At 71.1% G+C, this 111,907-nt stretch carries 115 protein-coding genes and 2 pseudogenes (2 of these 117 only partly in view); 32 read left to right on the forward strand and 85 right to left on the reverse strand.

Going from position 1 to position 111,907, the window contains the following annotated elements; all coding sequences use genetic code 11:
• Positions 1-735: the 3' portion of an energy-coupling factor transporter transmembrane component T family protein gene (locus ACZ6TB_RS36965; RefSeq protein WP_465562599.1), read on the forward strand. The gene continues 51 nt to the left of window position 1, outside the view; only the last 735 of its 786 coding nucleotides appear in the window; its start codon lies beyond the left edge, outside the window; the stop codon is at positions 733-735.
• Positions 736-908: 173 nt separating this feature from the next.
• A complete protein-coding gene (locus ACZ6TB_RS36970; RefSeq protein WP_465562601.1) occupies positions 909-1,889 on the forward strand; it encodes a methylenetetrahydrofolate reductase in 981 nt (326 codons plus the stop codon).
• Here the strand turns inward: ACZ6TB_RS36970 and ACZ6TB_RS36975 are convergent.
• From ACZ6TB_RS36975 to ACZ6TB_RS36995, 5 genes are all read right to left on the reverse strand, one after another.
• Positions 1,824-2,711: a hypothetical protein gene (locus tag ACZ6TB_RS36975; protein ID WP_465562602.1), complete on the reverse strand. Its 888-nt coding sequence runs from the start codon at positions 2,709-2,711 to the stop codon at positions 1,824-1,826. The genes ACZ6TB_RS36970 and ACZ6TB_RS36975 overlap by 66 nt on opposite strands.
• The gene (locus ACZ6TB_RS36980) at positions 2,704-3,186 is read right to left on the reverse strand and encodes a SigE family RNA polymerase sigma factor (protein WP_465562603.1); all 483 of its coding nucleotides are present in this window, start codon (positions 3,184-3,186) and stop codon (positions 2,704-2,706) included. Before ACZ6TB_RS36980 ends, ACZ6TB_RS36975 begins: the two co-directional genes overlap by 8 nt.
• Before the next feature lie 32 nt (positions 3,187-3,218).
• Positions 3,219-4,097: an aldo/keto reductase gene (locus ACZ6TB_RS36985; RefSeq protein WP_465562920.1), complete on the reverse strand. Its 879-nt coding sequence runs from the start codon at positions 4,095-4,097 to the stop codon at positions 3,219-3,221.
• A 95-nt stretch (positions 4,098-4,192) separates the two neighbouring features.
• Positions 4,193-4,609 (reverse strand): PIN domain-containing protein, encoded by a 417-nt coding sequence (locus ACZ6TB_RS36990; RefSeq protein ID WP_465562606.1) that lies wholly within the window; start codon positions 4,607-4,609, stop codon positions 4,193-4,195.
• A gap of 17 nt (positions 4,610-4,626) precedes the next feature.
• Positions 4,627-4,872, reverse strand: coding sequence for a type II toxin-antitoxin system VapB family antitoxin (locus ACZ6TB_RS36995; RefSeq protein ID WP_465562608.1), 246 nt, complete (start codon positions 4,870-4,872; stop codon positions 4,627-4,629).
• A gap of 477 nt (positions 4,873-5,349) precedes the next feature.
• On the opposite strand from ACZ6TB_RS36995, the gene ACZ6TB_RS37000 reads away from it, so the two are divergent.
• Entirely contained in the window at positions 5,350-5,655 is a 306-nt protein-coding gene (locus ACZ6TB_RS37000) for an MTH1187 family thiamine-binding protein (RefSeq protein WP_465562610.1), read from the forward strand.
• Positions 5,652-6,326 (forward strand): HAD family hydrolase, encoded by a 675-nt coding sequence (locus tag ACZ6TB_RS37005; RefSeq protein WP_465562612.1) that lies wholly within the window; start codon positions 5,652-5,654, stop codon positions 6,324-6,326. The genes ACZ6TB_RS37000 and ACZ6TB_RS37005 overlap by 4 nt, the downstream gene beginning before the upstream one ends.
• Here the strand turns inward: ACZ6TB_RS37005 and ACZ6TB_RS37010 are convergent.
• Positions 6,301-7,101, reverse strand: coding sequence for an isoprenyl transferase (locus tag ACZ6TB_RS37010; RefSeq protein ID WP_465562615.1), 801 nt, complete (start codon positions 7,099-7,101; stop codon positions 6,301-6,303). The genes ACZ6TB_RS37005 and ACZ6TB_RS37010 overlap by 26 nt on opposite strands.
• Positions 7,101-7,889 carry a DNA repair protein RecO gene (gene recO, locus ACZ6TB_RS37015; RefSeq protein ID WP_465562618.1) on the reverse strand — a complete coding sequence of 263 codons (789 nt, stop codon included), beginning with the start codon at positions 7,887-7,889 and terminating at the stop codon, positions 7,101-7,103. Before recO ends, ACZ6TB_RS37010 begins: the two co-directional genes overlap by 1 nt.
• A gap of 151 nt (positions 7,890-8,040) precedes the next feature.
• On the opposite strand from recO, the gene ACZ6TB_RS37020 reads away from it, so the two are divergent.
• Both ACZ6TB_RS37020 and ACZ6TB_RS37025 read left to right on the forward strand, forming a co-directional pair.
• The gene (locus ACZ6TB_RS37020) at positions 8,041-8,826 is read left to right on the forward strand and encodes a DUF4097 family beta strand repeat-containing protein (RefSeq protein WP_465562620.1); all 786 of its coding nucleotides are present in this window, start codon (positions 8,041-8,043) and stop codon (positions 8,824-8,826) included.
• The gene (locus tag ACZ6TB_RS37025; RefSeq protein WP_465562622.1) at positions 8,823-9,578 is read left to right on the forward strand and encodes a thioesterase family protein; all 756 of its coding nucleotides are present in this window, start codon (positions 8,823-8,825) and stop codon (positions 9,576-9,578) included. The genes ACZ6TB_RS37020 and ACZ6TB_RS37025 overlap by 4 nt, the downstream gene beginning before the upstream one ends.
• A gap of 3 nt (positions 9,579-9,581) precedes the next feature.
• Here the strand turns inward: ACZ6TB_RS37025 and ACZ6TB_RS37030 are convergent, their stop codons facing one another.
• The 8 genes from ACZ6TB_RS37030 to ACZ6TB_RS37065 all read right to left on the reverse strand — a co-directional run bounded on the left by ACZ6TB_RS37030 (position 9,582) and on the right by ACZ6TB_RS37065 (position 17,273).
• Complete coding sequence (locus ACZ6TB_RS37030; protein WP_465562626.1) at positions 9,582-10,598, reverse strand: acyltransferase family protein; 1,017 nt, start codon at positions 10,596-10,598, stop codon at positions 9,582-9,584.
• A 71-nt stretch (positions 10,599-10,669) separates the two neighbouring features.
• Positions 10,670-11,566, reverse strand: a complete 897-nt coding sequence (gene era / locus ACZ6TB_RS37035) for a GTPase Era (protein WP_465562923.1) — start codon at positions 11,564-11,566, stop codon at positions 10,670-10,672.
• A gap of 560 nt (positions 11,567-12,126) precedes the next feature.
• Positions 12,127-12,510: a cytidine deaminase gene (locus ACZ6TB_RS37040; protein ID WP_465562628.1), complete on the reverse strand. Its 384-nt coding sequence runs from the start codon at positions 12,508-12,510 to the stop codon at positions 12,127-12,129.
• The gene (locus ACZ6TB_RS37045; RefSeq protein WP_465562630.1) at positions 12,503-13,819 is read right to left on the reverse strand and encodes a hemolysin family protein; all 1,317 of its coding nucleotides are present in this window, start codon (positions 13,817-13,819) and stop codon (positions 12,503-12,505) included. Before ACZ6TB_RS37045 ends, ACZ6TB_RS37040 begins: the two co-directional genes overlap by 8 nt.
• A 59-nt stretch (positions 13,820-13,878) precedes the next feature.
• Positions 13,879-14,349 carry an rRNA maturation RNase YbeY gene (ybeY, locus tag ACZ6TB_RS37050; protein WP_465562632.1) on the reverse strand — a complete coding sequence of 157 codons (471 nt, stop codon included), beginning with the start codon at positions 14,347-14,349 and terminating at the stop codon, positions 13,879-13,881.
• A gap of 24 nt (positions 14,350-14,373) precedes the next feature.
• Complete coding sequence (locus tag ACZ6TB_RS37055; protein WP_465562634.1) at positions 14,374-15,435, reverse strand: PhoH family protein; 1,062 nt, start codon at positions 15,433-15,435, stop codon at positions 14,374-14,376.
• 93 nt (positions 15,436-15,528) lie between these two features.
• The gene (locus ACZ6TB_RS37060) at positions 15,529-16,923 is read right to left on the reverse strand and encodes a serine hydrolase domain-containing protein (protein WP_465562637.1); all 1,395 of its coding nucleotides are present in this window, start codon (positions 16,921-16,923) and stop codon (positions 15,529-15,531) included.
• Positions 16,920-17,273, reverse strand: a complete 354-nt coding sequence (locus tag ACZ6TB_RS37065; protein WP_465562641.1) for a histidine triad nucleotide-binding protein — start codon at positions 17,271-17,273, stop codon at positions 16,920-16,922. Before ACZ6TB_RS37065 ends, ACZ6TB_RS37060 begins: the two co-directional genes overlap by 4 nt.
• A gap of 24 nt (positions 17,274-17,297) precedes the next feature.
• On the opposite strand from ACZ6TB_RS37065, the gene ACZ6TB_RS37070 reads away from it, so the two are divergent.
• Entirely contained in the window at positions 17,298-19,649 is a 2,352-nt protein-coding gene (locus ACZ6TB_RS37070) for a glycoside hydrolase family 3 protein (protein WP_465562644.1), read from the forward strand.
• On the opposite strand, the gene ACZ6TB_RS37075 is transcribed toward ACZ6TB_RS37070, so the two are convergent.
• Together ACZ6TB_RS37075 and ACZ6TB_RS37080 are read right to left on the reverse strand one after the other, a co-directional pair.
• Complete coding sequence (locus ACZ6TB_RS37075) at positions 19,646-21,370, reverse strand: ABC transporter ATP-binding protein (RefSeq protein WP_465562646.1); 1,725 nt, start codon at positions 21,368-21,370, stop codon at positions 19,646-19,648. The two genes, ACZ6TB_RS37070 and ACZ6TB_RS37075, sit on opposite strands and share 4 nt — an antisense overlap.
• 108 nt (positions 21,371-21,478) lie before the next feature.
• A complete protein-coding gene (locus ACZ6TB_RS37080) occupies positions 21,479-23,011 on the reverse strand; it encodes an ABC transporter ATP-binding protein (protein ID WP_465562648.1) in 1,533 nt (510 codons plus the stop codon).
• 358 nt (positions 23,012-23,369) lie between these two features.
• Here ACZ6TB_RS37080 and ACZ6TB_RS37085 point away from each other — a divergent pair, with 358 nt between their 5' ends.
• On the forward strand, positions 23,370-24,245 hold the full coding sequence (locus ACZ6TB_RS37085; protein WP_465562650.1) for a hypothetical protein: 876 nt from the start codon (positions 23,370-23,372) through the stop codon (positions 24,243-24,245).
• A gap of 35 nt (positions 24,246-24,280) precedes the next feature.
• Here the strand turns inward: ACZ6TB_RS37085 and ACZ6TB_RS37090 are convergent, their stop codons facing one another.
• The 3 genes from ACZ6TB_RS37090 to ACZ6TB_RS37100 all read right to left on the reverse strand — a co-directional run bounded on the left by ACZ6TB_RS37090 (position 24,281) and on the right by ACZ6TB_RS37100 (position 27,517).
• Positions 24,281-25,012: a 16S rRNA (uracil(1498)-N(3))-methyltransferase gene (locus tag ACZ6TB_RS37090; protein ID WP_465562653.1), complete on the reverse strand. Its 732-nt coding sequence runs from the start codon at positions 25,010-25,012 to the stop codon at positions 24,281-24,283.
• A 14-nt stretch (positions 25,013-25,026) separates the two neighbouring features.
• Positions 25,027-25,971: a serine/threonine-protein kinase gene (locus ACZ6TB_RS37095; RefSeq protein ID WP_465562656.1), complete on the reverse strand. Its 945-nt coding sequence runs from the start codon at positions 25,969-25,971 to the stop codon at positions 25,027-25,029.
• 94 nt (positions 25,972-26,065) lie between these two features.
• Positions 26,066-27,517, reverse strand: coding sequence for a serine/threonine-protein kinase (locus tag ACZ6TB_RS37100; protein WP_465562659.1), 1,452 nt, complete (start codon positions 27,515-27,517; stop codon positions 26,066-26,068).
• 162 nt (positions 27,518-27,679) lie between these two features.
• Here ACZ6TB_RS37100 and ACZ6TB_RS37105 point away from each other — a divergent pair, with 162 nt between their 5' ends.
• Genes ACZ6TB_RS37105 through ACZ6TB_RS37115 form a run of 3 tightly spaced genes read left to right on the forward strand, consistent with a single transcriptional unit; the run spans position 27,680 to position 30,688 of the window.
• Positions 27,680-28,966, forward strand: a complete 1,287-nt coding sequence (locus ACZ6TB_RS37105) for a hypothetical protein (protein ID WP_465562661.1) — start codon at positions 27,680-27,682, stop codon at positions 28,964-28,966.
• Complete coding sequence (locus ACZ6TB_RS37110) at positions 28,966-29,595, forward strand: class F sortase (protein ID WP_465562663.1); 630 nt, start codon at positions 28,966-28,968, stop codon at positions 29,593-29,595. Before ACZ6TB_RS37105 ends, ACZ6TB_RS37110 begins: the two co-directional genes overlap by 1 nt.
• Positions 29,567-30,688 carry a vWA domain-containing protein gene (locus tag ACZ6TB_RS37115; RefSeq protein ID WP_465562665.1) on the forward strand — a complete coding sequence of 374 codons (1,122 nt, stop codon included), beginning with the start codon at positions 29,567-29,569 and terminating at the stop codon, positions 30,686-30,688. Before ACZ6TB_RS37110 ends, ACZ6TB_RS37115 begins: the two co-directional genes overlap by 29 nt.
• A gap of 8 nt (positions 30,689-30,696) precedes the next feature.
• Here the strand turns inward: ACZ6TB_RS37115 and ACZ6TB_RS37120 are convergent, their stop codons facing one another.
• Together ACZ6TB_RS37120 and ACZ6TB_RS37125 are read right to left on the reverse strand one after the other, a co-directional pair.
• A complete protein-coding gene (locus tag ACZ6TB_RS37120; protein WP_465562667.1) occupies positions 30,697-31,359 on the reverse strand; it encodes a hypothetical protein in 663 nt (220 codons plus the stop codon).
• A 33-nt stretch (positions 31,360-31,392) separates the two neighbouring features.
• Positions 31,393-31,851 (reverse strand): carboxymuconolactone decarboxylase family protein, encoded by a 459-nt coding sequence (locus ACZ6TB_RS37125; RefSeq protein ID WP_465562669.1) that lies wholly within the window; start codon positions 31,849-31,851, stop codon positions 31,393-31,395.
• A gap of 124 nt (positions 31,852-31,975) precedes the next feature.
• Between ACZ6TB_RS37125 and ACZ6TB_RS37130 the strand changes: the two genes are divergently transcribed.
• Entirely contained in the window at positions 31,976-32,794 is an 819-nt protein-coding gene (locus ACZ6TB_RS37130) for a sigma-70 family RNA polymerase sigma factor (protein ID WP_465562671.1), read from the forward strand.
• Here ACZ6TB_RS37130 and ACZ6TB_RS37135 read toward each other — a convergent pair.
• From ACZ6TB_RS37135 to ACZ6TB_RS37155, 5 genes are read right to left on the reverse strand one after another with little or no spacing between them, the layout of a single operon-like run.
• A complete protein-coding gene (locus ACZ6TB_RS37135) occupies positions 32,783-33,742 on the reverse strand; it encodes a quinone oxidoreductase family protein (protein ID WP_465562673.1) in 960 nt (319 codons plus the stop codon). The two genes, ACZ6TB_RS37130 and ACZ6TB_RS37135, sit on opposite strands and share 12 nt — an antisense overlap.
• Positions 33,739-34,101: a hypothetical protein gene (locus ACZ6TB_RS37140; protein WP_465562675.1), complete on the reverse strand. Its 363-nt coding sequence runs from the start codon at positions 34,099-34,101 to the stop codon at positions 33,739-33,741. The genes ACZ6TB_RS37135 and ACZ6TB_RS37140 overlap by 4 nt, the downstream gene beginning before the upstream one ends.
• The gene (locus ACZ6TB_RS37145) at positions 34,098-34,961 is read right to left on the reverse strand and encodes a DODA-type extradiol aromatic ring-opening family dioxygenase (protein WP_465562678.1); all 864 of its coding nucleotides are present in this window, start codon (positions 34,959-34,961) and stop codon (positions 34,098-34,100) included. Before ACZ6TB_RS37145 ends, ACZ6TB_RS37140 begins: the two co-directional genes overlap by 4 nt.
• A gap of 2 nt (positions 34,962-34,963) precedes the next feature.
• On the reverse strand, positions 34,964-35,743 hold the full coding sequence (locus tag ACZ6TB_RS37150) for a citryl-CoA lyase (protein WP_465562680.1): 780 nt from the start codon (positions 35,741-35,743) through the stop codon (positions 34,964-34,966).
• A 53-nt stretch (positions 35,744-35,796) separates the two neighbouring features.
• Positions 35,797-36,912, reverse strand: a complete 1,116-nt coding sequence (locus tag ACZ6TB_RS37155; protein WP_465562682.1) for a CaiB/BaiF CoA transferase family protein — start codon at positions 36,910-36,912, stop codon at positions 35,797-35,799.
• 201 nt (positions 36,913-37,113) lie between these two features.
• Between ACZ6TB_RS37155 and ACZ6TB_RS37160 the strand changes: the two genes are divergently transcribed.
• A complete protein-coding gene (locus ACZ6TB_RS37160) occupies positions 37,114-38,520 on the forward strand; it encodes an amidohydrolase family protein (protein WP_465562684.1) in 1,407 nt (468 codons plus the stop codon).
• Between the two features lie 9 nt (positions 38,521-38,529).
• Positions 38,530-39,333: an IclR family transcriptional regulator domain-containing protein gene (locus tag ACZ6TB_RS37165; RefSeq protein WP_465562687.1), complete on the forward strand. Its 804-nt coding sequence runs from the start codon at positions 38,530-38,532 to the stop codon at positions 39,331-39,333.
• Here the strand turns inward: ACZ6TB_RS37165 and ACZ6TB_RS37170 are convergent.
• Both ACZ6TB_RS37170 and ACZ6TB_RS37175 read right to left on the reverse strand, forming a co-directional pair.
• On the reverse strand, positions 39,323-40,123 hold the full coding sequence (locus ACZ6TB_RS37170; RefSeq protein WP_465562690.1) for an alpha/beta hydrolase fold domain-containing protein: 801 nt from the start codon (positions 40,121-40,123) through the stop codon (positions 39,323-39,325). The two genes, ACZ6TB_RS37165 and ACZ6TB_RS37170, sit on opposite strands and share 11 nt — an antisense overlap.
• A gap of 71 nt (positions 40,124-40,194) precedes the next feature.
• Positions 40,195-40,887 (reverse strand): GH12 family glycosyl hydrolase domain-containing protein, encoded by a 693-nt coding sequence (locus ACZ6TB_RS37175; RefSeq protein ID WP_465562692.1) that lies wholly within the window; start codon positions 40,885-40,887, stop codon positions 40,195-40,197.
• 114 nt (positions 40,888-41,001) lie between these two features.
• Here ACZ6TB_RS37175 and ACZ6TB_RS37180 point away from each other — a divergent pair, with 114 nt between their 5' ends.
• Positions 41,002-41,313: a hypothetical protein gene (locus tag ACZ6TB_RS37180; protein WP_465562695.1), complete on the forward strand. Its 312-nt coding sequence runs from the start codon at positions 41,002-41,004 to the stop codon at positions 41,311-41,313.
• 104 nt (positions 41,314-41,417) lie between these two features.
• Here ACZ6TB_RS37180 and ACZ6TB_RS37185 read toward each other — a convergent pair whose 3' ends face one another.
• Together ACZ6TB_RS37185 and ACZ6TB_RS37190 are read right to left on the reverse strand one after the other, a co-directional pair.
• A complete protein-coding gene (locus ACZ6TB_RS37185) occupies positions 41,418-41,807 on the reverse strand; it encodes a nitroreductase family deazaflavin-dependent oxidoreductase (RefSeq protein ID WP_465562697.1) in 390 nt (129 codons plus the stop codon).
• Positions 41,804-42,403, reverse strand: coding sequence for a MarR family winged helix-turn-helix transcriptional regulator (locus tag ACZ6TB_RS37190; RefSeq protein WP_465562699.1), 600 nt, complete (start codon positions 42,401-42,403; stop codon positions 41,804-41,806). Before ACZ6TB_RS37190 ends, ACZ6TB_RS37185 begins: the two co-directional genes overlap by 4 nt.
• Before the next feature lie 102 nt (positions 42,404-42,505).
• Between ACZ6TB_RS37190 and ACZ6TB_RS37195 the strand changes: the two genes are divergently transcribed.
• The 3 genes and pseudogenes from ACZ6TB_RS37195 to ACZ6TB_RS37205 all read left to right on the forward strand — a co-directional run.
• Entirely contained in the window at positions 42,506-43,138 is a 633-nt protein-coding gene (locus ACZ6TB_RS37195; RefSeq protein ID WP_465562702.1) for an FMN-dependent NADH-azoreductase, read from the forward strand.
• Positions 43,139-43,471: 333 nt separating this feature from the next.
• Positions 43,472-43,627 carry a hypothetical protein gene (locus ACZ6TB_RS37200; RefSeq protein ID WP_465562703.1) on the forward strand — a complete coding sequence of 52 codons (156 nt, stop codon included), beginning with the start codon at positions 43,472-43,474 and terminating at the stop codon, positions 43,625-43,627.
• Positions 43,605-43,757, forward strand: a pseudogene (locus ACZ6TB_RS37205) (DUF4241 domain-containing protein); the annotation flags it as partial. The gene ACZ6TB_RS37200 and the pseudogene ACZ6TB_RS37205, both read left to right, overlap by 23 nt.
• 99 nt (positions 43,758-43,856) lie before the next feature.
• On the opposite strand, the gene dnaJ reads toward ACZ6TB_RS37205, so the two are convergent.
• Together dnaJ and hrcA are read right to left on the reverse strand one after the other, a co-directional pair.
• The gene (gene dnaJ / locus ACZ6TB_RS37210; RefSeq protein WP_465562706.1) at positions 43,857-44,999 is read right to left on the reverse strand and encodes a molecular chaperone DnaJ; all 1,143 of its coding nucleotides are present in this window, start codon (positions 44,997-44,999) and stop codon (positions 43,857-43,859) included.
• A 14-nt stretch (positions 45,000-45,013) separates the two neighbouring features.
• Entirely contained in the window at positions 45,014-46,036 is a 1,023-nt protein-coding gene (gene hrcA, locus ACZ6TB_RS37215; RefSeq protein ID WP_465562709.1) for a heat-inducible transcriptional repressor HrcA, read from the reverse strand.
• A 159-nt stretch (positions 46,037-46,195) separates the two neighbouring features.
• On the opposite strand from hrcA, the gene ACZ6TB_RS37220 reads away from it, so the two are divergent.
• Positions 46,196-46,831: a DUF4870 domain-containing protein gene (locus ACZ6TB_RS37220; RefSeq protein ID WP_465562712.1), complete on the forward strand. Its 636-nt coding sequence runs from the start codon at positions 46,196-46,198 to the stop codon at positions 46,829-46,831.
• Between the two features lie 38 nt (positions 46,832-46,869).
• Here the strand turns inward: ACZ6TB_RS37220 and hemW are convergent, their stop codons facing one another.
• Entirely contained in the window at positions 46,870-48,072 is a 1,203-nt protein-coding gene (hemW, locus tag ACZ6TB_RS37225) for a radical SAM family heme chaperone HemW (RefSeq protein WP_465562714.1), read from the reverse strand.
• A 36-nt stretch (positions 48,073-48,108) separates the two neighbouring features.
• Between hemW and ACZ6TB_RS37230 the strand changes: the two genes are divergently transcribed.
• The 3 genes from ACZ6TB_RS37230 (at position 48,109) to ACZ6TB_RS37240 (ending at position 51,543) form a co-directional block, all read left to right on the forward strand.
• Positions 48,109-48,888 (forward strand): enoyl-CoA hydratase-related protein, encoded by a 780-nt coding sequence (locus ACZ6TB_RS37230; protein WP_465562715.1) that lies wholly within the window; start codon positions 48,109-48,111, stop codon positions 48,886-48,888.
• Positions 48,889-48,940: 52 nt separating this feature from the next.
• Positions 48,941-49,804, forward strand: coding sequence for a hypothetical protein (locus ACZ6TB_RS37235; RefSeq protein WP_465562717.1), 864 nt, complete (start codon positions 48,941-48,943; stop codon positions 49,802-49,804).
• A gap of 119 nt (positions 49,805-49,923) precedes the next feature.
• Positions 49,924-51,543 carry a PAS domain-containing protein gene (locus ACZ6TB_RS37240; protein WP_465562718.1) on the forward strand — a complete coding sequence of 540 codons (1,620 nt, stop codon included), beginning with the start codon at positions 49,924-49,926 and terminating at the stop codon, positions 51,541-51,543.
• A 453-nt stretch (positions 51,544-51,996) separates the two neighbouring features.
• On the opposite strand, the gene ACZ6TB_RS37245 is transcribed toward ACZ6TB_RS37240, so the two are convergent.
• From ACZ6TB_RS37245 to ACZ6TB_RS37260, 4 genes are all read right to left on the reverse strand, one after another.
• Positions 51,997-52,272, reverse strand: a complete 276-nt coding sequence (locus tag ACZ6TB_RS37245) for a GlsB/YeaQ/YmgE family stress response membrane protein (RefSeq protein WP_465562720.1) — start codon at positions 52,270-52,272, stop codon at positions 51,997-51,999.
• Positions 52,273-52,352: 80 nt separating this feature from the next.
• Positions 52,353-54,233, reverse strand: a complete 1,881-nt coding sequence (lepA, locus tag ACZ6TB_RS37250; RefSeq protein WP_465562722.1) for a translation elongation factor 4 — start codon at positions 54,231-54,233, stop codon at positions 52,353-52,355.
• A 212-nt stretch (positions 54,234-54,445) separates the two neighbouring features.
• Positions 54,446-55,456, reverse strand: coding sequence for an MOSC domain-containing protein (locus ACZ6TB_RS37255; protein ID WP_465562725.1), 1,011 nt, complete (start codon positions 55,454-55,456; stop codon positions 54,446-54,448).
• 84 nt (positions 55,457-55,540) lie between these two features.
• Entirely contained in the window at positions 55,541-56,074 is a 534-nt protein-coding gene (locus tag ACZ6TB_RS37260) for a DUF4240 domain-containing protein (protein ID WP_465562727.1), read from the reverse strand.
• 54 nt (positions 56,075-56,128) lie between these two features.
• Here ACZ6TB_RS37260 and ACZ6TB_RS37265 point away from each other — a divergent pair, with 54 nt between their 5' ends.
• Positions 56,129-57,097, forward strand: a complete 969-nt coding sequence (locus tag ACZ6TB_RS37265) for a phosphotransferase family protein (protein ID WP_465562729.1) — start codon at positions 56,129-56,131, stop codon at positions 57,095-57,097.
• A 173-nt stretch (positions 57,098-57,270) separates the two neighbouring features.
• Entirely contained in the window at positions 57,271-57,537 is a 267-nt protein-coding gene (gene rpsT, locus ACZ6TB_RS37270; protein WP_465562730.1) for a 30S ribosomal protein S20, read from the forward strand.
• Between the two features lie 490 nt (positions 57,538-58,027).
• Here the strand turns inward: rpsT and ACZ6TB_RS37275 are convergent, their stop codons facing one another.
• From ACZ6TB_RS37275 to ACZ6TB_RS37290, 4 genes and pseudogenes are all read right to left on the reverse strand, one after another.
• A complete protein-coding gene (locus tag ACZ6TB_RS37275; RefSeq protein WP_465562732.1) occupies positions 58,028-58,480 on the reverse strand; it encodes a hypothetical protein in 453 nt (150 codons plus the stop codon).
• Positions 58,477-59,454: a DNA polymerase III subunit delta gene (gene holA, locus ACZ6TB_RS37280; RefSeq protein WP_465562734.1), complete on the reverse strand. Its 978-nt coding sequence runs from the start codon at positions 59,452-59,454 to the stop codon at positions 58,477-58,479. The genes ACZ6TB_RS37275 and holA overlap by 4 nt, the downstream gene beginning before the upstream one ends.
• 216 nt (positions 59,455-59,670) lie before the next feature.
• A complete protein-coding gene (locus ACZ6TB_RS37285) occupies positions 59,671-60,228 on the reverse strand; it encodes a GNAT family N-acetyltransferase (RefSeq protein WP_465562736.1) in 558 nt (185 codons plus the stop codon).
• Between the two features lie 17 nt (positions 60,229-60,245).
• Positions 60,246-61,835 (reverse strand): annotated as a pseudogene (locus tag ACZ6TB_RS37290) (ComEC/Rec2 family competence protein); the annotation flags it as partial.
• Between the two features lie 70 nt (positions 61,836-61,905).
• Between ACZ6TB_RS37290 and ACZ6TB_RS37295 the strand changes: the two are divergent.
• From ACZ6TB_RS37295 to ACZ6TB_RS37305, 3 genes are read left to right on the forward strand one after another with little or no spacing between them, the layout of a single operon-like run.
• A complete protein-coding gene (locus tag ACZ6TB_RS37295) occupies positions 61,906-62,130 on the forward strand; it encodes a hypothetical protein (RefSeq protein WP_465562738.1) in 225 nt (74 codons plus the stop codon).
• Positions 62,127-62,300 (forward strand): hypothetical protein, encoded by a 174-nt coding sequence (locus tag ACZ6TB_RS37300; RefSeq protein ID WP_465562739.1) that lies wholly within the window; start codon positions 62,127-62,129, stop codon positions 62,298-62,300. The genes ACZ6TB_RS37295 and ACZ6TB_RS37300 overlap by 4 nt, the downstream gene beginning before the upstream one ends.
• A gap of 2 nt (positions 62,301-62,302) precedes the next feature.
• Positions 62,303-62,743, forward strand: a complete 441-nt coding sequence (locus ACZ6TB_RS37305) for a hypothetical protein (protein ID WP_465562742.1) — start codon at positions 62,303-62,305, stop codon at positions 62,741-62,743.
• Positions 62,744-62,806: 63 nt separating this feature from the next.
• Here the strand turns inward: ACZ6TB_RS37305 and ACZ6TB_RS37310 are convergent, their stop codons facing one another.
• Positions 62,807-63,004: a DNA-binding protein gene (locus ACZ6TB_RS37310; RefSeq protein WP_465562744.1), complete on the reverse strand. Its 198-nt coding sequence runs from the start codon at positions 63,002-63,004 to the stop codon at positions 62,807-62,809.
• Positions 63,005-63,162: 158 nt separating this feature from the next.
• Between ACZ6TB_RS37310 and ACZ6TB_RS37315 the strand changes: the two genes are divergently transcribed.
• Positions 63,163-63,519, forward strand: coding sequence for a hypothetical protein (locus tag ACZ6TB_RS37315; RefSeq protein WP_465562746.1), 357 nt, complete (start codon positions 63,163-63,165; stop codon positions 63,517-63,519).
• On the opposite strand, the gene ACZ6TB_RS37320 is transcribed toward ACZ6TB_RS37315, so the two are convergent.
• The 22 genes from ACZ6TB_RS37320 to ACZ6TB_RS37425 all read right to left on the reverse strand — a co-directional run bounded on the left by ACZ6TB_RS37320 (position 63,512) and on the right by ACZ6TB_RS37425 (position 82,871).
• Complete coding sequence (locus tag ACZ6TB_RS37320; protein WP_465562748.1) at positions 63,512-64,726, reverse strand: hypothetical protein; 1,215 nt, start codon at positions 64,724-64,726, stop codon at positions 63,512-63,514. The two genes, ACZ6TB_RS37315 and ACZ6TB_RS37320, sit on opposite strands and share 8 nt — an antisense overlap.
• Position 64,727: 1 nt before the next feature.
• Complete coding sequence (locus ACZ6TB_RS37325) at positions 64,728-65,234, reverse strand: hypothetical protein (protein ID WP_465562751.1); 507 nt, start codon at positions 65,232-65,234, stop codon at positions 64,728-64,730.
• A 42-nt stretch (positions 65,235-65,276) separates the two neighbouring features.
• Entirely contained in the window at positions 65,277-65,873 is a 597-nt protein-coding gene (locus tag ACZ6TB_RS37330; protein WP_465562753.1) for a hypothetical protein, read from the reverse strand.
• A 10-nt stretch (positions 65,874-65,883) separates the two neighbouring features.
• A complete protein-coding gene (locus tag ACZ6TB_RS37335; RefSeq protein ID WP_465562755.1) occupies positions 65,884-66,135 on the reverse strand; it encodes a hypothetical protein in 252 nt (83 codons plus the stop codon).
• A complete protein-coding gene (locus tag ACZ6TB_RS37340; protein WP_465562756.1) occupies positions 66,135-67,232 on the reverse strand; it encodes a DUF5047 domain-containing protein in 1,098 nt (365 codons plus the stop codon). The genes ACZ6TB_RS37335 and ACZ6TB_RS37340 overlap by 1 nt, the downstream gene beginning before the upstream one ends.
• Positions 67,229-68,002 carry a hypothetical protein gene (locus tag ACZ6TB_RS37345; protein WP_465562758.1) on the reverse strand — a complete coding sequence of 258 codons (774 nt, stop codon included), beginning with the start codon at positions 68,000-68,002 and terminating at the stop codon, positions 67,229-67,231. The genes ACZ6TB_RS37340 and ACZ6TB_RS37345 overlap by 4 nt, the downstream gene beginning before the upstream one ends.
• Positions 67,999-69,894: a hypothetical protein gene (locus ACZ6TB_RS37350; RefSeq protein ID WP_465562761.1), complete on the reverse strand. Its 1,896-nt coding sequence runs from the start codon at positions 69,892-69,894 to the stop codon at positions 67,999-68,001. The genes ACZ6TB_RS37345 and ACZ6TB_RS37350 overlap by 4 nt, the downstream gene beginning before the upstream one ends.
• Positions 69,894-70,340: a hypothetical protein gene (locus ACZ6TB_RS37355; protein ID WP_465562765.1), complete on the reverse strand. Its 447-nt coding sequence runs from the start codon at positions 70,338-70,340 to the stop codon at positions 69,894-69,896. The genes ACZ6TB_RS37350 and ACZ6TB_RS37355 overlap by 1 nt, the downstream gene beginning before the upstream one ends.
• Positions 70,341-70,475: 135 nt before the next feature.
• The gene (locus ACZ6TB_RS37360) at positions 70,476-70,763 is read right to left on the reverse strand and encodes a hypothetical protein (RefSeq protein ID WP_465562768.1); all 288 of its coding nucleotides are present in this window, start codon (positions 70,761-70,763) and stop codon (positions 70,476-70,478) included.
• Between the two features lie 24 nt (positions 70,764-70,787).
• Positions 70,788-71,192: a hypothetical protein gene (locus ACZ6TB_RS37365; RefSeq protein ID WP_465562771.1), complete on the reverse strand. Its 405-nt coding sequence runs from the start codon at positions 71,190-71,192 to the stop codon at positions 70,788-70,790.
• A complete protein-coding gene (locus ACZ6TB_RS37370; protein WP_465562774.1) occupies positions 71,192-71,545 on the reverse strand; it encodes a hypothetical protein in 354 nt (117 codons plus the stop codon). Before ACZ6TB_RS37370 ends, ACZ6TB_RS37365 begins: the two co-directional genes overlap by 1 nt.
• Positions 71,542-72,132, reverse strand: a complete 591-nt coding sequence (locus ACZ6TB_RS37375) for a filamin/ABP280 repeat domain-containing protein (RefSeq protein WP_465562778.1) — start codon at positions 72,130-72,132, stop codon at positions 71,542-71,544. Before ACZ6TB_RS37375 ends, ACZ6TB_RS37370 begins: the two co-directional genes overlap by 4 nt.
• A gap of 172 nt (positions 72,133-72,304) precedes the next feature.
• Positions 72,305-74,077 (reverse strand): HK97 family phage prohead protease, encoded by a 1,773-nt coding sequence (locus ACZ6TB_RS37380; protein WP_465562781.1) that lies wholly within the window; start codon positions 74,075-74,077, stop codon positions 72,305-72,307.
• Complete coding sequence (locus tag ACZ6TB_RS37385) at positions 74,074-75,294, reverse strand: phage portal protein (protein WP_465562785.1); 1,221 nt, start codon at positions 75,292-75,294, stop codon at positions 74,074-74,076. The genes ACZ6TB_RS37380 and ACZ6TB_RS37385 overlap by 4 nt, the downstream gene beginning before the upstream one ends.
• A gap of 46 nt (positions 75,295-75,340) precedes the next feature.
• Entirely contained in the window at positions 75,341-76,894 is a 1,554-nt protein-coding gene (locus tag ACZ6TB_RS37390) for a terminase (RefSeq protein WP_465562788.1), read from the reverse strand.
• 419 nt (positions 76,895-77,313) lie between these two features.
• The gene (locus tag ACZ6TB_RS37395) at positions 77,314-77,652 is read right to left on the reverse strand and encodes a hypothetical protein (RefSeq protein WP_465562791.1); all 339 of its coding nucleotides are present in this window, start codon (positions 77,650-77,652) and stop codon (positions 77,314-77,316) included.
• Between the two features lie 123 nt (positions 77,653-77,775).
• Positions 77,776-78,819, reverse strand: a complete 1,044-nt coding sequence (locus ACZ6TB_RS37400) for an AAA family ATPase (protein WP_465562794.1) — start codon at positions 78,817-78,819, stop codon at positions 77,776-77,778.
• A gap of 259 nt (positions 78,820-79,078) precedes the next feature.
• Positions 79,079-79,231, reverse strand: coding sequence for a hypothetical protein (locus ACZ6TB_RS37405; protein ID WP_465562797.1), 153 nt, complete (start codon positions 79,229-79,231; stop codon positions 79,079-79,081).
• Positions 79,232-79,425: 194 nt separating this feature from the next.
• Entirely contained in the window at positions 79,426-79,752 is a 327-nt protein-coding gene (locus ACZ6TB_RS37410; RefSeq protein ID WP_465562800.1) for a hypothetical protein, read from the reverse strand.
• Positions 79,749-81,185, reverse strand: coding sequence for a recombinase family protein (locus tag ACZ6TB_RS37415; RefSeq protein ID WP_465562803.1), 1,437 nt, complete (start codon positions 81,183-81,185; stop codon positions 79,749-79,751). Before ACZ6TB_RS37415 ends, ACZ6TB_RS37410 begins: the two co-directional genes overlap by 4 nt.
• A 16-nt stretch (positions 81,186-81,201) precedes the next feature.
• Positions 81,202-81,996, reverse strand: coding sequence for a ComEC/Rec2 family competence protein (locus ACZ6TB_RS37420; protein WP_465562806.1), 795 nt, complete (start codon positions 81,994-81,996; stop codon positions 81,202-81,204).
• Entirely contained in the window at positions 81,993-82,871 is an 879-nt protein-coding gene (locus ACZ6TB_RS37425) for a ComEA family DNA-binding protein (RefSeq protein ID WP_465562928.1), read from the reverse strand. The genes ACZ6TB_RS37420 and ACZ6TB_RS37425 overlap by 4 nt, the downstream gene beginning before the upstream one ends.
• Before the next feature lie 630 nt (positions 82,872-83,501).
• On the opposite strand from ACZ6TB_RS37425, the gene ACZ6TB_RS37430 reads away from it, so the two are divergent.
• Together ACZ6TB_RS37430 and ACZ6TB_RS37435 are read left to right on the forward strand one after the other, a co-directional pair.
• Positions 83,502-84,299 carry a putative protein N(5)-glutamine methyltransferase gene (locus tag ACZ6TB_RS37430; protein WP_465562809.1) on the forward strand — a complete coding sequence of 266 codons (798 nt, stop codon included), beginning with the start codon at positions 83,502-83,504 and terminating at the stop codon, positions 84,297-84,299.
• 33 nt (positions 84,300-84,332) lie between these two features.
• Positions 84,333-85,937 carry a hypothetical protein gene (locus ACZ6TB_RS37435; protein ID WP_465562812.1) on the forward strand — a complete coding sequence of 535 codons (1,605 nt, stop codon included), beginning with the start codon at positions 84,333-84,335 and terminating at the stop codon, positions 85,935-85,937.
• Between the two features lie 6 nt (positions 85,938-85,943).
• Here the strand turns inward: ACZ6TB_RS37435 and ACZ6TB_RS37440 are convergent, their stop codons facing one another.
• The 7 genes from ACZ6TB_RS37440 to pepN all read right to left on the reverse strand — a co-directional run bounded on the left by ACZ6TB_RS37440 (position 85,944) and on the right by pepN (position 93,205).
• Positions 85,944-86,792 carry a DegV family protein gene (locus tag ACZ6TB_RS37440; RefSeq protein ID WP_465562815.1) on the reverse strand — a complete coding sequence of 283 codons (849 nt, stop codon included), beginning with the start codon at positions 86,790-86,792 and terminating at the stop codon, positions 85,944-85,946.
• Between the two features lie 116 nt (positions 86,793-86,908).
• A complete protein-coding gene (locus ACZ6TB_RS37445) occupies positions 86,909-87,343 on the reverse strand; it encodes a hypothetical protein (protein ID WP_465562818.1) in 435 nt (144 codons plus the stop codon).
• Positions 87,344-87,388: 45 nt separating this feature from the next.
• On the reverse strand, positions 87,389-88,018 hold the full coding sequence (locus tag ACZ6TB_RS37450) for a histidine phosphatase family protein (RefSeq protein WP_465562823.1): 630 nt from the start codon (positions 88,016-88,018) through the stop codon (positions 87,389-87,391).
• Positions 88,019-88,040: 22 nt separating this feature from the next.
• Complete coding sequence (gene rsfS / locus ACZ6TB_RS37455) at positions 88,041-88,439, reverse strand: ribosome silencing factor (RefSeq protein WP_465562826.1); 399 nt, start codon at positions 88,437-88,439, stop codon at positions 88,041-88,043.
• Positions 88,440-88,478: 39 nt separating this feature from the next.
• Positions 88,479-89,078, reverse strand: a complete 600-nt coding sequence (gene nadD / locus ACZ6TB_RS37460; protein ID WP_465562829.1) for a nicotinate-nucleotide adenylyltransferase — start codon at positions 89,076-89,078, stop codon at positions 88,479-88,481.
• A gap of 58 nt (positions 89,079-89,136) precedes the next feature.
• The gene (locus ACZ6TB_RS37465; RefSeq protein WP_465562833.1) at positions 89,137-90,648 is read right to left on the reverse strand and encodes a hybrid sensor histidine kinase/response regulator; all 1,512 of its coding nucleotides are present in this window, start codon (positions 90,646-90,648) and stop codon (positions 89,137-89,139) included.
• A gap of 58 nt (positions 90,649-90,706) precedes the next feature.
• Entirely contained in the window at positions 90,707-93,205 is a 2,499-nt protein-coding gene (gene pepN, locus ACZ6TB_RS37470) for an aminopeptidase N (protein WP_465562835.1), read from the reverse strand.
• Positions 93,206-93,419: 214 nt separating this feature from the next.
• Here pepN and trpS point away from each other — a divergent pair, with 214 nt between their 5' ends.
• Positions 93,420-94,379: a tryptophan--tRNA ligase gene (trpS, locus tag ACZ6TB_RS37475; protein ID WP_465562839.1), complete on the forward strand. Its 960-nt coding sequence runs from the start codon at positions 93,420-93,422 to the stop codon at positions 94,377-94,379.
• On the opposite strand, the gene ACZ6TB_RS37480 is transcribed toward trpS, so the two are convergent.
• From ACZ6TB_RS37480 to ACZ6TB_RS37530, 11 genes are all read right to left on the reverse strand, one after another.
• A complete protein-coding gene (locus ACZ6TB_RS37480; RefSeq protein ID WP_465562842.1) occupies positions 94,368-94,784 on the reverse strand; it encodes a GNAT family N-acetyltransferase in 417 nt (138 codons plus the stop codon). The two genes, trpS and ACZ6TB_RS37480, sit on opposite strands and share 12 nt — an antisense overlap.
• A 57-nt stretch (positions 94,785-94,841) precedes the next feature.
• Positions 94,842-96,347, reverse strand: coding sequence for a GTPase ObgE (gene obgE, locus ACZ6TB_RS37485; RefSeq protein ID WP_465562845.1), 1,506 nt, complete (start codon positions 96,345-96,347; stop codon positions 94,842-94,844).
• Positions 96,348-96,423: 76 nt separating this feature from the next.
• Positions 96,424-96,681, reverse strand: coding sequence for a 50S ribosomal protein L27 (gene rpmA / locus ACZ6TB_RS37490; protein WP_465562848.1), 258 nt, complete (start codon positions 96,679-96,681; stop codon positions 96,424-96,426).
• Positions 96,682-96,694: 13 nt separating this feature from the next.
• Complete coding sequence (rplU, locus tag ACZ6TB_RS37495) at positions 96,695-97,009, reverse strand: 50S ribosomal protein L21 (RefSeq protein ID WP_203787826.1); 315 nt, start codon at positions 97,007-97,009, stop codon at positions 96,695-96,697.
• A 184-nt stretch (positions 97,010-97,193) separates the two neighbouring features.
• On the reverse strand, positions 97,194-97,703 hold the full coding sequence (locus ACZ6TB_RS37500) for a hypothetical protein (protein ID WP_465562852.1): 510 nt from the start codon (positions 97,701-97,703) through the stop codon (positions 97,194-97,196).
• A gap of 243 nt (positions 97,704-97,946) precedes the next feature.
• Positions 97,947-101,231 carry an Rne/Rng family ribonuclease gene (locus tag ACZ6TB_RS37505; RefSeq protein WP_465562855.1) on the reverse strand — a complete coding sequence of 1,095 codons (3,285 nt, stop codon included), beginning with the start codon at positions 101,229-101,231 and terminating at the stop codon, positions 97,947-97,949.
• A 134-nt stretch (positions 101,232-101,365) separates the two neighbouring features.
• Positions 101,366-102,085, reverse strand: a complete 720-nt coding sequence (locus ACZ6TB_RS37510; RefSeq protein WP_465562932.1) for a TIGR03936 family radical SAM-associated protein — start codon at positions 102,083-102,085, stop codon at positions 101,366-101,368.
• A gap of 61 nt (positions 102,086-102,146) precedes the next feature.
• Entirely contained in the window at positions 102,147-104,090 is a 1,944-nt protein-coding gene (locus ACZ6TB_RS37515; protein WP_465562858.1) for a TIGR03960 family B12-binding radical SAM protein, read from the reverse strand.
• 20 nt (positions 104,091-104,110) lie between these two features.
• Entirely contained in the window at positions 104,111-104,455 is a 345-nt protein-coding gene (locus ACZ6TB_RS37520; RefSeq protein ID WP_465562863.1) for an STAS domain-containing protein, read from the reverse strand.
• Complete coding sequence (locus ACZ6TB_RS37525) at positions 104,452-106,950, reverse strand: SpoIIE family protein phosphatase (protein ID WP_465562866.1); 2,499 nt, start codon at positions 106,948-106,950, stop codon at positions 104,452-104,454. The genes ACZ6TB_RS37520 and ACZ6TB_RS37525 overlap by 4 nt, the downstream gene beginning before the upstream one ends.
• Positions 106,951-106,958: 8 nt before the next feature.
• Positions 106,959-107,756, reverse strand: coding sequence for an alpha/beta fold hydrolase (locus ACZ6TB_RS37530; RefSeq protein WP_465562869.1), 798 nt, complete (start codon positions 107,754-107,756; stop codon positions 106,959-106,961).
• Between the two features lie 145 nt (positions 107,757-107,901).
• Between ACZ6TB_RS37530 and ACZ6TB_RS37535 the strand changes: the two genes are divergently transcribed.
• Positions 107,902-109,101 carry a hypothetical protein gene (locus ACZ6TB_RS37535; protein ID WP_465562871.1) on the forward strand — a complete coding sequence of 400 codons (1,200 nt, stop codon included), beginning with the start codon at positions 107,902-107,904 and terminating at the stop codon, positions 109,099-109,101.
• Between the two features lie 9 nt (positions 109,102-109,110).
• On the opposite strand, the gene ACZ6TB_RS37540 is transcribed toward ACZ6TB_RS37535, so the two are convergent.
• Positions 109,111-109,791: a lysophospholipid acyltransferase family protein gene (locus ACZ6TB_RS37540; protein ID WP_465562873.1), complete on the reverse strand. Its 681-nt coding sequence runs from the start codon at positions 109,789-109,791 to the stop codon at positions 109,111-109,113.
• Between the two features lie 146 nt (positions 109,792-109,937).
• Positions 109,938-111,907, reverse strand: partial view of an isoleucine--tRNA ligase gene (gene ileS / locus ACZ6TB_RS37545; protein WP_465562877.1) — the 3' portion only. Its footprint extends 1,156 nt past the window's final position; only the last 1,970 of its 3,126 coding nucleotides appear in the window; the start codon falls outside the window, past its right edge — the gene reads right to left on this strand; it ends in the stop codon at positions 109,938-109,940.

Genomic DNA, 111,907 nt, shown 5'->3' on the forward strand with positions numbered 1-111,907 from the left:
CGCAACCCGGTCGCCAAGCTCGCCGCCGCCCTGCTCTTCTCGCTGCCGCTGATCACCACACTGGACCCGCTCACGCCGGCCCTGGCGATCGCGGTCGAGCTGACGTTGCTACCGCTGTTCGGCCTGCGCTACGGCGTGCTGGCCCGGCGCGCGTGGCCGCTCGCGATGGCGTCGGCCGGCCTGCTGGTCACCATGGTGCTGTTCGCCGCCCAGCGCGACGGGCGGCTGCTGCTCGATCTCGGGCCGTTCGACGTGACGACCGGCGTGCTGGTCTCGGCGCTCGGGCTGATCCTGCGGCTGTTCGCGATCGCGCTGCCCGGCGTGATCGTCTTCGCCACCACCGACCCGACCGACCTGGCCGACGCGCTGGTGCAGAACGCCAAGGCGCCGGCCCGGTTCGCGATCGGCGCGCTGGCCGCCTTCCGGCTGCTGCCGCTGCTCGGCACCGAATGGCAGATGCTGACGCTGGCCCGCCGGGCGCGCGGGGTCGACACCGGCGTCCGGGCCTTCCCGGCGACCGCCTTCGCCCTGCTCGTGGGGGCGCTGCGGCGGGGCACGCGGCTCGCGGTGGCGATGGACGCGCGGGGCTTCGACTCGTCCCGGCCACGCACCTTCGCCCGGCGGCAGATTTTCACCAAGGCCGACGCGTTGCTCATCGTGGGCGCCGGGGTCCTGGCCGCGATCATCCTCACCACAAGCATCCTGACCGGCCTGTTTCGACCGATCATCAATTGACCCTGGGCTGGTCATCACCGACCACGGCAGCCCGCCCGCTGGGGGTCAGTCTCACTGGATTCTGTCGTTGTCGCCGGCACCGTGCTCGGCCCCGCTCGACGCCCGGATCGACACCGGCGATTTCGTCGGCCCGCGGTACCGCCTCGGCGAACCACCTTTTCTAGGCTGATGCGGTGACTCGTCCGACTCTGCAGTCGATGCTGGCCGAGGCGCGCAGCGGGGTGCTGCTCTACGGCATCACCCCGCCGCGCCTCGACTCCACCCCGTCCCGGATCCGGGAGATCGTCGAGGTCACCCTCGGGCGGCTGTCCGGGCTCGACCTCGACGGCCTGATCCTCTACGACATCGACGACGAGTCCGATCGCAATCCGGCGTCACGTCCCTTCCCCTATCTGCCGACGCTCGACCCGGCCCGGTTCCACGACCAGCACCTCGACGAGTGGGACCGTCCCGTGGTCATCTACCGCTGCGTCGGCAAGTACGACGAGGGCGAGCTGCGCGACTGGCTCGGCGGCGCCGACCCCCGGGTGCTCGGCGTCTTCGTCGGCGCCTCCTCCGGCGACAAGCCGGTGCGCACCGACCTGCGCACGGCCCAGGCGCTGCGGGCCGAGGTGCGGCCGGAGATGCCGCTCGGCGCCGTCGTGATCGGCGAGCGGCACACCCGCTCCGGCGACGAGCACCTGCGCATGCTGGCCAAGCAGGAGCGGGGCTGCACGTTCTTCATCTCCCAGGTGATCTACGACCTGAGCGAGACGAAGAACCTGATCTCCGACTACTTCTACGCCTGCCGGGAGCGGTCGCTGCAACCCCGGCCACTGATCTTCACGCTGTCGCTGTGCGGGTCGGACAAGACGCTCGCGTTCCTCCAGTGGCTCGGCGTGGGCATCCCGCGCTGGCTCGCGAACACGTTGCGCCACTCGTCCGATCCGCTGGCCGACTCGTACCGGGAAAGCCTGGCAATCGCGAGAGACCTGCGCGAGTTCTGCGAACGGCTCGGGATGCCGTACGGCTTCCATGTGGAAAGCGTCTCGATCCGCAAGGCGGAGATCGAGGCCTCCACCCGCCTGGCCGCCGCCCTTCGCGCCCTCCTACGGGAAGAGGGTCATGGCGGGGCCGGTCGCGATCGCGATGAGGTCCTCGACGCTCAGCGGTAGGTCCGGCCGCGACGGTTTCTGCTGCTCGGAGGTCGTGGTGCCGCCCGGCCCGATCCCGGTCGTGACACCGTTGGCCGCGCTCGCGAACGCCGTCGTGTCGCCGCCGTAGATCCACACGTTGACCAGCCGGTACCCGCTGGCCGCCCGCACGTCGAGCACCATGACGGTCTCACCGTGCGGCCCGGTCCGCACCGTGCACCCGTTGCCGTCGCAGCTATCGGTCGCCTCGGCCGCGCTCTGGGACGTCGCCGAGACCCCGAAGCCGATCTCGCCGGCCCCCTTGTCGTCGCGCACCACGGCCGACGCGCTGATCACCGGCGGCGAGGTCTCGGCCGGCCGATCCGGGTCGAACGTGCGGAGCGGGTACGCCTCGAGCGGTTTCGTGCCGGCCGGGGTGGCCGAGTCCCGGTAGAAGTCGGTGCCGTCCAGCAGCGGCGGCACGGTCCTGGCCAGGTAGCAGCTGATCCGGGCGCTCGCGTGGGCGGGCGGCTCGGACGGGATCCGCATGCCGAAGACGTCGGGGGCCTCCTTGCTCGCGGCCGGTTCGCTCGCCGCCGGTTTGCTCGCGGCCTCGCAGAACGGCTCGGGATCGAGCGTGGCCCAGAAGGGTCCGTCCAGCACCGGGATCGTCGCCGCCGTCTCGTGGCGGGGCAACGCGGCCACGGTGAGGCCCGCCGCCAGCAGCACCGCCGCGGTGACCGCCCCGATTCGCCTCCATCGGCGTCGGCGCCCGGCGACGACGATCCGGTCGAGGCTGAAGGCCAGCGGCGGCGGATCGGCGGTGTAGGCGACGAGCAGGTCACGGATGTCGGTGTCAGCCACGGCCGCGGCTCCCCTCGCTCATGGCCGCGCGCAGGGCGGCGATCCCCCGCGCGGACTGGCTCTTCACGGTCCCCTGGGCGATCCTCAGCAGCGCGGCGACCTCGGCGACGGGCAGATCCTCGAGATGCCGCAGCACCACGACCGCACGTTGCTGGGCGGGCAGCTTCCGCAGCGCGTCGCCGAGTTCCTCGTGCCGCTCGACGGCCGGCGCCACCCGGTCCGGGGGCTCGGCCACCACCGTCTCGCGGCGATGCTTCCGGATGTGGGTCAGATACGAATTCACCAGGACCTTTCGCACGTACGCGTCGATCGCGTCCCCGCGCACCCGGCGCCAGCGCGGATACACCTTCACGAAGGTGATCTGCACCAGGTCGTCGGCGGTGTGCCAGTCCCCGCACAGCGCATAGGCGAGCCGCCGCACGGCGCCGACCCGCCCCGCGAAGTAGTCCGCGAACTCCGCATCCGTCTCACCCACGACTTAACAACCCGGGCGGCCCCCCGAAAGGTTCAACCGTTCCCGTCGATTTCCGCTCCGGTCGATTTCCGCTCCCGTCGATTTCCGCTCCCGTCGATTTCCGCGAGATCCTGGGCGTCGAGCGTGATGCCGCCCGCCGCGATGTTCTCCCGCAGGTGCTCGACGCTGCCCGTGCCCGGGATCGCCAGCACGTGCGCGCCGTGGTGCAGCGTCCAGGCGAGCCGCACCTGATGGCCGGTCACCCCGTGCCGGCGCGCGACCCGGTCGACCGCCGCGTCTTCCTGGTCCGCCCCCGGCCCGCTCTCCCGCCCGCCACCGGCGATGGCGAAGAACGGCACGAACGCGATTCCCCGCTCCCCGCACACTCGGACGAGCTCCGCACTGCGCCGATTGTCGATCGCAAAGCTGTTCTGCACACACACGACCGGCGCGATGCCTTCCGCCTCGTCGAGCTGCTCCTTGCGTACGGCCGAAAGCCCCAGATGCCCGATCAGCCCCTCCTGCCGCATCGCATTCAGCGCCGCGAATCGCTCCCCGATCGGCTCGGCACCGCGAAACACCCGCAGATTGACCAGATCAAGCCGTTCCACCCCGAGCCGCCGCAGATTTTCCTCGACCTGAAACCGCAGCTCCTTGCCGGTGCGAGCGGCCCCGAACTCCCCACTGGGCAAAATCCCGGGCCCCACCTTGGTAGCAATGAACACTTTCCCGTCGTACGGCCCCAGAGCGCGCCGAATAAGCTCGGTCGCGTACCGCGTCGCGCCCGCCCCCACGTCGAGCACCCCACCCGGCGAAAAGTAGAACGCCGCCGTGTCGATGTGGTCGACGCCGAGCTCGACCGCGGTCCGCAGGACGCGGATGGCCTTGTCCGGATCGGGGTCCACGGTGAGCCGCATGGACCCGAACCCCATTCGATTGACGACCCGGTCCCCGAGCCGCCACGTTCCCGCGGCCGAGGCCGCAATCTCCCCGTTCAGCACCGCCGCACGATACCGCCGGCCGTCGATCAGGAGATCGATCCCGGATCTGCCAGCCAGTGCACGGGTTGCCCGGTCACCCGCGCGACCTGCACAAAGTCGCGGTCATAGTGAAGAAGAACCAGCCCGTGGGAGTCGGCGGTGGCTGCCGTCAGCAGATCGACCACGCTCGCCGACCGATGGCAACCCCGCTCGCTGAGGACGGTCTGCACATCGGTTGCGCGCTCGAATACTCGCTCCGGCATGACCACCCAGCCGAACACGTCACGAAGAAGGCCTTGCTGACGTTGCCGCTCGGAATGCGACCTTGCGGTGTAGAGGAGCTCCAACTCGGTGACCGGACAGGTGGAGACCAGGCCCGATGTCAATGCTTCCGCCCAGTCGGCGCCGATCTTCGGGTCACGCAGCATCCGGACCACCGCGCTGGTGTCCGCCAGGAACCGCATGACCGTCATCGTCGGACCTACCGGTCCAGGAGCTCGTCGAACTGCCCGGTCTTCGCGATCTCCACCAGCTCAGCCAGCGCCCGGGCCCGGCGTAGCCGAGTCTTCGCCTCACGCAGCGCGGTGTTGACCGTATCCGCCACCGTGGCCGTGCCGTAGATCTCCGCTGCGGCCGCCAACGCACTGTCATCGATATCGATGAGAACTTCGCCCATCCGCACCTCCGAGGCTCGCCCATCCACGCCGACCACATGTGCTGTTGTCATGAGACTAGCCTAGTCGCATGACGAACGCCGATGCAACGACGATTCCGCGTCCAGGACACCTTGACGAAAGTTTGCTCGCCAGGCGCACAGGTCCGCCCAAGCTCTAGACGCGCACCCCTCAGTCCGATGGGTGGAGCGCACGGCGCGCAAAGCCCAAGGCGCACGGGGGCGCAAGGCGCACGGGGGGGGGGGGCGCAAGGCGCACGGGGGCGCAAGGCGCACGGGGGCCGCAAGGCGCACGGGGGCCGCAAGGCGCACGGGGGCCGCAAGGCGCACGGGGGCGCGGGGCACGAGCCGGGCGCATGAAAGGGCAGCCCGCGCGGGCTATCGCCCCCAACCGGGGAGAAAGCGCGCTCCCAGGGTTGCCTCCGCGGCCGCGCTGCGCATCATGGGAGACGCTGTGAGAGCGCTCTCTCGTGGCTGTGACTCCGTGAACATCGAGGTTGCTTCGGCGAGGCCGGCTGGGACGATGGGGCCATGTTGGTTGCGTTCTCTGTTACGCCGATCGGGGTTGGCGAGTCGGTGGGCGACCTCGTCGCCGAGGCCGTGCGGGTGGTTCGGGAGTCGGGGCTGCCCAATCGGACCGATGCCATGTTCACCACCGTCGAGGGTGAGTGGGACGAATGCTTTGCCGTGGTGAAGCAGGCCGTGGAGGCGGTGGCGAAAGCCGGCGCGCCGCGGGTCAGCGTGTCGCTCAAGGCGGATGTGCGGCCGGGGGTCAGCGACGCGCTCACCGCCAAGGTCGAGCACATCGAGCGGGCCCTGAACGAAAGCACACCGTGAGACGCCTGGTCATGTGGGACGTCGACTACACGCTGCTGCGCGGCGGCGGGGTCGCGGGCCGGGCGTGGAAGGCGGCCTTCACCGAGATCACGGGGCTCGACTGGCTGGCCGATCCGGTGTTCGGCGGCCGGACCGACATGGACATCTGCGCCGAGGTCTTCGCCGCCCACGGCGTCACCGACTGCACCCCCGAGCGCTTTTTCGAGCGATATATCGCTCAAGTCGGGAAAGTCAGGCACGAGTTCCGGCAGCAGGGGGCACTCATGCCCGGGGTCAAGGCGGTGCTCGACCGGCTGAGTGAAGAGCCGGGCGTGGTGCAGACACTGGTCACGGGAAATGTCCCGGAAGTCGCCCACGCCAAGGTGGCCGCCTTCGAACTGGAAGGCGCCTTCGACGCGGAGGTCGGCGGCTACGGCACCGACGACAGCGTGCGGGCCACGCTGGTGCGGCGCAGCCTGGAGCGGGCCGAGGCGAAGTACGGCGAGCGCTTCGCCCCGGTCGTCATCGGCGACACCGTGCACGACGTGACGGCGGCACTGGCCAACGGCGCGCTGGCGGTCGGCGTGGCGACGGGGTCGACCCGGATGGCCGACCTCGTGCTCGCGGGCGCGCACGCCGTGCTGCCGGATCTCTCCGACGTGGACGCTACGGTGCGAATCCTGATGACTTAGGCGGCGCCACCGGGTTGGGGACGGCGCCGCCGAAGCGCCGGTCGCGACCGGCGTAGAGCTCACACGCGTACCACAAATGGCGTCGGTCGAAATCGGGCCAGAGGGTGTCGAGGAAGACCATTTCCGCGTACGCCGATTGCCAGAGCAGGAAGTTCGAGGTGCGCTGCTCCCCGGACGGCCGCAGGAACAGATCGACCTCGGGAATCTCGGGGTGGTAGAGGTACTTGGCGATCGTCTTCTCGTTGACCTTGTCGGGTTTGAGCTTGCCGAGCGCGACGTCGCGGGCGATGGCGGCGGTCGCGTCGGCGATCTCGGCCTGACCGCCGTAGTTCACGCAGAACTGCAGCGTGAGGGTGCTGTTCTTCTTCGACATCTCCTCGGCGGTCTGCAGCTCCTGGATCACGCTCTTCCACAGCCGGCCGGCCCGGCCCGACCAGACCACCCGCACGCCCAGGTCGACCAGCTGGTCGCGGCGGCGGCGGATCACGTCGCGGTTGAAGCCCATCAGGAAGCGGACCTCCTCGGGCGAACGCTTCCAGTTCTCGGTCGAGAAGGCATAGGCCGACAGGTACGGGATGCCGAGCTCGATCGCCCCTTCGATGGTGTCGAAGAGCGAGTACTCCCCCTGCTCGTGGCCCTTGGTGCGGGAGAGCCCCCGCTCCTTGGCCCAGCGGCCGTTGCCGTCCATGACGATTGCCACGTGCTTGGGCAGCGCCGCCTTGGGCAGCTCGGGCGGGCGGGCCCCGGAGAGATGCGGGGTGGGCGGACGCGGCATCAGGAAATCTCCCGTCGATCGACCAGCGGCAGCGAACGCAGCGCCCGCTCCATGTGCCATTGCAGGTGGGCGGCGACCAGGCCGCTGCACTCCCGCCGCACCGGCGGCTCGGAGTTGTCGGCGACCGGCCAGTCGCCGTCGGTCAGGGCGCTCATCAGCGCGAGCGTGGCCGGCGCCGGGTGCGCGGCGCCGGGCGGCCGGCAGTCGGGGCAGACCGCGCCGCCGGCCGGCACCGAGAACGCCGCGTGCCGCCCGGCGGTGCCGCAGACCGCGCACTCGGCGATCGCGGGCGCCCAGCCGGCCGTGGCCATGGCGCGCAGCAGGTAGGCGTCGAGCACCAGGCCGCCGGCGTGCTCGCCGACCGCGAGCGCCTTGAGCGCGCCCAGGGTGAGCTGGAACAGCCGCAGCGACGGCTCGCGCTCGATCGGGGTGAGCCGCTCGGCGGTCTCGGCGATGGCGCTGGCCGCCGTGTAGCGCGGGTAGTCGCTCAGGAACTGCTTGCCGTAGAGCGCGACCGCCTCGACCTGGCTGACCGAGTGCAGCGAGCTGCCGACGCCCTCGGGCGAGCCGGCGAGCTGGAGGTCGATGTGGCCGAACGGCTCGAGCCGGGCGCCGAAGCGCGAGGTGGTACGCCGGACGCCGCGGGCCACCGCGCGCAGCCGGCCGTGGCGGCGGGTCAGCAGCGTGATGATGCGGTCGCTCTCGCCGAGCTTCTGCACGCGCAGGACCACCGCGTCGTCGCGGTAGAGCTGTCGGCGGTAGCCGGATCCGGTGGGCACGAGAGTCATTCTGCCTCGGGGGTACGACAGAAGCCTCGGGGGTACGACAGAAGCGGCGGCGGTACGACCAACCCTGACCCGGATCTCAGGGTCATCTAGGGGATGGCTCAGTGAAGGGACCGATGGTGTGCGCGTGCCGCCCCCGAATAGCGTCAGGGCCATGACCACGATCCTGACCCGGCGCGCCGGAGCCCTCGCCCTCATCGCCGCGACGACGGCCGGCCTCACCGGCTGCGCGGGAGTGATCGGGGCCAAGATGACGTACGACGACACGGTCAAGGGCAAGATCACCGACATCGTGCTGACCGGCGGCGCCGGCGACGTGGCGATCGGCACGGCGGCGGTCGACGCCACCACGATCAACCGAGTGATCCGCCGGTCCACCAACCCCGGCGAGTCCTTCCACCTCGACGGCACGACGCTGACCATCGACACGTCCTGCGGGGTGAACTGCTCGGTCAGCTACAAGATCACGACGCCGCCCGGGGTGAAGGTGCACGGCAAGCAGCACTCGGGCGACGTCACGCTCGACGGGGTGGCCGACACCGACCTCGAGGTGAGTTCGGGCGACCTCACGATCAGCGACGCGACCGGCCCGGTGCAGGTCCGCGCCACCTCGGGCGACATCAAGGTGCTGAACGCGAAGGGCTCGGTCAAGGTCAAGGCGACCTCCGGCAACGTCGAGGCGCTCGAGGCGGGCGGCCCGGTCGACGTCGGCGTCACCTCCGGCGACCTGCGGGTGTCGCTCTCCGCGCCGAACTCGGTCACCGCCCACGCCAGCAGCGGCAACATCGATGTCACCGTGCCCGAGGGGAAGTACAAGCTGGTCACCAGCGCCGGCTCGGGCGACGTGCACACCGACGGCATGACGAGCGACGCCACGTCGAAGAATGTGATCGACCTGCGCGTCACCAGCGGGGACGTCACCGTAGCCTCAACTCCGTGAGCTTCTATCAGCCGCTGGGTGACGACCACTACGCGCCGACCGAGTCGACCGAGAGCCCCTGGGACAGCGCCATGCAGCACGGCGGCCCGCCCGCCGCCCTGCTCGGCCATCTGCTGCGCCTCGACGGCCTGAGACTGGCACGCATCACGGTGGACTTCCTCGGCCCGATACCGCGCCGCGACTTCCGGGTCGAGGTGTCGCCGGTGAAGCCGGGCCGGCTGACCGCGCTCAACGAGGCCAGCATGGTGATCGACGGCCGGGTGGCGGTGACGGCGCGGGCCTGGCACATCGCGCCCGGGCCGCAGCCGCCGACGATCACCGAGACCGAGCCGGTCCCGCCCCTGCCGGCGACGTCGGATGAGTTCCTCGCGTTCATCGACGGCTGGGGCTACGGGCGGGCGATCGAGTGGCGGTGCACGCGGGGCGGCCTGGACGATCTCGGCGAGACCCACGTCTGGACGCGCGTGACCATGCCGCTGATCGACGGCATCGAGCTCGACGGGCAGGACCGGGCGCTGATCGTGGCCGACTCGGCGAACGGGCTCTCGGCCGAGCTTCCCCTCGACAAGTGGCTCTCGATCCCGCCGACGATGACCACCACGCTGCTGCGGCCGGCCCACGGCGATTGGGTGCACCTGGCCTGCCGCACGATCCTCAGCGACGACGGCCTGGGACTGGCCGAGGCCGTCGTCTCGGATTTCGACGGGAAGGTCGGGCAGGTCGCGCAGCCGCTGCTGGTGCGCGCCCGGTAGGGCTCAGGCGTTGGTGCGGACCAGGGCCGGGGCGGGCGACACCGGGACCCGCCGGCGAGCGACCCCGGGCACGAGCGTGGGCCGGCGGCCGGCGGCCACGTCCTCGACCCAGCCCACCGCCGCCACGATGACCGACAACAGCGTCACCACCACGGCGAGCCGCCAGCTGATCCCGACCCAGCCGAAGATCGGCAGCCCGGCCCACTCGGCGAACCGGGCCACCGCCACGATCAGCGGCACGTGCCAGAGGTAGATCGTCAGGGCCCGGGCGTTCAGCACGGTCAGGATCCGGCGCGGCCGTACGGTCGGCGAGATGCCCAGCGCGACCAGGATGAACGCGGCCGACCAGAGGGCGTTGCCGAGCGGGATGTCGTTGAGGTCGAAGCCGCGCGGGCCCGGATGCGTGAGCGTCCAGGCCGCGCCGAGGACGGCCAGCGCGCCGGCCAGCCACCAGCGGCGACGTTTCAGCAGGCCGTCGTGGTGGGCAAAACCGAGTAGCCAGGCCCCGCCGTAGAGGGCCATGTCGTGCAGCAGCGGAGCGGGCTTGAAGCCGGCGACGGTGATCACAACAAGAGCGACATATGGCGTTAAAATAACCAGGAGTGGCGCGCGGCGGAAAGCGGGCAACACCAGCGGCGACAGCAGCACGAACCAGAGGAAGTCCCGCAGGTACCACATGGCGCCCAGGCCCTCGAGCCAGAACCCGGTCGCCGGCGGGTCCTGGATCGGGAAGGCCCACAGCAGCACGCGCCAGTCCCAGACCAGCCCGATCGCCAGCATCGCCGGGACGGCGACGGCGACCAGCACCCAGACCGACGGCAGCAGCCGGTGCAGCCGCTTCTCCACCGCCCACGGGCCGTAGCGATCGAGGGAGGCCGCCATCAGGGAGCCGGCCAGCGCGAACATCACCGACATGGCGGGAAAGACGACGGTCAGCGCGGCCCAACCGGTCGAGTGGTAGACCACCACGCGAACGGTGGCGGCGGCGCGCAGCAGGTCCAGGTACTGGTTACGACGCATAGGACCTATGGCTTACCCAAGCATCACAGGTTCGTGCAAACCAGCGTGAACTATCCCATATCGCACAAAAACTAGAAACCCAGCTTGCGCAATTGACGGGGATCACGTTGCCATTCCTTGGCGACGCGCACGTGAAGATCGAGATACACCTTGCCGCCGATGAGCTGTTCGATCTCCGCCCGGGCCGTGCTGCCGACCTCCTTCAGGCGAGCGCCGCGCGACCCGATCACGATCGACTTCTGGCTGTCCCGCTCCACGTAGAGATCCGCGTAGATCTTCGTGAGCCCGCCCTCGACGATCATCTCTTCGACCAGCACCGCGATGGAGTGCGGCAACTCGTCCCGTACGCCCTCGAGCGCCGCCTCCCGGATGAGCTCGGCGATCAGCACCTGCTCGGGCTCGTCGGTCAGCACGTCGTCCGGGTACAGCTGGGGCGATTCCGGCAGATACTTGATCATCACGTCGACCAGCTGCCGCACCTGGTGCCCCGACACCGCGCTCACCGGCACGATCTCGGCGAAGTCGTGCAGCTTGCTCACCGCGAGCAGATGCTCGGCCAGCCGCCGCGAGTCGACCAGGTCGACCTTGGTCACCACCGCCACGATCGTGGCCTTCAGCTCGGCCATCTCGGCCGAGATGAACCGGTCGCCGCGCCCCACCGGCTCGTCCGCCGGGAAGCACACGCCGATCACGTCGACCTCGCTCCAGACCTCCCGCACGAGATCGTTGAGCCGCTCGCCCAGCAGCGTCCGCGGCCGGTGCAGACCCGGCGTGTCCACGAGCACGAGCTGCGCGTCCTCCCGGTGCAGGATGCCGCGAATGACGTGCCGCGTGGTCTGCGGCTTGTTCGAGGTGATCGCGATCTTCTGCCCGATGATCGCGTTCGTCAGCGTGCTCTTGCCGGCGTTGGGTCGCCCGACAAAGCACGCAAATCCGGCGCGATAGACCCCATCGCCGGCTTCGCTCAGCGCCGATTCGGCATGGCGATGCACCTTCCGCGAGCGGCCCTCACTCTCCGGTGCGGACCCCTTGCCCGTACGCGGTGAAGCACCCCCGCCGGAAGCAGCCGCCTTCTTGGTCGCACCGCCCCGGTCGCCGGCACCTCGCGCACCCGCCGCGCCGCCGGGCCGCTGGCCATCGCCGCCGCCCGCACCACGCGCACCCGCCGCGCCGCCGCGGCGCTGCCCGTCGCCGCCGCCCGCACCACGCGCACCCGCCGCGCCGCCGCGCCGCTGGCCGTCGCCGCCGCCCGCGCCGCGCGCACCCGCCGCGCCGCCGCGCCGCTGGCCGTCGCCCGCGCCACGCGCACCCGCCGCGCCGTCTCGCCGGGCGCCGCGTTGCTCGCCCGCGGCCTCGGCCCGCCGGGCCGCCCGGCGTTCCTGCCGCCGCTGCTCGTTGCGCTCCCCGGCGGTGAGGCGCCGCTCGCCCGGCCCGCCGGACCGACCACCCGACTGGCCGCCGGAAATATCGGAAGAAGGGGATTTGCGCGAGGGCCGGCCCTCGTCGGGGGTGGAGCTGGACGCGTCGGTCATGCGGTGACCGAGCCGAGCAGCGAGCCGTCCGGGGCCGCCACGTGGATGGGAGCGTCCGAGCCGAGGTCCCGCACGGCCGCATGGCCCGCGCCGTCGAGCTCCGACGCCTCGGTCACCACCGCCGCTGCCTCGAGGCGGGTCGCGCCGGACGCCGCGGCCGACGCCACCGCCAGCTGCAACGCGGTCACGGCCAGGCTGGGCAGCGCCACCGTGGCCGCCGCGTAGGTGCGGCCGTCCTGGTCGCGTACGGCCGCGCCCTCGACCGCGCCCACCCGCGCGCGTGCGCTCCGCGCCAGGGTGACCAGCTTGGTGTCCTCGGCGCTCAGCGCCTCGCCGTCGGTCGCCGGCACCGAGGCGCCGGCAAAGGTCTGGTCAGGCATCTGCGGTCTGTCTTTCCTCGGATTCGGTATCGGTATCGGGCTCGGCCGCCGGCTCGGGCGGGTCGATCCGTCGAACGAGCACGGAGTCGATCCGGTTGCGCCGGCCGGTGGTGCCCTCGGCCACCAGGTGCAGGCCGCCCACGTCGACGTGCGCGCCGGGGATCGGCACCCGGCCGAGCGTCTGGGCGAGCAGGCCGCCCACCGTCTCGACCTCGTCGGCGGGCAGCTCCACGCCGAACTGCTCGCCCAGGTCCTCGATCGGCAACCGGGCGGTCACCCGCACGGCGCCGTCCTCGAGGTGCTCCACGGGCGGGCGCTCGACGTCGTACTCGTCGGTGATCTCGCCGACGATCTCCTCGAGGATGTCCTCGATCGTGACCAGGCCCGCCGTGCCGCCGTACTCGTCGACCACGATCACCAGGTGGGTGCGGGCCGCCTGCATCTCGGACAGCAGGTCGTCGACCGGCTTCGACTCGGGCACGAACGTCGCCGGGCGCATCGCGTCGGCCACCGCCTGCGCGGTCGCGGCCGGGTCGCCGGACTGGGTGCGGCGGATGACGTCCTTGAGGTAGAGCACGCCGAGCACGTCGTCGACGCTGTCCCCGATCACCGGGATGCGCGAGAAGCCCGAGCGCAGGAACAGGTAGAGCGCCTGCTGGAGAGTCTTCGCGGTCTCTATCCACACCATCTCGGTGCGCGGCACCATCACCTCGCGGGCGATCGTGTCGCCGAGCGCGAAGACCGAGTGGATCATCTCGCGCTCGCCGTGCTCGACCACGCCCCGCTGCTCGGCCAGGTCGACGAGCTCGCGCAACTCGACCTGGCTGCCGAACGGGCCCTCGGGGAAGCCCCGGCCCGGCGTGACGGCGTTACCGATCAGGATCAGCAGCGACGCCAGCGGGTTGAGGACCTTGCCGAGCCAGCGCACCAGCGGCGCGGCGGCGCGGCCCACCGCGTACGCGTGCTGCCGCCCGATCGTCCGCGGGGCCACGCCGACCACCACGAAGCTGACCAGCGTCATCACGCCGGCCGTGACCAGCGCGGCCTGCCAGCCGATCCCCCAGCTGTCGACGGCGACCAGCGCGATCAGCGTGGTCGCGGTCAGCTCGCACAGCAGACGCAGCAGGAGCAGCAGGTTGAGGTGGCGAACCACGTCCTTGGCGACCGCCTCGAGCGCCGCCGCCCCGCGCTGCCCCTCGCGCGCCATCTCGGCGGCGCGGGCCAGGGAGACCGTGCCCAGCGCGGCGTCGGCCATCGAGGCCAGCCCGGCCAGCAGCACCAGGACGACCGCGAAGGTGATCAGTTGCACGTCCGGCAGGCCCGCCGTGGCCTGGCCTGCCGCGAGTAGAGGTGCGGGCTCCACCGAGATCAGCCGGCCTGCCGGGTGGCTCGCCAGGCCTGCAGCAGCCGGTTCTGCAGCGCGAACATCTCGCGCTCCTCCTCGGGCTCGGCATGGTCGTAGCCGAGCAGGTGCAGCGCGCCGTGCACGGTCAGCAGGTGCAGCTCGTCGGCGGCCGAGTGACCGGCCGCCGCGGCCTGCTTGGCGGCCACCTCGGGGGCCAGCACGATGTCGCCGAGCAGCGCGGGCTCGCCGGTGCCGGCCTCGCCCGGGCCGTGGTCGACGCTGCCCTCGTCCATCGGGAACGCGAGGACGTCGGTGGGCCCGTCACCACCCATCCAGCGATGGTTGAGCTCGGCCATGTAGTCGACGTCGACCAGCAGGATGGACAGCTCGGCGAGCGGGTTGACACCCATCTCGTCGAGCGCGTACCGGGCCACCGCGAGGATCGCGTCGGTGTCGACCTCGACTCCCGACTCGTTGGCGATCTCGATGGACATAGTGGTGCTCTTTACCCCTTGGTTTCAGCGCCTACGCCCGGGACGGCCGCCACCACTGGCGGCTCGTCCGGGCACGGCGTGGACGGATTGTGCGGCGGCGTGCTCCTGCTCGACGTCGTAGCGCGCGTAGGCGTCGACGATCTCGGCGACCAGCCGGTGCCGGACCACGTCGGCGCTGGAGAGCTCGGCGAAGTGCACGTCCTCGACATTCTGCAGGATCTCGCGAACGATCTTGAGGCCGCTGGTCGTGCCGCCGGGCAGGTCGACCTGCGTGACGTCGCCGGTCACCACGATCTTGGCGCCGAACCCGAGCCGGGTCAGGAACATCTTCATCTGCTCGGGCGTCGTGTTCTGCGCCTCGTCGAGGATGATGAACGCGTCGTTCAGCGTCCGGCCGCGCATGTAGGCCAGCGGCGCGACCTCGATCGTGCCCGCCGCCATCAGCCGCGGGATCGACTCGGGGTCGAGCATGTCGTGCAGCGCGTCGTAGAGCGGCCGCAGGTACGGGTCGATCTTCTCGTTGAGCGTGCCGGGCAGGAAGCCCAGCCGCTCGCCCGCCTCGACCGCCGGCCGGGTCAGGATGATCCGGTTGACCTGCTTGGCGGTCAGCGCCTGCACGGCCTTGGCCATCGCCAGGTAGGTCTTGCCGGTGCCGGCCGGGCCGATGCCGAAGACGATCGTGTTCTGGTCGATGGCGTCGACGTAGTGCTTCTGGCCGAGCGTCTTGGGGCGGATGGTGCGACCGCGCCGGGAGAGGATGTTGAGCGTCAGCACCTCGGCCGGTCGCTCGGACGTGTTCTCCTCGAGCATGGTGGCGGTCCGCCGCACCGAGTCGACGGTCAGCGTCTCGCCCTTCTCGATGAGCTCGATCAGCTCGGAGAAGAGGCGCTCGGCCGTCGCGTTCTCGGCGGGGTCGCCGGTGATGGTGATCTCGTTGCCGCGCACGTGCACGTCGCTGGCGAGAGTTCGCTCGATGAGCCGCAGAATTTCATCCTTGGCACCCAGCAGGTTAACCATGATCTTCGGGTCGGATACCGAGATCTTGGTCTGCACACGCGCGCTGGAAGGGTTCGGCGTACCGGTCATAGGGCGGCCCGGAGGCCTCCGCCACCTGCTCTCATCTGTGTCACGGAAGGATCGTGCCATCGTATCCGCTGAGCCGCTCGCCCGCCGATGCCATTATCCGCCGTTGCGCTCGGCGCCGTCCGAGGCGACGCCGCCGTCGAAGGCCTCCTGCAGCCGCGTGAACCGGTACGTCGCCCAGTGCATCAGCACGATCGCGCCGCTCGCGTCCCGGGTGAACCGCAGCAGCTCCCCCGCCTCCCGCCCGGAGACGGTGCGCAGCACGTCCGGCCGGTCCGGCAGCGGCCGGAAGATCGACGGGGGCATGTCGGCCGGCGCGCCGACGACCCGGGACTGCAGGGCGCCGCCGTGCCAGGAGAACGTGAACTGCGAGCCCTCGCTCCACCAGACGCCGAGCGCCGAGCGCAGCTCGCGGGGCGCGGGCGGGGCCGGCGCCCACGGCTTGACCTCGGCCGGGTCGATCTCGACCGCGAGCCGCAGCAGCTCGTGCACCAGCTCGTTGATCTCGTCGGCGGTGCCCGAGGAGCCGAGCACGGCGCAGCCGAGGCCGTCGGGGGTGCCCTCGCCGCCACGCCGCCCGTGCACGCCGGCCAGGAAGCCCGGCATCGCGCCGTTGTGACCGACGTCCATGGACCGCCGGCCCTGCGGGTGCAGCATCAGGCCGAGGCCGAAGCCGGAGAGCCAGGTCACCTCGTCGCGGGTGGTGTGCGGCCAGCGCATCTCCTCGACGGTGGCGGCGGCGAGCACCTTGCCGTCGGGGTCGGCGAGCTCGGGCGACACCAGGAACGCGGCCCATTTCGCCATGTCGCTCGCGGTGCTCCAGAGCTTCGCGGCCGGTCCGGCACCACCAAGATCAAGATCGGGCTCCGGCCGTACGGCGTCCGAGTACTCGTCGACCAGATAGCCGACCGCCGCCTCGGGCGGGGTGCCGGTCGTGGTCGAGGTGAGGCCGAGCGGCTCGAGGATCCGGTCGGCGACCAGCCGCTCCCAGGTCGTGCCGTGCAGCCGGGCGACGAGCTGGCCGAGCACCCCGAACGCGAGGTTGGAGTAGTGGAACCGGCGGCCGTCGGGCAGCACCCGCTCGGCCCGGTCGAGCTCGGTGAGCATCCGCTGGGCGTCCGGCGAGACCAGCGTGTCCCAGACGTCGCCGTGCGGCTCACGCTGGAATCCGGCGGTGTGCGAGAGCAGCCGGCGGATGGTCGCGTCGCCGTGCGCGGGCAGGTCGAGGTACGCCGAGAGCGGCTGGTCGAGGTCGAGCAGCCCCTCGTCGCGGGCCTGCATCACGAGCACCGCGGTGAAGGTCTTGGTGACCGACCCGATCCGGAAGCGGCTGTCCTCGTCGAGCGGGAACGACGGGTTGCCGGAGTCGCCGACGGTGAACACCCAGGGCTCGCGGTCGGCCCGGACCAGCGCCACCGAGAGGGCCGGGACGCGGCCGCCGGCCTGGGCCTTGCGGGCGGCCCGCTCGTACCGGAGGAACGCGGCGCTCATCGGATCGCCAGCATCGGGCCCAGCGGCTCGCCGCCGAGCACGTGGGCATGCACGTGGAACACTTCCTGCCCGGCGTACCCACCGGTGTTGAAGAGCAACCGGAAGCCCTCCATGAGCAGGCCCTCGCCCTCGGCCACCGCCGCGCAGGCGGCGAGTAGGTCGGCCGAGCCGGCCGGATCGTTCTGCGCGAGGGTGACCACGTCGGCGTGATGGTCCTTGGGAATCACCAGGACGTGGACCGCGGCCTTGGGGTCGATGTCGCGGAACGCCAGCGTCGTCTCGGTCTCGTGCACGACCGTCGCCGGGATCTCACCGGCGACGATGCGGCAGAACAGGCAGTTGTTGTCCACCCCAGGGATCTTAGGGTTATTGCCATGGTCGAAATCGAGCACGTCCTCAAGCAGCTGAGCCTCGAGGAGAAAGTGTCCCTGCTGGCCGGGCAGGACTTCTGGTCACTTCCCGCGATCGAGCGGATCGGGCTGCGCTCGCTGGTGATGTCGGACGGGCCCATCGGCGTACGCGGGACGGGCTGGGCGCCGGACGACCCGTCGATCGCGCTGCCCAGCCCGACCGCCCTGGCCGCGGCCTGGGATCCGGAGCTGGCCGAGACGGCGGGCCGGCTGCTCGGCCAGGAGGCGCGGCGCAAGGGCGTGCACGTCGTGCTCGGCCCGACCGTGAACCTGCAGCGCACCCCGCTCGGCGGCCGCCACTTCGAGTGCTACTCGGAGGATCCGCTGCTCAGCGGCGAGATCGCGGTCGGCTTCGTGCGCGGCGTGCAGGCGCACGGGGTGGGGACGACCGTGAAGCATCTGGTCGGCAACGACTTCGAGACGGACCGGATGGAGGTCGACGTCCGGATCGGCGAGCGGACCCTGCGGGAGATCTACCTGGCGCCGTTCGAGCGGGTGGTCGAGGCCGGCGGCTGGGGCGTGATGAGCGCGTACAACGGCGTGAACGGCTCCTCGATGGCCTCGAACGGCCGCCTCCAGGACGAGATCCTCAAGCGCGAGTGGGGCTTCGACGGCGTGGTGGTCTCGGACTGGCGGGCCGCGCGCTCGACGGTCGGCGCCGCGCTCGGCGGGCTCGACATCGCGATGCCGAAGCTGGAGAACCCGTGGGGCTCCGCGCTGGTCGACGCCGTGCGGTCGGGCGATGTGCCGGTGGAGGTCATCGACGACAAGGTGCGGCGGGTGCTGCGTCTGGCGGACCGGGTCGGCGCTTTCGGCGACTTACCCGATATTTCGGATAATTTGGACGGTGACCGCGTCGCGCACGAGGTCGCGGCTCGCTCGTTCGTGCTGGTCCGCAACGAGGGCTACACGCTTCCGCTGGAGGCCGCGGCCCTGACCAAGGTCGCGGTGATCGGCGCCCTCGCCCTCGACGCGCGGGTGCTCGGCGGCGGCAGCGCCCAGGTCTCGCCGCCGCACACGATCTCGCCCCTGGAGGGTCTCGGCCGCGCGCTGTCCGGCGTGGACGTCGAGTACGCGATCGGCGCCGACCCGCGCCCGTTCCTGCCGGCCCTGCACAACGCCACCCGGGTGGTCATCGGCGCGCTCGCCTTCGAGGTCGACCCGGCGGCCGTGCGCTGGATCGGCTCGCTGCCCGGCGGCCTCGACCCCGACGACGTCGACGGCCTGCGGCTGGAGACCGTCTACACGCCGGCCGAGGACGGCGAGCACACGTTCGCGGTCTCCGGCTTCGGCACGTTCAAACTGACGATCAACGACATCGTCCGGTACGAGGGAACGCTGCACCCGCCCGGCACCGGGCGCGCCGACCTGCTCCTCTCGCCCCGCGAGCAGCGGGTGACGGCGACGCTGGCGGCCGGCGAGCCGGTGCGGATCGTGCTCGAGCAGACCATCGCCCGCGGCGCCGGCCACTCGGTCGCCACCACGCTCGGCCACCGCCCGCCGGCCCCGGACGAGGACGGGATGATCGAGGAGGCGGCCGCGCTGGCCGCCGGGTCCGATGTGGCCGTGGTCGTGGTCGGCACCACCGAGCAGGTCGAGTCGGAGGGCTTCGACCGCACCTCGCTGGCGCTGCCCGGCCGGCAGGACGAGCTGGTGGCGCGGGTCGCGGCGGCCAACCCGCGCACGATCGTGGTGGTGAACGCGGGCTCCCCGGTCCTGATGCCGTGGTCGGGCGATGTCGCCGCGATCCTGCTCACCTGGTTCCCGGGCCAGGAGGGCGGTGCGGCGCTGGCCGACGTGCTCCTCGGCGTCGCCGAGCCGGGCGGCCGGTTGCCGACCACGTGGCCGCGGGCGGAGGCGGACTGCCCGGTGCTCCGGATCAGCCCGGAGAACGGCGTGGTCGCGTACGACGAAGGGGTCTTTGTCGGTTATCGCGGCTGGCTGCGCTCGGGCAAGGAACCGCTCTACGCGTTCGGGCACGGCCTCGGCTACACGACGTGGAGCTACGACGAGATGGTGGTGACCGCGACCGAGGCGGTGGTCACCCTGAGCAACACGGGCGCGCGCTCCGGGCGCGAGGTGATTCAGCTGTACGTGTCACCCGCGGCCGCGGACGAGACCCGTCCCCGGCGCTGGCTGGCCGGCTTCGAGAACGTCGAGGCCCACCCCGGCGAGACGGTGACCGTCCGGATCCCGTTGCCGCCGCGCACGTTCCAGGTCTGGGAGGACGGCTGGACGACCGTGCCGGGCTCCTACACGGTGGCCGCCGCACACGCCCTCGACGACGTGCGGATCGAGGGAACGGTGACCATCTAGGAGCGGGACTGCCAGGCCTGCCACAGCTCGGCGTAGCGACCGCCGGCCGCGACCAGCTCGGCGTGCGTGCCCTCCTCCAGGACGGCGCCGTGCTCGAGGACGACGATCCGGTCGGCGGTCGCGGCCTGGGTGAGGCGGTGCGCGACCAGCAGCGTCGTGCGGCCCCGGGTCGCGGCCAGCGCCGACTCCTCGAGAACCCGGGCGCCCACGCTGCCGGCCTCGGCCGTCGCCTCGTCGAGGATCGCGACGGCCGGGTCGACCAGCACCAGCCGGGCCAGCGCCAGCTGCTGGCCCTGCGCGGCGGTCAGCGGGTGGCCGCCCTCGCCGACCGGGGTCAGCAGATCGCGCGGGAGGGCCGCCACCCAGTCGGCCGCTCCGACCGTGGCGAGCGCCTCGCGTACCTCCTCGTCGGTCGCGTCCGGCCGGGCCAGGCGCACGTCCTCGACCAACGGGCCGGCGAAGACGTGCGTCTCCTGGCTGATGATCGCGATGACGCCGGGCGCGAGCTCGTCCACCGGCACGCCGCCGGCCGACGCCGTTCCGCAGGCCGGGTGCAGGATGCCGGCGGCGATCGAGGCGACCGTCGTCTTCCCGGCGCCGGTCGAGCCGACCAGGGCCACCCGCTCCCCCGGCTCCACCCGCAGCGTGATCCCGCGCAGCACCGGGACGCGCTCGTCGTACGCGAAACAGATGTGGTCGAGCTCCAGCCCCGCCTTGTCCAGCTTGATCGTCCCGGCCGGGGCGACCGGCAGCGTGCCCACCCCGACCAGCCGGGCCAGCCCCGCGCCCGCCTCCTGGATCTCGTCGAAGGTGAACAGGATCATCCCGATCGGGTTGAACAGGCGGTGGAACAGCACGGCCGCCGCCGCCGTCTCGCCGACCGTCACCCAGCCGCTGCGCACGAACCAGAAGCCGGCCACCAGGATCGTGCCGAGGCCGACCAGCTCGGCCCGGTTGATCCGGCCGACGAAGCGGGTGAAGAGCGTGAAAACCCCGACGGACAGATCGCGGGCGTACGCCGAGGCGGCGTCGATGCCGGTCAGGTGCCGCTCCTCGAGGCGGTACGCGTGCACCGTGCGCACCCCCTGCATGCTCTCCATCAGCAGCTGCGACCGCGCGCCGATCGCCTCCCGCTCCCGGGCGTAGATCGGCGCCGAGCGCGGCAGGTACCAGCGCAGGGCGGCGAGGTAGAGCGGCAGGGCCGCGAGCCCGGCCACGCCGAGCCGCCAGTCCAGCCCGAACATGGCGACCACGCTGAGCGCGCCGAGCAGCAGCGCCGAGATCACGGTGGGCAGCACCTCGGCCGCCGCCGTCCCGATCGCGGCCACGTCGGCGCCGACCCGGGAGAGCAGGTCGCCGCGGCCGGCCCGGTCGAGCACGGTGGCCGGCAGCCGCAGCGCCACCGCCACGGTCTGCTCGCGCAGGGCGGCCAGGATGCGCTCGCCGAGGCGGCTCACCAGGGCGGTGGTCACGCCCGAGGCGACGCCGCCGATCAGCGCGGCCACGACGACCAGCAGGGCGATCGGGGCCAGCGCGGCGGGATGGGCGTCCTCCCGTACGAGATCGACCAGCCGGCCCAGCGCGGTCACCGGCACCACCGACGCCGTCGCCGCGACCAGCCCGGCGGCGAGGGTGAGCGCCAGCTCGAGGCGGCGGGCACGCAGCTGGCCGAGCAGCCACCCGCCGGTCTGCCGCGGGGTCGCGACCGGGAGCGCGCTCATCGCCGCGGCCCGTTCCGCAGCGCGGTCATCGCAGCGGCCTTTTCTGCGGCGCGGTCATCGCGCGGCGTTTCTGCTGCGCGCTCATCGCGCGGCCTTTCCGCGGCGCGCTCATCGCAGCACCGCCGCTCGATAGGCCGGATCGGCGGCGGCCAGCGAGGCGTGGGTGCCGGTGGCGACGATCGCCCCGTCGCGCAGCACCACCACCCGGTCGGTGACCGCGAGCAGCGCCGGGCTGGTGGTGACGATCAGCGTGCCGAGCGTCGAGCCGGGCCGGTGGCGCAGGTCGCGGATGCCGCGGGCGATCGCGTGCTCGGTGACCGCGTCCACGGCCGTGGTCGGGTCGTGCAGCACCAGCAGCCGGGGCTCGACGAGCAGCGCCCGGGCCAGCGCGAGCCGCTGCCGCTGGCCGCCGGAGAGGGCCGCGCCGCGCTCGGCGATCGCGTGGTCGAGACCGTCGGGGTGGGCCGCGACGACGTCCTCGGCCGCCGACGCCCGCAACGCGCCGTCGAGGGTCCGCTCGGCGTGCTCGCCGAGCACGATGTTCTCCCGGATCGTGCCCGTGAACAGCTCGGGATGATGGGGCGTGACCAGCACGTCGGGCGAGCCGTCGTCGTAGAGCTCGAGCAACGCCGACGGGTCGGTCTCGACCACCACGCCGAGGCACTCGCCGTCGGTCGGCAGCACCGGCGGGTCGGAGGTCGTGTCCGGCGACGGCGGCGTCGCGGCGAGGACGTCGGCGATCCGGGCGGCCGAGGCGCGGGCGGTGGCGATCCAGCTCGGCGCGGCCGAGAGCGTGCCGAACGGCTCGCCCAGGAACGCGGCCAGGCCGATCACGGTGACCAGCTCGCCGGCGGTGATCCGCCCGGTCAGTGCGAACCAGCCGGCCAGGATCGCGATGCCGCAGGCCAGCAGCGTGCTCACGGTGGTCGAGGCGATCTGGAAGCCGCCCTGGGTGCGGGCCGCGAGCAGGGTGGCCCGCAGCGCCTGGCCGCTGACCTCGCGGTAGCGGGCGTCGGCGGCTTCCTGCGCGCCCACCCCGCGCAGCGGCCGCAGGCCGGTGACCAGGTCGGTGGCGAGTGAGGAGGCCCGCCCGGCGACGTCCTGCCGCTCGGCGACCCGCCGGGTGATCCGCGGCGCCGCCTGCTGCAGCGCGATCAGCACGATCGGGGTGCCGACGAGCACGACCAGGCCCAGCGGCACCGAGATGAGGCAGAGCCCGACGGCGCTGACCGCCGTGGCGACCAGCGCTCCGATGATCCGCGGCACGTAGTCGAGCAGGTAGGACGCGTGGTCGGCGTCGGTCGTCGAGATCGTCAGCACGTCGCCGGTGCGCACCTCGGCCCGCGGGTCGAGCACCTTGGCCGCCACCTCGAGCCGCAGCGTGTGCGACTCGTCGGCGAGCGCCCGCATGAGCTGCCGGGCGCCGTTGCGGTAGGCCGTGGTGAGCAGCAGGAAGAGCAGGCCGAGCAGCGCCACCCAGAACACCAGGCGGGACAGCGAGCCGGTCGAGACGGCCTGGTCCACGGTCTCGCCGATGAGGATCGGCACGAACGCCTCGCACGCCTGGTGCAGCGCGATCAGGGCGCAGCCGGCCAGCAGCCGCCAGCGGTTGCGGGACACGGCCCGCCACAGGATGTTCATGCGGCGAGACCCACTTTTCCTCCCAAGCCCGACGGCGTGCGCCTCTCCGACACCGGGCTCGCACGGCACGGACCACCGACGGACGCACCGGGACACGGGGGACCGGGCGCGGCACGAGCGTGCGGCGACCGGAGTCGAGGCTCATCGGATACCGACCTTTGCGCGGCGGACCTCTCAGATCAAGACCTCGCCTCAAGACCTCGCCGACGCTGACCAGAAGGCTAGCCTAACCAGCTCCCTCGCTCATGATCACGTGGGCGCTGACTCTCTGTGATGTGGGCCGTCTTGACGGAGAGTAATTCGCGGCTATAGTCGGACAGGTCCGATTCACCCTTTATGCCAGGTAGGATGAGGTCGTATGCCGCTCACGTCACCGGACCGTCACTACTCTCCGTCGGCGTACGACCTCGACGAGACCGCAATGCGACGCATCGTGGCCGCCGCCCTCACCACGTACGGCGACCGCCCCGGCCGTTTCCTGGCGCTGGCCGTCTCGGCGTCGTCCCCGCTCGCGGACGTGGCCCGCACGGTCGAGCGGATGGTCTTCGAGCCGACCTTCCAGATGGACGCCCGCACGATGACCGAGGAGTACCGGCGCTACGAGGACGACAGCCTCTTCTTCCTGGTGCTCGACCGGCGGACGGGCCTGCCGGCCGGCGCCGCCCGGGTCATCGACGGCGGCGGCAAGACGCTCGACGACGCGCCCGACTGCATCGACACCTCACTGTCGACGATCGTGGCGCTGCACGATCTGCACAACGGGCGGATCTGGGACTTCGCCACGCTCGCGGTGCTGCCCGCCTACCGCGGCGGCCGGTCCGGCCTGGCGGTGAGCTCCCTGCTCTACCGCACCTTCCTCAACGCGGGGCGGCTGGCCGGCGTACGGCACCTGGTCGCCATGCTCGACTACCGCGCCCACCGCAACCTCAAGCTGATCGGCGTGGAGTTCGCGCCGATGGCCGGCTCGGAGCCGTTCGACTACCTCGGCTCACCCTCGACCGAGGCGCTGCACGCGCCGTTCCCGGAGCTGGTGCCCGCGATCGCCCGCCAGGCGGCTCGCCTGCGCCGGCCCGGCACCCCGTTCCACGGCACCCTGCCCGGCCGAGGCCTGCGCCGCATGATCACCCGCCGCATCGCCGCCCGAGTGGCCCAGCAGATCTCCTCGGGCGACGGCCTGGACGAGAGCATCGTGATGCCCGGGCTCGATCGTCGTCAGCTGGTGCGCGCCCTCTAGGGCGATCGAGGCGAGCCGCCGACAACATGCGGCGCTCACCAGCGATCGAGCCGCGCCGACAACACCGACAACGCCGCCACCCCCGCCGTCGAGGTGCGCAACACCTCGCGCCCCAGGCGCACCGCGACGGCGCCGGCCTGCTCGAACTCGAGACGTTCGGCGTCGGCGATGCCGCCCTCGGGCCCGACCACCAGCACGATCTCACCGCTCGGCAGGTCGGCCACCGCCAGCCGGACCGTAGCCTCCTCGTGCAGGACGAAGGCCGCCCCGGCGTCGGCCAGGCGGGCGGCGATCTGCTTGGTCGAGCAGTCCGGGTCGCCGCCGACCGTCGGCAGCCAGGCTCGGCGGGCCTGCTTGGCCGCCTCGCGCGCGGTGGCGACCCACTTCTCGCGGGACTTCGCCCCGCGGTCGCCGCGCCACTGGGCCACCGACCGGGACGCCGCCCAGGGCAGGATCTCGTCGACGCCGATCTCGGTCATCGCCTGCACGGCCAGCTCGCCCCGGTCGCCCTTCGCGATGCCCTGGGCGACGACCAGGCGCGGGCTCGGGGCGGGCTCGAACGACCGGTCGCCGATGGCCAGGTCGACGCTGCCCTTGCCGACGGCGGTCACCGACGCGGTCGCGCGGCCGCCGCGGCCGTCGGCGAGGATCAGCCGCTCGCCGGCGCGCAGCCGCTGCACGGTGGCGGCGTGGTGGCCCTCGGGGCCGGTCAGGGTCCAGGACGGGCCGGCGGGCAGGTCGTCGACCAGGAACAGGGGCGCGGACACCCCCGCACGGTACGTCACCAACCGCCCGGGGACGGGGCCGAGGTGGCGACGGTGAGCAGCGCCATCAGGGCCACGAAAGCGGCGACGGCGAAGGCGAGCCGGCGGCGGGCGGGGCTCGGCCGGAAAGTCCGTCCGGTGGCCCGGGGCAGCACGATCTCGCGCAGGTCGGCCTCGACCTCGTCGGCCCGGGGGCGATCCGCCGGGTTGCGGCGCAGCAGCCCCTTGAGCACGGGCATCAGCGGGCCGGCGTGCTCCATCGCGTCGGGCGGGTCCTCGCCGAGAGCGCGCAGGGTGTCGGTGACGGTGGGGCGGTCGTACGGCGGGCGGCCCTCGACGGCGTGGTAGAGCGTGGCGCCCAGCGACCACAGATCGGACTCGGGCAGCCCCTGCCCCTCCGACATCCGCTCGGGGGCCAGGTATTTCGGCGAGCCGAAGACGATGCCGGCCCGGGCCAGGTCGCGCACGGCCTCGGCGGTCACGGCCGGGCTGAAGTCGGCGAGCTTGACCCGGCCGTCGTCGGCGATCAGCACGTTGCTCGGCTTGACGTCCAGGTGCAGCAGCCCGGCCTGGTGCACGGCGGTCAGCGCGCCGAGCACGCATCGGCCGACCCGGGCGGCGCCCTCGGGCGGGAGCGGGCCGTCCTCGTCGATGATCTGCTGGAGGGAGCGGGCGGGGACGTACTCCATCACGATCCAGGGCGCCTCGGCCTCGGGGAGCACGGCCAGCGTGCGTACGAGATGGGGATGGCTCACCCGCGCGAAGGTCCGCGCCTCGCGGGCCGTGAGGTCGCGGAACGCGTCGGCGTCGGCCGGATCGATGCCGTCCGGCAGGGCGCCCTTCTTGATCGCGACCGGCAGGCCGGCCTCCTTGTCCCAGGCCAGCCAGACCCGGCTGAGCCCGCCGGCGCCGAGTGGTTCCACCAGCCGGTAGCGCCCGGCGACGAGGTCCCCCGTCCTCACAAACGCCTCGCTGTCACCATGCGGGTAGAAGTCCGACGATCCGCTTAGACCGTACTAGATCAAACCACAGGGCTTGGCCCGACTCCGCGTGGTCTCATCCGCCGGGAGTCGGGGTGAACGTCGCGACGATCTGGTCGAACATCGGCAGATCGGCCGCCCACCGGTCGCGCGGGGTGCGCCATTCGAGGCTGAACATGCGGTCGCCGGTGTCGTCGAGGATCGCCAGCCGCATCGCCCGGATCTGGCCGGCGGACCGGTCCTGATACGTGTACTCCCAGGTCGGCTGGGGCACGGAGGGCGGCTGCACGATCTGGATGCGGCGGTACCCGGGCAGGTCCGCCTTCAGCTCCTCGGCGGTGAAGGCGGCGATCACGTTGGCCGGCGCCTCGGCGACGGTGATGGCGAGGCGCGGCCAGGGCGCCTGGCCGGGTGCGGAGCTGAATTCGCCCGATCCGGTGACCGCGCCCGGCCACTCGAGCGGCAGCCCCACGCGGTAGCCCGGGCCCTCGGTGAACCAGTAGAAGCCGGCCGGCAGCATCTCGCCGCTCGGCAGCGGGGCCGCGGCCGTCGGCGGGTGGGCGGCGGACCCGGTGTCGGGCCGCGTCACCGCGAAGATCGTGACCAGGGCGACCAGGACGGCGAGGGCCCCGGCGAGCGCCGTGAACCGGCGGCGGGCCGGCGTCACCTCGGCCACCGGCGCGGGCGGCGTCTCGGCCGGCGGGGCGGGCTGCTGGATGATCTTCCGGAGCTCGGCCTCCACCTCGTCGGACTTGAGCCGGCGGGACGGGTCGAGCCGCAGCAGCCCCTCGAGCACGGGGGTGAGCGGGCCGGCCAGCTGCGGCGGGTCGGGCGGTCCCTCGGTCGGCGCCAGCAGGGTCTCGGTGGTGGTGGCCCGCACGTACGGCGGGCGGCCCTCCACCGCGTGATAGAGGGTGGCGCCCAGCGACCACAGGTCGGACTCGGGCAGCGCCACACCGTCGATCAGCCGCTCGGGGGCGAGGTATTTGGGCGAGCCCAGCACGATGCCGGCGCCGGCCAGGGCCCGTACGCCCTCGGTCGTCACCGCCGGCCCGAAGTCGGTGAGCACCACCCGGCCGTCGTGGGAGATCAGCACGTTGCTCGGTTTCACGTCGAGGTGCAGCAGCTCGGCCCGGCGCACGGCGAGCAGCGCCTCGAGCACGGCCAGCCCGATGCCGGCGACCCGGGCCGGCGGAAGGGGCCCGTTCTCGTCGATGATCTGCTGGAGCGAGCGGGACTCGACGTACTCCATGACGATCCACGGCGCCTCGTCGTCGGGCAGGACGTCGAGCGTGCGCACCACGTTGGGATGCCCGACCAGCGCGTAGGCCCGCGCCTCGCGGACCGTCCACACCCGGAACAGGTCCTGCTCGTCGCGGGTCAGACCGTCGGGCAGGTGGCACTTCTTGATCGCGACTTGCCGGTCGTCGGACTGGTCGTAGGCGAGCCACACCCCGCCCATGCCGCCGCCGCCGAGGCGCTGCAGGAGCCGATAGCGCCCCGCGACGAGCTGCCCCAGCATCTCCATCCCGGCCCCATCCCAGGCGTTTGCAGATCAACAACTGTCTCTGAGCACCGACCGTACTTCATCCACGCTCGGTACGGGAGACGTCGCTCAGCGGTCTCGACCTTGTTGTGACGTGGGCGTATGGTCGGTCGCGACTTTCCTCCGAGTGGGCGATGGTAGGCAATGCGGACACCTGGAAACGGACGGCTCTGGCGGGCGCTGCCGATCCTCTGCGCCGGTCTGCTCTTTCTCGTACCCGGCACGGCTCCGGCCTCGCCGGCGGCTCGACACGAGGCGCCCGCGGCGGCCGGCCTGGCCCTTCAGCTCGAGACGCCCACGGCCGCCGACCTGGCCATTCAGCTCGAGGCACTGCTCGGCCAGCACTCGGTGCTCGCGGCCGACCTGATGCGCAGCCGCATCCGCGGCGACGACGACTTCGTGCAGGCCGCGAACGCGGCGCTGGGCAAGAACACATCGGCCATGACGACCCTGGTCGGGCAGCTGTTCGGGCAGGCCGCGGCGGACAAGTTCGGTCCCATGTGGTCGCAGCACATCGTGGGGCTGTTCGGCTACGCGGGCGCGATCGCGGCGCAGGACAAGGCGGCGCTCGAGGCCGCCCGCAAGGAGCTGGTCGAATACGAGCAGGAGCTGGGTGACTTCTTCGCGGGCGCGTCGAAGGGACGGCTCAGCCAGGCCGCGGCCCGGGCCGCCGTCGTGCAGCATGTCGGACATCTGACAGCGCAGGCGGACGCCTACGCGGCCAAGAACTACGCGGCGGCCGACGATCTCTACCGGATGGGCTATCAGCACACGTACGACCTGGGTCTGACCCTGGCCAAGTCGCTGCTCCCGGCCAAGGACGTCGCGACCCTCGAGCAGCCGTTGTGGCGGCTGCGCTCCCAGCTCGGCAAGCTGCTCGCCGAGCACGCCGCGCTGGTGGAGGACCTGACCCGGGCCGCGGTGACCCGCTCCCCCGACTTCGAGTCGTCCGGCGACATGATCAACGGCAACACCGCCGACCTGGCAGCCGCGATGGACACCCTGTTCGGGGCGGCCGCGGCGAAGCAGTTCCAGTCGCTCTGGGCCGATCACGTCGAACAACTGGTGGCGTACGCGAGCGCCACCGCGGCCGGCGACAAGACCAAGCAGGACCAGGCCAAGACCGAGATGGCCGGCATCGAGAAGCGGATGGCCACCTTCCTGGCCGGCGCCACCAGCAAGCGGATCAGCCCGGCCGACCTGACCGCGGCGCTCCAGAAGCACGACATGATGCTGATGAAGCACGCGGACGCGTACGCGGCCAAGGACTACGCCACCGCCCACGACGTCGCCTACGACACGTACCAGGAGATGTTCGACCTGGCCACGAAGATGGCGGACGCGTTCGGGGCGACGGTGGCGGCCAGACTGCCGCGGGGCGGCGCGCAGACCGGGTACGGCGGGATGGCCGCCGTCGTGGAAAGCCGCTGATGCCGTCGTACACGCGTGTCCCGGCCCTGGCCGCGCTCGCGCTGGTCCTGCTGGCCGTGCTCGCGGGCGGCCCGCCGGCCGCCTCCGCGGTAGCGGGAGGGGTGACGCCGCCGGCCGCCGCTCCCAACAAATCTGACAAATCTGAAACATCCGGTGAATCGTTCAAATCGGTGCGCACCTACGACTCGGTCGCGGTGCCGACCCGGATCCGCATCCCGGCCCTGCACGTGAACACCAAGATCGAGCGCCTCGGCCTGCAAACCGACGGCACCATCCAGGTCCCGGCCACCACCGACGTCGCCGGCTGGTACCAGTACGGCCCGCGTCCCGGCCAGGCCGGCCCGGCCGTGATCCTCGGCCACGTCGACTCGAAGTCCGGACCCGGCATCTTCATCGACCTCTACCGGGTGAAGCCGGGCACGGCCGTCACGGTCGAGCGCTCCGACGGCACCTCGGCGACCTTCTCGATCACCAAGGTCGAGCGGGTGCCGAAGGTGCAGTTCCCCACCGACCTGGTCTACGCGCCCACGCTCGACCCCACACTCCGGCTGGTCACCTGCGGCGGCAGCTTCGACCACTCTCGCGGAAGCTATCGGGACAATGTCATCGCGTTCGCCGAACCGGCCTGAGCCCCGCCGGGCCCTCGAGCCCCGCCGGGCCCTCGTGGCCCTGGCGGCCGTCGTCATCGCCCTGCTGGCCGACGCGGGGCCGGCCGCCGCGGCCGTGCCCCTGCCGATCGCCGGGGTGCTCAGCGGCGGCGGCGAGACCGCGCTCGTGGTCGACCTGAGCGCGAGCAACAGCACCAGCACGCGCAGCGCGCAGGTCTCGGTCGGCGGCCGTCAGCAGCACGCCGACCTGGTGCCGATCATGTCCGACGGCCTGGCCGTCTCGATCGTGGTGGACGCCTCGACGGCCGGCGCCAAGTCGTTGCCGGCCTGGCTGAGCGCCGCCGCCCGGTTCATTCTCGAGGCCCCCGCCACCACCCAGGCCGTGGTCATCCCGGACCGCCGGCCGGCCGCCGCCGTGGCCACGCCGACGCGCGGACCGCTGGGTGTGGTCGGCTCGCTCGACGGCATCCGGGCGGCCGGTGACCGGGACACCGAGGCCGCCCTGACGCTGGCCCGCGGCCAGTTCCCGCGGGCCGAGACCGGCCGCCGGGTGGTCGTCATGTACACGTCGGCGGCCGACGCCGGCGGCATCGAGGCCGCCGACCTCGCCGACGACTTCCGGGCCGGCGGCACGATCCTGGTCGTGGTCGGCACCGCGGCGGCCGGCGAGTTCTGGTCCGAGGCGGCCGCCGCGACCGGCGGCTTCTTCGCCCCGGCCGGCGAGCCCGTGGTCGTGCCCGCGCTCGACCAGGTCGAGTCCACGCTGCGCGACCGCTACCTCGTCTGCTTCGCGACCCCGCCGGCGCTGCCGGCCACCGTCGCCGTGAAGGTCGACACCGGCGACCTCACGATGACCGGCGAGGCCGTGGTGCCGGCGCCGGGCCACCCCCGGGAGGGCACGGGCACCTCGACCATCATCGGCACGATTCTCATCGCGGCGGCGGCCGCCACCGTGCTGGCGGTCGTGGTGCTGCTGGTCAGCCGCACCCGGCGACCGCGGCCCGAGGCCGGGCCGCCGGGGCTGACGTCGGTCTTCATCGGGCGCGCCGGCGTCCCGCAGACGGCCCGAGGGCAGGCCTCGGTGCCGCGGGAGCACGGCACGCCCTGGTCATAGCCGAGCTGCTAGGAGTCGGCGTCCAGGTGTTTGCGGGACTGATCCCGCACCCGGCCGAGCGCCGCGTCCCACTCGTCCGGCGGCGCGTCGACCGCTCGCCCGCCCGAGAAGTAGTCCGAGTGCCCGATGACCGCGGCCCCGATCGCCACCACGGCGGCCAGCGACACGATCACCTGGAGGCCCTGGGCGATGTCCTCGTACCACGAGTACCACCCGGGGTAGAGCAGCGCCTTCACGGCCGGTATCCGATCGGGGATCGCCGACCCGGTCAGGTTGCCGAAGTACACCGCCAGCGTGCGCGGCTCGGTGGCGTCGGCGCCCACCCCGAACAGCCCGACCAGGGCGAGCAGCACGCCCGTGATCAGCGCCGTGGTGCGCGCCCACAGTCGCCCGCGCATGATCCAGATGCCCAGGCACCCGTACGCGATGCAGAAAAGCCCGAGTATCACCAGCTGGATCGCACCGTCCCGGCCGCGCAGCAGGGCCGGCGCCTCGATGCCGTATTCCGTCTCGATCTTCGCGAGCAACGCGATGAGTTGCTTCTCTTCCGTCGTTCCCCACCAGTGCAGCTCCAAAATGCCGTCGAGCAGGAGCAGCAGGCCGACCGGCGCGAGCGCCATCGTCAGCCACGCTGCCACCCGCACGAGGCGTGGAGCATCGGTCCCCGTCATGCCGCGCATGCTAGACCCGCACGGCGGTCGATCTCATCCCCAATTCTGCGGAGCGGGCTGCCGGGTGGTCACGTTGATGCGGTTGAAGAAGTTTGTCGTCGCGATCCACAGCACGATCGCGGCGAGTTGCTTCTCGTCGAAATGCTTGGCCGCCGCGTCCCAGATCGCGTCCGGCACCGCGTCGGCCTGGTCGGCGAGCCGGGTGGCCGCCTCGGCGAGCGCCAGTGCGGCCCGCTCGGCGTCGGTGAAGTACGGCGTCTCCCGCCAGACCGCCACCGCGAACAGCCGGTCGTCGGTCTCACCCGCCTTGCGCATGGCGCGTGCGCCGGAGTCGACGCAGGGGCCGCAGCCGTTGATCTGGCTGGCCCGCAGGTGCACGAGCTCGAGCACGGCCGGCTCGAGACCGGCCGAGTGGGCGGCCTTGTAGAGGAAGTTGACCGCCTTGACGGCGTCCGGGAGCAGACCGGCGGGGTTCTCGATCCGAGCTGTCATGATCCTTCTCCTCGATTTCGCGTGGCGCCGTCACATCGGCGCGTTTTCGTTCGTCGGAGGGATGACGAGGAGCGGACGGCGAATGTGACCAACGTGGCGCAAGTCACATATAGGGAGAAATCGCATGGATGACCTGGCAGCGCGGTTCGAGCAGAACCGGCCCCGGCTGCGGGCGGTGGCGCTGCGCATGCTCGGCTCGGTCAACGAGGCGGACGACGCGGTGCAGGAGGCATGGCTGCGATTGAGCCGTACGGGTGACGACCGCGTCGACAATCTCGCGGCCTGGCTGACCACGGTCGTCGGCCGGGTCTGCCTCGACATGCTGCGTCAGCGCACGGCCCGGCGCGAGGACGAGTACGTCGCCGAGCCGCCCGCCGCCGTGCCGAGCCCCGAGGAGGAGGCCGTGCTGGCCGACTCGGTCGGGCTCGCGCTGCTGGTCGTGCTGGAGACGCTGACCCCGGCCGAGCGGCTCGCCTTCGTGCTGCACGACATGTTCGGCGTCTCGTTCGACGACATCTCCCCGGTCGTCGGCCGCTCCCCCGACGCGGCCCGGCAGCTGGCCAGCCGCGCCCGCCGCCGGGTCCGGGCCACGCCCGCCGCCGACACCCCGGCCGACCGGCCGATCGTCGACGCGTTCCTGGCCGCGTCCCGGGGCGGCGACATGGGCACGCTGCTCACGCTGCTCGATCCCGACGTCGAGATGCGCATCGGCCCGGTCAGCCAGGACCGCGGCGCCGAGGTCGTGGCCCGCTTCTTCGCCGGCCGCGCCCAGGCCGCGCGGGCCGCCCTCATCGACGGCACGCTCGGCGTCGCGGTGATCGTCGGCGACGAACGCCGGGCGGTGCTGCGGCTCACCATCGTCGAGGGCCGCATCACGGTCATCAGCGCCGTCACCGACCCGGCGCGGCTGATGGCCCTGTCGATCGTGCCGCTAGAGGACTAGCACCAGCCGCCCGTTCGTGTCGCCCGAGGCCTGCCGCGCCCAGGCCTCGGCGACGTCGGCGAACGGCACCACCTCGTGCGCCACGGTGAGCCGGCCGGCCGCCGCGTAGCCGGCCACCTCGGCCAGCGACTCGGCCCGCTGCGCCACCGACAGCGCGTTGTTGGTGTAGCCGAGCACCCGCAGCGAGCCACTGCGCAGCGTCGCCGAGTCGATCGGCGCGGTCGCCGCCGCCGAGCTGCCCAGGTTGACCAGCCGGCCGCCCGGGCGCAGCACCCGCAGCGCGGCCGCGGCCGGCACCCCGAAGACCGGGTCGAGCACCAGGTCGGCCGGGCCGGACGCGTCGCGGATCCGGTCGGCGAGCGACGCCGGGTCGTCGTCGGGCCGCAGCCGCACGGCCTCCACGGCGCCGAGCCGGACCGCCCGCTCGCAGGCCTCGGGCGATCGGGCCACGGCCACCACCCGGCCCGCCCCGGAGAGCAGGGCCAGCTGGACGGCGGCCTGGCCGACCACGCCGCCGGCGCCGAGCACGACCACGGTCTCGCCCGGCGTGAGCCCGCCGGTCCGGGTGAGCGCCGAATGCGCCGCCACCGCCGAGAGCCCGAGCGCCGCGATGAGCGGCAGCGGCACCCCGCGCGGCAGCGGCACGACGTCGACATGGGCCACCGACACCGCCGCGGTCATGCTCCCGTCGCCCGGCCGCATGCCGGCCGACGTGGCGAACCAGACCGGGGTGCCGTCGTCGCGGTAGCCGACCCCCTGGACCCCCGGCACGTACGGCGTGGCGGGCACCCCGAAGTAGCTGGTGCCGCTGGCGCAGAACACGTCGAGCGGGGTGATCGGCGCCGCCGCCACGGTGATCGGCACCTCGCCCGCGCCCGGCACCGGCGCCGGCCGCTTCTCCAGCGCCGGCGGCCGGCCGCAGATCCGCAGGACGGCCGCGGGGATCATGTCGCGATGTCCGGGTAGGGCAGCGCGAAGTGGGCCATGCGGGCGCCGTACGCCTTCTGATATTCCAGTGGTTCGGTGTTGTCCCGCTCGAACATCGCGATGAACAGCGTCAGCGTGAGGAACGGGTGCGCGCCCAGCTCGAACAGCTTGCAGTGGTCGTGCCCGATCAGCGCCGCGCGCTCCTCGTCGGTGAAGCGCTGCCAGGTGCTCGCCTCGCCGGTGAGGCAGTTGAGCACCGTGTTCGCCCGTTCTTCCTCCCACCACAGCACCAGCTCCCGTGGTGCGGACCGGTAGCGCTCGACCAGGTCAGGATCGCGGTCCACCGTGTACAGGAACTTGTTCAGCAGGTACTTGCTCATGCCGGAACTCCGTTCGGGTACCAGGTGAAGTAGGCCTCCATGGTGTGGAACAGATCGAGGCTGTCGACGTAGTCGGCCTTCGCGCCGGCCCCGGCGACGCCCATCATCAGCATGAAGTCCATGAAGCCGTGGGTGGCGTTGCCGGGAGCGTGCAGGCTGTCCAGCGACACCTCGCGCAGGCAGCTGTCGAGATCGCCGCTCGCGATCCATTCGACGGCCCTGCGGTCGAACTCGGGGTCGGGGCCGTGCGGGCCGAACTGCCGCGGACCGCCGAGCTCGAGCGACAGGTGCCCGGTGCCGATGACCGCCACCCGCAGGTGCGACGGCCACTCCTCGACGATCCGGCGAATGGCCTCGCCCAGCGCGACGAACCGCTTCGGCTGCGGCAACGGCGGCGCGAAGATGTTGGTGTAGATCGGCACGATCGGCAGGTCGGCCTCGGGCCGCAGCGTGATGATCGGGCAGGTGACGCTGTGGTCGATCCGCAGCTCGTTGCTGAACGCCAGGTCGAAGCCCTCGTCCAGGCCCGCCCGCAGGATGTGCGCGGAGAGGTCCTCCTGGCCCTTGAGCAGCATCCGCGGCAGGCCGAACTCGCGCTCCTCGTTGTACCAGTTGGCGTCGTAGAACGGCGCCTTGCCGACCAGGAACTGCGGCATGTTGTCCAGCCACAGCTGGTGGAAGTGGTCGGAGCCGACCATCACCAGCACGTCCGGGTTGGCCCGGGTCAGCGTCTCCCGGAACGCGGTGATCTTCCGGACCCACTCGTCCGCGAACGGCGGCCGGTCCTCGCCGGTGGAGGTGCTGGCGCGGTAGTAGAACGGATGGTGGGTCGAGGCGATGACCGCGACGATGCTGGCCATAGTCAGTCCTCTCGGGATCCGGGAAGGGGTTCGTAGACGGCGTTCCGGTCGACGGCGAGGTAGATGTCGTTCGCGATCGGGCGGCGGCGCTCCTCGGCCAGCTGGCCGAGCAGTCCGGCGGCCCGGGCCAGCAGCGCGAAGCCGCGCAGCAGGTCGGTGGGGAGCCCGAGGTCGGCGAGCGCCGCGCCGCACACGCCCGCGCCGTTGAGCGGCAGCGTCCGGCCGAGCACCTGGGGGTGGACCCGGCCGATCGCCTCGAACAGCCGCAGGTGCGGGCCGCGCAGGCCCTCCTCCTCGGCGATCGCGATCAGCACCGGGGTGCGCGGGTCCTGCTCCTTGTGCACCGGATGGCCCAGGCCGGGGACGAAGCGGCGCTGCTCGCGGGCCTTGCGCACGGCCTCCAGCGCGATCACGTCGTAGTCCCGCTCGGTGCCGGCCTCGACCAGGGTGTCGGCGAGGAAGCGGCCGCAGTCCTCGGTCACGCCGAGGAACCGGGAGCCGCCGCCGAGCAGGCCGGCCGCGAGCGCGCCCTGCAGGGAATCCGGGGCCGAGAGGTACGTGAGACGGGCCGCGATCGCCGTGGGCGTGAACCCGTGGTCGGCCAGCGCCACCAGCACCGCCTCGAACAGCCGCGTCTCCCCCGCGGTCGGCCGCCGCCCGGCCACCAGCCAGTACGCGAGCTCGCCGAACCCGACCTTGCCCATCAGGTCGGCGGCGAGATCCTGGCCCAGCAGCGAGATCGTCTCGGGTGTCGACGTGCCAAGCCCCGTCGGGAACCTCAACTCTTCACCCTTTTTCGCGGGTTCTCCGCGCCGTCCGGAGGACCAGGCGCCGGTTAGCGGCTCATCAGCCACGCGCGGATCTCCTCACCGTGCTCATCCAGCCCGGGCGGCGGCAGTTCGTACGCCGCCGGGGTCTCGGAAAACGTGATCGGGTTGCGCACCGCCGGCACGCCGCCCGCGTCGATCACCGGGTTCAGGCCCAGCTCGGCGGCGAGCGCCACGCCGCCGTCGATGGTGTTGATCGGCGCGCAGGGCACGCCGGCCGCGAGCAGGTCGCGGAACCAGTCGTCCTTGCCGCGCTTGGCGAGCCGCTCCACGAGGATCGGCCGCAGCGCCTCCCGGTTCGCCGTCCGGTCCTGGTTGCGGGAGAAGCGCGGGTCGTCCGGCAGGTCGGGCAGGTCGAGCACCTGGCACAGCTTGCGGAACTGCCCGTCGTTGCCCGCGATCACGATCAGCTCGCCGTCGGCGGTGGGCAATGGCTCGTACGGGAAGAGGCTTGGATGTGCATTGCCCATCCGGAAGGGAATCGTGCCGCCGGCGACGTACGCGCTGGAGTGGTTGACCAGGCCGGACAGCGCCGAGCTGAGCAGGTTGACCTCGATGTGCTGGCCGCGCCCGGTCTGCGCGCGGTGGTTCAGCGCGGCCAGGATGCCGATCGTCGCGTGCATGCCGGCCATCACGTCGAAGACGGAGATGCCGGCGCGGTAGGGCGAGCCGTCCGGGTCGCCGGTCAGGCTCATGAGCCCCGAAATGGCCTGCACCATCAAGTCGTATCCGGGCATCTCGGCGCCGGCGCCCGAGCCGAAACCGCTGATGCTGGCGTAAATGATCTTGCTGTTCGCCGACGAGACGGACGAATAGTCCAGCCCGAATCTCGACAAACCGCCCGGCTTGAAGTTCTCGATCATGATGTCGGCGCGGCGGGCGAGCTCGCGGGCGGCGGCCAGGTCGTCCGCGTCCTTCAGATTGAGGGCGATCGACCTCTTATTCCGGTTTATCCCGAGGTAGTACGTCGAGACGCCGTCCCGCACCGGCGGCATCCAGGTGCGGGTGTCGTCCCCGCCCGGGCCCTCCACCTTGATCACCTGCGCGCCGAGGTCGGCCAGCAGCATCGTCGCGTACGGCCCGGCCAGGATCCGCGAGAAATCCGCGACCAGCAGACCGTTCAATGGGCCCTGCGCCATCATTACCGCCCGTTCTGCGGACACTCGTCCGCCCGATCAGACTGCCCTCGCCGACCAGCCCTGTCAACGGCGTCTTTACAAAACTGAAACAGGCTATTGACCAGGTAGGTGACCGGGAGCACACTGACGCCACTCGCCCTGCCCGCAGTGCGGACAGTGGTCCGGAAACCCTCGAAAGGATGGGCGATGAGCGACAGCGACCGGCCGGTGGTCTTCCGAAACGGCCTGGTTCTCACCATGGACGACGCGCACACCGTGCTCACCGACGCCGACGTGCTGGTCGTCGACGGCAAGATCGCCGAGGTCGGCCCGGGCCTGGCCGCACCCGACGACGCCGTCGAGATCGACGCGACCGGCGGGATCGTGATGCCCGGCATGGTCGACACCCACCGGCACATGTGGCAGACCGCCATGCGGGGCTACGGCGCCGACTGGACCCTGACCCAATACTTCGTCTGGTACTACCTCGAGTCCGGCAAGCTGTTCCGGCCCGAGGACATCTACGCCGGCAACCTGCTCGGCGCGATCGAGGCCATCGACTCCGGCGTGACGACCACCGTCGACTGGTCGCACGGTCTGCAGACCACGGACCACGCCGACGCCGCGGTCGACGCGCTCGAGGCCGTGCCCGGGCGCTTCGTCCTCGCGTACGGGAACATCCAGCAGGGCCCCTGGGAGTGGTCGACCTCCGACGCCTTCCGCGACTTCTACCGGCGGCGCATCGACGGCGGCAAGCTGGCCGGCTTCCAGATGGCGTTCGACATCCCCGGCGCCCCCGAGTTCCAGGAGAAGGCGGCCTTCGAGGTCGCGCGCGAGCTGGGCGCGTCGGTCACCACCCACGCCGGCGTCTGGGGCGCCACCAACGACGACGGCATCCGGCTCATGTACGAGAACGGCTTCATGACCCCGGGCACCGTGTACGTGCACGCGGCCTCGCTGAGCAGCGACTCGTACCACCGGATCGCGGCCACCGGCGGCTCGGTGTCGGTCTCCACCGAGAGCGAGCAGAGCGCCGGCCAGGGCTACCCGCCCACCTGGCAGCTGCGCAAGCACGACGTCCCGGTGTCGCTCTCGATGGACACCAGCGTGTGGTGGAGCGGCGACCTCTTCTCGGCGATGCGCACCACGCTCAGCGCCGACCGGGTCCGCGAGCACCAGGAGGCGCACGGCAAGAAGGAGACGGTCACCCACCACGCGCTGCGCGCCGAGCAGGTCGTCGACTGGGGCACCCGCGGCGGGGCCAAGGCGCTCGGCATGGACTCGTCGATCGGCGCGCTCACGCCCGGCCGCCAGGGTGACGTGGTGCTGATCAAGAACGACGCGTCGCCGGCGATGTTCCCGGTGCTCAACCCGTACGGGCATGTCGTCTTCCAGGCGCAGCGCGGTGACGTGCACACGGTCGTCGTCGGCGGCCGCATCGTGAAGCGGGACGGCCGGCTGGTCGGCACCGATCTCGCGGCCGCCCGCGCCAAGGTGGACGCCACCATCGCGTACCTGCGGGAAACGATGGGCGAAGACGCCTGGCAGCGTGGCATGAACCCGGACATCCCCGAGGCGCGCATCCTGCACAACCCCTACCAGTACACCAAGTAGGGTCCCGTCATGACCGATAGCGGAAGGGGCGCCGGGCCCGACTTCATCGAGGCCCTGGCTCGCGGCCTCGATGTCCTGCGCTCCTTCCGCCCCGGCACGCCGGCCATGACGCTCAGCGAGATCGCCGGGCAGACCGGCCTGGCCCGGCCGACGGTCCGCCGCATCCTCATCACGCTGGAGGCCCTCGGCTACGTGCGCGCGGCGGCGCGGGGCTACGCGCTCACTCCCCGGGTCCTGGAGCTCGGCATGGCGTACGTGAACGCGCTGAGCATGTGGGACGTCGCCCGCCCGCACATGGAGAGGCTGGTCGCGCAGACCAACGAGTCGACGTCGATGGCCCAGCTCGACGGCGGCGACATCGTCTACGTGGCCCGGGTCGCGGTCCCGAAGATCGTCACCCTGGCCGTCACGATCGGCACCCGCTTCCCGGCCCCGGCCACCTCGATGGGCAAGGTGCTGCTCGCCGCCCTGCCCCCGGCCGAGCTGCCGCGGGTGCTCGGGGAGGGCTCACGCTCGGGCGTCACCGCGCGCTGGCAGCCGTCGGCCGAGGAGCTGGAGGCGGCGCTGCGCGAGGTGCGGGCCAAGGGCTGGGCCCTCGCCGATCAAGACCTGGCGCCCGGCGTCCGCTCGATCGCCACCGGGGTACGCGACGGCGACGGCAACGTGGTCGCCGCCATCAACGTGACCGTGCACGCCGCCGAGACGTCGGTCGAGACGCTGCTCGAGGAGCACCTGCCCCGCCTGCTGCGCGCCGCCGCCGACATCAGCCACGACTGGTCCCGGACCGCGGCCGTCCCCGCCGTCACCGTCTGAGCACGTCGTCGAGAAAGTCGGCGCCGGCCTCGGTCAGCGTGCCGACCTCGACCTTCGCGCCCACGAAGACGTGTCCCGCGCCCTCGACCGGCAGCACGTCGCAGCGCACGCCCTGCTTCCGCAGCGCCTCGGCGAAGCCCACCGCCTCCGCGAACGGGACGACCTCGTCCTCGGTCCCGTGCACGAGCAGGAACGGCGGCGCGTCCGGATGCACGTTGTGCAGCGGGCTGGCGATCCGCGCGAACGCCGTGCGCTCGCTCAGCGGACCGCCGAGCAGCAGGGCCGGACTCGTGAACGGGTCGTCCTGGTTGCGCAGCGTGGACAGGTCGGCCGGCCCGTACCAGAGAATGACCGCCTGGATCGCGGTCTCCCCGAACCCGGCCAGCCCCGCGATCGCCGCGAGCTGCCCGCCGGCCGATTCCCCCAGTGCGGCAAAGCGCCCCGGGTCGAGCCGCAGCGCCGCCGCGTGGTGCCGCAGCCAGCGGATCGCCGCCTCGACATCGGCCTGCTGCGCCGGGTAGGTGGCCTCCAGCGCCAGCCGGTAGTCGACGTCGGCGACCGCGTAGCCCCGGGCCACCAGGCGCTCGTGGAACCGCTGATCCACGGTCCACACCCGGCTGCCGCTGATCCAGCCCCCGCCATGGATCCACAGCACGACCGGAAACGGACCCTCCCCCGGCGGCACATGGAGATCGAGCTGAAGCGGGCGATACCCGACCGGCACCGAGACCACGCACCCGGCGTGGGTGAGCGTCGAGCGCGGTTCGGGGAGGGGCTGAAAATCGTTCATCGGCCCATTCTCGACCACCGGCCGCTCGGGCTTGGGCGATCCCCCCGCGGCCCCTCCCCACGCTGAACGGGTCAGCCGCTCACCGAGAACGAGTTCGTCACGAAGTCCTTTCCGCCCGACGATGACGTGATCTCGTAACCGAACTGCACGTTGCCGATCGTCACGTTTCCGAACCAGCCCGCCGAGCGGATCCACTGCGCAATCGCCGCGACATTGACCGTCCCCGACCCCGTGTTGCCGGTGCGCACGAACGAGTACACATTGTTCGCCCCGTTCGAGCCGCGGTAGATCCGCCACGTGTGGCCGCCCACCGTCGCCGTCGTCTGGAGCGTTCCCAGCGGGCCGACCGCGCCGTAGTGGTTCATCCACAGCATGATCTCGTGGGCATTGTCCGCGGACCAGATGTCATAGGCCGTTGTGAATGCCACCCCACTGGTCGGCACGGTCACGTTGAACGAGCTGCTCAGCGACCCGAGCGAGCTCACCGACCGCCCGATGTAGCGGGTCGCGTTCGGATAGGACTTGATGCCGCCGGTGTTCGGGTGATTGGCCCACACGCCCCAGTTGCCGACCGAGTTGGCCCAGATGGTCTGCGGCCCGTACCCCGATCCCCAGACGTTGTTGTAAAGCGTGTACCCATTGCTCGACCAGGTGCCCCAGCGGTCGGTCGAGTACCACACCGCGGCTTGCGCGGTCCCGGCCGTGAACAACAGGGTCAGCGCGACGACGAATGCCCCGATGGCGAGGCGGGCGGAACGCAGCACGAAAGGCCTCCACTTCCCAGCGCCGGGGAGTGGAACGCCGGCTCGAAAACATAGATGATAGTCGATCTGTCAACTCGGCGTGCGGCACGACCCGAGCGGTGCCAACCTGATCTCATGAAGCAAACCGACGACCTGTTCGACCCCGAACCCGACCGCTGGGGCCTGCGCGGCGACCCCTGGGTCTGGCAGGCAATGCGCGATCACCTGCAGGGCACCTATCTGCCGCCCACGCTCGGCGAGGCCGAGGCCATGCTCTACAACGCCTTCAACCGCATCGTCGGCGTCGATCTCGCGACCGAGATCTCGCCGTCGGTCTACCGCGCCGAATTCGCCCACGGCGGCATGTCCTCGGGCCAGGTCCACCTCGACACCTGGCGCGGCGAGCTCATGCCCCTGCTGATCGATCGGGCGCGAGCAAAAATCTGATTCAAATTCACGCGGAGGTACGCGACGGCACGAGTCCCGCCGAGCACCGCGACCCTCTGCCACGAACGGCCGCAGCGCGACTCTCGCGCGGCCCGGTGGTACCGCTATGCCTTTCGGCACAGCAATCGGAATTCACGCCGACGCATGAGTCGCAGCACCGTCGCGGCCGGATTGCCGAAAGCGCGCAGCCCCTTCTCCGGCGGGCACGGCTCGATCCGATCGATCTCGTACTCCACCCCGCGCACGACGACCCGGCAGCGACCGGCGGCCTCGACATTGCGATACCACGCGACGTCCGGGCCGTAGGTGAGCTCGGCGACGAAGTCGTCACCGATCCGGGCCAGGAGCAGCGGGGTCTCGTACGGCCGCCCGGTCTTTCGCCCCTCGTGGCGCACCAGGGCGAAGGGACCGCGTCCCGCGCGGGCCATCCGGACCGTGACCCGGTTGAGCGTGTTCTTGACCAGCCAGAGCCACGCCCGGCGGATCTTTCTCAATCGCGGTGCTCGGTGCAGGCCGAATCGGCCGCCGCCCCGACGATGACCCGGTCGATGGCCGCCTCCCCCTCGACCGCCGCCTCGGCGATCGCCTGGTCCAGTGCCACCGCGACCTCGGGGCCGGACGCCTGCAGGAGCTGGCGGGTGATCAGCTGAAGGTGACCCACCTGCTCCGGCGTGAGGGCGTCGAAGACCAGCCGCCGGGCCTCGCGGACGTGCCCCGGCGCGGCCCCGGCCAGCATGGCGAACCCCTTCTCGGTGAGCATCGCCTCGGTGCAGCGGACCTCGCCGTCGCGCACCTCGCGCCGCACCCAGCCCTGCCGCTCGAGCCGGCTGACCGCGTGCGACAGGCGTGACGCCGAACCGCCCGCGAACAGGGCCAACGCGTTCATCCGCACCGGACGACCGGGCGGCCGGGAGAGCGCGGAGAGGATCGAGTACTCGAAGAAGTTCAGGCCCGAATCGCGCTTGAGCTGGGTGTCGATCGCGGTCGGCAGCGTCATCAGCAGCGAGATCAGGGTCATCCAGGCCCCGCGCTCATCGTCGGTCAGCCACAAGACCTCGTCGTCCGGCGTCGGCGTCGTGGTGTTTGTCACCACTACAGGGTACCCGTGTTGAACATTCAACACCGGCCGTGGCAAGCTTCAGGACGAGGCGGTGTTGAACATTCAACACCCCCAGATCAGGGAGCTATCGCCGTGACCGTTCTTCGCATCGACGCCAGCATCATGGGCCCGCACTCGGCCAGCAGCGAGCTCGCCGACCTGGCCGAGGCCGAGTGGCTGGCCGTCCGGCCGGAGACCACGTTCGTGCGCCGCCACGTCGGCGCCGACCCCCTGCCCGCCGACGCCTGGGCCGCGGGCATCCACGCCGGTTACACGCCCGAGGAGCAGCGCACCGAGGAGCAGCGCGCGGCGGCCGAGCTGAGCGCCACGCTGGCGGCCGAGCTGCGCGACGCCGAGGCCGTGATCCTGGCCCTGCCGCTCTACAACTGGGGCGTCTCCCAGCACGCCAAGGTCTGGATCGACCTGGCCATCGCCGGCGGCAGCCAGGGCGAGCGCCTGCTCGAGGGCAAGCCCGCCATCGTGCTGACCACCCGCGGCGGCGGCTACGGCCCCGGCACCCCCCGCGAGGGCTGGGACCACAACACCGCATACCTGCGCCGCATCGTCGCCGACGTCTGGGGCGCCGACCTCACCCTGGTCGAGCGGGAGCTGACCCTGGCCGGCGTCAACCCGGCGATGGACCCGTTCCTGGAGGCCGCCGAGCTGCTGAAGAAGGCCGCCCACGAGGCCGCCGGCCACGCGGGCCGCACCCTCGCGTCCCGCTGACCGCCCGCTGGACCGCCAGCTGATCGCCGGCCTGACCGCCCGCTGAAAGGCCGGCCGACCGCCCGCTGGTCGCTGGCTCGACCGCCCGCTGAAAGGCCGGCCGACCGCCCGCTGACCGTGACGGGCCGTCCGCCCGATGTGCGCCCACCCGATGAGCGCCCGCCGGACCGCCTTGACCGCTGCTGACCGTGACGGGCCGCCCGCCCGATGAGCGCCCGCCGGACCGCCTGACCGCTGCTGGCCGTGACGGGCCGCCCGCCGACCGGGCGGCCCACGCGCAGCTCTGCTCACCTATACGCGCCAGAGGTCGTCCGCCTTCAAGGATCACCGGCCATGGGAACGACGCTCGCGGCGGTATACGCCGACGGTTGGGACGACGGCCTCGTCAATCCGATCTCGCGGGCGGCCGCCGAAGCACGAGACCAGTCCGGCGCCCCCTACACGGTCGTTCTCCTGCGCGACGGCGGTGCTCGACATCTCCGGCGGTGACGGCTGTTACGGCCTGGCCCCCTCCGCCGGTCAGGACCCGCTGGACCTCGGCGCGGGCGAGTTTTTCGGGCTCGGGGTCGACGCCGGCCCCGCGGGCTTCGTCGACGAGGACAACCGCGAGCGCCTCACCGACGTCTGGGAGGACCTCCCCGGCCTGCTCGATCCCCGCCGGACCACGCTCGACGGCCACGAAAGGGCCGAGCGGGTGGGGCGACGGAGCGTACCCGGATCAGTGACCGTTGAAGGCGTCGCGCATCCGGCTGAAGAACCCGCCCTGCTTGCTCAGCTCGGCCACGTCTTCGCCGCGGGTCTTGGCGAACTCGCGCAGCATGCGCTCCTGCTCGGCGGTCAGCTTGGTCGGCGTCCTCACGTCCAGGTGCACGAAGAGGTCGCCCCGGCCCTGACCGCGCAGGTGCGGCACGCCCTTGCCGCGAATCCGCAGCGTCGACGCCGGCTGGGTGCCCGACTTGACCTCGATGGCCTCTTCGCTGTCGAGCGTCTTGATCGTCAGGCGGGTGCCGAGCGCCGCGGCCGTCATCGGCAGCGTCACGCGGCAGTGCAGGTCGTCGCCCTTGCGGGAGTAGACGTCGTGCGGCCGCTCGTGGATCTCGACGTACAGGTCGCCGGCCGTGCCGCCGCCGGGGCCGACCTCGCCCTGCTGGGCCAGGCGGATGCGCATGCCGTCCTCGACGCCGGCCGGGATCTTCACGGTCAGCGAGCGGCGGGTGCGCACCCGGCCGTCGCCGGCGCAGGTCGGGCAGGGGTGCGGGATGATCGTGCCGTGGCCCTGGCAGGTCGAGCAGGGGCGGGACGAGACGACCTGGCCGAGGAACGTGCGCTGCACGCTCTGCACCTCGCCACGGCCGCCACAGGTCTCACAGGTGGCCAGGTGGGTGCCGGGCGCGGTGCCGGCGCCGGAGCACTGGGTGCACAGCACCGCCGTGTCGACCGTGATCGGCGCCTCGACGCCGAAGGCGGTCTCGACCAGGTCGAGCTCGAGCCGCAGGATCGCGTCGGCGCCGGGCCGGGTGCGCGGGCGCGGACCACGGGCGCCACCACCGGCGGCGGTGCCGAAGAACGCGTCCATGATGTCCTGGAAGCCGACGAACGGGCCGCCCGGACCGCCGGCGCCACCGGGACCCACGCCGCCACCGGGCGCGAGCGGGTCGCCGCCGAGGTCGACGATCTGCCGCTTCTGGTCGTCGGAGAGGACCTCGTACGCCGCGTTGATGTCCTTGAACTTCTCGTGCGCTTCCGGATCGGGGTTGACGTCCGGGTGGTACTGCCGAGCCAGCTTGCGATAGGCGCGCTTGATCTCGTCGTCGGTCGCCTCCCGGCTCACGCCGAGAATGCCGTAGTAATCCTTGGCCACGGGGTTCGGAGTCCTCAATTCTGTGCCAGCAGGTCGCCGACGTAGCGTGCCACCGCGCGCACCGTGGCGATGGTGCCGGGGTAGTCCATCCGGGTGGGGCCGAGCACACCGAGCCCACCCACGATAGTCGCGCCCGGGCCGTAACCCGTGCTGACCACGGACGTCGACCGCAGGTTGTCGATCTCGTTCTCGTCGCCGATCCGGACGCGCGTCTTGCTCGGCTCGAGGTCACCGATGAGCTTGAGCAAGATGACCTCCTCCTCCAGCGCCTCGAGCACCGGCCGCAGCGTGCCTTGGAAGTCCAGCACACCGCCCCGTGTCAAGTTCGCCGTTCCGGCGAGCATGAGACGCTCCTCGCTGCGCTCGACCAGGGTCTCGAGCAGCACGCTGGCCAGGCACGCCATCGTGCCGCGGTGACCGGGCGGGCAGTCGTCGACCAGGCCCTGCACCAGCGGCGGGGTGTCGGCGAGCCGCTGCCCGGCGAGCTTCTCGTTGACCTTGCGGCGGAGATCGGTCACGTCGTCGGCGGGGACCGGCCCGGGCAGCTCGACCAGCCGCTGCTCGACGCGGCCGGTGTCGGCGATCATCACGAGCATGAGCCGGGTCGTGGAGATCGGCACGAGCTCGAGGTGGCGCACGCTCGAGCGGGCCAGCGACGGGTACTGCACGACGGCGACCTGCCGGGTCAGCTGGGCGAGCAGCCGCACCGTGCGATGCACCACGTCGTCGAGGTCGACGGCGCCGATCAGGAAGCGCTCGATCGCCCGGCGCTCGGCCGGGCTGAGCGGCTTGACCTTGGAGAGGCGGTCGACGAACAGGCGATAGCCCGCGTCGGTGGGCACCCGGCCGGCACTGGTGTGCGGCTGGCGGATGTAGCCCTCTTCCTCGAGCACGGCCATGTCGTTGCGCACGGTGGCCGGGGAGACGCCGAGCTGGTGCCGCTCGACCAGGGCCTTGCTGCCCACGGGCTCCTGCGTCTCGACATAGTCCTCGACGATTGCCCGCAGCACTTCGAGCTTGCGGTCATCCAGACTCATATGACCCCTCCCTCGGTACGCACCTGGCACTCCCCATGACAGAGTGCCAGTCTACGTCGCCGCGCGCGGCAACGCGATGATCGAGTGGACTGTCTATTCATCGACTCGTACCGCATGTCGCCCTCGACCGTATTGAGCTGCGGTCCTACGGTGTCAGCCATGACTGAACCACCTCGCCCGCCCGGTGAAGGTAGCCCTAACGACCCCACCGCGCCGTTCAACCCTTATGGGGGCAACGAGCCGACGTCCGGTTCGACACCGCCGCCGTCGTCACCGCCCCCGCCGCCGGGAGGTTACGCGCCGCCGCCCTCCGGTGGCTACAACCAGCCGCCGGCCGGTGGCTACAACCCGCCGCCCGGTGGGGGATACAACCCGCCGCCCGGTGGCGGCTACAACCCCCCGCCGCAGCAGCCGTACGGCGGCGGCGGTTACAACCCGGCGCCGCCCGGTTCCGGTCTCGACGACAAGAACTGGATCCTGATCAACCACTTCGGCGGCGCGGCCGGCGCCTTCCTCGGTGGTGGCTGCTCGGGCTGGATCGTGCCGCTGATCGTGCTTCTGGCCCGGGGCAACCAGTCCCCGGTGGTGCGCGCCGAGGCGGTCAAGGCGCTGAACTTCCAGATCCTCTGGTCGATCATCGCGCTGGTCGGATGGGCGACGACCTGCCTGGTCATCGGCTTCATCATCGGCCCGGTGGCCTGGCTCATCGCGATCATCTTCGGCGTCATCGCCGGCGTGAAGGCCAGCAACAACGAGCCGTACAACTACCCGATGACGGTTCAGATCATCAAGTAGGTGGCAGCGCCGGGTCGGGGGCCCGGCGCATTCACCTCTCACACGACGTCACGGATCACGGCGTCGGCCAGCAGGCGGCCGCGCAAGGTCAGAATCAACTTCCCGCGCCCGTACGCTTCGCGGTCGAGCAGCCCGTCGTCCAGCGCCCGCTCGGCGCCGGCCGCGTCGACCCGGGCCAGCGGGATGCCGTCGCGCAGGCGTACCCGCAGCATGATGTCCTCCACGCGACGGTCCTCGTCGGTGAGGATCTCCCGGGCGTGCCCGGGCGAGACCCCGGCGGCGAGCTTCTGCCCGTACGCCGCCGGATGTTTGACGTTCCACCAGCGCACCCCGCCGACGTGGCTGTGGGCGCCCGGCCCGAGTCCCCACCAGTCGGCGCCGGTCCAGTAGAGCAGGTTGTGCCGGCAGCGCGCGGCTTCGCTGGTCGCCCAGTTGGACACCTCGTACCAGCCGAAACCCGCCTCGGTCAGCGCCGCCTCGGCCGCCAGGTAGCGATCGGCCGCCACGTCGTCGGACGGAAAGGGCAGCTCGCCGCGGCGCATGCGGGCGGCCATCCGGGTGCCGTCCTCGACGATCAGGGCGTACGCGCTGACGTGGTCGACACCGGCGTCGACGACCGTGCGGAGCGACGCGGCGAAGTCGTCCGCCGTCTCGCCCGGCGTTCCGTAGATCAGGTCGAGGTTGACGTGCTCGAACCCGGCCTCGCGCGCCTCCCGCGCCGCCTGCGGGGCCCGGCCCGCGGTGTGCTTGCGGTCGAGGATCCGCAGGACGGCCGGGCTCGACGACTGCATGCCGAGGCTGATCCGGGTGAAGCCGTTGCTCCGCAGCCGGCGCAGATACTGCGGGTCGACCGACTCCGGGTTGGCCTCGGTCGTGATCTCGGCGTCCGGCGCGAGGCCCCACGCCTTGTCGATGCCCTCGAGGATGCGGCTCAGGTCGTCGGCGCTCAGCAGGGTCGGGGTGCCGCCCCCGACAAACACGGTGTCCACCTTTTCCGGTTTTATCGTGTTTTGGGCCCTTGCCAACTCCGCGAGCACCGAGTCGGCGTAGGTCTCGCGGCTGACACCGCTGCCGAGCTCACTGGCCGTGTAGGTGTTGAAGTCGCAGTAGCCGCATCGGCTGGCACAGAACGGCACGTGCACGTACACCGCAAATCCGTTTTTACCGGCATCAGCCGCCGCCTCGGGCGGAAGCGAGCCGTCCGCGGGTACGGGTTCGCCATCGGGAAGTGCGCCGGCCATCCGTCAAGTGTGCACGCACCCCGTTAGGGTCTCGCCATGGATCTGGTCCGTACCGCCACCGTCGCCGGGGTGACCACCGTGACCCTGGACAGCCCGGCCAACCGCAACGCCCTCTCCACGCCCCTGATGACCGAGCTGCTCGAGGCCCTCTCGGCCGCCGTCACCGACCCGGCCGTCCGCGTGGTCGTGCTGTCGCACACCGGCTCGGTCTTCTGCTCGGGCGCCGACCTCAAGGAGACGGCCGAGGCGCGGGCCGCGGGCCGGGTGCCGGCCGAGAAGCTGGCCGACATCCTGGCCGCCCTGTGGGAGTTCCCGAAGCCGGTGGTCTGCCGGGTCGGCGGCCCGGCCCGCGCCGGCGGCCTGGGCCTGATCGCCGCCGCCGACATCGCGGTCTGCGCGCACGAGTCGACGTTCGCCTTCTCCGAGGTGCGCCTGGGCGTCATCCCGGCCGTGATCAGCGCCACCGTACTGCCCCGCCTGGCCCCGCGCGCCGCCACCGAGCTCTACCTGACCGGCGACGTCTTCGACGGCGTGCGCGCCCAGGAGATCGGCCTGGTCACGAAGTCGGTGCCGGCCGAGGGTCTGGACGCGACGATCGCCGCCTACTGCGACGCCCTGATCCGGGGCGGACCGCTGGCGCTGGCCGGCGCGAAGCAACTCCTGCGCCGCGCGCCGGGCCCGTCGATCCGGGCCGACCTGGCCGAGCTCTCCGAGCGCTCGGGCGGGTACTTCCGCTCCGCCGAGGGCGTCGAGGGCGTGACCGCGTTCCGCGAGAAGCGCCCGGCATCGTGGGTCCCGCGCCGCTCCGGCCAGTAACAGCTCACTCTGGCCGTCGTTGTTTACCCTTGTTGCCTGAGTCCCCGGGGAGGTGCGAGTGCGCAAGACACCGATCGCGGTGCTCGCGTTGTTCGCGCTCGCCGGGACGCTGGGGATTGTCGTCGCCATGCGCGGCATGTCCGGGAAGATCCCGTTGCCGACGATCGGGCCCGAGTGCACCGTTCGCGCCGATGGTGAGGTCACGCTCGACACGGTGCAGATGGCCAACGCCGCGACTATCACCGCGGTCGGCATCCGCCGCGGCATGCCGGAGCGGGCCGTCGTGGTCGCGCTGGCCACCGCGCTCCAGGAGTCCAAGCTGGAAAACCTCGACGACGGCGACCGCGACTCGGTCGGCCTCTTCCAGCAGCGGCCCAGCCAGGGCTGGGGCACGCCGGAGAAGATCCAGGACCCGCGCTACGCGGCCGACAAGTTCTACACCGCGCTGAAAAAGGTCAAGGGCTGGCAGAAGATGCGGGTCACCGACGCGGCTCAGAAGGTGCAACGGTCGGCCTATCCCAACGCGTACGAGAAATGGGCCGACGAGTCCGCGGTGCTGGCGCGCGCCCTGACCGGCCGGGCCACCGGGGCCGTCGCGTGCACGGTGACCGGATCGCCCGTCCTGCGCGGCGCGGCCGCGGCGGCGGCCCTGATGAACGGGCTGAAGCTGGACTGGGGCAAGGGCCTCGCCAAGACGCCGGCCGCGGCCCAGGCGGCGGGCCTGACAGTGGCGGTCACCGATGCGAGCACCGGCTGGCGGTACGCGCACTGGCTCGTCTCGCACGCCTCCGACACCGGCCTCGAACGGGTACGTTTCGCCGATCTCGAATGGCACGCCCCCGACGGGAAATGGCAGCCGGTAACCGCGGACGCCGGCGTCGACGAGCGTCAGGTCATCGCCCAAGTGTTCAGCTGACGTCGACAAAGTCCGTTCCGGACGATCGGGAACGCTCCCAGTTTCGGATTGCTCTCGGTGATAGCGCAGCGTATATAGCGCCATGGACAGATAGCTACTGCCCTGGTACTAAGTAGGACGTGTCGAGGGCGATCGAATGGATCCTGCTGGGTACGGCGAGCTGTCTGGCGATCATCAGCGGCGTCCGGTGGCACCGTCCCACGCGTGTCGGGCCGTGGGTGCTGCTGGCCGGCGCGATCGCCTCGCTGGCGATCGGTGACATCTTCTACGCGACGCACGCGATGTCCGCCGCCGACGCCTGCTACCTCTCCATGTTCGTGCTGGTCGCGGCCGCGTTGCTCCAGTTCACCCGGGGCGGCTCGCTGCTGGTCGACCGCGCCCGCCTGATCGACCTGCTCGCGGCCGCGTGCTCGACGCTGCTGGTCGTGTGGGTCTTCGTGATCGGCGGCAGCGGCCAGATCGGCAAGATCTCGGCCGCCGACGTGATCGGCGACCTGCTTCTGGCCGGGGTCGCCGCCCGCCTGGTCCTGGCGGCCGGGCGCAACGTCTCGGCGTACCTGCTGCTGGCCGGTTCGGTCGGCATGCTGATCAGCGACATCGTCTATCCCATGGCGCCGGGCAAGATCACCGAGGTCGGCTACATCGTCCTCTATGTCACGTGGGGCCTGGCCGCCCTGCATCCGTCGATGACCCAGCTGACGCGGCCGATGTCGCCACGCCCGACCCCGTGGCGCGGCCATTGGGCGGCGCTGCTCGGCGCGGCCGTGGCCACCCCGCCCGTGGTGCTGCTGATCGAGGCGCTCAGCGGCACGGTCCGCGACGGCGTGGTGATCGCGGTGGCGGGCGGGCTCACGCTGCTGCTGACCATCACCCGGCTGGCCGATTCGATCTCGCAGAACAGCCAGGCGGCGAGCCGCGAGCGGGCGCTGCGCACGGCCAGCGGCGCGCTGGTCGCCGCGGCCGACGCGCCCGCCGTCGAGGAGGCGGTCCACGCGGCCGTCGCCCAGCTGATGCCCGCCCAGCCGGCGCGGGTCGTCTTCACCACCGACGACGCCGCCGTGCCCCCGGCGCCCACGTCGGGCCCGCACGAGCGCAGCTGGCTGGTCGGCGCGGATCCCGACGAGACCACCCTGGTCTGTCCGCTGTGGCTGGAGCCGATGTCGGTGGCCCGGCCGAGCGGGGGCGCGCTGGTGCTGACGGCCCGCCGCGAGGCGCTGATCGCCACGCGGGACGCCGTCGAGGTGCTGGCCGGGCAGGCGGCGCTCGCCCTCGACCGGATCGGCCTGGTCGAGGCCGTCGGCCGGCGGGACAGCGATCAATACCTGCGGACCGTGATCGGAAACACGGCCGAGTTGATGCTGGTGATCGACGACGACCAGCGCATCCGGTACGCGAGCCCCGCCGTGCACGAGCTGCTCGGGGACGACGCGCTGTCGCCGCTGGCCACGCTCAGCGACCTGGTTCACCCGGACGACCGAGCCGAGGTCGGGCGCGCCTTCCAGTCCAACGGGGACGGCACGCTGTTCTGCTCGCTCCGCCGCACCGACCAGTCCCAGATCATGATCGAGGCCACCTACCGCGACCTCCGCGAGGACCGCCTGGTCCGCGGCTACGTGGTAACGATGCGCAACGTGACCAGCGCCCACGACGCGGTCGACCGCCACCCCCACCGCGACCACGTCGACGAGTTGCCCGCATGGGTAAACCGCCGCAGCGCGCAGCACAAGTTCCGTTACTGAGGCGCCGCCCTCTTCTCCCTTGCCTCGCCGCGACCTCGGCCCTCCCCTTCTTGGCCTCGCCGCGCCCTCCCTCCCCATCTTGGCCTCGCCGCGCCCTCCCTCCGCCCTTCTTGGCCTCGCCGCGCCCTCCCCTCCCCCTTTTGGCCTCGCCGCGCGCCCTCCCCTCCCCCTTCTTGGCCTCGCCGCGCCTCCCTTCTCCCCTTCCCTGCATTCCGGCCTTCGCCCTTCCCGACCTGCGCCCTTCTTCTTCGCACGGCCCCCTCTCCCCCTTCGCGAAATTGACGCACGCGAAAGCGCCGGACCTGAACCAGGCCCGGCGCTTTTCGTTATTCACATGTGGGGAGAATTGCTTGTCCCCGTGGGCTCACAGCCCGCCTCAGCCAGTTGGTTGCTTCGCGACAAGCGTCGTTGCCTGCCTCGCCACAAACTTCTCGCCGAGGCGAGCTGCTCGCGTCAGCGGGTAAGGCGGCGGCGGCTGCCGATGCCGGCGACCAGCGCCACACCGACCGCGGCCAGAACCACCTGGAAGGCCAGCTCGATCCAGTCGAAGCCCTTGGTTTCGGCAACGCCGAACGCCCGGGCCAGAACCGTGCCGAGCAGGGCCGCCACGATACCGATGACCATGGTCAGCCAGATGGGAATGTTCTGCTTGCCGGGCACGACCAAGCGGCCCAGCGCACCGATGATCAGACCGACGATAAGCGCGGTGATGATGCCGGTGACAGTCATGAGGTTCCTCCTCGGGGGTGGAGCATCCGTTGCGTCCGTCGAGCCCCAGATTTCCCGAGTACCGCAGAAACCAAACCGACTTATTTTTTGGACGCACCCTTCGTGTCAACCGAGTCGGATGTCGACAGCGCGGCGATGAAGGCCTCCTGCGGCACCTCGACGCGGCCGACCATCTTCATCCGCTTCTTGCCCTCTTTCTGCTTCTCGAGCAGCTTGCGCTTACGGGTGATGTCACCGCCGTAGCACTTCGCGAGCACGTCCTTGCGGATCGCCCGGATCGTCTCCCGCGCGATGATCCGGGCGCCGATGGCAGCCTGGATCGGCACCTCGAACTGCTGCCGCGGAATGAGTTTCTGCAGCTTGCTGGCGATGGTCACGCCGTAGTTGTAGGCCTTGTCCTTGTGCACGATCGCGCTGAACGCGTCGACCGGCTCGCCGTGCAGCAGGATGTCCACCTTGACGAGGTCGGCCACCTGCTCGCCGGAGGGCTCGTAGTCGAGTGACGCGTACCCCTTCGTCTTGCTCTTCAGTTGATCGAAGAAGTCGAAGATGATCTCGGCGAGGGGCAGCGTGTAGCGGAGCTCGACCCGCTCGCTGGACAGGTACTCCATGCCGAGCAGACTGCCGCGACGGCTCTGGCACAGCTCCATGACCGAACCGACGTACTCGTTCGGCACCAGGACCGTGGCCCGCACGACCGGCTCGTGGATCTCGGCGATCTTCCCGGTCGGGAACTCGCTCGGGTTGGTGACGACCTTCTCCTCCGCGTCCTCGGTGTAGACGCGGTAGACCACGTTCGGCGCCGTGGAGATCAGGTCGAGGTTGAACTCGCGCTCCAGCCGCTCGCCGATGATCTCGAGGTGCAGCAGGCCGAGGTAGCCGACGCGGAACCCGAAGCCGAGCGCCGCCGACGTCTCCGGCTCGTACACCAGGGCGGCGTCGTTGAGCTTGAGCTTGTCGAGCGCGTCACGCAGCGCCGGGTAGTCGGAGCCGTCGATCGGGTAGAGGCCCGAGTAGACCATCGGCTTCGGATCTTTGTAGCCGCCCAGCGGCTCGGTGGCGGGCCGGATGTTCCCGGTGACGGTGTCGCCGACCCGGGACTGGCGCACGTCCTTCACGCCGGTGATCAGGTAGCCCACCTCGCCGACGCCGAGCGCGCCCGCCTTCTCCATCTCGGGCGAGACGACGCCGATCTCGAGCAGCTCGTGCACGGCGCCGGTGGACATCATCTTGATCCGGTCGCGGGCCTCGATGCGGCCGTCGATGACCCGGACGTACGTGACCACGCCGCGATAGACGTCATAGACCGAGTCGAAGATCATCGCTCGCGCCGGCGCCTGGGCGTCGCCGACCGGCGGCTGGAACTGCCGGACGATCTCGTCGAGCAGATGCTCCACGCCCACGCCGGTCTTGCCGGAGACCCGCAGCACCGCCGAGGTGTCGACGCCGATCAGCTTGGCCAGCTCCTCGGCGTACTTCTCGGGCTGCGCGGCCGGCAGGTCGATCTTGTTGAGCACCGGGATGATGTGGAGGTCGTTCTCCATCGCGAGGTACAGGTTCGCGAGCGTCTGCGCCTCGATGCCCTGCGCCGCGTCGACGAGCAGCACCGCACCTTCACAGGCGGCGAGACTGCGCGACACCTCGTACGTGAAGTCGACGTGCCCCGGAGTGTCGATCATGTTGAGGACGGCCGAGTCGCCCTTCTGGTCGCCCTCACGAACCACCCAGGGCATGCGCACGGCCTGCGACTTGATGGTGATGCCACGCTCGCGCTCGATGTCCATCCGGTCGAGATACTGAGCGCGCATCTGACGCGGGTCGACCACCCCGGTGATCTGCAGCATCCGGTCGGCCAGCGTCGACTTGCCGTGGTCGATGTGGGCGATGATGCAGAAGTTGCGGATGCGACTCGGGTCGGTATTCCCGATCACATTCACAGCAGGGTCGAGCGGTCCAGGCACGATCTTCCGTTCTTCTCAAGCGATCCACCGGTCGGCGGTCTTCTCGAGCGACCACCGGTCTCCTCGAGCGATCCACCGCCGGCGGTAGCACCGGCAACAGGCATTCGCGCCGGCGATGAGCCGGCCCGTTTCGCGCCGCCGATAAGCCGGCGCGGAGGTCGCCGGCAAAGACCGGCACGCTCTATCGTCCCACGCCCGCGTGCGAGCCCCGATCACACCCGTTCAAGCGGCGCATGCGGAGCCGGCGGCAGCTCGGCACAGACCACGTCACCCGGCCGAACGGCCCCACCACGCAGCACAACCGCCATGACGCCCGCCTTGTAGACAACGTCACCGTCCGCGCCCCGCCCGATGACCTCCTTGAGCAGCCCCTTCTGAAACACGTTGATCTGCGCACACGGATTCCGAAGCCCAGCCAGCACGATCGCCGGCCGCGGATCGTCCCCCCGAGCCCGATCCCGAGCCGCCGCGGCCGCAAGAGCCACCGCCGACGCCGCGGTAGCCGCATCAAGCTCGGCCGCCGCCGCAACCTCGAGCACAGCCGCCAGCGTCCCCCCGGCTCCCAGCCCGGCACCGCCGACCGCCATCACGTCCGGCCCAGCACCCTCCGCCGCCCCCGTCGCGCGCGAGCCCGCGCCCTCCGCCATCGCAGCCGCACCGGCGCCTAGCCCGGCACCGTCCGCCGTCGCAGCCGCAGCGGCGTCCAGCCCCGCACCGCCCACCGTCGCGGACGCGCCCAGCCCGCCAACACCCGCCTCAGCCAGTCTCAGCCCGCCCCGGTCGGCCGCAGCCGCGCCCAACCCCGCGGTGTGCCCACGCCCACCCGCCATGGCCTCCACGGCCGTCTCCGCGCCACCGCCAGCCGTCTCCGCGCCACCGCCGGCCGTCCCCGCCGGACCGAACCGCAAGATCGTCCCCACCGGCAGCGCGAGCAGGTCGATGCCGCTCGTCGTCACGTTCTCGCCCAGATTGCCCGCCGCGACCGCGTATCCCTTGGCGCCGACCTCGGCAAACAACTCCTGCTGAATCAGGTGCACCTGCCGGAAGTTGGGCTGCGTCGCATCGGCCCGCACCCGGCCCCGATGCTTCACGTGCACACCCGCGTGCACGTCGCCCGCCACTCCGACCCCGGCGATCAGCACGATCTCGTGCCGCACCGGCTTCGTGAACGCGTAGGTGTCGTTACAACTGACCGCCGCGACCGTTCCCTGTCCAGCCTCCATGAGCCCGAGTCTCCCCCGAGCGCTCCCCACGCTCGACCCGGATTCCCACGCCGTGGCCGCCTCTCCGGCCACGGCTCGAGCCACCTACTCCGGCGGCTCGAGGAACAAAGCCGACAACCGCGGCAATCGCCTCTGCATCTCCTCCTCGTTGTCGAAATCCCACAGGTCGGCCGCGTCCGGCCTGGTCACCGGCTTTTCCCCGAGCGGCATCCGGGACCCGGTCGCCTGCCGATAGGCCTCCTCGGCGATCGTCAGCACCTCTCCCGCCTCGAACACCGCCCCGTTTTCCGCGGCGGCCCGCACCGCCGGAACGTCGGCCAGCGAGTCGGGCGATTTCACGGATCGCGCCACGGCCTCTCGCCCGTGCGCGATCAGCCAGCCGCGAAAGCCGTCGAAGCCCTCGTCGGAGCAACCGCCGTTGATCAGGTAAGCCGCCGCCCACAGGTCTTGCGTTCCCGAGGCGACCATGACCTTGTCGAGGTGGCGGGCCCAGGCGACGATCTCTTCCGGGTCGCGGGTGGCCAGGTCGGCGGCGGCGCGTTTGGCCACCTCACCCGGGGAAGCGGGCCGATCGGCGGTCGCCCGGCCGATGACCGCCCAGAAGTCGTCGGTTCTCATGGGCAGGATCCTGCCAGGGGGGTACGACAAAATCGGGGACGGCAGGATGGACGGGTGCGGCCGATCTCCCTGCCCGAAATCGCTTACGGTGCTACGGCCGTACGCCCGAATTGGTCTGACCTGCCGGAATCGCTCAGAAATACCATCGCCGCCCGCCTCGGCGCCCCCGTCGTCCGCGCGCAGAGCGCCGGCGGCGGCTTCACCCGCGCCTTCGCCGCGATTCTCACGACTTCGACCGGCTTGCGGGTATTTGTCAAGGCCGCGCCACTGACCAACCCCACATCCGGGTGGTACGCGCGGGAAGCCGCCCTGACCTCGGCGTTGCCCGAGCAGATCAGCGCACCCCGGCCGCGATGGACGCTCGCCGATTCCGGCTTTTTCGTCCTATGTCTGGACGCGATTGACGGCCACATGCCCGCCCTGCCGTGGCCGCCGGCCGAGCTGGACGCCGCCCTGTCCGCCTGGTCGACGGCCGCCGAGGCCCTGCAAGATCCGCCGCCGGAGCTTCTGGCGATCGGCATGCCCACTTTGCCGGACATTCTGCGCGCCGAAATGTCCTGGTGGTCCGAAATCGCGGCCGGTCGCGAGCCCATGCCCAAAACAGCGAAAAGCACTCCCGCGCCCGTACGCCTCCGTGAGCTCGCGGCCCTGGAGCGATCCCTGCCCGACGTGGCGTCCGGCCGCCGGATGATGCACGGTGACCTGCGTCTCGACAATGTCATGATCGATCGCTCCGGCCGGGCGTGGCTGTGCGACTGGACTTGGCCGTGCCTGGGCGCTCCCTGGTTCGACACCGTGACGCTGCTGGTCACCGCGTTCGCGAGCGGCCTGGACGCCGATGCCCTCCTGGAACCGTGGAACGCGCCCGATGAGGGGGTGGATGGGGCCTTGGCGGCACTCGCCGGATATTGGCTGGTTCGCGCCGCCGACGGCCCCAGCAGCGCCTCCCCGCACAGCCGCCAGCACCAGCGGTTCAGCGGCGAACAAGCGCTGGCCTGGCTCGCCGAGCGCCGGGGCTGGTGACCCGGCCCGGGCCGTTTTGGCGGGTCGCGGCGGTGCTGGTAGTCTGGTTCCTCGCGTGTGGTGACGCGCCGCTGTTCGCTGTTCCGGCAGCCGATTGCTCGAGGGCGATCGACGGTGGTGACCACCGCGCTTGAGACCAGTTTCCGAACACCTAGTCAGGACAAGGCTGTCGCGTGGCGAACATCAAGTCCCAGATCAAGCGCAACCGGCAGAACGAAAAGGCCCGGCTGCGCAACAAGTCGGTCAAGTCGTCGCTGAAGACCGTGATTCGCAAGCTCAACGAAGCGAGCGAGGCGGGCAACGCCGAGACGGCTACCGCGCTGCTGCGTGACGCCTCGCGTCAGCTCGACAAGGCGGTCAGCAAGGGCGTCATTCACAAGAACCAGGCGGCGAACCGCAAGTCGGCCATCGCCAAGCGGATCGCCTCGCTGTCTGCCTGATCCGTCAGGCTGCCTGATTCGTCAGGTTCCGGCGCGGCGGCACGGAGGCGGCCGCGCCAAGGCTCGCCACCGGCGAGCCGGTCATTGACGACCACACCCGGGCATCGCCGGGCCTTCCACAAGGCCCGAGGCGATGCCCGCGTCGTTTCAGGTGCTTTTGTTGCGCACTCAGCCGCTTTCAGATTTGCGGCTTGAGGTGTGCCTCGCGCCCGGCTGCCTTTGCTCCTGCCATGAACCCGGCCGGTTTCTTGACCGCCGCGCATCCGGCCGCATTCGGCGTCCGCGCGCTCACCCGCTGTCGAGCCCGCCGCTTTCGGGCATCCGCCGCTCACCCGCAGGCGAGCCCCGCCGTGCACTCTGCCGCCCCCGGCCTGCCGATGCCGAGCCGCCGCCGCACACCCAGGCGCGCCTCGCCAAGCTCGCGGCGCCGGCGAGCACCCTCAGCCACACATCCGCGCCGCCCGGCCACCGTCAGGCGGCCGGTCTCGGGTCACTCGTAGCGGCGCATCGCCGACTGGCGGACCCTCTGCTGCTGCGCCTCAGCCTGCTCGGCCCACGGCCGCATCACCGGCCCGCCGAAATCACGGTTGACCACCCCGGGCAGCCGGGTCGTCGCCTCCTCGGCGATCCGCATCGGCGGCGCACCCGCCGGGGCCGGCCGCAAGACCTCCGCCCGCGCGGTTGCCCGCCCGGCCGACCTGCCCCGCGGCGTCAGCGCGCCGGCGATCACGTCGTTCAGCTTGACCATCAGCGCCACGGTCATCGGCAGCACGATCACGCCCCACCAACTGACCAACTCGGCCAGGGCCAGCAAGGCACCCAGCGCGACCGTGCCCTCCAGGAACACGAAACAGAGGAACCCGCTGGGCGCCACATGCCGCAGGCGCAGCACACGCGCGTACAGCGGCTGATGCGCCCCCTCGCTGCGCCGGCTCCGGCTCATCGCGCCCCTGCCCCACGACGGGCCGCCGCGACGGCGAAAACGGCCTGCTCCAGCGCATAGCCCCGATCTTCCGCCCCGCCCTTGACCGCGGCGTTGCAGTCGGCCGCCGCGCGCATCGCGTCGACCAGCCCCTCGGGCGTCCAGCCCCGGCTGCGTTCCTGCGCCCGCTGGATCTTCCATGCCGGCATGCCGAGCGTGCTCGCGAGCTGATACGGGTTGCCTCGCCCGGCGGCGGCAACCTTGGCCACCGTACGGACACCGTCCGCGATCGCGTCGGCGATCGGCACCGGGTCGACGCCGACGTGCAGCGCCCACCGCAGCGCCTCCAGCGCGCCCGGCACATCGCCGATCATCGCGGCGTCGGCGACCGTGAAGCCGCTCACCTCGGCCCGGCCCTTGTAGTAGCGCGCCACCACGGCCTCGGTGACCTTGCCGTCGGTGTCGGCGAGCAACTGCGAGCAGGCCGCCGCGATCTCGCGCAGGTCGTTGCCGACGGAGGCGAGCAGCGCGGACGCGGCCGCCTCGTCACACTTGCCGCCGTTGCGCCGGAACTCGTCGCGCACGAACGCGATCCGCTCCCGGTCGCCCTTGAGCTTGGCCGCGGCCACGACGGTCGCGCCGGCCGAGCGCAGCCCGTCGGCGAGCGCCTTGCCCTTGGCCGCACCCAGGTGCGCGACGATCAGCGTGACCTCGGGATCGGGATTCTTCGCATACGCCAGCAGCGCGGTGATCAGGTCTTTCCGCGCATCCTGTCCACTGCGGATCACCAGCACCCGCCGCCCGCCGAACAGAGACGGGCTCAACATCTCGGCAACCTCGCCGGCGCTGATGGCACCGCCCTCATACTCCCGGACATCGGCGCCGGGGTCGGACGCCCGCGCCGCGTCGACCGCCGCGGTGATCGCGCGGGCGGCGAGCAACTCCTCGTCGCCGAGGACGAGCAGCAACGCTTCGGGAGGTGGTGCGGTGTTCACGCTCAATATCGTCGCACGGGGGGCTGACGTTTCCGCGAGGCTCACTCCTACGCGCAGAACGCCGATCACCGAATGCGAAAGCAGACATATCGGCGTCCCGACATGTAACGGTCGTCGTAGAGTCGCTCGATCAGGCTGGATGTCTGTGCCCCCGGCCGCGCCGCTACCAAGCCCATCGACCGGCGTAAGACGCCAAGAATCAGCCACAAGACCGAACTAATCGGTCGATCCCGGGCGTGTCGGCATCTCTGACGGCAGCATCGAGCCGATCCATGCGTCCACCCGCACCCCGCGATGCACGAGTCGCTGTCGCAGCGTGGCCTCCAACCGGAAGCCCGCCTTCTCGGCGACCCGCCGGGATGCGACGTTGCCCACTTCGGCCCGCCACTCGACCAGCCCGAGCCCGAGCTGCTCGAACGCCCACCGGCACAACGCCCGAACCGCCACCGTGGCCACCCCGCGCCCCCGCGCCGCCGGATCCATCCAGTACCCGATCTGCGCCGCCCCGCTCCCGTCCAGCCCGAGCCCGACCCGTCCCAACCGCGCGCCGTCCCCCGCGCCGGTCACCACGAACTCGGCCCGCTCCCGGCGCTCCCACGCCGCGATCGCCATCTCACGAACGAAGTACTCGGCGTCGGACCTGCGGTAAGGCAGCGGGATCTGCAGGAATCGCTGCACCGCCGGGTCCAGCGACACGTCGTGAACCCACGGGATGTCCGCCACCACGAACGGCCGCAGGACCAGATCGCCTGCCGTGATCGGCTCTCGCTCCATCCCGGCATTCTGGCCGCTCAGTGCGCCGGCGGAGACCCGCGGGCCACCACCGCGAGCCCATGACCGGTGGCGACCGCGGCGAGATCACCCTGCTGGTCCGTACGCATGACCCGCGCTCCCCCACGAGCAAGCCGCCCGAGCAGCGGCGCATTGGGATGCCCATAGTCGTTGTCCTTCCCCACCGACACGAGCGCAACGGCCGGATCGATGGCGTCGAGAAACTCCGGCGCCTGATAGCTCGACCCGTGATGCGCCACCTTCAACACATCGGCCCGCAGCGCCGCCGGCCCGAGATGCCGGAGCAGCTCGTCCTGCTCCTCGGTCTCCGCGTCCCCCGGCAGCAGCACCGTCTCGCCGTCGACCTCGGCCCGCAGCACCAGCGAGTTGTTGTTCGGGTCGGAGTTGGTGCCGTGCAGCGGCTCGTACGGCCCCAGGACGCTCAACCGCAGCCCACCCACCGAGTACCCCCAGCCCGGCCCCACCGAATGCAGCCGGACCGCCCTCGCCGCCGCCTCGACCGACGCACGCCCGGCCGTCGGCTCCGGCCAGTCCGGCCCGACCACCGCCCGAACGGCCCGCCCACGGAACACCCCGGCCACCCCACCCACGTGATCGGCATGGAAGTGGCTCACCACGAACAGCACGACCTCACTCACCCGCAGCCGCCGCAGGCAGTGGTCGACCGGATCGGGTTCCGGCCCGGCGTCGATCACCACCGCCCGCGAGGGCCCGGCCGGCAGCACGATCGCGTCGCCCTGCCCGACCGCGCACGCCACCACGATCCAGTGCTTCGGCGGCCAGCCCGCGGCGATCACCCGCACCGGCAGCGCGCCCAGCATCCCCGCCAGCGCCACGACCAGCACCAATCGCCGCGCCAACGGTCGACGCGCGGCAACAAGCAGCGCCACCGTGATGACCGCGAGCAGCAGCGCACCCCGGACCCCGCCCGGCCACGGCAGCGCCCCGGCCGGCACCCGGGCGCCGTAGGTCGCGACCAGCACCAGCCACTTCGCCGGCCAGTGCGCGAGCCACGCCGCGAACTCCGCGCCGGCCGGCCACACCGGCGATATCAGGGCGGCGGCGACGCCGAGCAGCGTGGCCGGCGCGATCGCGGGCACGACGAGCAGGTTGGCCGGAATCGCGACGATGCTCACCGTGCCGGACAGTCCGGCGACGACCGGGCCGCAGGCCACCTGCGCGGCCGCCGGGACGGCCAGCGCCTCGGCCGCGCCCGGGGGCCATCCGCGGCGCCGGAGCGCGTCCCGCCACGGCGGAGCGAGCAGCAGGAGGCCGGCCGTCGCGAGCACGGACAGCGCGAACCCCGGGTCGGCGGCGAGCTCCGGGTCGTACAGGATCAACCCCGCGACCCCCGCGGCCAGCGCCGGCAACGCCGCCCGGGGCCGCCCGGAGGCCAGGCCGATCAGCCCGATCGCGCCCATCGCCGCCGCCCGCACGACGCTTGGGGACGGCCGGGCCAGGATCACGAAGCCGAGCAGCACGACGGCGCACACCGACGCCCGCACGACCGGGCCGGCCCGCGTGTATTTCATCGCGAAGAGCACGACGCCCAGCACGATGGCGACGTTCGCCCCGGAAGACGTCGGAAGGACATATACGTGAAAGGCCCGGACCACCAGCGGCAGCAGTCCGGGCCCTGATCGCAGAGGAGCTGCGACCGTGAACGAATTTACCGCCCAGGCCAATGGCCAGGCGCCCGTCGAGCACCTGGCGCCCATCCAGGACGTGTTGCGGCCGATGGTCGCGCACGAGGTGGCCCGCCAGTTGGAGGCGCCGGCCAAGACCCGCTGGACCTTCGACGACTACCTGCACGTCGTCTACGCGCTCGCCTGGTGGGCCGGGCTGATCATGATCGGCTTCATCCTCGGTGGCGGTGCGCGGTGACCCGCGGACCGCAGTGCCGCTACAGCGGGAAGTACCAGCGGTGCGGCAACGAGGCCGTCGACCCGGTCGGCGAGGTGCTGCTGTGCGAGCACCATCTGGCGCTGGCACTGGAGCTTTTGCAGCGGCGCGGCGCGGTGCCCGCCCTGACCACCTCGTCGAAGGGGAACTGACCATGACCGACACCACCTGGATGCCCGTGCTCGTCTTCGGACGCAGTGACGAGGAATGCTCTGTCTGCGGCGGCCTCCTGGACGAGAACTACCTCCACTCGATCGCCGTGGGCGTCAAAAACGGCGGGCCGGCGTGCGAGACCTGCGTCGAAGCCCTGCCTGGCGAGATTGGCAAGGGACTGTGGCTGCTCGCCGAAGGCCTGACGCAGATCGACTCCGCCATCTTCGAGCTGCCGCAGCACCTGCGTCCGTCGATGACCAAGAGGGCAATGGACACGGTCGCGATGATCCTGCAGTGGCGCCTCGGCCCGACCACCGACGAGGAGAAGGCCCAGTTCGTGGCGGACATGGCGGCTGAGGGCAAGGTGCTCCGCCTGTCCGGCAGTCGTGTCGTACCAGCCGCCATCTACGACGCCGAGAAGCACGGCCCGTTCTTGCCCTGACGCTTGGAAACCAACGCGGCCCGTTCCCATTCGGGGGCGGGCCGCTTTAGACGCTAAAGGCCGCTACTCGTCCTCGGCGTACCGGCTGGTCTTGATCCACGCCTCGACGTCTTCCTTGCGCCAGATGGCGTTGCCGTCTGCCCACTCGTCCCAGGGCTCCGGGAAGCCGCGCCGACGTGACACGACGTATGCCTGCTGGCGGCCCACGCCGAGCCGGTCGGCGATGTCGCCCGTCGTGTACAAGCGCCCCTTCAGTCCCACCTTGATCACGTTAGGTACCGCCAAACCTTACGTACGTCCTTTGGCTACATCCTGTACACACATCCTGCGTAGGCGTAACCTCCGCCGCATAGCCCCCCGGGTCGTTGCCCTGCGAGCGTGGCCCGGGGGCGCTCCGTCGCAGGAGGAGGTGGTCTCCCATGGGGGACGAGATCGACCAGCGCGCCAACGACCTGCCGCCCGAGTGGCTGTCCGACACGCCCGCCTCGGACCCGCCCAGGCGCTCCGTGATGCGCGAACTCGCAGCCGAGCCCGGCTCCGGCCTGGTCGAGCTGGCCGATGGCGTCTGGTATCAGCCCAAGCCGCCCCCGGACCTAGACCTGCCTCACTGCCGCGAGCCTGAGTGCACCGGCGGCGGCGAGCGTCCGGCCGACGGCGTCTATCCGGGCTTCGTGCACATGGTCTTCCTGTGCACGGAATGCGCAGACCGGGCCGGGGTCACGGTGGCACCGATCCCCGGCTACACGCGCCGCCCGGACCGCGACAAGCTCAGCTGATCAGCTGGACATCCGTCTCCGTCCTGCTGCCGAAGGTTGACGTAGCGCCGTCCGTGGTCGACACGGGCGTGGCCGAGGCGGTCCACGTGCTCTGGTAGTGCACCCGGTTGACCCGCGAGACACCGACGTGGGCCGCACCGCCGATGACGAGCAGCTTCGCGCTGTTGTTCGCGGGGAACGCCATGAGCACGCCGTCGATCGTCAGCGAGCCGATCTGCGAGCCCTGGTCGCCGAGGAAGACCTGGCCACCGCTGCCGCTGTTGAGCGTCTGCCGCACCCGCACCCGGCTGAACGTGACGTCGGTGGAGGTGATGTTGCGGATCCAGATCAGCGACGGCTGGGTGGTGTTGTTGAGCTGCACGTCGATGTCGGCGATGTTGAGCCCGTCCACCGTCGCCGGTCCGACAGCCGGGGAGCCCGAGCCGGGGTCGTAGGTGATGGCGATGGGCCGCAGCGACGTGGTGCCGGAGATATTGCGGGCGCTGAGCTTCTTCACCTTCTCGGTGTTGTTCGCCGTCACCTTCAGGGCGCACAGCGAGCCGTTCGGGTAGACCCCGTCCACGGTCACGTCGGTGATGTCGCCGCGCACGTCGTCGTAGGCCGGCCAGTCGCGAGCGGTGAACGCCACCATGTCGTCGCCGGTCGTCCCGGAGATCGCGCGCACGTCGACCGCCCGGGCCGGGCCGGTGAAGTGGATGCCGTCGGAGAACGTCGAGAGGGAGATGTTGCGGACCTTGACCTCGGTGACGTCGCCGATCGCGACGGCGTACTTCCCGACCCCGGTCGACACCCGCAGGTCCTGCACCGTCAGCCGGTCCATCTGCCGCAGGAAGATCGAGTGGAGCTGGTTGCCGGTGCCGCCGGCGGTCGACCCGCGGTTCCAGGTGCCACCGGCGATCATCACGTCGGTGAGCCGGCCGCCCGAGCCGTTGGTGAGCATGTTGAAGCCGCCACCGACGGCCTGGATGGTGCACCCGAACATGATCAGGGCGCTGTTGCTCTTCTTGAGCTGCAGCGCGGCGGTGATCTTGTACGTCTCGCCCGGGTAGCCGATCACGATCGACCGGCTGTTCAGCGCGGCGTTGATCGCCGCCGTGTCGTCGCTGCCGTTCGACGGACCCAGCGACGCCAGGTCCATCCCGCTGTCCTGCGCCATGGAATCCGTCTCCCGCGCTAGTAGGAAGAATGCGTACTCGAGTGCCTGCATGTCACGCGCTCGTCCCGACGAGGACGACCTTGTAGGTGACCGCGCTGCCCGACGACGAGTTGGCCACGTTGATCAGGTCTCCGGTGGCCGCGGTGACCGTGATCCCGGCGCCGGGCCACACCAGCGCGATCTGCCCGCCCGGCTGAATGTCGATGCCGCTGCCCGCGGTGGTCCACGGGACGCCGTTGGACGCAGGCCGGTAGAACTTCACGTTGTTGACGTTCGTGGTCGCCGCCTGCACGAGCACGGCCTTGAGCTTGGCGACGGTGAACGTGTTGCCGAACGGGTCCACCAGGGTGCCGCTCGCGAGGTCCAGGTCCTCGTTCGCCGACGCGTTGATGGTCCGCTGGTCGTGGAAGATGCGGTCCGCCATGCCGGAGCCGGTGCCGCTGGTGAGCTTGTATCCGGCCTTGACCTTCAGCGTGTCGGTCGGCGTCGACAGGTCGAGGACGTTCTTGTAGGTGGCGGCGAACTCGGTGGTGACCAGGGTCGCAAGGTTGAGGGTCATGATCGTCTCCTGTCGAGCGGAACTGTCCGGGGCGTGGTTGGCCTACGATTCGCGAATCCACTCGGCGGTGAACGAGCAGGCGCTGGCACCTGCGGCGCCGGTGCCGATCGTTCCGCCGGACGCGGTGAGCTGCCCCATCAGCTCCACGTAGTCCGACGAGCTGGTGGCCTCCACGAACACTGTCGGGGTCGTGATGCCGACGGTCCCGGCGGTCGAGCCCTGGTAGAGGCCGGCGGCGGAGCCGGTGATGTCCGACGAGCCGTTCTTGCGGACCTGGGCGCGCGCGATGGTGACGTTGCTGTTGGCCGGGATCACGTAGGCGCCGCTGACCTTCCACCAGCCGAGCCGGTTGCCGATGACGAACCGGGACGTGTTCGACGAGTTGTCGTGGATGCCGTGCGAGTCCTTGATCTCGGTGGTGAACGTGATCGCGGTGAACGTGGCCGACGTCCAGCCGGACTGCGTGACGGACTGGACCGCCGTGCAGATCGGCTTCTCCGACACCTCGTTGGTGAGCACGCTCTCCAGGTTCCCGAGCGACGTGTCGACCGCGTCCGCGAGCTCCTTCATGTCGGTCGGGATGTCGGGGGCGTCGCTGTCCTCGGGGTACGGCCAGTGGTATTGCGCAGTGGTTCCCATAGCTGCTCCTCTAGAACGGCGGGACGGTGAGCCGGCCGACGATTGCGTACGAGTTGTTCATCTGTGCCAGCAGCACCGTGTCCCCGGCGGCCAGGAACGGCGCACCGCCCATGTCGACGAAGGGGACGTCGGCGAGCTCGGTCTGGTCGATGCGCACCGTGTTGGTCCCGTCGGTGACCTCGAACGCCACGACGTAGCCCATCCGGAAGCAGCCCGGCGCCTGCTCGGTGGCGAACAGCGTGCTGAGGTCCTCGCTGCGCATCAGAACCCCACCCCGATCTGCGTCACGGTCTTCTCCTTCGTCTCCGCCTGCATCGCGGCGTTGTCGAGCGGGACCGTGAGGCGGGTGATGACGTGCACCTCGCTGTGGCCGGGGAACTTCACCTTCACCGGGTCGTAGGGCTCGAGCGCGGGGTTGACGATGCTCTGGAAGTTCACGGCGTACGGGATGCCGAGGTTGTCCAGCAGCAGCTTCCGCGCAGCGCTGGCCGCCTGCTCGGCCGTGGTGATGAACGGCGAGCTGTAGAACCGCGGCGAGCGGCCGAACGGGCCCGAGTAGTAGGTGATGCTGCCCGGGTTGTTGTCGTACGCCTTCGCCGACACCGGCGGTGTGTCGTCGAGCGACTCCCCGGTGGCGATCACCGCGTTGTAGACGTTCTCGTCGTTGACCTCCTGCGAGGCGCTGACGAGCACGCCGCCCTTCCCGGCAGTGACGTCCCACACGGAGACGCCCGGGTCGGGCGGGTCTTTGATGACCAGCACGCCGCGGTAGTCCCAGTACCAGATCTTCCCGAGCCCGGTCACCAGCTCGTTGAGGAAGGCGTACCGGTCGTCCTCGGTCACCAGCACCCGGTTGAGGGCCTGGGTGTCGCTGCCGTCGTCCCACTCGATCGTCGCCCACGGCAGCACCTGGTGGACGAGCAGATCGACCGCGTCGCCGTAGGTCTCGGTCTTGCCGAACTGCATCGGCGACTCGATCCGGGCACGGATGAGGTTGCGCATCCGGTCGGAGCCGGCCACCCGCACGGCGCCCTTGATGTCCGCCTGCTCGACCGCGGTGATGCGGAAGTAGCCGAGGCTGACCCACTCCACGCCGTCGTTGCCGAACCGCAGGCCGCGCCGGACGAACGCCTCGTTGCCGCTCGGTGCGAGGTCCGACAGGGTGCTGCCGGCCACCGTCAGGTCGAGCGTCGAGCGGACGTCGGCGCCGGAGTCCATGTCCACGTCGCCGGAGACCACGTCCAGCAGCGTCCCGGTGGGCTCGACGCCGGTCTGGCCGGGCTCGACCAGCCACGCCTCGGACACGAAGCTCTGCGAGCCTCTCAGGGTCCGCAGGTAGCGGTCGCTGACGGCCCTCATGGCACGATCACCGAGTCCGGGGACGACACGTAGCTCGGGATCAGCGAGTACGTGGCGAAGGCGGCGTCGAGGTCGGCGTAGGTGTCGAAGTCGGCGGCGAGCGACCCGTAGGACACCGTGTAGCCGACGATGTCGGGGCCGGGCGCGGCGACGTTTACCAGCGCCAGGTCGAAGTAGCGGCGCACCGAGCGCACACCGAACCGGCGCCGGACCATCTCGTTGACGACCACGTAGCCGCCGGGGATCGTCGAGCCCGCGGGAACCTGGATGAGCAACGGGTCGCCGCTGGCGAACACCAGCTCGAGCGAGTCGGCGTCGGCCAGGTCGTCGGTCCACAGCGACATCGACCACTCGCGGGACTGACGGACGTCGGTCACCGCGATCGGGTCGGACCGGCCGACGATGTTGTAGAGGACGTTGCGGCCCGCCCGAACGATGTCCTCGTGGCTCTCGACCTGGACGACCCGGTTGAGGTACGGCCGGTAGATCGACTTCAGCCACACGCCGGTCTGGCTCGGGGTGATGGTGGTCGAGAAGACGTTCGAGTCGTCCTTCACGCGGTAGTAGTTCACGACCCCGGGCAGGAACTCGTAGTCGTCGAGGTCGGCCGTGTCGGAGCCGCTGATCGTGACCGCCGTGCCGCCGCGCACAGTCGTCCACCGCGACCCGTTCGGGCTCCACTCGAACAGCGCCTCGGTGCCGACGGTCAGCGCCGTGGCGGCAAGCTGGACCCGGCTCAAGGTGGCGTCGAACGTGGCGGTGAGGCTCATGCTGCGCTCCTCGCGACGGCCCGCCGCTTCGTCTGCCGGTTCTCCTCGCGGACGACCCGCACCACGCGGGAATCCACCGCTTCGTTGCCGATGTAGACGTGGACGTCCCCGCCGCCGAGCTGCTCGTTGGGGATGATGCGGCCGTTGCCGGGCGCGACGAACTGTTCCGGACCGCGCTCGCCGACGATGTAGCGCTTGCCCGCCGTCACCGGACCGCCGGCCGCGCGGTGCCCATGTACGGCCTCGTCGCCGGCGTTGTTGGTCCGCAGCACCGTCGTGACCGTGATGGTCTTGCCGTGCAGGGCGTCGAGCTTGGCCTGCAGCGCCTTGACGCGGGCCTCGGCGTCGTGGGTGTTCGCGTTGACCGTGGTGTTCTTCTTGGCTGGGATGAGCCCGAGCTGGTCGGCGAGCGCCTTGGCCTTCGCCGCGCTGCCGGTCATCTGCGTGGCCAGCCGGATGAACGCGGCCCGGTTCTGCGCCGCGACGTCGTTGGACTTCTTGCCCTCGCCGTTGACCTTGACCGTGGCGTTGTACTGCGCGAGGTAGGACTGCGCGAGGCTGCTGAGCGCCTGACGGTTCGTGCGGCCCTTCTCCGTGCTCGCGTCGAGGGTCTTGCCGTTCTCCTTCAGTGACTTCTTGAACCTGTCGACCGCGGCGCCCACGTCGGTGGTCGAGTCGTAGAGGGCGTGCCCCGCGTCGGAGAGGTTGTTCATCTTGTCGGTGAACGACACCAGCGGGCCCGACGCCGCGCCGGCCGACAGCCCCGTCTGCTCGATGGCGCGCGCAGCGTCCCCGCCGGTCTTCGCCGCGATCTGCTGCGCTGCCGCGATACCGAAGTACTGACGCTGGACCTGCTGGCCGAACACGCCGAACTTGGCGAGGAAGCCGAAGGTCTCGGCGAGGACGTTGATGCTCTGGCCCACGACCTTGATGGTGGCGTTCAGCCCGCCGAAGACGATCTGCAGAGCAGCGGCAGCCTCCACGCCATTGTCGGAGAGCTCGTCGAAGACCTGGCCGACGGCTTCCCCCAGCCCGGCTATCCCGGCGCCGATCGTCTCCAGGACCGGGCCCGCGTTGTGGACCAGCTTCTCGAAGCCGTCGCCGATCTTCTCGATGGCGAACGCGGCGCCCTGGGTGAGCGTGCCGAGGTACTTGCTCGAGTCGCCGAAGATCTGCTTGAAGTTGATGGTGTGCAGGGCGCTGTCGATGTCGTGGATCCCGGCGATGGCGGGCTCGACGAACGACGAGGCCGCCGCCTCCAGCTCGGTCTTCAGACCGGACGCGGCGCCCTTGAAGGCGCTCTGAACCCGCGGGTCCTTGGAGACCAGCACCAGGCCGCCGATGACGCCGCCGAGGCCTGCACCGCCGATCACAGCGGCCGCAACGGTGCTCCCGAGAATCGGCGCCGCCGCGATACCGACGCCCGCCAGGACGGGGGTCAGGACGGCGCCGACGGAGCTGAGCGACTCGCTGAGGCTCCCACCGAAGACCTTGGTGAACTTCGAGACCTCCTGGGTGACCTCCTTCTCATCCGGGATGAGGGCCTTGAGGATGTCGGCGTTCTTGCTGAGGTTGCGGATCTCGGTCTGCTGCTTGCGCATCGCCTTGCTGATGTCGATGCGCTCGGCCGCGGTGCCGGCGTTGGCGAAGGCGCGCGCCAGCGACCCCAGCTCGTGCTGCGCGATGCCCAGCTCGTTGTGCAGCCGCGAGAGGGACTTGGCGTTCTCGTCGGTGGCGTGGCCGAACTTGCCGGTCTTCTCGGTGGCCTTGTCGAGGTCCTTCTGGGTCTTCTTGACCTCGTCGTCGGCGCGCTTGAGGCTCGACAGGAACGAGCGCAGGCCCCGCGACGACTTGTCGTTGATATTGACATCGGCTTCGACATCACGCGCCATCAGCGGATCACCTCCAGCGCCTTGTCCAGGCCGCGGTCGGCAGCCTTCGACCACTCATCGGAGGTTGTCACCGGCACGGTGAAGTAGCCGGGCGTCACACTGGTGGCCGACCACTGACCGCGGCCGCGGCGGCCCCACGCCGGGTGCCGGGTCTTGCCGGCGTCCAGGCGCCTGATGTCCGAGCGGCCGCCGTCGGAGTTGCGGCCACCCTGGAGCTTCACGTGGATGGTCGTGCCGCGGATCTCCTGGTTGGCCTTCACCTTGATCGCGGCGGCCCACCTGTTGAGCCCGCCACGCTTCGGGAGAGTCGCCAGAGCGCGAGCGCGCACCGCCTTACGAACGACCGGCACCGGCTGCTTCAGCGCGGCGGCGAGCTCGTGCAGGACGCGCTCTTCGCGGACCATCTGCTCGACGGTCCGGATGTAGTGCTCAAGACTCTCCGCCACTTTCCCTCCCCCGGCTCAAAAACTCGGCATCAGAAATCAGGTCCTGAACGGTCCGAAGCTCCCGTGGCGGCATCTGATTCAGTTCCGTGTACGTGAAGGGCAAGCCCCAGGCATTGCATTGGTGAAGCAGCAGGATCAGCTCTCGGACTGCTGACCCTTCTGGGTAGGGTCCACCTCTTCGTCGTCGTCGCCTTTCGGCCACGCATCGACGCATTCGGCGTCGAACCGCCTCCAGTCGAGCTCGGACTTCTTCGTCCGGCGGAGCGCATTCCAGGCCATGTAGCGGAAACGCGTGTGGACCCCGTTGTCGGTGTAGAGGTCCGAGCGCTCGAACGCCACCGCGTCTCGCTGGTCGACGGTCACCTCGAGCTTGCTGTCGTCCTCCATGACGACCTCGAAGACCGTCCGGTTGATCCCTGGCATCGCTCCTCCTTGAATGCCGCCGGGCTAGGCCGCGGAACCCCTCACGGGCTCGCCGACCACGGGGAACGTGCCGTCGAACGTCGCGTAGCTGCCCTGGTCGCCGCCGACCGGAACGGGAACCGCGATGATCGTGAACGTGTAGGTGTTGTTGCCGGTGCCGCGCTTCGGGGTCAGCACGATGTCGACCTCCTCGCCGGCGTTGTCGAACAGGTAGTCCGACAGGCCGTCCTCGACCTGCGGGCCGGACACGTCGAACGTCCAGGTGGTGCTGTCCGAGTCGGCCAGCACATAGCCGGGATCGAGCGTCCGAAGCTGCTGGGTCGGCGTGTCCGGGGTCAGCACGGCCTTGGTCGTGTTGCCCAGGTATTCGATGCCGTCCCAGGTGATGGAGCAGTCCTTCATGTAGATGCGACCGGTGACATTCGGCATCAGTAGTCACTCCTAGCTTTGATCTGCATTGCGAATTGGGAGTTGGAATCGGCGCCGAGGTTCACCAGCTCTACGCTGTCGACGATTGCGACGCCGTATTCGAGGGCGTCGACAATCGCGTCCACGTGGTCGCTCATCCACTGAGCCGCGGTTGCTTCGTCCTGGTGCATGAACACCACGACGGAGAAGTTGTTCTCGTGCTGCCCGGTCGCCTGATCCCGGACCAGCGACTCCTGGACGTACCAAGTCACGCCGGGCTCGGTGTGGGTGGCCGGGCGCACCGGGTACGCCTGGATGAAGCCGAGCGCCCCGACCGCGGCGACGACCTCGTTGCGCATGTCCATGAGGCTCATCCGACGATCAGCTTTCGATACGGGGCCTCGTACCGGCGCACCTCGGGATCGGTGCTCGGGGTGTAGCCGGTGAACGGAGAGTCGGCGTCAGCGGCGTTGCTGGCGCTACGCATCTCCCACGCCCGCTTGACCCGGCGCAGCAGCGCGAGCCGCAGATCCGCCGGGTAGGCCGCCGGGACGCGGCACCGCGCCCGCTGGGCGGCCGCCTCCGCCTGCAGCAGCTCGTCGAGCAGTTCCATGTCCACCGTGATGCCGAGGTAGGCCGCGGCGTCGTCAGCGGTCGGCATCCCGGCGGCCGTGACCGCGGGCGTCGCGTAGGCCGCCAGGTCGGCCGCCCCGTACACCGCGCCCACCGCCCGGGCGACGTACCGGCCCGCCACGGCCACCACGTACGTCGCCCGGTAGCGGCCGCTGCCGAGGTCCTCGACGGCCGGCGTCGCCGTCGAGCCGCCCGGCAGGGTGACCGTGACGGTCACGGTGTCGTCCACCGGGCAGCCGTCGGCGTCGGTCACCTGGACGTCGATCGCCCAGACGCCACCGACAGGCAGGTCCACGCTCGCGTCGCACGCCTTGATCGTCACGGTCACCCCCTCTCCTGCTTGGCCGCCCGGCGCCTACGGGGAGGAGCGCCGGACGGGGCCTACTTCTTCGGTGCGGCGGACTTGGCCGGCTGGAGTGCCTCTTCGAGGCGGGCGACCTTCTCCTCGAGGTCGGCCACCCGCTCGGCCAGTTCGCGGTTGCGCCGCGTGATGCCGGCCATCAGGCTGCGGTGTTGGGGTCGAAGGTGACCTGCCGGACCCCGCTGATGTCGGTGTTGGCCGTGGCGTAGTCCGCGTACAGGCCGACGGTGACGAACGACAGCTGCGGAATGTTCGAGGTCTGCACGGTGCTGCCGAAGTCCCAGAACAAGCGCTCCGGAGCGCTCGCCCACGCCAGCACGACGTCGGAGTCGAACAGCCACGAGTTCGAGGACGCGTTCGACGGCGTGCCCAGCGCGTACGCCGGAACCCACAGCGACCCGCCGACGTCGAGCGTCCGGTACTTGCTGGCCGTGGTGCCGTTGGCGTTCTGCGGGTTCAGCATCGGGTACAGCGGACGACCCATGTCGTCCTTGACCCGGGAGCCGACCCGGTAGAGCGCCTGGTGCACCGCGAAGGCGTTGAACCGGTTGCCGCCGCGGGCGAACTGCAGGTCGGCGTACGCCTGCTCGAACGAGTCCATGGTGGCCTGGTAGTCGTCGTTCGACGGCGAAGCCGGGGTGCCGGTGAGGGCGATGTCCGTCGCGGCCGTCAGCGTCGCGAGGAACGTCGCGACGGCCGCCTCACGGTCCTCGTAGAACTCGCGCAGCATCTGCGCCCAGAGAATGCCGGAGAACGCCGGGTTGCCGCCCTGACGCCACACCTGCCGGGTGATCTCGACCTTGCCCCAGAGCTGGCCGGGGGTGATGGTCTGGATCTCGTCGACGAAGCTGCCGCCGGCGGGCTCCGTCTTCTCGGTGGCCACGGAGACCAGGCCGGAGCTCGAGGTGAACTTCGGGATGTCGAACTTGCCGCCGCCGTTCGGCGGAGCGCCGCGGCCGGTCAGGTCCCACAGCGGCGTCGCGTAGTCGCGCTGCGGCACCCACATGTCCGGGCGGTGCTGCGTCGGCAGCGATCCGGGCAGGTCGGCGATCTCGACGTCGGCGAACGAGGCCTTGATGAACTCGTTGAGCCGGCCGAGCTGGGGCGCGTAGTCCTGCCCGGTCGTCTGGCGCTTCAGCATCTCGATGATGTCGCTGGAGAAGTCGTGCGCGGTGTCGGCCCGGAACGAGTACTTGCCAGTGCCGGTGCGGCTGAAGACGTACGGCAGCGGCTCGCTGACCTCGGTCACGGCGGTCTGCCGCCCGGTGCCCTGGGTCGGGTCGACGGTCGGGCGCACCTCGGCATCGGGCTTGTTGAACTGCGCGATCAGCTCGGAGAACTGCTCGGCGGAGAACGTGACCGGCTGCGCCTCGGCTGCCGGAGTCACCGTCTCCTCGGTCTTGATCTCTTCCGGCATGCCGGCTCCTTCGTGACTCGCTCGCACACTGATGAGGCGGGCGTCGGTGAATGCGGGCGCCTCGACGAACGCCACGCCGGTCATGTGGGCCATGCTCACCAGCAGCACGCCCGGGTTATCGGGGTCGGGCCCCGAGTCGGCCTCGTCGAACTCGATCTCTACGGAGAAGCCGGTCTTGATGCCGTCGGCGGCCATGGCCAGGGCGCGGTCGCCGTCGCGGCCGTCGTAGATGCGGAACGTCGCGACGAGGCCCTCGTCGGTGTCCTCGAGGTCGACCGCTCGGCCGATCCGGGCGGACGCCACGTGCTCGTCGTTCAGCCGGATGTACTTCGCGTTGGCGTACTTCAGGCCGCCGCGGGCGAAGCGCCACCGGCGGCCGTTGCTGTGGCGGCCGATCTTGCCCCAGGGCACGACGACGCCGGTCATCGTCCGGTGCTGGGCGTCGACCGAGAACGACTCGGCGGTCAGGCCCTCGAATGTCAGCAGCTCACTCACTGGGCACCTGCCGGGATCGCGGAGATCTGCGTCGGTGGGACTGCCTGGCGCGGCGCCGGCGGCTGCTGGATCGCCTTGGGTGGCAGGCCTTCGAGCTCGCGGACGTCGGCGGCGTCCATGACGCCCATGTCGACGTAGGTCTGCTCGATCTCCGAGCGGCTCTTCGGGTCCGCGCGCAGGTAGTCATCGAGCAGGAACCGTGCCGTGTACCCGCGCTTGGTCACGTCGGGCATGCTCAGCCGGTCGGTGATCGCCCGCATGAACGGGCTGAGCACGTCGTTGACCCGGTCTTTCCGCCGGTCGACGGCGTTCTGGTAGGTCCGGCTGGTCGTGTTCACCCCGACGTCCTCGGGGTCGATGCCCATCGCGACCGCGATCGCCAGGTCGGCGCGCTGCTGCTGCGCGAGGATCTGGATCTCCGCCGGGGTCGGGTCCTGGATCGGGTTGTACTTCAGCGCCGCCGGGATGTAACCGTCGAGGCGCTCCGACCGGGCCGTGGCGAACGCGTCAAGGGCGCCGATGATGTCTTCGTCGGTGCCCGGGTCGACGCCCGGGTCGGACGGCGTGAAGAACCCCCGCATGCGCCGGTTGGTCGCGTAGAGGTCGGCGGCCTCGTCCAGGGCCAGCGCGCGGCGGATGGCGCGCTCACCGGCCACCAGGAACGCCGGAGAGGGCGAGTCGAAGCGGATGACCTCGCGGAACGGGACCGGCTTGCCCTCCATGTAGACGACGCCCTCGGTGGGCAGCTCGCTCGGGAGGTGGCCGCGCTGGTAGTCGTCCGGCGGCTGCAGGCTCACCGTGTCCGGCGCGTACCGGGTCACCGCGACCGGGTAGCCGTCGGCGCCGAACGCGGTCACTCGCCACCACGCCACGGCGTCGAAGACCAGGTCCTCGACGGTCATCGCCAGCATGACGGAGTTAGGGACGTTCGCGTCGAGCTGCCGGAACAGCGGGTTGTCTTGCACCCGGTTGTCGGCGTCGACGACCTGCAGCGGCAGCGTCGCGATCGAGCAGAGCATGTTGCGGCCGCGCAGCACGGCCGGCACGCTCAGCGCCGCAGCCCGGTCGATCGCATACTGACGCAGTGCGCGGGTGAGCTGGAGCTGGTCGGTGATCCGCCAGCCGGAATAGCCCGACGCGAACATCGCCCGGCGCTCGAGGGGCACGGCAGTGGATGACGCACCGAAATGTGCGCGCCACCATTCCCCGAGGCCCATGCTCGGATGGTACAACCCCTAATACGAAACGGTCTACGACCAGGAACTACCGAACTGTCGGCAGCAGCACCCGGATGCGACCCACGGACGCCGGAAGCGTCTGCGCCAGGAACACCGCGCCGGCGGCCGCGAACACCGCGTCGACGTCACCCTCGCCCTTGCGGTCGAAGCGCCACGCGTCGCCGATCGGCTTCTTCTGGGCGGTCTCCACCTGGCCGTCGAGCAGCGGATCACCTGAGTGCAGGACCTGGTCAGCGGCGACCAGCTGGCTGAGGCCCATGGACACCTGGGTCAGCTCGGAGCGGATCTCGGCCACCTCGACGCCGGGCGGCGGCCACTCGCGCCGGCCAGGCTGGTTGCGGTCGGCCAGGCGGGCACCGACAGCCGCACCGGGGCCGGAAGGCAGCCAGCCGAACGCCCGCGGGCGGACCCTGGCCACCAGCGCCGGGAGGTCCCGAGCGGCCTGATCCGCGCAGCCGCGGCCCTCCCAGGCCTGAATCGGCTCGATCCGCACCCGGCCGTCCGGAATCACCGCCGCGGCGTACAGCGTCGCGTGCAGCATGCTCGGCGCGACGTCGAAGCACAGCGCCAGCCGGTCGCGCAGCCCGTCGAGCGTCGCCGGAACGAACCCGCGCGCCCAGGCCTCGAGGTCGATCGCCGCGTCGGCGTCAGCCAGCTGGATGCACATGATCTCCTGCCGGAACGTCTCCAGCAGCTCGCCGCCCTTGGCCACAGCGGCGCGCGCCTCGCGCAGCAGCCGCTCCCCGCTCTTGCCGCCGGGCCGGTTCATCGTCGGATTGGCCATGGCCAGCGCGCGCAGGTCGGTCGGGTCGGCATCCTCAGGGCAGGACCACTCGAATAGCCCGAGGCTCTCGTCCCCTTCGCCGGTTCGAAGGAACTCCAGCGCGGCGCCGCGCAGGTCCCCGTACGGCACGCCCTTCGGGTCCGGCGTCGTCAGCGCCCAGAACTGCGCGTCCTCGAAGGCGTCCATCGAGTAGTACGCCGCTCCGTAGGCGTCGTACGAGTACTGTTTCGAGAATTCGTCGGCGATCACCCGGGTGTTCGACATCGACCGGCCGCCCTCGGCGTTGGACGCCGCGACGTGATACTCCGAGCCGCTCAGCGTCCACCAGTGCTCCTCGCCGGCAGCGGTGCGGATCCCGTACGGCCGGCCCTCCTGGAACTGCTCCTTGAGCCCGTCGATCTTCTTCGCCAGACGGTAGGCGGACAACCAGGGGCGCTTTGCATACTTTGTCAAGGTCGACGTCCCCAGGATGCTCGGCTGCTGCTCCTCGAACACCCAGAAGAGCGTCAGATCCTCGACCGACCGGGACTTCCCCGACTGCCGGCCGACGGTGACGATGATGCGCCGGAACCGCGGGAGCCCGAGCGGCGTCAGCTCCCCGGCGTGGATCTTCAGCCAGCGCTGCCAGGCCCACGGCGGCCGGCCCAGGACCTCCTCGTCGAAGGACACCGCGCGGAAGCCGTACGACGTCTCCGGGGTGAGCGCACAGCCGCACCCGCACGGTCCGGGCGGCCCCTCGACCAGCGGCGGCGTGTAGAGCCGCGGGGTGATCGAGCCCTGGATAGTGGCCGTCACGATGCTTGCCTCCGCAAATAAAAAATGGACAGAGGGACGGGGGTGTGAGCCCCTGGCCGGGCGGGATAAACGCGCAGGTCAGAGGCTTGCGCTCTCACCATTGGGTCAGACCCCTGGGTTGTGGATTGCGTGTGGACGTGGCAGCAGTGGCGCGACCTGGCTCACCAACACGCAGGTTGCATGGTGTGCATGCAGCAGCGAGGTGGTCGAGCCGGTCTGCCTTGCACCCTGGGCATCTGCCCCTGCCGTGCAGGTGGTGTACACAGTCGGCCCTGCCTAGGCAGTGCACCCCGTCCTGGGTGCGGGTACGCCAGGTGCCGGGCAGGGCGAGGGTGCACCGGTAGCTGTCGCGCCGCAGGACCGTGGCCCTGGTCTGGCGCCACTGGTAGGTGCTGCCCTTCGCCCAGCCCTTGCTCACCTCAGTAGCCCGCGGCCTTGAGCAGCTCGAGGTACTCGGCCCCGGTCATGACCACGCCCCACTGTCTCGGGTCGGTCTTGCCCCGCAGCTTGAACCAGCACGCTGCGGGTGCCGCGTTGGCGTTGACCTTCTCGGTGGCGACCTCTTTGAGCCATCCCGAGATGTCGTAGGTCTTCTCGGCCTTCACCTCGATGCAGACGCCGACCACGCCGGCCACGTCGCCCTTGTCCTGGGTGCCCTGCAGTGCTCGGCGTTCGGCGTGCGGCCACCCCTCTTCGACGAGGACCTGGACGACGGCGCTCTCGGCGCTGGTGCCCTTGGCCTTGCTGCGGTTCACCACTTCTCTGGCTTCCTCTCACTTCCTCCCGGTCCTGAGAGGTGAGAGTTGTGAGAGGAGTGAGAGCTTTCCTCTCGGATCTCTCACTCTTCTCATATCTCACTCTCCCCAGGACCGAGAGTTTGGTCAGCGGTTACTGATTGCTTGGTAGTAGCCACGCATCGGCGAATCGATCTTGCTGGTGTTCGCGAGGCGGCTGAGCGCGTTCCGGACGGCTGCTTCGGTGTGCGTCGGCGTGAGCTTCGCGTTGATCTCGGCCGTGCTGAGGGTGCCGCCGACGGCTTCGAGCAGCGCGAGGATGGCCTGAGCCGGGCCACCGAGCTTGCTGGTGCTGGCCTTGGCTTCGAGCATCTCCGTGGCCGTGCGGGTGTCCTCGTCGCCCCACGCCACGCGGCTGGACTCGATGTACGGGTCGTCGCCGTCCTCGACCTCCTCCGGGGGCAGGTCGAAGCGCACCGACGAGAGCCGGTAGCCGATCGAGGGCATCTTGGGCCCGACGTTGCACTTGACGTGGCAGAACATGAACTGCCCGTCGTCCTCTTCGAGGCAGTAGAGGATGGAGCGAGGCAGGGTCGCGAAGGCCTTGCTGCCCATGATCGAGGTGAGCGGGTCGGTGGTCGCCGACTTGTTGACGTGGATGAGCGCCAGGACGGCCAGCCCGACCCGGTCGCACATCTTCACGAGCGGCTCCAGGGCCTGCTGCACCTCGGCCTGCTTGTGCGTGTCGATCTTCCCGTCGATGATCGCCATCAGCGGGTCGATCAGCATGAGCACCGGCTGGACCGACCGAAACGCCATCTCCATGCGCCGGATGTCCTGCGGCGCAATGATTCCCCGCTCGTTGCCGTCCTCGTCCTGCACGGCGATGTGGAAGATCAGATCCATGTCGGCGCCGACGGCCATGAGCCGCGGGATGATCGTGTGGCTCCACGAGTCCTCGGTGGCGCACACGACGACGGTCTGCGGAGTGCCCTCGTACCGGCCGGGGAGTGTGCCCCTGGTGAGCCGAGCGGCGATGTCGAGCGACACCGTGCTCTTGCCGATGCCCTCCCGGCCGGCGAGCAGCGTCACCATGCCGTGCGGGATGCGGCCGCGGTACACCCATCGGGTGCCCTTCATGCGGATCCCAGACGCCTGGGTGAGCAGCACCCGCGCGCCGAGCTCCTCCATGCATACGTGCCCCGGCGTACGGCACGGATCCGACGGTGTGCACTCGCTCATGCCGCCCACCGCCGGATTCCGTACGCCTTGGCCACCTCGGGCCCGTAGACGTGGGCGATATGCCGGTCGAGCGCACGCGCTCCAGCACGACGCTGCGCCTCGCGGTACTTGGCCATGCGTCGCGCGCGAGCGATGTCGGTGGGTTCCGCTACGGTGGAGGCGGAGGCCGGCCTGTTAACGGCAGGCCGGACTCCCCCCAGGTCTTCGGTCACCGGGCACCGCCGAGCAGGTCGGTGAGGCGAGCGCGCTGCTCTGCCGTCAGCGGCGGGGCCTCATCGACGACCCGCTCGATGTATTCGGCGAGCTTGATAGCGCGCAGATCACGAGCTGCACTCGCGGCAGCTTCCGCGTCGCCGCGCATATCGGCATTAGCTTTTCGAGCCCGCGCTCGGGCCATTTCGGCTGATATAGCCATCGCATTCTCCGGTGGGCATGATTCATCTGCCACACCGGAAGAGCGGGCCAATCGCCTGATTGCGTCTCGCAGCCGGATCCTCCCGGCTGCTCCAACTCTGCGGCCGGCTCAGGCGTACACCGGCTAGATCACTATAGCGCCTAAAACGGCAAGCGACTGATGTCGACGTCGGCGAGTCCTGCAGAGACGAGGCGGTCGAGGCTCTCCGCCGACAGAATCGGGTTCCGCCCGCAGGTTGGGCACAGCAGCTCGACGCCGATCGGTTTGTCGTAGTCGAGCCAGCCCCCCGGGGTGCGCTCGCCGCGCTGCCTCACATGCATCTGGAGGACGGTCTTCCCGTCCTTCCTCCTGCGGCCAACGCGGCCGCGAAATGGGTCCTTCGCGTTCCGGCGACCCAAGCCGTCGCGCAGATCGATCCGGGCGTGTTGGCCCTTGTCCTCGCAGTAGAACCTGATGCCGCTGTTCACGCTTGCCCCTTCCAGATCTCGCTCCACGTCCGACTGTCGCCGACCCATCGTGACTCGCCGAGCCGCCCAGGATCGAAGATGCGCTTCCCCCGGCCGATCGGAGAGATCTTCAGCTCGACGATGAGCAGCCCGATCGCCTCCCTGCGCTGCGACACGGTCAACCGTGGCCACCGCTCCCGAGGCGCGCGGGCCAGATCCCGGATCGGCCCAGGCACGGGCGCAACCCTGGCCGCTGCGGCGCGCTCCTTGGCCGCCTCGATCTGCGGAATGAGGTCAGCCTCGATGGCGGCGAGGCCGGCGGCGGACAGCTTCCCGGCGGCGGCCTGCGCGTAGAACGGCTTCAGGCGGCCCTCCAGCTCGTCAGCGAGCGCCTGGGCCTTGGCCGCGTCGGCGTCGGTCGCGCGAGGGGCGAACAGCTCGGCCGCGTCGTCTCGCTCCAGCCGCGCCAGCACCATCTCGGTCACAAAGTCCTCGATCTTCACCGTGCGGATGCTCGTCTTCAAGCAGCCCCGGCAGGCGTAGGAGAGATAGCCGCGGTTCTTGAGCACGCGGTGAGGGCTGTCGCACAGGGCGCACTGCAGCAGCCCGGAGAGCACGTGCTGTAGCGAGCTGTCCCGCTGGGTGCGCCGCTTCGGGTCGTTGAGCCGGGCCAGCAGCTTGGCGTACGTCTCCTCGTCGTGGATGCCGGCCCACGCGGCTTTCCCGACGACCGCGCCCTGGTGCTGCCGCAGGCCCGCGTAGCTCGGCATGACGCACAGCCGCTTGACCTGGATCAGGTCCCACGCGCCGCCGCGCGGGCCCGGGATGCCGCGCGCGTTGAAGTCGCTGGCGATGGCGTTGCAGGACTCGCCGTCGAGCACGCGCCGGGCAGCCTCGCGCACCAGCGCTGCCTGCTCCTCGTGCTCCACCTGCTCGAGGAAGTTACCCGCGTCGTCGTAGATGCGGCGGAAGCCGAACTGGAGCTTCCCGGCCGGGCGGCCGGCGGCGGCCGACTTGCGCTTGCCGCGCCTGCTGCGCTCCGACGTCTGATTGGACTCGGCATGCGCGTCCACGCCGTCGGTGGCCAAGATCTTCCAGTCCCGGTTGACCCGCACGTCGTACGTGCGCCCGTGGCTCACCACGTAGATCAGCACACCGTGCTCGCGGACCAGGTCGAGGAACTCGGCCCACTCGGCGAGCCTGCGGCTGCCGCGGCTCGACTCCCACAGGATCAGCAGCTCGCAGGCGCCGGAGCGGATGTGCGCGAGCAGCTCGGCAAAGTCCTCGCGCTCCCTACGGGCGAACCGGGATGCCGAGCGGTTGTCGTCGGTGAAGGTCCGGCCGAGCGACCAGCCGTTCTCCTCGATCACCTCCTGGCCCTCGGCCAGTTGGTCCGCCACACTCTTGCCCTGGTCGGCGCTGGACTTTCTCCCGTAGATGTCTGCTACCGTCATGAGAGTAATCATATGCCTATCCGGCGGTCGCACCCGAGACGGCCATGAGGTGCGTCATCCCGGTCGTCCGGAAGTCGTCGCTCAGCGCCGGATCCAGCCGGCTCGTGTCGCCCACCACCAGCCCGGGCAGCAGCCCACCGGCGTCGCGGGGCAGTGGCTCGCACGCGCGTTGCAGCCCGGCGCGCAGCACACCGGCCGCGCGCTGCACCCACGGCGGCCGCCCGACCACCTCCGGCGGGTCCTTGACCGAGACCGCGGCGGCCCGCAGGTCGCCGGGGCGCGGCGGCATCAGCTTGCCGCGCGCGATCACCCGCTGACCCGGGAGCAGACCCTTCCAGCCGGGGTCGCTGCCGAGCACGACCGCCCGCGCCGACAGGGCCAGGGGCGGGGCGTCCTCGGCGACAACCTGCCGCAGTTCGACGGCCACGAGGTAGGTCGGTGGCCGCCCGGGCGATCCGCGCAGCGCGCGCGGGTCCTCACGAACGACGGCTTCCACGCGTACGGGATCACCGGCCCGCACCAGCGCGACGAGCGGTCCCGCCTCCCGCACCGTCAGCCGCGCCCCGGTCATCGCCGCCCCGCACCCCGCACCCAGCAGGACCACCACCGCGATCCAACCCGCCGCCGCGAGATCGGGCCGCGCCCGCGCCCGGACGACCGCCAGCGCCCCGCACAGCAGCGCCGCGCACCCGAGCGCCCCCGCACCGAGCAGCAGCGCCGGGCGGGCCGTCAGGTGGAGGGCCGCGAGCGCCGCCAGCCAGGCCGCCACCGCGAACCCGGCCAGACGCAGGTCCGGCGCCCGCTCTCTCACACCGTCACCAGGTCTTTCAACTGCTCGTAGCGGGCGTCGCCGATGCCGTCGACCTTGCGCAGATCGCCCACCGCCCGGAAGCCGCCCTGCGCTTCACGGGCGTCGAGAATCCGTTGCGCCAGAACCGGGCCGACACCGGGCAGCCCGTCCAGGTCGGCGAGGGTGGCCGTGTTCAGGTTGACCAGCCCGCCGGCCTGCCCGGCCGCGGCGCCACCAGCGGAACCGGTCGGCAGCGCGAGCCCCGGCGACGGCGTCACGCCAACCATGATCAGCTCGCCGTCGACCACCTTCCGGGCGAGGTTGAGCATGGCCACGTCGACCCCGGGATCGGGACCGCCCGCCGCCGTCAGGGCATCGGCCACCCGAGCGCCGGGCGGCAGCCGTACCAGCCCCGGCTTGCGCACCTTCCCGCCCACCGCGACCACCAGCTCGGACGCCGCCGGGCTCGCGATGTCGCGACCGGCCGACGCGGGCACCGGCTCGCTGGTCTCGAACGACGGCGGCGCCACCGTGTCCACGTGCGGGCGGGACCGCCAGGCCAGCAACGCGGCGATCAGGACCACCGCGGCGGCCACCGCGGCCAGCGCCTTCACGCCGCGCCGGCCCGGGTCGAACGCGCTCACCCCGAACCGTCGGCCGCCCTCCGGTGGAGGCTCCCCGCCGAACGCCCCGGCGCCGCTCAGGATCGGTTCGGGCTCATCCGGATAGGGATCCGGCCGGAGATAGGGATCCGATTCCGGAAAGGGATCCGGCCGGAGATAAGGATCCGATTCCGGAAAGGGATCCGGCTCCTCGGGCAGGACCCAGGCGGGCGGTGGCAGCGGGCGATAAGGCGGGCCGGCCGGCCGCAGCAGTGGCGTCGAGTGCTCGTCCATGGCTTCTCCCGGTGGTGAGGGGTCGGGGACCGGCGGGACCGGCGCCGGCTCCGGCAACGGCTCGCTCTTGGCCAGCGCCGCGGGCGGCGAAGCCCACGGCGTGCCGGGCCGGAAGCCGCCGGTACGCTCCGATTCGGACTCGGCCGCCGGCTCGGGCTGGCTCGACGGCGTCGGCTCAGGCTCGACGGCGATCGGTATGGGCTCGACGGCGATCGGCACGGGCTGGACGGCGATCGGTGTGGGCTCGACGGCGATCGGCACGGGCTCGACGGCGATCGGCAGCTCCATCGCATCGGGCAGCGGGTCGAGATCGAGGTCCTCCGGCCAGCCGGGCACCACATCCGTCCAGCGCAGCGGCTCCCCCACCTCGGCGAGGTCACCGAGCGCCGTCTCATAGCGCGAGCGGGCGACGGGTCCACCGCGCAGGATCCGACGCGGGGCTGCGGCGGCCTCACCGCGTACGCCCAAATGCGTCGCGGCCATGACCGACCGCAGCCTTGCCGCTACGACGTCGTCATCTCGCACGCCAGGCAGGTTAGGGATTTCGCCGCGTGATCGTTTGGGGCCTGTGGACAGAACGAGACGGTGTGGATAACTCCTACGGATCTCGCTTCTGTGCTAAGGAATGGCGTGACGAAAACGGGGATCACGGCGCCGGTGATGGCCGTCGCGATCACGCGCCTGCGTGCCGCGGGCTGCGTGTTCGCGGAGGACGAGGCGGCGGTGCTGGCCGACGCCGCGACGGACGAGGCTGCCCTCGACGCGATGATCTCGCGGCGCGCGCAAGGTGAGCCGCTCGAGCAGGTCGTCGGCCACGCCGACTTCTGCGGGGTCCGCGTGCGCCTGCGGCCGGGCGTTTTCGTTCCCCGCGTACGAAGTGAGCTGCTTGTTCGCCTTGCGGTGGATGCCGTGGTTCCGGGTTCGGTCGTGGTCGATCTCTGCTGCGGTTCGGGCGCCCTGGGCCTCGCCCTGCTCCGGCAGCGCCCGCGGATCGAGCTGCACGCCGCGGACGTCGATCCGGTCGCGGTCGCCTGCGCCCGGGACAATCTGGACGGCAACGTCTACCAGGGAGATCTTTTCAACCCGCTGCCGCCCACTCTTCGCGGGCGGGTCGCGGTTTTACTGGCCAATGTGCCGTACGTCGCGACGCACCACATTCCCCTGCTGCCGGCCGAGGCACGCGACCACGAGCCCCGTACCGCGCTGGACGGTGGCGCGGACGGCCTCGACGTATTCCGCGCCGTGATCGCCGAGGCACCCGCTTGGCTGGCACCCGGCGGGATCGTGCTTTCCGAGATCACCGAGGCCCAGGTTTCGCCCGCCCTGGAGGCGCTCCGGGCCGCCGGTCTCGACGCTGACCTGCACCACGACGACGATCTCGAGGCTCGGGTGGCCCGCGGGCAGAAAAGTGTCGGCCCGGTGCGCTAAGGTCGGCGGCCTCAAGGGAGATGTGAGGCGTCGGTGGGCCTGCTGAAGAGCATTGCCCGGGCACGACTGGCCGGGCAGGTCATCCGCCGGCTACGCCGGGCAGGGTTCACGGACGCACGTTACGACGCACGCGGTTTCCGGGTCCGCTTCACCGCGGACGGCGACGAGACGCCGACGATCCTGGAGCTCGCCCCGCTGCTGGCCGCACGGGGTGGGCGACGGAGAGGTCAGGTGGATCGGTTCGTCGCCGGCCTGGTGTCGACGCCCCGGCTACCGCTCGACTGGACTGAGACGCGGCCGCTTCTGCGACCGGTGTTGCGTGGTGTCACGCCGGGTTCGCCGCTGCGGCGTCCGGTCCTGCCGTTCCTGTATGAGTTCGTGGTGGTCGATCAGCCGGACACCATGACCTACGTCGGTCCGGAGCATCCGGCCGGTTGGGAGGTGAGCGCGGAGCAGGTCTTCGCGGCGGCCCGGGCAAACCTGTCCGGGGCGGTGCTGCACGGGGTCGCGAACGAGCCGGTGGTGGTGCGGTTCGTGGACGACGGGGACGCCTACTGGACGTCGCACCTGCTGCTGCAGCATTGGCTCGGGAAGCTGGCGGGCCAGGTCGGCGGTGTGCCGGTGGCGTTCGCGCCGGAGCGCGGCACACTCCTGGTCACGGCGGACGGGAGCGAGCACCTGCGGGGACTGTTCGCCCAGGCGGAGGAGATCTACGCGACGTCGTCACGGCCGATCACCCCGATGGCCTACGTGTCCGACGAGCAGGGCTGCACGGTGCCGTACGAGGCGCCGCCCGGCCATCCCCTGCACCGCGCGGTGCAGAGGGCGGAGAGGCTGCTCGCGGTCCACGAGTACACCCGCCAGGCGGCCCATGCGCCCGTCGTGCCGAGCGAGACGGACGCAGCCGGCTCCAGCGGCACGCCGGCCGCCGAGCGCGATGCGCGACCGGTCGGCCGGACCGGCACCGCGGCGCGCGCGGACGCGGTCGGCAGCGTCGGCGAGGACTCGGCACCCGGCGTCAGCGGAGACACGGCTCGGGGCGTCGGCGGCGACACGGTGCCCGGCGTCAGCGGGAACACGGCGCTCGGCGTCAGCGGGAACACGGCGCTCGGCGTCAGCGGGGACACGGCGCTCGGCTTCGGCGGGGACACGGCGAGAGATGCCCGCCAGGACACAGCGCTCGGCGCCGGCCAAGATGCGGAGACGGCGAGCGCAACGGGCACAGCGAGCGCGACGGGCACGGCGGGCGGGGCGAGCGTGACGGGCACAGCGAGCGCGACGGGCACGGCGGGCGGGGCGAGCGCGACGGGCACAGCGAGCGCGACGGGCACGACTGGCACGGCGGGCGGGGCGAGCGCGACGGGCACGGCGGGCATGGCGGACGGGGCGAGCGCGACGGGCACGGCGGGCACGACGAGCGCGACCGCCATGGCGGAGTTGCGGCTCGTGGGTTCGGACGAGCACGGCTGGCGCACGCGAGCGATCTGGGAACGCGACGAGCCAGTACTGCTGCCGGCGGCCGACGAGGTGCAGATGGGCGGGGACGTGCGCGCCTGGGATGAGGTGGCTCGCTACCTGAGTGTTGCACCGGGTATTGACCCGCCGCGCTGGTCGGCCGGCGGCTGGCCGGCTGCCTGACGGGGGTCAGGGGCGGCGGTGGACTACTACGCCGGCCAGGCCGGGGCCTACGTGGGCGGCTACGACGGCGCCTATCTCGGTTATGTAGCAATCTCTTAGGCGGTCGGTCAGGCGCATCGCTACGGCGTCGGCCAAGGCCGCTGCTCGGTCGGGGGACTCCAGGTGGTGGACGGCGATGTCCACCTCACCGTCGCCGGCGGCTTCGACGGCCAGGTCTACCAAACGGGCCAGGGCTCGGCCCGCGGTGCGGACCTTGTCGCGGACGACGATGGCTCCGTCTACCACGTGGAGGATGGGCTTTACCGACAACGCGGTGCCCAGCAAGGCCGACGCCGCGCCTATGCGGCCTCCTCGGCGTAGGAACTCCAAGGTGTCCACGTAGAAGAGGGTGCTCACCCGGGAAGCGTGGTCGGTCGCGGCCTCATAGGTCTCGTCGAGCGAACCTCCGGCCGCCGCGGTCTCGGCGGCGGCCAGGGCGGCGAAACCCAGGCCCATGCCGGTGGTCTCGCTGTCTACCACCCGTACCCGGTCGCCGACCTCGGCGGCGGCCAAGGTGGCGGCCTCGTGGGTGCCGGAGAGCTTGGCCGACAGGTGGACCGAGACGATGCCGTCGGCGCCGGCCTTCAGCAGGCGGTGGTAGGCCTCCACGAACTGGGACGGCGCGGGACGAGACGTGCTGACGGCCGAGCGGCGGGCACTCAGGGCGCGGGCCACCTCGGCGGGCTGGATCTGCTCGCCCTCTAGGCCCTCGGCGCCGTTGATCACCACGGTCAGGGGGACGATGGTGAGGTCATACGAGCCGCGCAGTTCGGCGGGCAGGTACGCGGTGGAGTCGGTGACGACCGCGACGGGCATGCGGGCACGTTAACCGATCCGCGCCCGCAAGGCCGCATGGAAGCCGATCAACCCGCGGGCGTGAGCGCTAAGAGAGCCGGCCAAGGCGCGAACGCGAGAGCCGGGGACAAACGAGCTCAGGCGGGAGACACCGAGGTGACGACGAACGGGATGCCCTGCTGGCAGGTGGACATCAGCTTGGGCTCGGAACGGCCGGTCACCGTGACCTTCTTGCCCACGGGGGTCTGGGAGCGCAGGCTCGCGTCGTCGAAGACCAGGAGGTGGGAGCCGGCGCCGTCCTTGATCAGGCGGCAGTTGGGCTCTACGCCCTCCTCGACCGTGCCGGTGACGGTCTGGGCGTTGCCGGCCGTCGGCTTGCCGGCGCTCGGCTCGCTCGTCGGCGCGGACGCCTGAGGGGCGGACGCGGCAGGGCCGGAAGGAGAGAGCGACGACGAGGACCCGAGCACCGGCGACGCCGAGGAATCGGGCAACCCGGACGACGACCCATTGTTGGCGCACCCCGCGAGGCAGAGCGCAAGCGTCAAAGCGGCGGCGAGGCGACGGGTCGACATGATGGTTGGACGCTACCGGATCAACGGCGGTTCCGGCACGACGAGTCAGACGGGCGGCGGCACCGGGCGGTCGGCGAACGGCCCCACGTTGTAGGCCGCGACCTGCCATCCCCGCTCGCGGTCATGCGTGAGCTCGACCCAATGGCAATTCTGCAAGGCGCGCAGCGTACGCAACTGCGCCAGCGGCCACTCGAGCAGGTGACCGATGCCCTGCCGGGCCGCGGCGCCGTGGGTGGCGACGACCACGGTGCCGCCGGGCGGGGCGAGACCGGCCGCCGCCAGCAACGCCTCGGAGACGCGTTTGCCCAGGTCGGCTAGGGTCTCGACGTCGCCGCCGACCTCCTGGCCGCTGGTCCATCGGGCGTACTGGTCGGGGTAGAGCTCGGCCACCTCGGTCATGGTCAGGCCCTGCCAGTTGCCGAAGTAGCGCTCGCGCAGGCGCTTGTCGTAATTGATCGACAGGCCGCTGAGGGCGGCGAGCGCGGACGCGGTGTCGGCGGCGCGGTGCAGGTCGCTGGCGACGATCGCGTCGGGGCGCATCTTGATCAGCAGCTCGGCCGCGTCGACCGCCTGCTGCCGGCCGATCGCGTTCAGCGGCACGTCGGTCTGACCCTGGACGCGATGATTCGCATTCCAGTCGGTGTTGCCGTGCCGCCAGACGATCAGCCGACTCACGGCGTTACCCGACCGCGAACGCTCACGCCACGCCCGAGGCGTCGGCGTCGACCATGTCGCGGTCGACGAACGGGATGGACGGACAGTCCTTCCACAGCTTGTCGAGGGCGTAGAACTCGCGCTCCTCGGCGTGCTGGATGTGCACCACGATGTCGACGTAGTCGAGCAGCACCCACCGCCCCTGGCGCTCGCCCTCACGACGGACGGGCTTCGCCTTTTCGGGGAGGTTGACCAGGGCTTCCTCGATCGCGTCGACGATCGCGATGACCTGCCGCTCGTTCGACGCGGAGGCGATCACGAAGGCGTCGGTGATGTAGAGCTGCTCGGCGACGTCGATGACGACGATATCCTGCGCCTTCTTGTCGGCGGCGGCCTGAGCGGCCGTCAGCGCAAGCTCAAGAGCGCGTTCGGTGACGGGCAAGAGCGTCCCCTCGGTTGGTGTCCTGGAGCTACAAGCGTCTCACACCGGTGTGACATTTCCCGACCCCCGATAGAGGCCCCGCTTGTTGATGTATTGCACGACACCGTCGGGCACCAGGTACCAGACCGGTTCGCCGCCGGCCACCCGGGCCCGGCACGCGGACGAGGAGATGGCCATGGCCGGCACCTCGACCAGCGTGACCGAGTCGGCCGGCAGGTGCTCGTCGGAGAGCTCGAAGCCGGGCCGCGTGACCCCCACGAAGTGCGCCATGGTGAACATCTCGAGCGCGGACTTCCAGCTCAGGATGCGGCCGAGCGCATCGGCCCCGGTGATGAAGAAGAGCTTGGTATCGCCGCCGTAGATCGCGCGCATGTCACGCAGGGTGTCGATGGTGTAGGTGGGGCCGTCGCGGTCGATGTCCACCCGGCTGACGTGGAAACGCGGGTTCGACGCGGTCGCGATGACGGTCATCAGGTAGCGGTCCTCGGCGGGCGAGACCTTCCCCTTCTCGTACGGCTGACCCGTCGGCACGAAGACGACCTCATCCAGGTCGAAGCGGGCCTGGACCTCGCTGGCGGCGACCAGGTGCCCGTGGTGGATCGGGTCGAAGGTGCCACCCATGATCCCGATCCGCCGCATCTGAAGAATATATGTGCTATTCCGATCAAGGGTGGCGAGCGGGGCGGTCGGATGGAGATCAATCGTCTAGTCGCTTGCGTACGGCTGATAGCAGGTCATCCGCCGTAAACGGCTTCTCCAGCAACGCCACCCCCGGGTCGAGCGTGCCCTGCGAATGCAGCACCGGCTGGGCGTACCCGGACATGTAGAGCACCCGGGTCTGCGGCCGCACCCCGGTCAGCCGCTCGGCCAGCTCCTTGCCCAGCATTCCGGGCATCACCACGTCGCTGACCAGCAGGTCGATGGCGCCCTCATGCGCGGCCGCCAGCGAAAGCGCCGTGGCACCGCACTCGGCCGACAGCACGTTGTACCCCGCCGCCGAGAGGATCCGCCCGGCCACGTCCCGCAGCGCCGCCTCGTCCTCGACGACCAGCAGCGTCTCGCCGTGCCCGGCAGCGGGCGTCACGCTCTCCGACAAGGCGGGTTCATCGGAAGGAACGGCCACGGCGGCCGGCAGCAGCACGGTGACGGTCGTCCCGACCCCGGGCGACGAGGCGATGCTGACCTCCCCGCCGGCCTGACTGACGATCCCGTAGACGGTGGCCAGCCCGAGCCCGGGGCCCTCACCACTGGCCTTGGTCGTGAAGAACGGCTCGAAGGCCCGCTCCAGGACCTCGGGCGTCATCCCGTCCCCCGAGTCGCTGACCCGCAGCCGCACCCGATCCCCGTGCGGCGAGGTGTCGATCACCAGCTCGCCCCCGGAGGGCATGGCGTCGCGCGCGTTCACCGCCAGGTTCACCAGCACCTGTTCGATCTGACCCGGGTCGGCATGAACCGCCGGTAGCGCGGCGGACGGCCGTACGAGCAAATTGACGCGCTCCCCCAGCGATCGCCGCAGCATCTCCTCGACCGACGCGATGACCGCGTTGAGGTCGAGCACCTGGGGCCGCACCACCTCGCGCCGCGCGAACGACAGCAGCTGATGGGTGAGGTTGGTGCCGCGCTCCCCCGCCCGCACGACCTGCCGGGCGTCGGCCGCGATCGCCTTCACGTCGGGCGCCGGCGACTCCGCCTCCTCGATCACGAAGTTCGCGTAGTTCACGATCACGCCGAGCATGTTGTTGAAGTCGTGCGCGATGCCGCCGGCCAGCTGACCGAGGCTCTCCAGCCGCTGACTGCGGTGCACGTGCGCCTCGGCCCGCAGGCGCGCCTTCTCCTGCTCGGCGCGCGCCCGCTCGCTCAGGTCGCGCACCACCGCGACGGCGAGCCGGCCCTGCGGGGTGTCGACGATCGCCACCGACGACTCGACCGGGATCTCCACCCCGTCCCGCCGCCGGATCGTGGTGGTCACCGCCCCGATCGGCCCGGGACGCCCCTCGCGCAGCCTGCGCTCGCGCTCGGGGGGCATAGCCCGGGCGTCGTCCGTGATCAGCGACTCGATCTGGCGGCCGAGCAGCTCGTCCCGGGACCAGCCGTAGAGCTCCTCGGCCCGGTCGTTGACCAGCACGATGCGGCCGCCGTCGGCCATCACCAGGATCGCGTCCGGGGCGGCCTGGAGAAGGCCGCCCGCGAGCTCCTCGGACCATTCCACGCATCCACCCCCGTACTTGAGCGTATCGGCTCAAAGCATGGGAAATGGCTAAACGCGTTTAGCTCGCGGCGCGGGCCGCCAAGGCACGCCGCATGTCGTCGTCGGTGTCCTGCACGACCCGGTGCAGGATGGGGTCCAGGTCCGGGCGGGCCAGCAGCTCGGCGGCGAGCCGCCGGGTCTCCACATCGACAACCACTTCCGGGTACGCGAGGCCGACCGTCCGCTCCGCGCTCATCCCGCTGCGGACCCGCATCATGGCCGGCATCTCGGCGAAGTACCGCGGTACGTAGGGCGCGAGCAGGTCGAGCTGCTCGGCCTGCCAGAACCCGGAGGCGGTCATCTCGACGAGCCGGTTCGACAGCTTCACGTCCGCGACGATCGCGTTCCAGGCCGCCGCCTTGGCCTCGGCGTCCGGCAGCCCGGCCCGGCAACGGGCGGCCCACTGCTCGCCGGTCGCGCTGCGGTCGCGCTCGAACTCGGCCGCGATCTCGTCCCGCCCGGCCGCGCCGAGCACGACCAGCCGGTAGAGGATCAGCCAGCGCATGTCGTCGTCGATCGGCAGCCTCTCGGGCACGCCCTCGCCGGCCAGCCAGCCGGCCAGCCGCGCGGTGTCGGTGGTGGCGCCGATCAGGCCGCGGGCGGCGGCGAGCTGCCGGGAGCCGCCCGGCTCGGAGACGGCGAGCAGCCGGTCGGCGGCCTGGGCCACGAGCTCGAGCGCGGCCGGCCGGGTCTCCGGCGTCGAGTAGCGGTCGACCAGGCTGCGGGTGGCCCGCAGCACGTCCTCGACGATCACCACCTCGGTCTCCACCGGCAGCGCGGTCAGCACGAGCGTGACCAGCTCGGCGACCGGCCGCTCGCCGTCGACCACGGCGTCGAGCATCGAGGCCCACAGCACGGCCCGCGCCAGCGAGTCACCGACCAGCGGCAACACGGTCGGCATGGCGGCGCTGGACGCCTCGTCGAGACGGATCTTCGCGTACGTGAGATCGCCGTCGTTGAGCAGCACCAGGTCCGCCGTCTTCATGCCCGAGATATCCGTAATTTCGGAAATGTCAGCAGCACCCACCTCGGCCTCGACCCGCGACCGCAGCACCACTGCCCCTTCCGGAGACCGGTCGTAGAGGCCGATCCCGAGACGATGAGGCCGCAGGGTCGGGTACGCGGGCGGCGCCGTCTGCGACACGGCCACCGACGAGTAGTGCCCGTCGGAGGCGGCGACCGAGAGCCGCAGCGTGTTGACCTGAGCCCGCCGCAACCAGACCTCGGCCCACGACGACAGGTCCCGGCCGGACGACTTGGCCAGCGCCCCCAGCAGGTCGGCCAGCGTCGCGTTCCCGTAGGCGTGCGCCGCGAAGTGCGCATTCAGCCCGGCCCGGAACGCGTCGTCCCCGACCCAGGCCACCAGCTGCTTCAGCGTCGCGGCGCCCTTGGCGTACGAGATGCCGTCGAAGTTGAGCAACGCCTCGTCGGTGTCGGCGACCGAGACGGGCGCGACCGGATGGGTCGAAGGGTGCTGGTCCGCGCGCAGTCCCCAGGCCTTGCGCTGCATCGCGAACGTGGTCCAGGTGCCCTTGAAGCGGGTGGCCTCGGCCGCCACCCGGGTGCCCAGGTACTCGGCGAAGGACTCGTTCAGCCACAGGTCGTCCCACCAGGCCATGGTCACCAGGTCGCCGAACCACATGTGCGCCATCTCGTGCGCGATCACGTTGGCCCGGCTCTCGCGCTGGCTCTCGGTGACCGCCGAGCGGTAGATCATCTCGTCCCGGAAGACCACGAGGCCCGGGTATTCCATGGCGCCGAAGTTGAACTCGGGCGCGAACGCCTGCTGGTAGTGCCCGAAGGGGTACCGGATGTCGAACATCTCGTGGTACCGGTCGAGGCACTGCTTCGTGATCGTGAACAGCTCTTCCGCCTGCTCGTCGAGGTGCTCGCCGAGCGCGGCCCGCACGTAGAGCGCCAGCGGAATGCCGTCGTGCTCGTCGGTGACCGCGTGGAACGGTCCCGCGAACAGCGACGCCAGATACGTCGAGATCGGCTTGGTCGGGGCGAACCGCCAGGTGTCGCCCTCGCGGGCCACGAGCTCGCCGTTGGCGGCGACCTTCCAGTGCGCGGGCGCGGTCACCGACACCCGGAACGACGCCTTGAGATCGGGCTGGTCGAAGGCCGGCAGCACGCGTCCCGCGTTGTTGATGAACAGGTGCTGGTAGAGGTACGTGTTGCCGTCGGCCGGGTCGACGTACTTGTGCAGGCCCTCGCCCGTGTTCGAGTAACGCATGGTCGCCGCGACCGCGAGCTCGTTGTGCTCGGCCAGACCGTCGAGGCGCAGACGCCCGGACGAGACGGCCGACGGCGGCACGGGTGACCCGTTCAGCGTCATGGACTCGATCGCGACGGGCTCGAACTCGAGGAAGGTCGACGAACCGGGTCGGGCGTCGAACCGGATCACGGCACGCGAGCCGAACGTGTCCGCGTCGGCGGTCACGTCGAGGTGAACCTCGTACTCCTGGACATCGACGGTGGCGGCGCGGTCGGCGGCCTCGGCACGGGTGAGCGGCATGACGACAATCATGCCTGTCCGGGTGGATCCGCACGTGGCCGCCCCGCGGTAGCATGTACGACATGCGCGCGCTGAACCTTTGCTGGTGGCTGCCCTGACGGGCGGCTCACCCACACGCGCATGATCTCATCCGCGGCCGCCCCCTCCGGGCGGCCGTTTCGCATGTCTGGGCCGTTCGGCGGGGCTGCTCACCCCGTACCGGAAAGGTTTGGACATGAAGCGACTCACCGGCTTTCAGCCCACCGGAAACCTCCACCTCGGCAACCTGCTGGGCGCCATGCGCCCGCTGGTGGAGGCGCAGGAGAGCGCCGAGTCGATCGCCATGATCGCGGATCTGCACGCGATGACGATGGAACATGATCCACAGGCGCTGCGACGAAACACGCTCGGCGTGGCCACGATGCTGCTGGCCGCCGGCGTCGACCCGGCGCGGACCGCGATCATCGCGAACTCGCAGGTCCCCGAGCACGCCGAGCTGCACTACCTGCTCGAATGCGTGACCGGCTACGGCGAGGCGGCCCGCATGATCCAGTTCAAGGAGAAGTCGGCGAACGGTGCGGTCCGGCTCAGCCTGCTCACCTATCCCGTGCTGATGGCCGCCGACATCCTGGTCCACGACGTCAACCAGGTGCCCGTCGGCGAGGACCAGAGCCAGCATCTCGAGCTCGCCCGCACGCTCGCGACCAGGTTCAACGGCCGCTACGGCCCGACGTTCACGGTGCCCGAGGGGATCCGGCCCGAGTCGGCGTCGCGGATCATGGACCTGGCCGAGCCGACCGCCAAGATGAGCAAGAGCAGCGCCTCGGCGGCCGGCCGGATCGGGCTGCTCGACCCGCCCGAGGTGATCCGCAAGACGATCTCCCGGGCGGTCACCGACACGCTGGGCGTCGTCCGGCACGACCGGGCGGGTCAGCCCGGCGTCACCAACCTGCTGGAGATCCTGTCCGCGTGCACCGGCGTCTCCAGTGCTGATTACTCGTCGTACGGCGCCCTCAAGCGTGACGTCACGGACGCGGTGGATGCCCTGCTCACGCCCATTCGCAAGCGGCACGCCGAGCTTTCCGACGATCCCGGCTACGTGCGCGAGATGCTGGCGGAGGGCAAGGCCCGGGTGCGGCCTGCGGCGCTTGCGACCGTACGCCGGACCCGGGCCGCGATCGGGCTACTGGACTAACGCGGGAAGTTTCTTCTCGAAGCGCACGGTGTGCGGATCACTCACGTGCGGAATCTCGTGATACCCCGCCGACTGGTAGAGGGCGATCGCCGCGGGTAGGCAGCTGCCGACATCGAGCCGGATCACCGGCCGGCCCGCGGCGAGGGCCTCCTCCTCGATCGCGACGATCAGCTGCCGGGCGATGCCGCGGCCCCGGAACGACGGGCGCACGTACATCCGCCTCAGCTCGGCCACCCGCTCCGAGACGGCCCGCCAGGCGCCGTACGCCACCGCGCGCCCGCCGAGCACCGCCACCAGATACGCCGCGTCATCGGACGGCCGGAACGTCGTGCTCATCTCCCGCTGCTGGGCCGTGACCAGCGCGGCAAGTTCCGGGTCGAGGCCGGGGCGGGATTCGATCAGCACGAGGGTGACACTAAGCGAGCACCCTTTCCGGATGGTTGCGCGAAGCTGGACTACGTCCTATTCGCCGGTGTCGTCCTCATCGTCCGCCTCGGTGACCAGCACCGGCCGCTGAGCGTTCGCCATCGACGTGACCGTGCCGTCCGCCGACATGTGCAGCAGCTCCTCGTCGCCCCGGACCCGGCGGGCCTTGCGAGCGGCGAGCCGCTGCGCCGCGGTGGCCCGGTGGGCTTCGTCCTCGAGGCGGGCGTCGGTGCCGCGCGGGCCGGCGTGGAACTCGCCCGCGTTGGGCTGCCAGTCGAACTCGCGCTCGGCGATGCGCACCGGGTCGCCGGGCTGAGCGCCCTTCTTGGCCAGCTGGTCCTCGACGCCGAGGCGCTCGAGCCGGTCGGCCAGGTAGCCGATCGCCTCGTCGTTGTCGAAGTTCGTCTGCCGGATCCAGCGCTCGACCTTGGCGCCGCGCACCACGAAGACGCCGTCCGCGTCCTGCTCGACGGTGAAGCCGCTCTCGTCGACCGCCTTCGGGCGCACGATGACCCGGGTCGGCTCGGCCGGCGGCGTGGCCAGCCGGTGCTCCTCGACGACGGCGGCCAGCGCGTACACCAGCTCCTTGAGGCCCTCGCGGGTGACGGCGCTGACCTCGAAGACCCGGTAGCCGCGGGCCTCGAGGTCGGGGCGGACCATCTCGGCGAGGTCGCGGCCGTCCGGAATGTCGATCTTGTTGAGCACCACGATGCGCGGACGATCTTCCAGGCCGCCGTACGCCGCCAGCTCGGCCTCGATCGCGTCCAGATCTGCCAGCGGGTCGCGCTCGATCTCGGGCGCCGCCGCGTCGAGCACGTGCACGAGCACCGAGGTGCGCTCGATGTGCCGCAGGAACTGCATGCCCAGGCCCTTGCCGGTGGCCGCGCCCGGGATGAGACCGGGCACGTCGGCGACGGTGAACGTCTGGTCACCGGCCTGCACCACGCCCAGGTTGGGCACCAGCGTGGTGAACGGGTAGTCGGCGATCTTGGGCTTGGCCGCCGACATCACCGAGATCAGCGAGGACTTGCCGGCCGACGGGAAGCCGACCAGGCCGACGTCGGCGACGCTCTTGAGCTCGAGCACGACGTCGAGGCGGTCGCCGGGCTCGCCCAGCTCGGCGAAGCCGGGCACCTTGCGGCGGGTGTTGGCCAGCGAGGCGTTGCCGCGGCCGCCGCGGCCGCCGCGGGCCACGTCGAAGGTGGTGCCGGCGCCGACCAGGTCGGCCAGCACCTCGCCGTCCTCGGTCATCACGACCGTGCCGTCCGGCACCTCGAGCACGAGGTCCTTGCCGTTGGCGCCGTCGCGGTTGGCGCCCGCGCCGCCGCCGCCGTTGTTGGCCTTGACGTGCGGGTGGAAGTGGAAGTCGAGCAGCGTGTGCTGCTGCGGGTCGACGACCAGCGTGACGCTGCCGCCGTGCCCGCCGTTGCCGCCGTCGGGGCCGCCGAGCGGCTTGAACTTCTCCCGGCGCACCGAGACGCAGCCGTGCCCGCCGTCACCCGCCTGCAGGTGCAGCACGACCCGGTCGACGAACGTGGTCACTTGCTCAACTCCAGAATCTCTGAAAAACACAAGCGGGCCGCGGACCCGAGGGTCCGTGGCCCGCTTGGGAAGAAACTTACTCCGAGACCGGAACGATGCTGACGGTCTTGCGGCCACGGTTCGTGCCGAAGAGCACGTTGCCGGTGGCCAGCGCGAACAGCGTGTCGTCGCCGCCACGGCCGACGAGGTCGCCCGGGTGGAACTTCGTGCCCCGCTGACGGATCAGGATCTCGCCGGCGTTGACCAGCTGGCCGCCGAACCGCTTGACGCCGAGCCGCTGGGCGGCGGAGTCACGGCCGTTGCGCGAGCTGGATGCACCCTTTTTGTGAGCCATGAGTGATCCGCCCCTACTTCCCGCTCTTGATGCCGGTCACCTTGACGCGGGTCAGCGGCTGGCGGTGACCCTGGCGCTTGTGGTAGCCGGTCTTGTTCTTGAACTTGTGGATCCGGATCTTCGGACCCTTGGTGTGCTCGGCGATCTCGCCGGACACCGTTACCTTGGCAAGCTTGGCCGCGTCGGTCACCAGGTTGTCACCGTCGACGAGGAGGACTGCGGCGAGCGTGAGCGCATCGCCGGGCACGCCCGCGAGCTTCTCGACCTCGATCACGTCGCCCTCGGCAACCTTGTACTGCTTGCCGCCGGTCTTGACGATCGCGTACATCGGACGCGGACTCCCTGAGACTTGCGCAGCGAAGACCGCTGCTTGGCGGATGGTGCAGGCCCCGGACTGCCGTTGTCGTTCAACCTTCGTCGTTCGACATCGCTTGCCACGGGCGCACGGCGCATGGAAAAGCGCCGTCGGCAAGCGTACTTCATCGGCGGGGCGGAACCCAAACCGGGTGAGGTCAGCTCTTGCCGCAGGCCTTGTCGAGGTTACCCGTGATCGCCGACATCTTGTCGGCGTTGAGCTTGGTCACGTCGCCCTTGAGCGCCGTGACCTGCTTGCTCATCTGGGTCAGGGCCGTCTTGAGCGCCTTGTTGTCGGCGAGCTGGGCCATGCCGGAGAGCGCCGACGAGTAACTGGAGACGTCCCGATCGATCTTCTCCTGCGCCTGCGCCTTGGCCCCCGCGCCCTGGCCGGCCGCCTCGATCTGCATCTGCAGGTCGGCGATGAAGGTCTGCCCGAAGTTGGTGCTGGTGCGCTCGGCCTGCGCGCAGATGGCCTTGGTGTTGCCGGAGAGCGCTTTGTCGGCCTCGGCCGCGACGGAGGGGTCGACCGGCTCCGGCGCCGCGGCGGTGGCCCCGGAGACTGAGGCGCCGACGTTCGGGGTCGCGCCGGCCGTGGTGTCGCCGCTGCCGGAGCACCCGGCGATGGCGAGGACGGGAAGGGCCAGCAGGGGGATGAGGCGTCGCATCGGGGGTCGGTCTCCTCGGGGGACAGGGTGATCGATCCCCGCAGGGTAGCCGACTTCGATGAGGGTCAGCGCCCTGGCAGTTAAGTTTCTTTACCGAATGGCTTTCGACACCGCCGGAACGAAGCCACCCCGACCGTCGAACGAAGCCACACCACCCTCGAACGAATCCACCCCCACCCTCGTCGGGTGGGGGTGGATTCAAACAGCTGGGTCTGACACTTTCCGGGCGTTGTCCACAAGCCCTTACGGGCGGGTGCGCCGCCTGGTGCCGCCTCGGCGGGAACGCCGGCGGCCGCCGGCGCCGGCGCCTACCGGCTCGTCGTCGTCCTCTTCGTCGTCCTCGTCGGCGGCGTCCGGGTCGTCCGCGCCGGTCAGCTGCAAGGGCTCGATCGGTTCGGCCGGATCGGCCGGGGACGCGGGCTGGTCGTAGCGGGACAGGTCGTAGCCGCTGATGTCGTATTCGTCGTCCTGGTCGGCGGAGGCCGGGGCCGGGGCGCCGGCCTGGACGATGCCCGATCCGATCACGCCCGAGCTGACGTGGGGCAGGCCCGCCGTCTCGGCCACCGGGTCGTCACCGTCATGCCGAGGCGACTGGGCAACCGGCGACTGGGCTACCGGCGACTGGGCTACCGGCACGTCGGCGATCGGCACCTCGGCGATCGGCGTCTCGGCGGCCGCCGGGGCGGTCTCCGACGAACCGCCGCGACGGCGCCGCGACTTGGTGGCCGCGGGCTGCTGCTGCGGGGGCTGCTCGGTGCGGGTGGCCGCCGCGGCGACCGCCTTGACCTGGCTGCCCGCGCCGCCGCCGCCGTTGGTTCGCTTCTCCGGCACCGGCTCGGTGTGGATCAGCACGCCGCGGCCCTTGCAGTGGTCGCAGGTCTCGCTGAACGCCTCGAGCAGGCCCGAGCCGATCCGCTTACGGGTCATCTGCACCAGGCCGAGCGAGGTGATCTCGGTGACCTGGTGCTTGGTCCGGTCGCGGCCCAGGCACTCGGTGAGCCGCCGCAGCACCAGCTCGCGGTTGCTCTCCAGCACCATGTCGATGAAGTCGATCACCACGATGCCGCCGAGGTCGCGCAGCCGCAGTTGGCGCACGATCTCCTCGGCCGCCTCGAGGTTGTTCCGGGTGACCGTCTCCTCGAGGTTGCCCCCGGCGCCGGTGTACTTGCCGGTGTTGACGTCCACGACCGTCATCGCCTCGGTGCGGTCGATCACCAGGTGGCCGCCCGAGGGCAGGAACACCTTGCGGTCGAGGCCCTTGAGGATCTGCTCGTCGATCCGCTTGTCGGCGAAGACGTCCGCGACCCCGGTGTACCGGTGCAGGCGCTCGACCAGGTCCGGCGACACCGAGTTGAGGTAGTTCTCGACCTCGGCGTACGCCTGGTCGCCCTGCACCACCAGCTCGCGGAAGTCCTCGTTGAAGAGGTCCCGGACGACCCGGATGACCAGGTCGGGCTCCTCGGAGAGGGCGACCGGCGCGTGGCCTTCGGCGGCCTTGCGCTGGATCTCCTCCCACTGGGCCTGCAGGCGCTTGACGTCGCGGGCGAGTTCGTCCTCGCTCGCGCCCTCGGCCGCGGTCCGCACGATCACGCCGGCGCCGTCCGGCACCAGCTTCTTGAGCACGTCCCGCAGGCGCTTGCGCTCGGTGTCGGGCAGCTTGCGGCTGATCCCGGACGCGTTGCCGTTGGGCACGTAGACCAGGTGCCGGCCGGAGAGCGCGATGTGGCTCGACAGCCGGGCGCCCTTGTGCCCGATCGGGTCCTTGGTGACCTGCACCAGCACCGAGTCGCCGGACTTGAGCGCCTGCTCGATCGAGCGGGCACGCCCTTCCAGGCCGGTGGCGTCCCAGTTGACCTCGCCGGCGTAGAGGACCGCGTTGCGGCCCCGGCCGACGTCGACGAACGCCGCCTCCATGCTGGGCAGCACGTTCTGCACCTTGCCCAGGTAGACGTTGCCGACCATGGTGCCCGAGCTGATCCGGGACACGTAGTGCTCGACCAGGACGCCGTCCTCGAGCACGGCGATCTGGATGCGGTCGGGCTTCTGCCGGACGACCATGACCCGGTCGACCGCCTCGCGGCGGGCCAGGAACTCGGACTCGCTCAGGATCGGCGGCCGGGTGCGGCGCTGCTCGCGGCCGTCCCGGCGACGCTGGCGCTTGGCCTCGAGCCGGGTCGAGCCGGAGACGCCCTGCACCTCGTCGGTGCGGCGCGGCTCGCGCACCCGCACGACGGTGTGCACGCCGTCCTCGATACCGCCGGTCTCGGCGTCGCCGCCCGAGCCCTTGCGGCGCCGGCGACGACGACGGCGGGTGACGCCGTCACCCTCCTCGGCGCCCTCGTCCTCTTCGTTCTCGTCCTCGACCGAGGCCTCGGCGTCCTCCTCGACGTCGGCGGCCTCGTCGTCGTCGGCCGGGCCCTTGCCCCGGCCACGACCACGGCGGCCCCGGCGGCGGCGACGGCGGCCGGAGCCGAACTCGTCGTCGGAGTCGTCGTCGGCGCCGTCCTCGACACCGTCCTCGACGTCGTCGGCGGTCTCGTCCACGTCGTCGATGACCTCGGCGGTCTCGGCCGCGACGGCCTCGACCGGCTCGTCGGCGGCCGCGCCCCGACGGCGGCGACGGCTGCGGCGGGCGCCCTCGGCCGGCTCCTCGACGGGAACCTCGGCCACGGCGGCCTCAGGCTTGATGACCTCGGTCTCGGCGGCGGGCGTCACGACCGGGACGGCGGCCGCGGCGGCACCGCGGCGGGTGCGGCGGCTGACCGGGGCGACCGGCTCGGCCTCGGTGGGGTCCGGCGGCATGAAGAGTACGGCGGGAGGCAGCGCGCCGCGGCGGGACCGGCGGCTCGGCTTCTCCTCCTCGACGAAGTCGGCGTCCAGCGGGATCACGCCGACGATCGGGCTCGCGACCTGCGCCTCGGCCTCTTCCTCCTCGACCGGCTCCTCGCCGGCGAGAAGCGGCTCGATCGGCACGACCGGCTCGGTCACGGCCGTCCCGGTGACGGACGCGGTCCCGGTGACGGCCGCGGGCTCGGCGATGGCGGCGGTGGCAGTGGCCGGCTCGGGCTCGGGCGTCGCGGCCGGGGCGGCGGCCTTCTTGCGGCGAGCGCGGGTCGCCTTCACCGGCGCTTCGGCGGGCGGAGCCTCCCCAGCCTCGGCGGCCGGCCCGGACGTGGCCGACGTCGATGCTGCGGGTTCGTCGGCGGGCGGGGCCGCCGCGGCCGCCGGGGCGGCCGCTTTGCGGCGACTGCGGGTCGCCTTCACCGGTTTGACCGGAGTCTCGGTGGCCGCGATTTCGGCAGCCGAGCCGGGCTCGGTCGAGGCGCCGGGCTCGGCTGAAGCACCGGGCTCGGCCGAGGCGTTGGGCTCGGTCGAGGCGTCGGGCTCGGCTGAAGCAGCGGCGGCGGGCGCCGCGGCCTTCCGGCGGGTAGTGCGCTTACGCGCAGGGGCAGTGGTGCTATCGGCGGTCTCGGCGGGCGGATTAGTGACTCCGCTCGTTTCACCGCCCTGTGGCTCGTTATCGAGCATGGGGCGCTCTCCAGTTCTGGCCGCCCCGGGCGCGTGTGAGCGCTGCCACGCAGGGCTGCCGCAAGTGTTTCGGTCCCGGCCGGTAGGCGGACGGGCGGCCGAAGTCTGCCGGTCGGGCGCCGGCCGGAATGCAGCTAGCGCCCTCCGATGACGGCGCGATCCGCGTCCAACGGATCGACGATCTCCCCCTGTGCGGTCAGCGTGCCCTGGGCCAGCCGGGTCACCCGTGGGGGCACCGGCGGCTCCAGGCCAGCCACGACGCGCAGGCCGGAAAGGACGTCATCGGGTCGCACGGCGGGCGTTACCTGTCGTACGACAAGGTCGATTATCGCACACGGTGTGCCGTCCGCCCCGGAAGGTAGGTCGGACTGCTCGGTCACAGCGATGTGGGTCACTGCCGCGCGGGCGTCGAAGGACCGTCGTCCCTGCTTGGTCATGCGCTCGACCAGCACCTCGGCCGTGTCGAGGAAGCTCTGGACGGCCGCGGCCGCCACCGCCGGCTCGACCGAGGGCAGCTCCAGCCGCCACTGCGAGGCGTCGATCCGGTCGGCCAGGCTGCCCGCGCCGGCCACCACGGCCTCGAGCACGTCGAGCCCGGGCGACAGGGCCGCGTCCAGCGCGACACGCAGCTCTTCCGGGTCGACCTCGGCGCGCAGACCGATCTCCAGGTACTCCGCCTCGCTGCCGACCCCGGTCGGGGCGGCCGACGCGTACGAAATCTTGGGGTGTGGGGTGAAGCCCTGGGAATAGCCGATCGGCACCGCGGCACGCAGCAGCGCCCGCTCGAACGCCCGGGCGAAATCGCGGTGTGATGTGAAACGCAGGGGGCCGCGTTTCGCATAACGGAGGCGGATCCGCTGGACGACCGGGGCCTGGCCGCCCGGAGGCTGGTTCTTCGGGGGAATTGTCCTACTCCTAAGCGGGGACCCGCAGGTTGTTCACCGGGGTCAGGGGCAGCAGCTTCTTGCCGGTCGGACCGATCTGGATCTCGGTGTCCATCGACGGGCAGACGCCGCAGTCGAAGCACGGGGTCCAGCGGCAGTCGTCCTGCTCGTACTGGTTGAGCGAGTCCTGCCAGTCCTGCCAGAGCCAGTCCTTGTCGAGGCCCGAGTCGAGGTGGTCCCAGGGGAGCACCTCGGCCTGGTCGCGCTCGCGGGTGGTGAACCAGTCGATGTCGACGCCGAACGCCGGGAGCACCTCGGAGGCCGCTTCGATCCATCGGGCGTACGAAAAATGCTCGCTCCACCCGTCGAAACGTCCGCCTTTTTCCCAGACACGCCGGATCACCGAACCGACGCGGCGATCGCCCCGGGAGAGCAGGCCCTCGATCAGCGACGGCTCGCCGTCGTGGTAGCGGTACCCGATCGCCCGGCCCAGCGAGCGGTCGCTGTTGATCTCCTGCTTGAGCAGCCGGAGCCGGTTGTCGATCACCTCGGGACGGGCCATCGGCGCCCACTGGAACGGGGTGTGCGGCTTGGGCACGAAGCCGCCGATCGACACCGTGCAGCGGATGTCCTTGGTGCCGGTCGCGGCCCGGCCGGCCTTGATGACCTCGTGCGCCATCCGGCCGATCTGCAGCACGTCGTCGTCGGTCTCGGTGGGCAGGCCGCACATGAAGTAGAGCTTCACCTGCCGCCAGCCGTTGGTGTAGGCGGTGACGACCGTCCGGATCAGGTCTTCCTCGGTCACCATCTTGTTGATGACCTTGCGGATGCGCTCGGAGCCGCCCTCGGGGGCGAACGTGAGGCCGGTGCGCCGCCCGTTGCGGGACAGCTCCTGGGCCAGGTCGATGTTGAACGCGTCCACCCGGGTCGACGGCAGCGACAGCGAGACGTTGGTGTCCGCGTACTGCTCGGCGAGGCCGGAGCACATGTCGCCGATCTCGGAGTGGTCGGCGCTGGAGAGCGAGAGCAGGCCGACCTCGGAGAAGCCGGAGAACTCGAGGCCCTCCTTCACCATCTGACCCACGGTGGTGATCGACCGCTCCCGGACCGGGCGGGTGATCATGCCGGCCTGGCAGAAGCGGCAGCCCCGGGTGCAGCCCCGGAAGATCTCCACCGCGTACCGCTCGTGGACCGTCTCGGCCAGCGGGACCAGCGGCTTCTTGGGGTAGGGCCAGGCGTCGAGATCCATGGTCGTGCGCTTGGCGACCCGGAACGGGACGTCCGGGCGGTTGGGCACGACCCGCTGGATGCGGCCGTCGGGCAGGTAGTCGACGTCGTAGAAGCGCGGGACGTAGATGCTCTCGGTGCGGGCCAGGCGCAGCAGCAGCTCGTCACGGCCGCCGGGGCTGCCCTCGGCCTTCCACTCGCGGATGATGCCGCTGATCTCGAGGACGGCCTCCTCGCCGTCGCCGAGCACGGCCGCGTCGAGGAAGTCGGCGATCGGCTCCGGGTTGAAGCTGGCGTGGCCGCCGGCCAGCACGATCGGGTCGTCGTCGCCGCGATCGGCGGACAGCAGCGGGATGCCGGCGAGGTCGAGGGCGCTCAGCATGTTCGTATAGCCGAGCTCGGTGGCGAACGACAGGCCGAGCACGTCGAAGTCGCGGACCGGGCGGTGCGCGTCGACGGTGAACTGCGGCACGCCGTGCTCGCGCATCAGCGCCTCGAGGTCGGGCCAGACCGCGTACGTCCGCTCGGCGAGCACGTCGGGCTGCTCGTTGAGCACCTCGTAGAGGATCTGGACGCCCTGGTTGGGCAGGCCGACCTCGTACGCGTCCGGATACATCAGCGCCCAGCGGACGGTGGTCGCGTCCCAGTCCTTGACGACGGCGCCGAGCTCGCCACCCACGTATTGGATCGGTTTGCTGACCCGGGGCAGCAGCTGCTCGAGCTGCGGGAAGACGGAACGTGCACTCATGGGAGTCCAGGGTACGCGGACTAGGTCGCCAGCTCGGCCGCGGCCCGGTCGAGGTCGGTGGTCAGGACATCCTCGCGAAAGGCGCAAAGCTGAAGGGTCATCCGGGCCGCGCCGCGCTCGCCGACCACCAGCCGGGTGCTCTTGCCGTGCGACTCGAGATCACCGACCAGCGCGTCCAGCAGCCGCACCCCGGCGCTGTCCAGGAACGAGACCGTGGTCAGGTCGATCAGCACCTTGCCCGCCTCCCGCACCTGGCGCACGATCGCCTTGCCGATCTCGCCCGAGTTGGCCAGGTCGATCTCGCCGGTGAGGCTGACCAGCTCGGCGTCACCGACCTTCGAGAAGCGCACCCACTGGTCGGTCAATCCGCCTCCCGGGCCCGCCGCATGGTCACCGTGGTGCCGTCGCTGCGGTCGAAGAGCACCTGGTCCATCGACTCGCGGATCAGCTGGAGGCCCCGGCCGCGGGCCACGTCGGTGACCGCGCCACGCCACGTGCCGCGATCGGTGACCCGCACCTCGACCGCGTCGGTGGTCACCGTGGCGACCACGTCGATCATGCCGAACGGGTCGTCCCGGTAGCCGTGCTCGATCGCGTTGGCCACCGCCTCGGAGCAGGCCAGCAGCACCGCGTCCCGGGTCTCGGGCTCGACGCCGTGCGAGACCAGCCAGCCGCGCAGGTCGGCGCGGAGCAGGGCGATCTGCATGCGGTCGGCGCTGATCGTGCGCTCGATCCGTTCCTCGGTGCCCAGGGTCAGGCAGAGCAGGCAGACGTCGTCGGGGTGGTCGCGGCCGACCAGCATGTCGGCCAGGCCGGCGGTGAGGCCCTGCAGCGGCGCGTCCCGGCGGCGGCCGAACTCGCGGGCGAGCAGCTCGAAACCCTTGTCGAGCGGGCGCGTACGCCGCTCGATGAGGCCGTCGGTGTAGAGCAGCAGCCGGCTTCCGGCCGGCATGCGCCGCCGCTGCTCGGTGCGCTTGGTGTCGCCGGCCCGGGAGCCGAGGGGCGCCGAGCGGCCCTGGAGCAGGAACTCGGGCGAGCCGGCCGGCTCCTGCAGCAGCGGCGGCAGGTGGCCGGCGCAGGCGTAGACGGCCTCGCCCGCGGCCAGGTCGACCTCGACGTAGGCCACGGTCGCCATGCGCGCGGTCTCGACCCGCTCGACGAACCGGTCGAGCCCCTCGAGCAGGCGGGCCGGGCCGGCCGCGGTGTCGGCCAGCGCCCGGATCGCGCTGCGCAGCTGGCCCATGGTGGTGGCCGCGTCGATGCCCCGGCCGACCACGTCGCCGACCACGATGGCCAGCTTGTCGGCGTGGATGAGGAAGGCGTCGTACCAGTCGCCGCCGACCTCCAGATCTTGCCCGGCCGCCTGGTAGTGGGTCTCGACCGAGAACCGGGCGTCGCCGCCGGGCAGGTCGGCCGCGAGCAGGCTGCGCTGGAGCGTACGGGCGACCTGCCGCTCCTGCTCGTAGAGGCGGGCGTTCTCCAGGGCGAGCCCGGAGCGGTCGGCCAGCTCGGTGAGGAACCGCCGCTCGTCCGCGATCCCCCGGCGGTCGGGCGCCATCCGCAGCGACAGCGTGCCGAGCACCCGGCCGCGGGCGGTCAGCGGCAGCACCACGAACGCGACCTTGTCGTCGTCGGCCGGGAAGACCGGCACGCAGGCCGCGGTGGCCCGGGCCATCGCCTCGGCGAGCAGGTCGGCGTCCGGCTGCGGGCCGCCGGCCTCCTCGACCACGCCGGTCGGGCCGACCGCGAGCCGCACCGACGCCCAGTCGGCGATCTCCGGCACCACGCGGTCGACCAGCCGGCGGGCCCGCGGCAGCAGCCGGTGCAGCTCGTCGAGCGAGCGGGTGGTCTCGGCCAGGAACGTGGCCCGCTCCTCGCGGCGGCGGGCGTCGTCGTAGAGCCGGGCGCGGTCGAGGGCCTGGCCGGCCTGCTGGCCGAGCAGCCGGACGACCCGCAGCTCGGCGACCGAGAGCGAGCGCTCGCCGGTGAAGCTGAACGCCAGCACCCCGAGCGTCTCGGCGGTGGCGTGCTCCTCGGACGGGCCGGTGGTCAGCGGCAGCAGCACCACCGTGTTGCGGCCCGACTTGCGCATGCTGTCGACCAGGTCGGGGAAGTGCTCCTTGGCCTCGCTGAGCGAGGCGACCACGTGCAGGTCGCCGCGCTCGGCCACCCGGGCCACCGCCCGCGGCGAGGAACGGGGCATGTCGTCCCAGTTGCCGGTGGTGGGGTCGGTCGAGGCGACGGCGACGATCGTGTCCCGCTCGGCGTCGACCAGGTAGATGCTGCTGCTCGCGGCGCCGAAGGCGGGCTCGGGCGCGCGCACCACGGCCTCGGCGACCTCGGCCTCGGTCGGCGCCGCGGACAGGTCGGCGACGATCTGCTGGAGAACGCGCACGCGCCGCTCGGAGTCCTCGGCACGCTTTCGCGCGTACAGCAGCTCCTGCTCGTATCCCCGCCGCTCGGTGGCGTTGAAGACCATCGTGCGGATGGCCCGCGGCTCCCGCTCGGCGTCGCGGGACAGGACCGAGTTGACCAGCGTGGGGAGCTTGCGGCCGTCCGCGCAGACCACCTCGAAGGCCAGCTCGTGCACCTCGTCCTGCATGCGCAGCAGCGGCGCGTAGTGGGTCTCGTGGTAGATCTGGCCGCCCGAGCTGAGCAGGTCCCGGAAGCGGCGATGCCCGACCAGGTCGCCGCGCTGGTAACCGGTCCAGGTCAGGAACGTTTGATTGACCTTGACGATGGTGCCGTCGGGGAGCGTCGTCAGGTACCCGCACGGCGCGTGCTCGTACAGGTCTTCCGGGTCGTCGTCCCAGGGCAGGCGCAACTCCTGCGTCACGTCCGGCCCACCAGAGTCACTCACGATCCGCTCTACAACCAGGCCTTCATCGCGTCGATCGTCTCCTCCGGCGCGCTGAGGTTGGGACAGTGGCCGGTCGCGTTCATCTGCACCAGGGTGCTGCCCGCGGTGTGCTTATGAACGTAGTCGCCGACGACCGCGGGCGCGATCACATCGTCCGAGCATTGCAGGATCAGCGAAGGCGTCCGCAGCTTCAGGAGGTCGTCGCGATTGTCGGAGAGGAACGTGGCCCGCGCGAACTTCTTGGAGATCTCCGGATCGGTGCGGCAGAAGCTGTTGGTCAGCTCCTCGCCCAGCTCGGGCCGGTCGGGGTTGCCCATGATGACCGGGGCCATCTGGCTGGACCAGCCGAGGTAGTTGGAGTCGAGCGAGTCGAGCAGGGACTCGATGTCCTCGCGGGCGAAGCCGCCGGTGTAGCTCTCGGCCGGCGTGTCGATGTAGCGCGGCGAGGGGCCGATCAGCACCAGCTTGGCGAAGCGCTCGGGCTCCTTGTTCGCCGCCAGCACGCCGATCATCGAGCTCACCGAGTGGCCGACGAAGATCACGTCCCACAGGTCGTTCTCGTGCAGGATCTCCAGGACGTCGTCGGCGTAGCCGTCGAGAGTGGAGTACTTCGCGTCGTCGTAGGCCGACAAGTCGGATTTGCCGTTACCGACGTGGTCGAACAGAACCAGCCGATAGGTGTCCTGGAACGCGGGAACGATGAGGCGCCACATGTTCTGGTCGCACCCATACCCATGCGCGAACATCATCGGCTGACCGGCGTCGTTGCCGGTCAACGTGACGGCGTTTCTCTGGGTTGTTCTCATGTCTGGGTAACCATACGGCTCCGATCCGTTTCGCACATCGCCCAGTCTGTCCGTCGTTCACGTTTGGCGTCCGGTCCGTTCCGTTCGGCGGGCTGGCGCACCGCTTCTAACCTGGCGGAAGACGCAGCGAAGGAGAGATCGACGGATGACCGACCAGGAGCCGGACGGCACTCGCCCGGCGCCCGAGCGTGATCCGACCCGTGTCGAGGGCCGCACGGAGTCGTCGACGGTGGACGCTCCGGCGCGCTGGAGCGGATCGGCGGCCGTCCCGCCGCCCACGCCGAAGAAGCCGCGGTGGACCCGCCGCCGGCCCGAGCCGGAGGAGGAGGACGACGAGCGGGCCGCGATCCCGGCCGTCGACCCATGGGCCGGGCACGACACGCCGGTCGACCCGTTCCCGGCCGTGCCCGAGGCGCCGCTCCCGCCGACGAGGGTCGAGGCGCCGCTCCCGCCCACGAGGATCGAGGCCCCGGCGCCCACCAGGGCCGAGCCGCCCGCCGCCCCGGCACCCCCTCCGGCCCACAATCCGCCGCAGGCCCACACAACGCCGCAGGCCCACGCAACGCCGCAGGCCCAGAAACCGCCGCCGGCCTACAAAACGCCGCCGGGGCCGCCGCCGTACCGGAATCCGCCCAAGCTCAGCCGCCGCGAGCGCAAGGCCCGCGAGAAGGCCCTCCGCGCACTCCCCCCGGCCAACCGCGTGCCGGTGCAGGCGCGCCCGGCGCTGCCGCCCCGCCCGCCCTGGGCCGGGCCGCCGCAGCCGCCGCGCCCCCTCCCGCCCCCGCGCCGCAAGCGCCGCCGCGGCCGGCTGTTCCTCATCGCCGCGCTCGGCGTGCTGTGCTGCTGCGGCGGCCCGTTCGCCTATCTCCAGTTCCCGGCGGCCCGGCAATATCCGGTGTCGGCCGACCTGCCGACCGACTTCTCCGACCTGAGCCTGCGCGACGACAGCGCCAGCAAGAAGGCGGCCGAGCGACTGGCCACCGAGCTGCGGTCGGCCGAGGCCCGGGACGGCACGGCGTTCGCCGGCGTCTACGGCGACAGCCGCGGCAAGCGGGTCACCGTCTTCGGCATCACCGGCTTCCGATTCACCCCGAAGAGTGACGTCCGCACGCAGCTCGACCGGCTGAGCGACGAGTTCGGCCTCGACGAGGTGCAGTCCTACAGCCTCGGCGAGACCGGCGCCCACGAGAGCTGCGGCGTCGGCCGGGCGAACGGCGCCGCGGTGGTGGTCTGCGCCTGGGCCGACCACGGCAGCATGGCCACGGTCCTGCTGACCCGCCGCTCGATCGACGACAGCGCCGAGCTGGTCGGCCGCCTCCGCACCGCGGTGCTGACCCCGGGCTGAGCGGCCGCCCTAGCTCTCGCCGGCCGGCTTCTTCGCGGGGGCGTAGCGCGGCACGTACTCCTGGCCGGTCAGCTTCTGGATCTCGGCCATCACCTCGTCGGTGAGGGCGCGCAGCGAGGTGCGGTCGTCGGCGCGGCCGGTCACGTCGATCGGCTTGCCGAACTTGACCGTGATCTTGCCGCGGAACGGCATCGGGTACGGCTGGCCGATGGGCTGGACCTTCTCGGTGCCGAGCATGCCGACCGGGATGATCGGGACACCGGCGCCGACGGCCAGGCGGGCCACCCCCGTACGGCCGCGGTAGAGACGCCCGTCGGGAGAGCGCGTGCCCTCGGGGTAGACCACGACCATGTCGCCGGACTTGAGCACCGGGATCGCCCCGTCGAAGGCGGCGAGGGCGTCGCGGCCGCCGGCGCGCTGCACCCGGATCGCGCCCAGCCCGTTGAGCAGGTTGCGGGTGAACCAGCCGCCGACGCCGGTGCCGTCGAAGTAGTCGGACTTGGCCCAGAACGCGAGGTGGCGGGGAACGACCGCGCCCAGGAACAGCTCGTCGGCGACCGAGAGGTGGTTGCCCGCGAAGATCGCGCCGCCGGTGCGCGGCACGAAATCAAGGCCCTCGACGTGCGGCCGCCAGCCGACCTTCAGCAGATTGCCGACGGTGAGCTTGCCGATTGAGTAGAGCAGCGGCAACTGGGGATCCTCCGGTGGAACGGGTCGTGCGAATAGTGGGGTGGTGTGAGGTTATCGGACCGCACCCCGGAAGTCCCCGTCGATGTTGCCGACCCGGCCGGACATTCACCACACAGGCGGCAAATGTCCGGACCGGGTTCACGGATTCACCGGTTGGCGCGCCCCACGGCCACCGTGATCTCCTCGCCGTCGCCGACCTCGCCGCTGAAACCCTGCGCCCCGGCCGGCACGAAACCGACCGAGGTCGCCAGCGTCTCGCCGGCCACGAAGTCCCGGTGCGCCTCGACCGCGAGCCGCACGGCGTCGGTCGCCGACACGGTCAGCTCGATCCGGTCCGAGACGTCCAGGGCCGCGTCCCGGCGGGCCTGCTGGACCACCCGGATCACGTCGCGGGCCAGGCCCTCGGCCAGCAGCTGCGGGGTGACCACGGTGTCGAGCACGACCACGCCGGCGCCGGCCGGCAGCGGCGCCGAGTTGGCCACGTCGGCGGCGACCAGCTTCAGCTCGTACTCGCCGTCGGCGAGCGTGACCCCGGCGGCGACCGGCGCGCCGTCGACCAGCTGCCACTCGCCCTTCTTCACCGCCTGGATGACCTGCTGCACCTGCTTGCCGAGGCGCGGGCCGAGGGCGCGGGGCACCACGGTCAGAACCTGTTCGCAGTACGCGGCGACGTCGTCGGTGAAGACGACCTCCTTGACGTTGACCTCGTCGGCCAGCAGGTCGCCGAGGCTCGACAGGGCGCCCGCGTCGGCGGTCGCCACGGTGAGCTTGGCCAGCGGCAGCCGGACCCGCAGCGCCCGGGCCTTGCGCAGGGACAGCGCGGCCGAGGCCACCTCCCGGATCGCGTCCATCGAGGCGACCAGCGCGTGGTCGGCCGGGAAGCCCGCGGCCTCGGGCCAGTCGGTGAGGTGCACCGAGCGGCCGCCGGTGAGGCCGCGCCAGATCTCCTCGGCGGTGAGCGGGGCGAGCGGCGCCACGACCCGGCAGACCGTCTCGAGCACGGTCGCGAGGGTGTCGAACGCGTCCTCGTCGCCGGCCCAGAAGCGGTCCCTCGATCGGCGGACGTACCAGTTGGTGAGCGCGTCGAGATACGACCGGATATCCTGCGCCGCTCCGGAAATGTCGTACTCGTCGAGGTGGGTTTGCACCGCGGCGACCAGCTCGCCGGTCTTGGCCAGGATGTAACGGTCGAGCAGATGAGTGGAATCCGCCCGAAGTTTCGCCTCGTAGCCCGACGCGTTGGCATAAAGGGTGAAGAAGTAATAGACGTTCCAGAGCGGGAGCAGCACCTGCCGTACGGAGTCGCGGATCGCCACCTCGGTGACCGGCATGTCGCCGCCCCGCAGCACCGGCGAGGACATCAGCATCCAGCGCATGGCGTCCGAGCCGTACGTGTCGAAGACCCGATAGACGTCCGGATAGTTCCGCAGCGACTTCGACATCTTCCGGCCGTCCTCGCCGAGCAGGATGCCGTGCGAGAGGCAGTTACGGAACGCCGGCCGGTCGAACAACGCGGTGGCCAGCACGTGCATCGTGTAGAACCAGCCGCGGGTCTGGCCGATGTACTCGACGATGAAGTCGCCCGGGTAGTGGTGCTCGAACCAGTCCTTGTTCTCGAACGGGTAGTGCACCTGCGCGAACGGCATCGACCCCGACTCGAACCAGCAGTCGAGCACCTCCGGAACCCGGCGCATGGTCGACTGCCCGGTCGGATCGTCCGGGTTCGGGCGGGTCAGCTCATCGACGTACGGCCGATGGAGGTCCTTGATCTCGACGCCGAAGTCCTTTTTCAGCTCCTCGAACGAGCCGTAGACGTCCACCCGCGGGTAGTTCGGGTCGTCCGACTTCCAGACCGGGATCGGCGAGCCCCAGAAGCGGTTGCGGGAGATCGACCAGTCGCGGGCGTTGGCCAGCCACTTGCCGAACGAGCCGTCCTTGATGTGCGCGGGCGTCCAGGTGATCTCCTGGTTCAGCTCGACCATCCGGTCCCGGAACGTGGTGACGGCGACGAACCAGCTCGACACCGCCTTGTAGACGAGCGGGGTGTCGCACCGCCAGCAGTGCGGGTACGAGTGCGTGTAGCCCTCGTGCCGCAGGACGGTTTGATTCTCTTTGA

The sequence above is a fragment of the Actinoplanes sp. NPDC051537 genome (genome assembly GCF_055586105.1).

Coding starts and splice junctions, on each gene's coding strand:
- ACZ6TB_RS37110 (WP_465562663.1), top strand. CDS start 28,966: ATGCCGTCGTACACGCGTGTCCCGGCCCTGGCCGCGCTCGCGCTGGTC.
- ACZ6TB_RS37325 (WP_465562751.1), bottom strand. CDS start 65,234: ATGACCCTCAACCTTGCGACCCTGGTCACCACCGAGTTCGCCGCCACC.
- ACZ6TB_RS37400 (WP_465562794.1), bottom strand. CDS start 78,819: ATGGAGGAGCTCGGCGCGCGGGTGCTGCTCACCCAGGCGTCTGGGATC.
- ACZ6TB_RS37055 (WP_465562634.1), bottom strand. CDS start 15,435: ATGACCGGTACGCCGAACCCTTCCAGCGCGCGTGTGCAGACCAAGATC.
- ACZ6TB_RS37370 (WP_465562774.1), bottom strand. CDS start 71,545: ATGAGCCTCATGGACATGCGCAACGAGGTCGTCGCCGCGGTCGGGGCG.
- ACZ6TB_RS37200 (WP_465562703.1), top strand. CDS start 43,472: ATGGGAACGACGCTCGCGGCGGTATACGCCGACGGTTGGGACGACGGC.
- ACZ6TB_RS37160 (WP_465562684.1), top strand. CDS start 37,114: ATGAGCGACAGCGACCGGCCGGTGGTCTTCCGAAACGGCCTGGTTCTC.
- nadD (WP_465562829.1), bottom strand. CDS start 89,078: ATGCGGCGGATCGGGATCATGGGTGGCACCTTCGACCCGATCCACCAC.
- ACZ6TB_RS37085 (WP_465562650.1), top strand. CDS start 23,370: ATGCCGCTCACGTCACCGGACCGTCACTACTCTCCGTCGGCGTACGAC.
- ACZ6TB_RS37180 (WP_465562695.1), top strand. CDS start 41,002: ATGAAGCAAACCGACGACCTGTTCGACCCCGAACCCGACCGCTGGGGC.
- ACZ6TB_RS37170 (WP_465562690.1), bottom strand. CDS start 40,123: ATGAACGATTTTCAGCCCCTCCCCGAACCGCGCTCGACGCTCACCCAC.
- rpmA (WP_465562848.1), bottom strand. CDS start 96,681: ATGGCTCACAAAAAGGGTGCATCCAGCTCGCGCAACGGCCGTGACTCC.
- ACZ6TB_RS37130 (WP_465562671.1), top strand. CDS start 31,976: ATGGATGACCTGGCAGCGCGGTTCGAGCAGAACCGGCCCCGGCTGCGG.
- ybeY (WP_465562632.1), bottom strand. CDS start 14,349: ATGTCCATCGAGATCGCCAACGAGTCGGGAGTCGAGGTCGACACCGAC.
- ACZ6TB_RS37230 (WP_465562715.1), top strand. CDS start 48,109: ATGGATCTGGTCCGTACCGCCACCGTCGCCGGGGTGACCACCGTGACC.
- ACZ6TB_RS37140 (WP_465562675.1), bottom strand. CDS start 34,101: ATGAGCAAGTACCTGCTGAACAAGTTCCTGTACACGGTGGACCGCGAT.
- ACZ6TB_RS37020 (WP_465562620.1), top strand. CDS start 8,041: ATGACCACGATCCTGACCCGGCGCGCCGGAGCCCTCGCCCTCATCGCC.
- ACZ6TB_RS37165 (WP_465562687.1), top strand. CDS start 38,530: ATGACCGATAGCGGAAGGGGCGCCGGGCCCGACTTCATCGAGGCCCTG.
- ACZ6TB_RS37345 (WP_465562758.1), bottom strand. CDS start 68,002: ATGAGCCTCACCGCCACGTTCGACGCCACCTTGAGCCGGGTCCAGCTT.
- ACZ6TB_RS37245 (WP_465562720.1), bottom strand. CDS start 52,272: ATGACTGTCACCGGCATCATCACCGCGCTTATCGTCGGTCTGATCATC.
- ACZ6TB_RS36985 (WP_465562920.1), bottom strand. CDS start 4,097: ATGGGGTTCGGGTCCATGCGGCTCACCGTGGACCCCGATCCGGACAAG.
- ACZ6TB_RS37350 (WP_465562761.1), bottom strand. CDS start 69,894: ATGGCGCGTGATGTCGAAGCCGATGTCAATATCAACGACAAGTCGTCG.
- rplU (WP_203787826.1), bottom strand. CDS start 97,009: ATGTACGCGATCGTCAAGACCGGCGGCAAGCAGTACAAGGTTGCCGAG.
- ACZ6TB_RS37385 (WP_465562785.1), bottom strand. CDS start 75,294: ATGGGCCTCGGGGAATGGTGGCGCGCACATTTCGGTGCGTCATCCACT.
- ACZ6TB_RS37500 (WP_465562852.1), bottom strand. CDS start 97,703: ATGCGACGCCTCATCCCCCTGCTGGCCCTTCCCGTCCTCGCCATCGCC.
- ACZ6TB_RS37255 (WP_465562725.1), bottom strand. CDS start 55,456: ATGGAGGCTGGACAGGGAACGGTCGCGGCGGTCAGTTGTAACGACACC.
- ACZ6TB_RS37060 (WP_465562637.1), bottom strand. CDS start 16,923: ATGAGCGCCGCGTTCCTCCGGTACGAGCGGGCCGCCCGCAAGGCCCAG.
- ACZ6TB_RS37405 (WP_465562797.1), bottom strand. CDS start 79,231: ATGCGCGGCGACGCGGAAGCTGCCGCGAGTGCAGCTCGTGATCTGCGC.
- ACZ6TB_RS37360 (WP_465562768.1), bottom strand. CDS start 70,763: ATGCCAGGGATCAACCGGACGGTCTTCGAGGTCGTCATGGAGGACGAC.
- trpS (WP_465562839.1), top strand. CDS start 93,420: ATGAAGCGACTCACCGGCTTTCAGCCCACCGGAAACCTCCACCTCGGC.
- ACZ6TB_RS37425 (WP_465562928.1), bottom strand. CDS start 82,871: ATGGACGAGCACTCGACGCCACTGCTGCGGCCGGCCGGCCCGCCTTAT.
- ACZ6TB_RS37220 (WP_465562712.1), top strand. CDS start 46,196: ATGACTGAACCACCTCGCCCGCCCGGTGAAGGTAGCCCTAACGACCCC.
- recO (WP_465562618.1), bottom strand. CDS start 7,889: ATGACTCTCGTGCCCACCGGATCCGGCTACCGCCGACAGCTCTACCGC.
- ACZ6TB_RS36990 (WP_465562606.1), bottom strand. CDS start 4,609: ATGCGGTTCCTGGCGGACACCAGCGCGGTGGTCCGGATGCTGCGTGAC.
- ACZ6TB_RS37115 (WP_465562665.1), top strand. CDS start 29,567: ATGTCATCGCGTTCGCCGAACCGGCCTGAGCCCCGCCGGGCCCTCGAG.
- ACZ6TB_RS37320 (WP_465562748.1), bottom strand. CDS start 64,726: ATGCAGGCACTCGAGTACGCATTCTTCCTACTAGCGCGGGAGACGGAT.
- ACZ6TB_RS37135 (WP_465562673.1), bottom strand. CDS start 33,742: ATGATCCCCGCGGCCGTCCTGCGGATCTGCGGCCGGCCGCCGGCGCTG.
- ACZ6TB_RS37260 (WP_465562727.1), bottom strand. CDS start 56,074: ATGAGAACCGACGACTTCTGGGCGGTCATCGGCCGGGCGACCGCCGAT.
- ACZ6TB_RS37285 (WP_465562736.1), bottom strand. CDS start 60,228: ATGGAGCGAGAGCCGATCACGGCAGGCGATCTGGTCCTGCGGCCGTTC.
- ACZ6TB_RS37330 (WP_465562753.1), bottom strand. CDS start 65,873: ATGGGAACCACTGCGCAATACCACTGGCCGTACCCCGAGGACAGCGAC.
- ACZ6TB_RS37445 (WP_465562818.1), bottom strand. CDS start 87,343: ATGTCGACCCGTCGCCTCGCCGCCGCTTTGACGCTTGCGCTCTGCCTC.
- pepN (WP_465562835.1), bottom strand. CDS start 93,205: ATGCCGCTCACCCGTGCCGAGGCCGCCGACCGCGCCGCCACCGTCGAT.
- ACZ6TB_RS37100 (WP_465562659.1), bottom strand. CDS start 27,517: ATGGAGATGCTGGGGCAGCTCGTCGCGGGGCGCTATCGGCTCCTGCAG.
- ACZ6TB_RS37080 (WP_465562648.1), bottom strand. CDS start 23,011: ATGAACATCCTGTGGCGGGCCGTGTCCCGCAACCGCTGGCGGCTGCTG.
- hrcA (WP_465562709.1), bottom strand. CDS start 46,036: ATGAGTCTGGATGACCGCAAGCTCGAAGTGCTGCGGGCAATCGTCGAG.
- ACZ6TB_RS37305 (WP_465562742.1), top strand. CDS start 62,303: ATGACCGACACCACCTGGATGCCCGTGCTCGTCTTCGGACGCAGTGAC.
- ACZ6TB_RS37505 (WP_465562855.1), bottom strand. CDS start 101,231: ATGCTCGATAACGAGCCACAGGGCGGTGAAACGAGCGGAGTCACTAAT.
- ACZ6TB_RS36995 (WP_465562608.1), bottom strand. CDS start 4,872: ATGACAACAGCACATGTGGTCGGCGTGGATGGGCGAGCCTCGGAGGTG.
- ACZ6TB_RS37125 (WP_465562669.1), bottom strand. CDS start 31,851: ATGACAGCTCGGATCGAGAACCCCGCCGGTCTGCTCCCGGACGCCGTC.
- hemW (WP_465562714.1), bottom strand. CDS start 48,072: ATGGCCGGCGCACTTCCCGATGGCGAACCCGTACCCGCGGACGGCTCG.
- ACZ6TB_RS37275 (WP_465562732.1), bottom strand. CDS start 58,480: ATGAGCCGGAGCCGGCGCAGCGAGGGGGCGCATCAGCCGCTGTACGCG.
- ACZ6TB_RS37000 (WP_465562610.1), top strand. CDS start 5,350: ATGTTGGTTGCGTTCTCTGTTACGCCGATCGGGGTTGGCGAGTCGGTG.
- ACZ6TB_RS37315 (WP_465562746.1), top strand. CDS start 63,163: ATGGGGGACGAGATCGACCAGCGCGCCAACGACCTGCCGCCCGAGTGG.
- ACZ6TB_RS37145 (WP_465562678.1), bottom strand. CDS start 34,961: ATGGCCAGCATCGTCGCGGTCATCGCCTCGACCCACCATCCGTTCTAC.
- ACZ6TB_RS37070 (WP_465562644.1), top strand. CDS start 17,298: ATGGTCGAAATCGAGCACGTCCTCAAGCAGCTGAGCCTCGAGGAGAAA.
- ACZ6TB_RS37040 (WP_465562628.1), bottom strand. CDS start 12,510: ATGCCTGACCAGACCTTTGCCGGCGCCTCGGTGCCGGCGACCGACGGC.
- ACZ6TB_RS37120 (WP_465562667.1), bottom strand. CDS start 31,359: ATGACGGGGACCGATGCTCCACGCCTCGTGCGGGTGGCAGCGTGGCTG.
- ACZ6TB_RS37030 (WP_465562626.1), bottom strand. CDS start 10,598: ATGCGTCGTAACCAGTACCTGGACCTGCTGCGCGCCGCCGCCACCGTT.
- ACZ6TB_RS37340 (WP_465562756.1), bottom strand. CDS start 67,232: ATGAGGGCCGTCAGCGACCGCTACCTGCGGACCCTGAGAGGCTCGCAG.
- ACZ6TB_RS37440 (WP_465562815.1), bottom strand. CDS start 86,792: ATGCCCGTCGCGGTCGTCACCGACTCCACCGCGTACCTGCCCGCCGAA.
- ACZ6TB_RS37415 (WP_465562803.1), bottom strand. CDS start 81,185: ATGACGGTAGCAGACATCTACGGGAGAAAGTCCAGCGCCGACCAGGGC.
- ACZ6TB_RS37530 (WP_465562869.1), bottom strand. CDS start 107,756: ATGAGAACAACCCAGAGAAACGCCGTCACGTTGACCGGCAACGACGCC.
- ACZ6TB_RS37075 (WP_465562646.1), bottom strand. CDS start 21,370: ATGAGCGCGCTCCCGGTCGCGACCCCGCGGCAGACCGGCGGGTGGCTG.
- ACZ6TB_RS37335 (WP_465562755.1), bottom strand. CDS start 66,135: ATGCGCAGCGAGGACCTCAGCACGCTGTTCGCCACCGAGCAGGCGCCG.
- ACZ6TB_RS37365 (WP_465562771.1), bottom strand. CDS start 71,192: ATGCCGAATGTCACCGGTCGCATCTACATGAAGGACTGCTCCATCACC.
- ACZ6TB_RS37010 (WP_465562615.1), bottom strand. CDS start 7,101: ATGCCGCGTCCGCCCACCCCGCATCTCTCCGGGGCCCGCCCGCCCGAG.
- ACZ6TB_RS37535 (WP_465562871.1), top strand. CDS start 107,902: ATGACCGACCAGGAGCCGGACGGCACTCGCCCGGCGCCCGAGCGTGAT.
- ACZ6TB_RS37105 (WP_465562661.1), top strand. CDS start 27,680: ATGCGGACACCTGGAAACGGACGGCTCTGGCGGGCGCTGCCGATCCTC.
- ACZ6TB_RS37515 (WP_465562858.1), bottom strand. CDS start 104,090: ATGAGTGCACGTTCCGTCTTCCCGCAGCTCGAGCAGCTGCTGCCCCGG.